This is a genomic window from Bifidobacterium sp. UTBIF-68 (assembly GCF_006408855.1).
Classification (GTDB): Bacteria; Actinomycetota; Actinomycetes; order Actinomycetales; family Bifidobacteriaceae; genus Bifidobacterium; species Bifidobacterium reuteri.
In genome coordinates, this window is record NZ_JFAN01000018.1 from 1 (window position 1) to 94,515 (window position 94,515).

General features: G+C 61.0%; 56 protein-coding genes, 3 tRNA genes, 1 other RNA gene and 4 pseudogenes. 47 read left to right on the top strand and 17 right to left on the bottom strand.

Features of this window, described 5'->3' with window-relative positions:
• Positions 1–214 precede the first annotated feature (214 nt).
• From BW14_RS06025 to BW14_RS06035, 3 genes are all read right to left on the bottom strand, one after another.
• On the bottom strand, positions 215–1,381 hold the full coding sequence (locus BW14_RS06025) for an ATP-binding protein (RefSeq protein WP_181162099.1): 1,167 nt from the start codon (positions 1,379–1,381) through the stop codon (positions 215–217).
• Between the two features lie 825 nt (positions 1,382–2,206).
• The gene (locus tag BW14_RS06030) at positions 2,207–3,493 is read right to left on the bottom strand and encodes an ATP-binding protein (protein WP_140489614.1); all 1,287 of its coding nucleotides are present in this window, start codon (positions 3,491–3,493) and stop codon (positions 2,207–2,209) included.
• Positions 3,494–4,076: 583 nt separating this feature from the next.
• The gene (locus BW14_RS06035) at positions 4,077–5,135 is read right to left on the bottom strand and encodes a hypothetical protein (protein WP_140489616.1); all 1,059 of its coding nucleotides are present in this window, start codon (positions 5,133–5,135) and stop codon (positions 4,077–4,079) included.
• 718 nt (positions 5,136–5,853) lie between these two features.
• On the opposite strand from BW14_RS06035, the gene BW14_RS06040 reads away from it, so the two are divergent.
• The 3 genes from BW14_RS06040 to BW14_RS06050 all read left to right on the top strand — a co-directional run bounded on the left by BW14_RS06040 (position 5,854) and on the right by BW14_RS06050 (position 9,138).
• The gene (locus tag BW14_RS06040) at positions 5,854–6,618 is read left to right on the top strand and encodes an aspartate kinase (protein WP_140489618.1); all 765 of its coding nucleotides are present in this window, start codon (positions 5,854–5,856) and stop codon (positions 6,616–6,618) included.
• An 83-nt stretch (positions 6,619–6,701) separates the two neighbouring features.
• Positions 6,702–7,268 (top strand): ACT domain-containing protein, encoded by a 567-nt coding sequence (locus tag BW14_RS06045; RefSeq protein WP_044089770.1) that lies wholly within the window; start codon positions 6,702–6,704, stop codon positions 7,266–7,268.
• A gap of 1,363 nt (positions 7,269–8,631) precedes the next feature.
• A complete protein-coding gene (locus tag BW14_RS06050; protein ID WP_044089771.1) occupies positions 8,632–9,138 on the top strand; it encodes a hypothetical protein in 507 nt (168 codons plus the stop codon).
• A 181-nt stretch (positions 9,139–9,319) separates the two neighbouring features.
• Here BW14_RS06050 and asd read toward each other — a convergent pair whose 3' ends face one another.
• A complete protein-coding gene (asd, locus tag BW14_RS06055; protein WP_044089772.1) occupies positions 9,320–10,414 on the bottom strand; it encodes an aspartate-semialdehyde dehydrogenase in 1,095 nt (364 codons plus the stop codon).
• 267 nt (positions 10,415–10,681) lie between these two features.
• Between asd and BW14_RS06060 the strand changes: the two genes are divergently transcribed.
• From BW14_RS06060 to leuA, 3 genes are all read left to right on the top strand, one after another.
• Positions 10,682–11,302 carry a DUF5701 family protein gene (locus BW14_RS06060; RefSeq protein ID WP_044089775.1) on the top strand — a complete coding sequence of 207 codons (621 nt, stop codon included), beginning with the start codon at positions 10,682–10,684 and terminating at the stop codon, positions 11,300–11,302.
• Between the two features lie 471 nt (positions 11,303–11,773).
• Positions 11,774–13,159: a metallophosphoesterase family protein gene (locus tag BW14_RS06065; RefSeq protein ID WP_181162315.1), complete on the top strand. Its 1,386-nt coding sequence runs from the start codon at positions 11,774–11,776 to the stop codon at positions 13,157–13,159.
• Positions 13,160–13,487: 328 nt separating this feature from the next.
• Entirely contained in the window at positions 13,488–15,404 is a 1,917-nt protein-coding gene (leuA, locus tag BW14_RS06070) for a 2-isopropylmalate synthase (protein WP_140489620.1), read from the top strand.
• Between the two features lie 675 nt (positions 15,405–16,079).
• Here leuA and BW14_RS06075 read toward each other — a convergent pair.
• Positions 16,080–18,638: a transglycosylase domain-containing protein gene (locus tag BW14_RS06075; RefSeq protein WP_052382128.1), complete on the bottom strand. Its 2,559-nt coding sequence runs from the start codon at positions 18,636–18,638 to the stop codon at positions 16,080–16,082.
• A 320-nt stretch (positions 18,639–18,958) separates the two neighbouring features.
• Here BW14_RS06075 and ffs point away from each other — a divergent pair.
• The 10 genes and pseudogenes from ffs (at position 18,959) to BW14_RS06125 (ending at position 33,151) form a co-directional block, all read left to right on the top strand.
• An RNA gene (gene ffs / locus BW14_RS06080) (signal recognition particle sRNA small type) lies at positions 18,959–19,055 on the top strand.
• Positions 19,056–19,153: 98 nt separating this feature from the next.
• The gene (locus BW14_RS06085) at positions 19,154–20,308 is read left to right on the top strand and encodes a phosphatase PAP2 family protein (RefSeq protein ID WP_140489624.1); all 1,155 of its coding nucleotides are present in this window, start codon (positions 19,154–19,156) and stop codon (positions 20,306–20,308) included.
• 123 nt (positions 20,309–20,431) lie between these two features.
• Complete coding sequence (topA, locus tag BW14_RS06095; protein ID WP_044089779.1) at positions 20,432–23,554, top strand: type I DNA topoisomerase; 3,123 nt, start codon at positions 20,432–20,434, stop codon at positions 23,552–23,554.
• A 507-nt stretch (positions 23,555–24,061) separates the two neighbouring features.
• Positions 24,062–24,244, top strand: a pseudogene (locus tag BW14_RS12520) (dTMP kinase); the annotation flags it as partial.
• A gap of 135 nt (positions 24,245–24,379) precedes the next feature.
• Positions 24,380–24,832, top strand: a pseudogene (gene tmk / locus BW14_RS12525) (dTMP kinase); the annotation flags it as partial.
• Positions 24,829–25,980, top strand: coding sequence for a DNA polymerase III subunit delta' (locus BW14_RS06105; RefSeq protein ID WP_044089782.1), 1,152 nt, complete (start codon positions 24,829–24,831; stop codon positions 25,978–25,980). The pseudogene tmk and the gene BW14_RS06105, both read left to right, overlap by 4 nt.
• A 376-nt stretch (positions 25,981–26,356) precedes the next feature.
• Positions 26,357–28,714, top strand: a complete 2,358-nt coding sequence (locus BW14_RS11945) for an FIVAR domain-containing protein (RefSeq protein ID WP_181162316.1) — start codon at positions 26,357–26,359, stop codon at positions 28,712–28,714.
• 412 nt (positions 28,715–29,126) lie between these two features.
• Entirely contained in the window at positions 29,127–29,681 is a 555-nt protein-coding gene (locus BW14_RS06115; RefSeq protein WP_140489626.1) for a YbhB/YbcL family Raf kinase inhibitor-like protein, read from the top strand.
• A 252-nt stretch (positions 29,682–29,933) separates the two neighbouring features.
• Positions 29,934–31,535, top strand: a complete 1,602-nt coding sequence (locus BW14_RS06120; protein ID WP_140463748.1) for a C69 family dipeptidase — start codon at positions 29,934–29,936, stop codon at positions 31,533–31,535.
• A gap of 98 nt (positions 31,536–31,633) precedes the next feature.
• On the top strand, positions 31,634–33,151 hold the full coding sequence (locus tag BW14_RS06125; RefSeq protein WP_140463750.1) for a formate--tetrahydrofolate ligase: 1,518 nt from the start codon (positions 31,634–31,636) through the stop codon (positions 33,149–33,151).
• 108 nt (positions 33,152–33,259) lie between these two features.
• Here BW14_RS06125 and BW14_RS06130 read toward each other — a convergent pair whose 3' ends face one another.
• A complete protein-coding gene (locus BW14_RS06130; protein WP_044089787.1) occupies positions 33,260–33,607 on the bottom strand; it encodes a phenylpyruvate tautomerase MIF-related protein in 348 nt (115 codons plus the stop codon).
• 145 nt (positions 33,608–33,752) lie between these two features.
• Here BW14_RS06130 and BW14_RS06135 point away from each other — a divergent pair, with 145 nt between their 5' ends.
• Positions 33,753–34,289, top strand: a complete 537-nt coding sequence (locus tag BW14_RS06135; RefSeq protein ID WP_044089788.1) for a GtrA family protein — start codon at positions 33,753–33,755, stop codon at positions 34,287–34,289.
• A gap of 315 nt (positions 34,290–34,604) precedes the next feature.
• Here the strand turns inward: BW14_RS06135 and BW14_RS06140 are convergent, their stop codons facing one another.
• On the bottom strand, positions 34,605–36,038 hold the full coding sequence (locus BW14_RS06140; protein WP_140463752.1) for an MFS transporter: 1,434 nt from the start codon (positions 36,036–36,038) through the stop codon (positions 34,605–34,607).
• Between the two features lie 386 nt (positions 36,039–36,424).
• Here BW14_RS06140 and BW14_RS06145 point away from each other — a divergent pair, with 386 nt between their 5' ends.
• The 3 genes from BW14_RS06145 to BW14_RS06155 all read left to right on the top strand — a co-directional run bounded on the left by BW14_RS06145 (position 36,425) and on the right by BW14_RS06155 (position 39,908).
• Complete coding sequence (locus BW14_RS06145; protein WP_140489628.1) at positions 36,425–37,084, top strand: histidine phosphatase family protein; 660 nt, start codon at positions 36,425–36,427, stop codon at positions 37,082–37,084.
• Between the two features lie 118 nt (positions 37,085–37,202).
• Positions 37,203–38,267, top strand: coding sequence for a hypothetical protein (locus BW14_RS06150; RefSeq protein WP_140463756.1), 1,065 nt, complete (start codon positions 37,203–37,205; stop codon positions 38,265–38,267).
• 252 nt (positions 38,268–38,519) lie between these two features.
• On the top strand, positions 38,520–39,908 hold the full coding sequence (locus BW14_RS06155) for an ATP-binding protein (protein WP_140463759.1): 1,389 nt from the start codon (positions 38,520–38,522) through the stop codon (positions 39,906–39,908).
• On the opposite strand, the gene BW14_RS06160 is transcribed toward BW14_RS06155, so the two are convergent.
• Positions 39,799–40,818, bottom strand: a complete 1,020-nt coding sequence (locus tag BW14_RS06160) for an AraC family transcriptional regulator (protein ID WP_140463761.1) — start codon at positions 40,816–40,818, stop codon at positions 39,799–39,801. The two genes, BW14_RS06155 and BW14_RS06160, sit on opposite strands and share 110 nt — an antisense overlap.
• A 331-nt stretch (positions 40,819–41,149) precedes the next feature.
• Between BW14_RS06160 and BW14_RS06165 the strand changes: the two genes are divergently transcribed.
• The 5 genes and pseudogenes from BW14_RS06165 to BW14_RS12530 all read left to right on the top strand — a co-directional run bounded on the left by BW14_RS06165 (position 41,150) and on the right by BW14_RS12530 (position 46,534).
• Positions 41,150–42,232, top strand: a complete 1,083-nt coding sequence (locus BW14_RS06165) for a phosphotransferase enzyme family protein (RefSeq protein ID WP_140489630.1) — start codon at positions 41,150–41,152, stop codon at positions 42,230–42,232.
• Positions 42,232–44,016 carry a UDP-glucose--hexose-1-phosphate uridylyltransferase gene (locus BW14_RS06170; protein WP_258186061.1) on the top strand — a complete coding sequence of 595 codons (1,785 nt, stop codon included), beginning with the start codon at positions 42,232–42,234 and terminating at the stop codon, positions 44,014–44,016. Before BW14_RS06165 ends, BW14_RS06170 begins: the two co-directional genes overlap by 1 nt.
• Positions 44,017–44,074: 58 nt before the next feature.
• The gene (locus BW14_RS12255) at positions 44,075–45,073 is read left to right on the top strand and encodes a D-hexose-6-phosphate mutarotase (RefSeq protein ID WP_258186062.1); all 999 of its coding nucleotides are present in this window, start codon (positions 44,075–44,077) and stop codon (positions 45,071–45,073) included.
• Between the two features lie 355 nt (positions 45,074–45,428).
• A pseudogene (locus tag BW14_RS06185) lies at positions 45,429–46,409 on the top strand (acyltransferase domain-containing protein); the annotation flags it as partial.
• Between the two features lie 2 nt (positions 46,410–46,411).
• Positions 46,412–46,534 (top strand): hypothetical protein, encoded by a 123-nt coding sequence (locus tag BW14_RS12530; RefSeq protein ID WP_375138434.1) that lies wholly within the window; start codon positions 46,412–46,414, stop codon positions 46,532–46,534.
• 1,182 nt (positions 46,535–47,716) lie between these two features.
• Here BW14_RS12530 and BW14_RS06190 read toward each other — a convergent pair.
• Positions 47,717–49,567 carry a DUF805 domain-containing protein gene (locus tag BW14_RS06190; protein WP_140489634.1) on the bottom strand — a complete coding sequence of 617 codons (1,851 nt, stop codon included), beginning with the start codon at positions 49,565–49,567 and terminating at the stop codon, positions 47,717–47,719.
• A gap of 1,278 nt (positions 49,568–50,845) precedes the next feature.
• On the opposite strand from BW14_RS06190, the gene gltX reads away from it, so the two are divergent.
• Positions 50,846–52,366 (top strand): glutamate--tRNA ligase, encoded by a 1,521-nt coding sequence (gene gltX / locus BW14_RS06195; RefSeq protein ID WP_140463771.1) that lies wholly within the window; start codon positions 50,846–50,848, stop codon positions 52,364–52,366.
• Between the two features lie 497 nt (positions 52,367–52,863).
• On the opposite strand, the gene BW14_RS06200 is transcribed toward gltX, so the two are convergent.
• The gene (locus tag BW14_RS06200) at positions 52,864–54,033 is read right to left on the bottom strand and encodes an ATP-binding protein (RefSeq protein ID WP_258186063.1); all 1,170 of its coding nucleotides are present in this window, start codon (positions 54,031–54,033) and stop codon (positions 52,864–52,866) included.
• A gap of 362 nt (positions 54,034–54,395) precedes the next feature.
• Between BW14_RS06200 and BW14_RS06205 the strand changes: the two genes are divergently transcribed.
• The 4 genes from BW14_RS06205 to BW14_RS06220 all read left to right on the top strand — a co-directional run bounded on the left by BW14_RS06205 (position 54,396) and on the right by BW14_RS06220 (position 63,306).
• Positions 54,396–54,468, top strand: a tRNA-Glu gene (locus BW14_RS06205).
• Between the two features lie 38 nt (positions 54,469–54,506).
• A tRNA-Gln gene (locus BW14_RS06210) sits at positions 54,507–54,581 on the top strand.
• 1,869 nt (positions 54,582–56,450) lie between these two features.
• Positions 56,451–62,369: an endo-alpha-N-acetylgalactosaminidase family protein gene (locus BW14_RS06215; protein WP_140489638.1), complete on the top strand. Its 5,919-nt coding sequence runs from the start codon at positions 56,451–56,453 to the stop codon at positions 62,367–62,369.
• 418 nt (positions 62,370–62,787) lie between these two features.
• Complete coding sequence (locus BW14_RS06220) at positions 62,788–63,306, top strand: hypothetical protein (protein ID WP_258185260.1); 519 nt, start codon at positions 62,788–62,790, stop codon at positions 63,304–63,306.
• Positions 63,307–63,534: 228 nt separating this feature from the next.
• Here BW14_RS06220 and BW14_RS12260 read toward each other — a convergent pair whose 3' ends face one another.
• On the bottom strand, positions 63,535–64,668 hold the full coding sequence (locus BW14_RS12260) for a hypothetical protein (RefSeq protein WP_044089804.1): 1,134 nt from the start codon (positions 64,666–64,668) through the stop codon (positions 63,535–63,537).
• A 104-nt stretch (positions 64,669–64,772) separates the two neighbouring features.
• On the opposite strand from BW14_RS12260, the gene BW14_RS06240 reads away from it, so the two are divergent.
• The 3 genes from BW14_RS06240 (at position 64,773) to BW14_RS06250 (ending at position 68,282) form a co-directional block, all read left to right on the top strand.
• Positions 64,773–65,192: a peptide deformylase gene (locus tag BW14_RS06240; protein WP_044089805.1), complete on the top strand. Its 420-nt coding sequence runs from the start codon at positions 64,773–64,775 to the stop codon at positions 65,190–65,192.
• 472 nt (positions 65,193–65,664) lie between these two features.
• Positions 65,665–66,933 (top strand): OFA family MFS transporter, encoded by a 1,269-nt coding sequence (locus tag BW14_RS06245; RefSeq protein WP_140489640.1) that lies wholly within the window; start codon positions 65,665–65,667, stop codon positions 66,931–66,933.
• 227 nt (positions 66,934–67,160) lie between these two features.
• A complete protein-coding gene (locus BW14_RS06250) occupies positions 67,161–68,282 on the top strand; it encodes a hypothetical protein (protein ID WP_140489642.1) in 1,122 nt (373 codons plus the stop codon).
• Between the two features lie 439 nt (positions 68,283–68,721).
• Here BW14_RS06250 and BW14_RS06255 read toward each other — a convergent pair whose 3' ends face one another.
• The gene (locus BW14_RS06255; protein ID WP_219847188.1) at positions 68,722–70,287 is read right to left on the bottom strand and encodes an ADP-ribosylglycohydrolase family protein; all 1,566 of its coding nucleotides are present in this window, start codon (positions 70,285–70,287) and stop codon (positions 68,722–68,724) included.
• A gap of 312 nt (positions 70,288–70,599) precedes the next feature.
• Positions 70,600–70,849 (bottom strand): annotated as a pseudogene (locus BW14_RS06260) (winged helix-turn-helix transcriptional regulator); the annotation flags it as partial.
• 261 nt (positions 70,850–71,110) lie between these two features.
• Between BW14_RS06260 and BW14_RS06265 the strand changes: the two are divergent.
• From BW14_RS06265 to BW14_RS06275, 3 genes are read left to right on the top strand one after another with little or no spacing between them, the layout of a single operon-like run.
• Positions 71,111–71,842 carry a TetR/AcrR family transcriptional regulator gene (locus tag BW14_RS06265; protein WP_140489644.1) on the top strand — a complete coding sequence of 244 codons (732 nt, stop codon included), beginning with the start codon at positions 71,111–71,113 and terminating at the stop codon, positions 71,840–71,842.
• Between the two features lie 25 nt (positions 71,843–71,867).
• Positions 71,868–74,480 carry a YhgE/Pip domain-containing protein gene (locus BW14_RS06270; RefSeq protein ID WP_140489646.1) on the top strand — a complete coding sequence of 871 codons (2,613 nt, stop codon included), beginning with the start codon at positions 71,868–71,870 and terminating at the stop codon, positions 74,478–74,480.
• Positions 74,480–76,720 (top strand): YhgE/Pip domain-containing protein, encoded by a 2,241-nt coding sequence (locus BW14_RS06275; protein WP_140489648.1) that lies wholly within the window; start codon positions 74,480–74,482, stop codon positions 76,718–76,720. The genes BW14_RS06270 and BW14_RS06275 overlap by 1 nt, the downstream gene beginning before the upstream one ends.
• A 133-nt stretch (positions 76,721–76,853) precedes the next feature.
• On the opposite strand, the gene BW14_RS11950 is transcribed toward BW14_RS06275, so the two are convergent.
• Complete coding sequence (locus BW14_RS11950; RefSeq protein WP_156100210.1) at positions 76,854–77,003, bottom strand: hypothetical protein; 150 nt, start codon at positions 77,001–77,003, stop codon at positions 76,854–76,856.
• Between the two features lie 133 nt (positions 77,004–77,136).
• Between BW14_RS11950 and BW14_RS06280 the strand changes: the two genes are divergently transcribed.
• Positions 77,137–77,661: an AAA family ATPase gene (locus BW14_RS06280; protein ID WP_052381963.1), complete on the top strand. Its 525-nt coding sequence runs from the start codon at positions 77,137–77,139 to the stop codon at positions 77,659–77,661.
• A gap of 942 nt (positions 77,662–78,603) precedes the next feature.
• Here BW14_RS06280 and BW14_RS06290 read toward each other — a convergent pair.
• Positions 78,604–79,056 (bottom strand): Rrf2 family transcriptional regulator, encoded by a 453-nt coding sequence (locus tag BW14_RS06290; protein WP_044089811.1) that lies wholly within the window; start codon positions 79,054–79,056, stop codon positions 78,604–78,606.
• A gap of 166 nt (positions 79,057–79,222) precedes the next feature.
• Here BW14_RS06290 and BW14_RS06295 point away from each other — a divergent pair, with 166 nt between their 5' ends.
• On the top strand, positions 79,223–80,245 hold the full coding sequence (locus BW14_RS06295) for an NADP-dependent oxidoreductase (protein WP_044089812.1): 1,023 nt from the start codon (positions 79,223–79,225) through the stop codon (positions 80,243–80,245).
• Between the two features lie 45 nt (positions 80,246–80,290).
• Positions 80,291–81,070: an SDR family oxidoreductase gene (locus tag BW14_RS06300; protein ID WP_044089813.1), complete on the top strand. Its 780-nt coding sequence runs from the start codon at positions 80,291–80,293 to the stop codon at positions 81,068–81,070.
• A 309-nt stretch (positions 81,071–81,379) separates the two neighbouring features.
• On the opposite strand, the gene BW14_RS06305 is transcribed toward BW14_RS06300, so the two are convergent.
• Positions 81,380–81,898, bottom strand: a complete 519-nt coding sequence (locus tag BW14_RS06305) for a GNAT family N-acetyltransferase (protein WP_044089814.1) — start codon at positions 81,896–81,898, stop codon at positions 81,380–81,382.
• Between the two features lie 716 nt (positions 81,899–82,614).
• On the opposite strand from BW14_RS06305, the gene BW14_RS06310 reads away from it, so the two are divergent.
• Entirely contained in the window at positions 82,615–84,264 is a 1,650-nt protein-coding gene (locus BW14_RS06310) for an RNA-binding domain-containing protein (RefSeq protein WP_044089815.1), read from the top strand.
• Between the two features lie 719 nt (positions 84,265–84,983).
• Here the strand turns inward: BW14_RS06310 and BW14_RS06315 are convergent.
• Positions 84,984–85,071, bottom strand: a tRNA-Ser gene (locus BW14_RS06315).
• Positions 85,072–85,560: 489 nt separating this feature from the next.
• On the opposite strand from BW14_RS06315, the gene BW14_RS06320 reads away from it, so the two are divergent.
• The 7 genes from BW14_RS06320 to BW14_RS06350 all read left to right on the top strand — a co-directional run bounded on the left by BW14_RS06320 (position 85,561) and on the right by BW14_RS06350 (position 94,452).
• On the top strand, positions 85,561–87,378 hold the full coding sequence (locus BW14_RS06320) for an FTR1 family protein (protein ID WP_140489652.1): 1,818 nt from the start codon (positions 85,561–85,563) through the stop codon (positions 87,376–87,378).
• A gap of 168 nt (positions 87,379–87,546) precedes the next feature.
• Positions 87,547–88,227, top strand: a complete 681-nt coding sequence (locus BW14_RS06325) for an iron transporter (RefSeq protein WP_140489654.1) — start codon at positions 87,547–87,549, stop codon at positions 88,225–88,227.
• Between the two features lie 238 nt (positions 88,228–88,465).
• Positions 88,466–89,743, top strand: a complete 1,278-nt coding sequence (locus BW14_RS06330; protein WP_140489656.1) for a DUF2318 domain-containing protein — start codon at positions 88,466–88,468, stop codon at positions 89,741–89,743.
• Between the two features lie 21 nt (positions 89,744–89,764).
• Positions 89,765–91,168, top strand: a complete 1,404-nt coding sequence (locus tag BW14_RS06335) for an ABC transporter permease (protein WP_140489658.1) — start codon at positions 89,765–89,767, stop codon at positions 91,166–91,168.
• 216 nt (positions 91,169–91,384) lie between these two features.
• Positions 91,385–92,686, top strand: a complete 1,302-nt coding sequence (locus BW14_RS06340; protein WP_140464015.1) for an ABC transporter permease — start codon at positions 91,385–91,387, stop codon at positions 92,684–92,686.
• A gap of 110 nt (positions 92,687–92,796) precedes the next feature.
• On the top strand, positions 92,797–93,600 hold the full coding sequence (locus BW14_RS06345; protein WP_140464021.1) for an ABC transporter ATP-binding protein: 804 nt from the start codon (positions 92,797–92,799) through the stop codon (positions 93,598–93,600).
• 282 nt (positions 93,601–93,882) lie between these two features.
• Positions 93,883–94,452, top strand: coding sequence for an FMN-binding protein (locus tag BW14_RS06350; RefSeq protein ID WP_044089823.1), 570 nt, complete (start codon positions 93,883–93,885; stop codon positions 94,450–94,452).
• Positions 94,453–94,515: the final 63 nt, after the last annotated feature.

The window sequence follows — 94,515 nt, forward strand, 5'->3', positions numbered from 1 at the left end:
TAAAACTTCTGCTATTGTACTAATTATTTGTGTGAATGTCGATGGAGATGCATCAGTTTTCGATATGCAATCGTAAAATCATGTTATTTTTCTGCTTTTTGCTGCGATTCTTCTGCTATAGCGTTGGTATAGCATAAAAACTTGTGTCATTGTGGACGAAAGTGTGAAGGCGTGATGCTCAAGTCAGCAGCAGCGAAGCCTGCTTCGCCGAACCTTACTGGACAAGTCTGCCCACGTCGTTGATGCCGATGACGTGTCCATGACGTGTGTCGATGGCTTCGCTGCCGCCGTAGACGATGAAGCGGTGCTGTGGGTCGACGCCCATCAGCGGCGCCAGATCCTCGAGATTCTCGAAGGACTTCGGCCGGTATGTGGACGAGGACTTCACTTCGATGGCGTATTGCGGCTGGCCGCCTCGTTCGATGATGAGATCGATCTCCTTCTGGTTGCTGTCTCGCCAGTAAAACAGTTTCGGCTCGCGCCCGATTGCTTGATATCGTTTGATGATTTCCACCACGATGGCATTCTCGTACAGATTCCCGCGGTTCTGGCTGGTGAACAGCTGGTCGGCGGATTCGATGCCGAGCAGATTGGCTGCGAGCCCAGTGTCGTAGAAGTAGAGTTTTGACGCTTTGATGAGTCGTTTCCCATAGTTCTTGTGGTATGGGTGCAGTCGCAGCGTGATAAAGCTTGTCTCCAGAACGGAGAGCCAGTCGCGGGCGGTGTCAGTGCTGATGCCGCAATCGTTGGCGAGGCTTGTTATGTTGAGCACTTCTCCTACGCGGGTGGCGCATAGCGTAAGGAACGTATTGAACTCGGTGATCTTTTTGATGCCAAGTTCGGCCCGTACGTCACGGTCAATATAGGTCTTGATGTAGCTGGGGAAGAAGTCTGCTGGGTCGATGCCTAGGGTCACTGGGCGCGGATAACAGCCTTCGAACAGGAAATCGTCGATGGTGTTCGGCTCGCGATGGGCGGCGGCGAGCTCCGAATACGACAACGGCAGCAGATGAAGTACGGCGACGCGCCCTGCCAGTGATTGGGAGATGCGGTTCATGAGCAGGAAGTTCTGCGAGCCGGACAAGATGTATTGACCGGGGACGTTGTGCTGGTCGATGACGCCTTGCAGATAGGAGAACAGCGCAGGCGTGCGTTGCACCTCATCCAAAATAACGTGGTTGTCGTATCTGGCGAGGAAGGCGCGTGGGTCGTCCAACGCCGCTTCGCGCATGTCCTCATCCTCAAGTGAGACGTATCGGTAGTTCGGGAATGTCGCCCGGACGAGGGTGGATTTGCCGCTTTGCCTTGGTCCAGTCAGGGTGACTGCGGGGAATAGCTCTGCCAGGGATTGGAGTTTGGCGGTTAGTTCGCGTGGAATCATAGGGCTATGTTCTTTCCCTCTTCTTGGGTTTGCCGAATTCTCGAACATATCGGACAAATGTTCGTCGATTTGCATATGTTCTACTCGTTGATTTACATAAAGTATACTCGTCGATTTACATAAGGCCCACTCGTTGATTTGCATGGTTTGGGTGTTGGCTGACGTAGGCGCCTACCCGATTGCTTTCCAATCGTCTTTGTGTGGTGCCGCCGGGTTTGTTTGGCGAAGTCGACTGGCCGGGTGGTGGCCGGGTGGCGTCGCTCGGGTGGCTTGGTGAAGTCGGTTGGGCATGTGGTGGCCGTTTGGCTTTACTGAGTTGGCTGAGCGAAGTCATTTGGCCAGTTGATGTCATGGCGACTTCACTGACAGCGTTCTCAGTGAAGCTGTTTGGGCATATTGTGGCCGTTTGGCGTCGCTGGGCGTTCTCAGTGAAGTAGTTTGGCCAGTGGTTGCCCGGCTGGCTTCGCTGCGTGATGCTGAGTGAAGCCAGACGGGCGCGTAATGGCCATGTCGCTTCGCTGAGGGCATGCTTAGTGTGTCGTGGATGCCTGTCGTGTGCCCCGCAACTGCAATTTCGCCTGTTTTGCACTTGCGGGGCACAGTCTGTTTCGTGCCCACAATGGCGTGGAATCTGAGAATGGCGGATTTCCGCGGTTTTGCTGTTCGTGGTTGTGTCACGCTGGCGCATCCGCGTGCCACACAACTGCAGAAAGCGCGTTTTTGCAATTGCGGGGCACGAACATTGCCATGTTTTACGCCAGTCTGACTCCTTGTTTTGCGCTGGCTACCGGGCCAGTCTGCTCCCGGTTAATCGTGGTTGAGTGCTTACGCCTGCAGGATGTTCGGCTCGAGCAGGAAGTCGTAGACGCTCATGGTGAGGATGCCGTGGTCGTCTCGTGTGGGCTTGATGATATCGCGCACCAGCACGATCTTCTGGAAGCTGTCGTCGACGTCGAGCAACGAGGCCTTTTCCTGCGCGGTCTTCTCCATGTCGGGCAGTTGGTACGCTGATTGGATGTAGTATCGCTGGCTGCCGAGGTTGGCGACGAAATCGATTTCCAGCTGTCTGCGGAAAGGCATGCCGTCGCGGTATCCGCGTTGTTCGACCACGCCCACGTCGACGTTGAACCCGCGCATACGCAACTCGTTGTATACGATGTTCTCCATGATGTGCGTCTGTTCGACTTGGCGGAATCCCAGACGCGCGTTGCGCAATCCCACGTCCTCGAAATAGTACTTTTTCGGACTGCCGATGTACCGACGTCCCTTGACGTTGTAGCGGCATGCCTCCTTGATGACGAAGGCGTCCTCGAGATAGCCGAGGTACTGCGTGATCGTGTTCACGCTGATTGGGGAGTGAAGTACGCTGCTGAACGTCGCCTTGATCTTGGACGGATTGCTCAACGCGCCGATCGAAGAGGCCAGGACGTTCACCAGATCGTCTAGCTCCTGCGATTTACGGAGTCTGTTCCGTGCGACGATGTCTTTGAGATAGGTTTCCGAGAACAAGTTCTCCAAGTACCGTGATTTCTGCTCGTCGGTCCGCATGGACAGGGTGAGTGGCATGCCGCCGAACACCACGTATTCGGCCCAGCCATGCTGGACGTCTCCATCGTATGCCTGCATGAATTCCGCGAACGACAGGGGGCGGACGCGCACCTCGTCTCCGCGGCCGCGGAACTGGGTCTTCACGTCGGTGGAAAGCATCTTCGAATTGCTGCCTGTCACATATACGTCAACGTTACGCATGCGCAGCAGTCCGTTGAGCACCTCGTATAGTTGCGGAGGCTCATCGCCGTGCATCTCCGTGTCGGATATTGCGTACTGCACCTCGTCCAGCAGCACGTAATACTGTTCGTCGCGAGCTGTGATACGCGACGTTATGTATGCGTACAGCCGTTCCGGGTCGCGCAGGTCCGAATACGCCATGTCGTCAAGCACGGCTTCGATGATGTGGTCGTCGTCCACGCCCTTGCCGTGCAAATAATCCTCGAACAGAGTGAACAGCAGGAAGGATTTTCCGCAGCGTCTCGCCCCGGTGATCACCTTGACCAGACCATTGCCCATGCGTGCGATGAGATCGTTGAGATATCTGTCTCGGTGTATCAGCATGAGGTCTTTCCTCTGGTGGATTGGTATGTGCTATTGAATTATTGTTGCATATATGTCAAAGATGTTCAATAGAAAGACAAGTTATTGAAAATAATTGTCATGTATGTCAAAAATATTCAACAGATTGAGTGCGGTGCGCCAAACTGAAAATGCCGGCCAACCGGGCGTGGTGCGGGTGCCTGTTGTGCGCCACGCAAGTGCAATATCGCCTGTTTTGCGTTTGTGGGGCACACGCCTCATATTCACAATTTCTCACAATGGCGGATTTCCGCGGTTTTGCGTGTCTCTGCCCTGCCGCTGTCGGCGCGTTCGCGCGCCACGCAAGTGCAAAAGAGACGATTCTGCGCTTGCGGGACAATCCCTCGTGCCACGTCAGCGCATAATCGCCCATACTGTACCAGCGTGGCGCATAATCGGAGAGCGCGATGACCATGATTGCGACCATATCCAGTCCGAATGGAGATGCGTCGCGGGCGCGGTGCCCCAGCCGTACCTTACTGCTCTTCATTGCGAAAAGCCCCCGCTGGCGGGCGGCGCAGCGAGGGCTTTGTGAGGGCTTTACGCAACAATAAGCGGACGCAGATCAGCTGTTGGCCCCGGAGAACGAGGCGTACACGCTAGACGCCCAGACCATGAACGGATCCTGATCGCCCGTGCCGGTCAGCGGCTGATAGTTCACGTCGGTGTGCAGGCTGTGGGTGCGCGGGTCGTAGGTGATGCGCAGCTCGGTCGGTGCATCCACGCCGTACTTGGCGCATGCCTGAAGATACTGGCTCACCAACGCGCGACCCGAGTCGAAGAACTGGCTGCGTGCCTCGGCGGGCGTGTTCTTCAGCAGGTCGCCGGACGCCACCAGTGCATTGCCGGAGCGGAAGAAGCAGTCCCACGTGGGGGCGCCGTTCTGCACGGCGGCATGCACGTATACGGTCTGGATGGTGCCGTTGCTGATGGCGTCCTGGTTGGGAAGAGACGCGGCAAGGTACGCCATCTGCATCTGCAGCGAGCCGGTCTCCTGCTCAAAAGGGTTGGTGCCGCCTTGTTGCGGAGCGGCGGCAGCGTTCGATGCCGGCGACGGAGCCGGCGCCGCAGTCGTTGGCGGAACCGTGGGGCCGGCCTGTGCATTCAGGGGTGTCGGGGCAGAGGGTTGTGCGTTCTGGGCCTCAGGTGAGGGAATGGGAGCCTGCGGGGCTGCGCCCGGTGCAAACGGAGCCTGAGGTGCGGCGGAAGCTGGCGCGCTGTAGTTTGGTGCTGACGCGTAGCCCGGGGTGGCTGGTGCGGCGTTGGGCGCTGCGGTCGCCGCCGGATAACCTGCAGGGGCGTAGCCCTGCGGTGCCGGGGCGCCTTGCGGAGCGTAGCCGGGCGCACCCGGTGCCGCCTGAGTTGTTGCGTTCTGCGCGGCCTGCTCCTGCGCCTCTTCTTCGTCGGCCTTCTTCTTGGTGTAGAAGTACTGCGCCACGCCGACGACAGCGAGGAGGACGATCCAGACCAGAGCCTGTCCGAGATCATCCGCAAGCACACCAAGGATGAGCAGCAGTACGCAGAGCACGATGATGAAGGGGATCATTTTCTTCGTGCGGCGGAACCTGCCCCGGTAGTTCATCTGCCAGTAGTTCCACGAATTGTTTTTCTTTCCGGCCATCATGACCTCCCTGTCATTGACGCTTAGCTGCTTCGGTGCGTAACCGGTCGCTAAGTTCTGTGCTGCGTCGATTGCCACCACCACAACGCAATTCCACTGTAGAACGAGCGAACGTGAGAATGAAGGAGGACCCGCGGGGTGCTTTGTATGTTCACAGAGTATTCATGCAGTTTGCGCGACTGGCCTGCGTAGCGGCTTCATTCGGGGCGGCGGGCGCTTGTCGGGCGCTTGTTGGGTGTTGTCTGTGGACGACGCATCGACGTATAAGTTGCGGTGTGCGTTGGCTTGGTTTTCCGGCGAAATCCGTTGGATTTCCTACAGTCAACGTTGGCTTCCGCCAGTCAATGAAGCCATTGTCGGAAGCCATTGTCTGCGGACTGCTTCAATACACTGCTTCAATATCCGGTCTGGTGCCGGTTCTGACAGACGTCCGCATGATGGGTGGATGACCATATTGCGCAGTGCATAATCCTTATAATCGTGCCGCTTACGTAGAATGAAGCGCAAAACAACAGGGTGAAGGATGGCGACGCCGGCACGTCCACGTCGACCGCAGCGCGTGTTGCTGTTCGAACGTGCGCAGCCAGCGCGCGCAGCGCATCGGGCACATGTGGCAGCACACACAGCGCGTGCCGCGAGTACCGTACCGGCCCGGGGCGGACGCCTTGCATCGGACGCCTGACCGCTCGACCCAAACCCAAGAGAAGAACGAAGGACAGCAGTGGCTCTCATCGTGCAGAAGTACGGCGGCTCGTCGGTCGCCGATACCGATTCAATCAAGCGCGTGGCCAAGCGCGTTGTTGAAACGGAAAAGAAGGGCAACAGGGTGGCCGTGGTGGTCTCCGCCATGGGCGACACCACCGACGACCTCATCGACCAGGCCCTGAGCATCGACTCCAACCCGCCCGAGCGCGAGATGGACATGCTCATGACCGCCGGCGAACGCATCTCCATGAGCCTGCTCGCCATGGCCATCCACGCCGAAGGCAGCCGCGCCCACTCGTTCACAGGACAGCAGGCAGGCTTCTTCACCGACGCCCGCTATGGCGCGGCCCACATCAAGTCCGTCAAGCCGGATCGCGTGAAGAACGCGCTCGCGCTTGGCGATATCGCGATTGTGGCCGGCTTCCAGGGCATCAACGCCAAGGGCGACGCCACCACGCTCGGCCGCGGCGGCTCCGACACCTCCGCCGTGGCGCTCGCTGTGGCCCTCGGCGCGGACATCTGCGAGATCTACACCGACGTGGACGGCATCTTCACCGCAGACCCGCGCATCGTGCCCGCCGCCCGTCGCATTCCGGCGATCGACTACGAATCCATCCTCGAGATGGCCTCCTGTGGCTCCAAGGTGCTGGCGCTGCGCTGCGTGGAATACGCCCAGCGTTTCAAGATGCCGTTGCATGTGCGCTCCTCCTTCTCGCATCGTCCGGGCACGCTGGTGGTGCCCGACGGAGTGGACCCGCGCACGCTGCCCAACCTCGACTGACCGTCGACTGACCGTCGGCCGGTCGCGCGCCGGCACACATTCATCGCAACACACGTAAACTCAACCAAGACAAGGCAATAGACATGACTGAAGAAGAAGCAAAATCCATGGGCGACCTGTTCCCCGATCTCGGTCCTGAGGCCCCGGTGATCTCCGGCATCGCCCACGACCGTTCCGAAGCGCTGGCCACCGTGCGCGGCGTGCCGAACGAACCGGGCATGGCCGCCAAGGTGTTCACCGAGCTCGCCACCGCGGGCGTGAACGTGGACATGATCGTGCAGGCCGGCGCGTCCGTGGGCACCGCCGACATCTCCTTCACCGTTCCCGAGGCGTCGGTCAAGCAGGTGGAGAACACGCTGATCGACAAGCAGGACGACCTCGGCTATCACTCCTTCGACATCAACACCAACGTCGGCAAGGTGGCCGTGGTGGGCGTCGGCATGAAGACCCACTCCGGTCTGGCCGCCAAGTTCTTCCGCGCGCTGAGCGACAAGGGCATCAACGTGCTGATGATCTCCACCTCAGAGATCCGTATTGCCGCTCTGGTGCCGCTCGACCAGCTCAACGAAGCCGTCAAGGCACTGCACACCGCCTACGGTCTGGACGCCAAGCAGATCGAAGCCGTGGTCTACGGCGGTACGGGTCGCTGAACGCGGCCGGTACCGCTGCTGTGGCGACCGCCGCGGTAGCAGTCGCGGCGGCCGCGGCCGAGTCCAGCGGGCCAAGCGCCACAGGGCGCTGAGCCTCAGACGCTGGGCCGTGCTGTGTCCACCTGTTTGTCTGCCTCGCAACGGTCCAACGACCGGAAGCGGCTCTGAGCCCAGTCGGATTCAGCCCATTAGCGCCTAAGTCGGGTGCCGGTCTGAATTGATGTCTCAATCGATGCCGGTCTCCATCGATATTAAGGAATAGCCAGAATGCCCTCCCTGTGGAGGGCATTCTGCGTTACAAGGGGCTGATTTCAGCATCCCGGAACATCTATTTGTGTTACGAGGGGCTGGCCCCGAAAGTAGAGGCCATTCATAATGGCGGAATGACGGTCGGAATGAGCCGAAAACAGGTTGTATCTTCCGAACGCAGCCCCTCGTAACGCAGATAGATCTTCCGGAAAGTGGAAATCAGCCCCTGCTAAGCGAGAAAGCCCTCCATTAGAGGGCTTTCCGCGTTCAATGTAGTTGATTTCGGCTTTTGCGGCGGCTTCTCAGAGAGGTATCTGCGTTCAATGAGGTACATTTGACTCTTTGCGGAAAGCTATCTGCCTTGAGTGAGGTATCCCAACCACGAAACCCCGAGTATGAACGCCGATATCGCAACGTTTGTACTCGGGGTTTCACGTATTTGGTACCTCACTGAACGTAGATAGCTGTCCGGAATGCAGCGAATCTACCTCATTGAACGCAGATAGCCCGCCACTCTTCCACGAAAGGACTCAGTAGTCGGGCAGACTTGCGTGTTGCCTGACTGGCGCCGACCGTTCTACAGCCTTATGCGCCGTGAGAGTCCCCGCAACACATTTGTAGGGGTACGGCGCGGATGCGTCTCGGTGACCGTACGCTGCTGTCTGCCCAGCATACGTTTACCGAGATAATGGTGAGATGACGGCTGCTGTGGCCTCCTCTGGTCCCCTTTTTGGCTACTTCTTCGTGATGTAGCCCAGGGCCTTGAGCATTTCGGCGCATTCGAGTGCATCGCCCGCGGTGCCACGCAGCGTGTTGTGGGCCAGCCCCACGGAACAAGTTCTCTAAATCTTCAGAGTCCCTTAACCATAGATATCGGGGATTGGCGCTTCTATTGCATTGATATTCATCGTCAAGCATTCCTTAATTCAGGATACATATGCTTTGCTGCGTCAGCATTATGCTACAAGGTACATGATTGACACTAATACGAGGTTGTATGTATATGCTGGTTAATCACAAGTTTACGCGACGCCGTATTGTGAGCTGTTGTACGTTGATGCTTGTCGTTATGAGTTTTTGTTGGGGGTGTGGGCCGGCCGAAGGCGTCGCCCCGATGGATGTAGCCGAACTGCCGACTGCGCTTGATGGTACAGAAAGCAAGGCGCTTATTCTGCAGACGGTGCTGCGCCAAGAAAAGGGGCAAATCGAATCGCAGACGAAGTGGGAGGACCTTGCAGCCAGAGGTGCCCCATATGATTGGTCGTCTCGCACCATGATTACGTGCAAGGATGGTGCGGTGGCGAGCTTGACTGTGACCAAATATCCGTCTCAGGAAGCTGCGGTTGGAGTAATAGAAAGCATGGAAGAGCTTGCTGCTCGCGGAACATATGTGGCTAACCCAAGATCCGGAGTTGTGAAGAACAAGAGGCGCTCGCAGGCTGCAGAAGAAGTTGTTGGCAAACAGATTCATTATGACGAGTGCGAGGATTCGCCCCTCGATTGTTCCACTTGTACCGTCAATGGCGTCGCGTCTGCATGCGACGTTGACATATGGAGCAACAAGACAGTCGTATTCACATTAGTCAGTGCAGGGGCGTCACTACATGACTTCGCATGGTGATTAGGCGTTGATGATTTCCGGCCTGAGCAATAATGATGCTTTCCGTCCGAGACAATCAGGAGTCGCAACACCTTTGCAGAGGCGGGGTGCGGATGCGTCTCGGTAAACGTACGCTGACTTCTGCTTAGCGTACGTTTACCGGGGTAATGGTGAGGTGACGGCTGCTCGGGCCGCCGCTTGGCTACTTCTTGGTGATGTAGCCCAGGGCCTTGAGCATTTCGGCGCATTCGAGCGCACCGCCCGCGGCACCGCGCAGAGTGTTGTGGGCCAGCCCCACGAACTTCCAGTCGAAGATGGAGTCCTCGCGCAGGCGGCCGATTGAGACGCCCATGCCGCCCTCGTAGTCCACGTCCAGCTTGACCTGCGGGCGGTCGTCTTCGGTCAGGTACTGGATGAAGTGCTTCGGAGCGTGCGGCAGACCGAGACGAGCGGCCTCGGACGTGTAGTTCACCAGTCGGTCGATGAGCTCTTCCTTGGTGGCTTTCTTGCCGAAGTTCAAGAACACGGTGGCGGTATGGCCGTTGAGCACGGGCACGCGGATGCACTGCGAGGTGATCTTCAGCGGGCCGTCGAACGGCACGATTTCGCCGCGCTCGGCGTCCACATGGCCGAACACCTTGAGCGGCTCCTTCTCGCTCTTGGCCTCCTCGCCGGAGATGAACGGGATGATGTTGCCCACCATCTCGGGCCAGTCCTTGAACGTCTTGCCCGCGCCGGAGATGGCCTGGTACGTGCTCACCACCACCTCGTGCGGCTCGAATTCCTTCCACGCGGCCAGCGCCGGCGTGTACGCTTGGATCGAGCAGTTCGGCTTGACGGCGATGAATCCGCGCGTGGTGCCCAGGCGACGACGCTGATGCTCGATCACCGCGAAGTGCTCCGGGTTGATCTCCGGCACCACCATCGGCACGTCCGGCGTCCAGCGGTGCGCGCTGTTGTTCGACACCACCGGCGTCTCGGTCTTCGCGTACCGCTCCTCGATGGCGCGGATCTGCTCCTTCGGCATGTTTACGGCGGAGAACATGAAGTCCACGTCGGCGGCCACCTTCTCGGCGTCGTCGCCGTCCACGACCACCATGTGCTTGGCGTATTCGGGCATCGGCGTTTCCATCTTCCACCGGTCGCCCACGGCCTCCTCGTACGTCTTGCCGGCGCTATGCGCGGAAGCGGCGAGGGTGACCACCTCGAACCACGGGTGGTTTTCCAGCAACGTGACGAATCGCTGGCCCACCATACCGGTGGCGCCAAGAATGCCGACCTTCAATTTCTCGGACATGATACCTTCTGCTTCTCGCTTGAGTTCGATTAAGGAAACGTGTGCTATTACCTCTGTGCTTGGTCATGCACGACGGCCGCGCGCAGATGGAGATAATTGTACGGAGACCGGCTGCCCAAGGCGCTGCGTTTCCCATATGATGACGGGCGATGAGGGGCTGCGGTGGGCAATGGCGGCATGCCATGGCGCTGCCGCACTTGTGCCTCACGATAATCAGATACAAGTGACGGTCCCGAAACTGTTACGCCACGTTGCTAGGCTGGAGGCATGTCTATCGCATCAGTAGAAGCGCAGAAACAGCTTGACCGCATCGTGGCCCTTGGCTACCCGGATGTGGCGGACATGTCCGCCGCCGCATTCCGCGCGCTGGCCCGTCCGCTGATCGGCGCGCTTGAGCATTCCGACTTGGGCTCGAACATTCTCCTGGTGCCTACGCGCGAGCTGGTTTCGCCCGAATCCCTGATTGCCCGAACCTCCATCAACCGCATGGCCGGCTTCACCACGATGCCCCCGCGCGACATCGCCAGCTTCCTGCCCGTCAGTGGCTTCACCCCGCCCGAAGGCCCGTTCTATCTGGTAGTCGACCCGCATACCGGCACGTGCTACATCAACCGCGAGCCGGATGTGGCCCGCAAACTGCTGGATTCCGACGACCGCCTGCCGCTCACACTCGAGGAGGGGCTCGCCATCGCCACCCAGCATCCGGAATGGCTGATGGTCAAGAACGGCTTCAATCTGCTGGGCTCGCGCTCGGCGGACGGCCGCGTGCCGAGCATCTGGATGAGCCAGAACGCGCCACGCCTCGGTGCCGTTTGGCCGAACTCGCGCCATACGTGGCTCGGCAACGCCTACTGCGCCGCCCGACGCGGCATCAGCCTGTTCCGCTGATTTTCCGGTGTGACTGTCCTGCACCCGTCTGGGCCCTCCTTTGGGTCTTCCTTTGGGCTTTCCTCCTCCCTTCCTCCCCACCGTGTAGGGATTTGCCCACAGTGTAGGGATTTGCCCACCATGTAGGGAACTTCCCACAGTGTAAGGAGCAAAAACGGCTTTATTCCGCCGATGTGTAGGTTTTGTGTCCCTACACGATGGGGGATTCCCTACATGATGGGGAGATTCCCTACACGGTGGGGCTGCCTCCCCACCGTGGGCTGCCTCCCCAGACGGGTTCTAGTGATCGTTGCGACACCTGACCGACCGGCGGGAGGATCAAGTGGGCATGCGGGAAGGGATTGCGCGCAGCAGGCGCAGCAGGCACGTCGAGCCCGGCCGCCTGCGGAATTGAACGGCGTCGGAAAAGCCTGTGCCATTCCTGTGAACGAGGCAGCGGTGGCCGCATCCGCCCGCCTACACTGAAGAATCATGACGAACAGCTTGCGATTCCGCGAAGACGGCAGCTTCCGCGTGCTGCAGATGGCCGACGTCCAGGACGGCCCCGACGTGCTTCCCGACACCATCCGCCTCATCCGCGAGGCCATCCGCAAAGCCGACCCCGATCTCGTGGTGTTCACCGGCGATCAGATCCGTGGCTACGACCCCGCCTATATCGACACCTTCCTGCGCCGTCGCGGCGAGCAGCCAGGTGCCCGCGTGCGCGCGGTGACCAAGGTGGAGGCAAGGATTTGCGGCATCAGACAGCATTCCACTAAGGACGCCGAGCATACTGATGCGCCCGGTATCGACGAGCTCATGGACGAGACGCGCGCCAAGGTCCGCCGCACATTCGACGGCTTCCTCGGCCCGGTGGTCGAAGCGAAAGTCCCGTTCGCCGCCACCTATGGCAACCACGATTTCCAGTGCGGCATCCTGGCCGACGAACAGGATGACATCTACCGCGAGTTCCCCGGATGCCTCAACCCGGCCGACAGCCTCGAACCGGGCACGTTCGCCCTGCCCATCGAGTCCTCGGACGGCTCCGGTCGCGTGGCCATGAGCGTCATGATGGTCAACTCCGGCGACTACGCCACCGAGTCGGGCGAGCCCGGTGCTCCTAAGGAGCGCGACGCCCAATACCCCGCATATGTGGCCAATTCCCGCGGCCTCGACCTTGCGGATTCCGACGGCTATGGCACCCCCACGCCCGAGGCCATCGGCTGGCTCAAGTCCGTGCAGGTCGAGCTCGGCCGCCGCAACGGCGACGGCAAGCCGGTGCCGGCCATCGCCTTCCAGCACATCCCGCCGCAGGAGTTCTACGACTGCCTCAAGGAGGTGCCCGCCTGGACGCCGAACGCCGTGGAAGGTGCGCGCACCCACGCCGGCCACTGCTATGTGCTCAATCATGAGGTCTGCCGTCCGGGCTCCCGGCTGGGCGAGGCCATCGGCTGCGCGGACGAGAACGTGGGCGAGGTGGACGCCATGCGCGAGGCGGGCGGCTATTTCGCGCTGTTCTGCGGGCACGATCACAAGAACGCGTTCGTTGGCCACGTGCACGGCCTCGACCTGGGCTACGCGCCCACGTGCGGCTTTGAATGCTATGGTCCCAAGTCGCGCTATCGCGGCATCCGCCTGTTCGAGTTCCATGAGAACAATCCGGCCGGCTATGTGACGCGCATGCTCACTTGGGGCGACCTGGTTGGACGCTATTCCAGCAACGAGGTGCGTGTCTGGTTCGAGGACCACTGCGTGACCGATGCGGTCAGCATGCGCAACGAGCTGCGCCGTCCGGAGGTGTTCGCCGTGCTCGCCGGCGCGATGAGCCTTGGATTCGCCGCCATCGTGCGCTCGCTGCTCAGAGGCGCCCGCCGGTAATTCGCCGGCCCGGTCCGCGCGGCCGCCGCTCGCCCCGCCACAATACGGCATTTCCGCAGCCGTTGCCCGAGCTGGCCTGTAGGATGTTACATGCGTATTAACAGATGCGCATGGCTCTAGACAAGCGGTGCAAACCCGGTTTCGACTCCGGTCGCGGGCTGACATCAGCTGACATCAGCCGGCACTGGCCGTACGGGCCATATGGGTGGAGTGAATCCCATAGCGGACCGCACAGGTGGCACAGTGTAATGCCGGTGTCAACACTGTTGGCGTCAGCAGTGCCAGTGCTATGCCCGAGCGTGCGCACAACCCAAGAAAAGGAGGAACAATGGGTCAGGATCAATCATCTGTCTTTGATCTCGCAGCCGTCGCTGCGGCATCCAATGGGGGGAACAACGACCCGCTGCTGCCTCCGGCACGATTCATCGGCGATCCGCAGAAGCCCAGCCGCATGCCGTACAACAAGTACGTGGCCTATGACAAGCAGATTCCGTTTGATTACCCGGAGCGCACGTGGCCGGGCAAGCGACTGCAGCGCGCGCCGCGCTGGTGCTCCGTCGACCTTCGCGATGGCAATCAGGCCCTCGTCAACCCGATGGATTCCGAACGCAAGCTGCGCTTCTGGAACCTGCTGGTCTCCATGGGATTCAAGGAGATCGAGGTGGGCTTCCCGTCCGCTTCCGAGACCGATTTCGACTTCATCCGCATGCTCATCGAGCGTGAGCTGATTCCGGACGACGTGACCATCGTCGTGCTCACGCAGTGCCGCGAGCACCTGATCCGTCGCACCTATGAGGCGCTCAAGGGCGCCAAGCGCGCTATCGTGCACTTCTACAACTCCGTGTCCGTGCTGCAGCGCGAGGTCGTCTTCCGCAAGAACAGGGAAGAGATCAAGAAGCTCGCCACCGACGCCGCCGAACTGTGCAAAGACCTCGAATCCGAGGCCAAGGGCATCGACCTGTACTACGAGTACAGCCCCGAATCCTTCACCGGCACCGAGCCGGAGTACGCGGTCGAGGTGTGCAACGCGGTGATCGGCGTGATCAAGCCGACGCCCGAGCACCCGATGATCATCAACCTGCCGGCCACCGTGGAAATGACCACGCCGAACGTGTTCGCCGACGAAGTTGAGTACGTCTCCACCCATCTCGACGACCGTGACGCCGTGGTGCTGTCCCTCCACCCGCACAACGACGAGGGCATGGGCGTGGCCGCCACCGAGCTGGCCGTGCTCGCCGGCGCCGACCGTGTGGAAGGCTGCCTGCTGGGCAACGGCGAGCGTACCGGCAACGTGGACCTGGTCACGCTGGGCCTCAACTGGCTGACCCAGGGCATCGACCCGCAGCTCGACCTGTCCAATGTGCCCGAAATTCGCAAGACCGTCGAGTACTGCAACCAGATCAAGATCTCTGAACGTCACCCGTACGCCGGCAACTTCGTGTTCACTGCCTTCTCCGGCTCCCATCAGGACGCCATCAAGAAGGGCCTCGAAGCCCGTCAGGTGGCCGCCGACCGCGCCGGCGCCGACCTCAGCAGCTTCGTCTGGCTGGTACCGTACCTGCCGATCGACCCGAAGGACATCGGCCGCTCCTATGAGGCCATCATCCGCGTCAACTCCCAGTCCGGCAAGGGCGGCATGGCCTACCTGCTCAAGACCAACCACAACCTCGACCTGCCCAAGCGTCTGCAGGTGGAGTTCGACAAGGTCGTGCAGAAGTACGCGGACGACACCAAGAAGGAAGTCAAGGACGAGGACATCTGGCGTCTGTTCAAGGACGAGTACCTGCCGGTCGAGCAGTCCGGCATGACCGCCGCCGGCGTGGTCGTCGGCGACACGCATGACACATCTCTCGAGCCGTGGGGCCGTCTGAAGCTGCTGAAGGTGGCCATCAGCTCCGGCGAGGACGGTTCGGACACCGTGCTCAAGGCTCGCCTGCTCGACCGTGGCGTGAACGTGGGCGTCGACGAGCCGGTGGAGCGCGAGGTCTCCGGCATCGGCAACGGTCCGATCGCCGCCTTCCTCAACGCCATCTCCAACTTCGGCGTGGACGCCTCCATCATGGACTATGTGGAGCACACGATGTCCGTGGGCACCAACGCCATGGCCGCGTCCTACGTGGAATGCCAGGTCGGCGAGGCCGATGATGCGCAGATCGTCTGGGGTGTGGGCATCGACTCCTCCATCACCACCAGCGCGTTGAAGGCCATCATCTCCGCCGTCAACCGCTCCAACCGCGCCCGCTGAGGCTGCAAAGCCCTCCGGCTGTTGCGTGCGTTCTGGCTCCCCTTGTCAGGACAGCACCGTAAAGCAAACAGCGGAGCTGTTTGTAGGTGCTGTGCGAGCCGACAGGCGAGCCAGAAGACTGAGCGTGCAGCGCGTCCGTACGGCTATGGCCCCCTCTGATGAGGGGGCTGTCAGCGTAGCTGACTGGGGGAGAGACCAAATCAGGTCGGCTAGCTTCCTGTCGACTACCCCTCAGTCGGCTGCGCCGACAGCTCCCCTGACAAGGGGAGCCGACCGGTCATTGGCCCCCTTGACGGGACAGTACCGTGAAGCGGACAGCGAAGCTGCTTGTAGGCAGCGTGCGAGCCGACAGGCGAGCCAGAAGACTGCGCGCGCAGCGCGTCCGTACGGCTATGGCCCCCTCTGATGAGGGGGCTGTCAGCGTAGCTGACTGGGGGAGAGACCAAATCAGGTCGGCTAGCTTCCTGTCGACTACCCCTCAGTCGGCTGCGCCGACAGCTCCCCTGACAAGGGGAGCCGACCGGTCATTGGCCCCCTTGACGGGACAGTACCGTGAAGCGGACAGCGAAGCTGTTTGTAGGCAACGTGCGAGCCGACATGCGAGCCAGCAGGATGCCGCGCGCAGCGCGTCCGTGATTGCAGGACCGTTGCCGTGAAGCAGACAGGCAGGCGGTATTACGAGTTCCCTCCGGTGGTTTCTCCGGACGGCGTGCCGTTTCCATTGCCGCTATTGCTTCCGGTATTGCCACCGGAGTCGCTGGAACCGCTGTTTCCGTTTCCGTTGCTATTGCCACTGTTGCCGCCACTGTCCCCGTTACCGCCGTTACCGCCATCGCCTCCGTCACCGTTTCCGGAACCGTTGTCCCCGTTACCGCCGTTACCGCCGCTGGGCGGGCCCGGATAGTTCGGGCATTCAGTGGAGTAGCTCGCGTTGTTGAGGCACTGCTGCGCGAACTCCTGTGTGGAGGACTGACCGGAAGTGGAGCCGGAGGAGGAATCGGAGTTAGATCTGCCGTTCTGCGTGCCGGACTGGCCGTTCGTGGACGAGGACTTCGAGCCGCCGAGGCCCCATGTGCCGTCCGGGCCGCCGACCTTGCCGGAATCCTTGGCGGTGGTGAACTGCTCCACGGCGGTGCCGGCCAACGCCTGCGACATGTACTCGGTGAACAGGTGCGCCGGATAGCCGGTGGACGTCACGCCATAGCCGCCGAACGCGGGCACCACCTGCGGGTTGCCGTCGGCATCCGGGTTCCAGATAGCCCACACGTTCATCAGGCTTGGCGTATACCCCACGAACGAGGCTGCCAGCTCGTCGTTGGCGGTACCGGACTTGCCGGCTACCTGCCGTCCACCGAGCGCCGAGGACACACCCGCTGCAGTACCGGACGTGGTCGTGCCCTGCATGGCCTTCTGCACCAGGGCGCAGTCGTTCGCGTCGAACACCTTCTTGTTCTCGTTCGGCGCGTTATAGAGGTCCTTGCCCTTGGAATCCTGCACCTTGGCCACCATGTGCAGCGTGTTCTTCACGCCGTTGTTGGCGATGGTCGAATGCCCCTGCGCCAGATCCCACACCGTCAGCGCATTGATGCCCAGCACGTTGTACGGCGATGTCTCGTCGATGTCGCCGGTGATGCCGGCCTCATGCGCGATTTTGGCCGTGCGCTGCGGCGTCAGATGCTCGTTGACGTTCATGAACACCGTGTTCACCGAGTTGGCCGTGGCCTGATACAGATTGATGTTGCCCCAGTTTATGTTCAGCGCGTTGTTCACCTCGGCGGTGATGCCGGAGAAATGCTGGTGCGAGTTGCCGTTGAACATTGTGTTGAAGCTCACGCCCTCCTGCGCGGCACCGAGCAGGGCGAACGGCTTCATCGTGGAGCCCGGCTCGAACAAGGCCTGATCCGCGTTGTTCAGCGGCTTGCTGAGGTAATCGGAGCCGGCATACACGGAAACCACCGCGCCGGTCTTCTGCTCCACGGCGATGCCGCCGACCTGAATGGATTCCGGCATGCCGTCCGCACGCGTGTCGCCCACCGACTGCATGAGATCCTGCTTGGCCTTGTCGATGGTGGTGACGATCTTGTATCCGCCGGTGGCCAGATCCTCTTTGGTGAAGGCCTTGGAGCCGACCAGTTCGCGCTGCACCATGTCCAGCAGATAGCCGTTCGGACCCTGGTATTCGTTCTGCTGAGCCACCTCCGCGGTCTGCGGGAATGTGGCCTCCTTGTGCTGCTTGGCGGTGATGTAGCCGTCTTCCTCCATGATGCTCAGCACGCGATTGAAGCGCTGCTGGGCGATTTTAGGGCTGTCCGCCGGATCCCAGGTGGAGGGGGCGGGAATGATGCCGGCGATCATCGCGGCCTCGGGCAGCGTCAGATCCTTGGCGTCCTTGTTGAAGTACGCCTTGGCGGCGGCCTGGATGCCGTAGGCGTTGCGGCCCAGGTAGATCGTGTTCATGTAATTGCACAGCACCTCGTCCTTCGACTCGGTCTGCGCGATCTTGAGGGCCAGGATAGCCTCGCGCGCCTTGCCGACATACGTGGTGGTTTCGCCCAGATAGTAGCGTTCCGCGTACTGCTGGGTGATGGTCGAGCCGCCTTGGCGTGTGCCGGTGGTCACGTTGTTGAGGAACGCGCGGGCGATGCCTTTGAGGTCGATGCCCTTGTCGGTGTAGAACGTGCGGTTCTCGGACGCCACGATGGCGTTGCCGATGTAGTCCGGCAGGTCGGTGCAGGAGATGATTTCGCGGTTCTGCTCGGCGTACGAGCCGATCGGCGTGGTGCCGTCCGCGTAATACACGGTGGTCTTTTCCGCCAGCGCGAACTTCTCCGGCTGCGGTACTTCGGTGGTGATGTACAGGTATGCGAATACGCCGATGCCGGCGAGCAGACCTGCGCCGATAAGGCCGAAGAAGATGCCGAGCACCCATTTGAGTACGCGATGCTTGCCTTTGCCGCCATTGTTGTTCTTGTGATTGCGGCTGCGATGCGTGGCGTGCGCGGTACGTGCGGTACGCGCTGAGCCTGTGCGGCTGGCGTGGCTGGCTTGGCTTGCTCGGTGGCTGCTGCTGCGGCGGGTTCCGGTGCCGTCGGCGCGACTGCCGCTGCTGCGGCCTGATCCTGTACGGTATGCGCCTTCCTGAGCGGCTTGTCCGGACTTGCTGTGTGCGGTGCGCGGCTGGCGAAGGGCGGGCCCATCGCTGCCGGCACGTGCGCGACGTTGATAAGAAGCCATGCATGCCACCGTAATTGCCGGTGCTGAAAAGTGCGCTGAGAATGGGCGATTTTGGCTCTGGGGGAATCGTATTTGCGCCGAATTCTTACAAAACCGGCCGGTTCCCAGTGGTGTCCTTCGGCGAACGGCTTGCCGGCTCAATACCTCACCAAACGTACGCTGAGTTCGATTCAGTGTATGTTTACTGAGGTATTCGGGCCGGTCTGGTGCGGTATGACGCTGCGGTACGACGTTGCGGAACTCGGGAACTTGGGGAACTCGCCCATACCCGTATGTGATGTGTCCGGATTTGACGTAGTCCACCCGTATCCATACACTGTACAAAGCCTCCATGCGGCGCTATGTCACCCAACTCCCCCAGGGCAGGAATGCAGCAAGGGTAAGTGGCCTCTGACGGGTGCGTGGGGGTTTTCTTGTATTTCTCTGCGTGCTTTCCCTGTCTACTATGTGCGGATTTGGCTCTGAGGATTGACGCGACGCGCTGGTGTCCGAGGCGCGGCCGTACAGTCTTGGATATGAATGACGCACAGCATCCAGTGATTCGCGATCCGCACGCGCCTACGAACATGGTCGATTCCGCGACGGAAGGCACACGCGGGGCAGGGAGCCTGAAGCCTGAATTTCGATGGCAGCCGGTAACGCCGGACGCCGGTTCCACTGATTCGTCGACACTCCCCGGCACTAGCCTGGATGCCTCCAACGATGACGATACCGATGCCGTCGACCGTGGTCTCGCACTGCTCGATCCGCTGACCGTCCGCCCGCGCATATCCAGTCGCGTGCTGTGCGCGGTGTTCGGCGTGCTGCTCGCCGCCGCCGCGTTCGGCATCTGGTGGGTGTGCGTCCACACTGAAAACGGGCAGTCGTATGACGAAATCGTATGGGTCAATCTGCCGACCAGCCTGCCGGCATGGGCGTCGGGGCCGATGAACCTCGTGGCGCAGTCATGGCTGGTGATCACGGTCAGCTGCGTGCTGGGTGGGCTTGGCCTGGTTGCGGCGCTGGTCCGCCGGCGTTGGTGGCTGGTCGGGCAGATGGTTGTATTCGCCGCCGTCTGCCTGGCCGCGACCCAGCTCAAAGCGCTGCTGCCGCGCCCGTTCATCATCCAGACCGCATCGCCGGTGGCCAATTCGGCGCCGTCCGGCCACACGATGCTCGCCGTGGCCGGCGCGGTGCTGCTGCTCATCGCCGTGCCGCGTGCGCTGCGCGCGCTCGCCGCAGTGGTCGGCGGCACATGGTCGGTATTGGTCGGCGTTTCGGTGATGGTAGGGCAGTGGCACCGCACGTCGGATGTGTTGATGTCGATACTGCTGGTGACAGGGTTCGCGCTGGTGATACTGGCGTGCACGCGCACATCCGGCATGGATGATCCCGGCCGGCGAGTTTCCTCGGTGAGTGTGCAGATCGTCGGCAGCGTGCTGATTACCGGTGGCCTGCTGCTGATGCTGTACAGCGCATACGCGGTCTGGCAGGTGGTGCCCGGCCTGAACGTCAGCGCCATGTGGGCCGTGCGAGGCTCCATCGTCTCCGCCGTGGTCGGCATTGTGGGCGTGAGCGCGCTCGCGTTCGGACTGCTGCTGGCGCTTCGTCATATCACGGCGGCGCCGTTGAGTCGACTGGGGCTGATTGGGGCTCCGCCCGCTCCGCCGGCACAGTCCGCTCGGCAGTGAACGGGGCGCGAACAAGTTGCGAACAGGACGCCACCCGGCCGCCAATTTGGCAGTTCGATACCATTCGTGAGTATTATGACGCCAAGAAACACCGTGCGTTTCAGGAAACAATAAGGAGAAGGAATGGCTACCAAGCTTGTGATTGTGGAGTCCCCGACCAAGGCCCACAAGATCGGTGACTACCTGGGCAAGGGGTACACCGTCATGGCGTCGGTGGGCCATATCCGCGATCTTGCCCAGCCCAGCCAGGTGCCGGCTGCGGACAAGGCCAAGTTCGGCAAGTTCGGCGTGGACGTGAACGACGGCTTCAAGCCGTACTACATCGTCGACGGCGACAAGAAGCGCACGGTCAGCGAACTCAAATCCGCACTCAAGAACGCCGACGAGCTCTACCTCGCCACTGATGAGGATCGCGAGGGCGAGGCCATCGCATGGCACTTGGTGCAGACGCTCAAACCCAAGGTGCCGGTCAAGCGCATGGTGTTCCACGAGATCACCAAGAACGCCATCAACGCGTCGCTCGCCAAGACCCGCGACGTGGACGGGCATATGGTGGACGCGCAGGAGACCCGCCGTATCCTCGACCGCTTGTATGGCTATGAGCTTTCCCCGGTACTGTGGCGCAAGGTCGGCCCGGGCCTGTCCGCGGGCCGCGTGCAGTCCGTGGCGACCCGCCTTATCGTGGAGCGCGAACGTGAGCGCATGGCGTTCAAGCGCGCGCCCTACTGGGATATCGTGGCCACGCTCGCCGCGCCGGACGCGCAGGGCGAGACCGCGGAATTCTGCGCCCGCATGATCTCCCTCGGCGGCAAGCGTCTCGCCGGTTCCAAGGACTTCGGCGCGGACGGTCAGCTCACGCCGGACGGCTTTGCAGCCAACGTGCGCCAGCTGGACGAGGCTTCGGCCTCCGCTGTGGCCGAAACGCTGAAAACCGCCGATTTCACGGTGATGTCCATGGAGACCAAGCCGTATCGCCGTCGCCCGCAGCCGCCGTTCACCACGTCCACGCTGCAGCAGACCGCCGGCAATCGCCTCGGCATGGGTGCCCGCGCGGTGATGCGCGCCGCCCAGAGCCTGTACGAGAACGGCTACATCACGTATATGCGTACCGATTCGGTGACGCTTTCGCAGGAGGCCATCGCCGCCGCCCGCAACGCTGTGAGCTATCATTTCGGCGACCGGTTCCTCTCGTCCGAGCCCAAGCAGTACGCCACCAAGACCGCAGGCGCGCAGGAGGCCCACGAGTGCATCCGTCCGGCGGGCTCGCGCTTCCACGACCCGGACGAGCTGGCATCTAAACTGCCGGTCGACCAGCTGCGCCTGTACACGCTGATCTGGCAGCGCACACTCGCCTGCCAGATGGCCGACGCCACCGGTTCCACCGCCACCGTGCGCCTCTCCGCGCCGGCCGGTCCGACCGAAGGCGAGGCGGTATTCCAGGCGTCCGGCACAGTCATCGAATTCCCCGGCTTCATGAAGGCCACAGGGGAGGGACGCAAGCCGAAGACTGCTGTTGCGGGGGGCGGTGCTTCCGCCGCTGAGGGGACTTCAGAGGCAGCAGCCAAGGCCAAGTCCGACGCCTCCGAATCGAATACCTCGCTGCCGCCGATGGAGGTCGGCCAGCGGGTGGACGCCACCGACGTGCAGCCGGACGGCCATGAGACCCAGCCTCCGGCCCGATACACCGAGGCCACGCTGGTCAAGACTCTGGAGGCCAAGGAGATTGGCCGTCCGTCCACCTACGCCAGCATCATCTCCACCATCATGGATCGCGGCTACGTCTACGAGCGCGGCCGTGCGCTGATTCCCAGCTGGCTGGCCTTCTCCGTGGTCAAGCTGCTCGAGCAGAACTTCCCCAAGCTGGTGGACTACCAGTTCACCGCCGATATGGAAAACGGACTGGACCGCATCGCCCACGGCGAGGAGACCGGGCGCGACTGGCTCACCCGGTTCTACTTCGGCTCCGGCGAAGGCGCTGCCCGCAACGCCGACGAGGCCCATGAGGGACTGCAGCAGCAGGTGGCGCAGCTCGGCGAGATCGACGCGCGCGCCATCAACACCATCGACATCGGCGATGGCATGCACGTGCGCATCGGACGCTACGGCCCGTACTTGGAAGACATGGAGCACTTGGACGCCGAAGGCAATCCCAAGCGCGCATCCCTGCCGGACACCATCGCGCCGGACGAGCTCACCGTGGACGTGGCCCGTGACCTCATCGACAATCATTCCGGCGGTCCGCGCGAGCTGGGCACCGACCCGGCGACCGGCGGCACGGTCGAGGTCCGCAACGGTCGCTTCGGGCCGTATGTGGCGCTGATTCCGCCGGCCGCAGCCGAGGGCAGCGCCGATTCGGCTGCTGAAGCTGCCGGTGCTGCAGCATCAGCCAAGAAGGGCTCCAAGAAAGCCGCGGCTGCTGCGGCTCCGCGTCCCAAGATGGCGTCGCTGTTCAAGACCATGAGCCCTGAATCGCTTTCGCTTGAGGATGCGTTGCGCCTGCTGAGCCTGCCGCGCGAAGTCGGCAAGTATGAGGAGACCAACGCCGAAACCGGCGAAGTCTCCGAATACACGGTGGCCGCCAACAATGGCCGCTACGGCCCGTATCTGACCAGGACCGGCGCGGACGGCAAGTCCGAGACCCGTTCGCTGGGGTCCGAAGACGAGATCTTCACCGTTGACCTGAACAAGGCCAAGGAGCTGTTCGCCCAGCCGAAGTACGGTCGCGGGCGTGGCCGTGGAGCCGCCAAGCCGCCGCTGCGCGAGCTTGGCACCGATCCGGCCACCGGCAAGAACGTGACCATCAAGGACGGTCGTTTCGGTGCCTACATCACCGACGGCGAGACGAACCGCACGGTGCCGCGCCAATACACGCCCGAGACCATCACCCCGGATGATGCATTCCGTCTGCTCGCTGAGAAGCGTGCGGCCGGGCCGTCCACGCGGGGCCGTGGCGGACGCGGCGGCCGTGGTCGTGCGGCCGGTGCGGCGAGCGGCAAGACGAACGGCAAGGCGGGTTCCGCCTCGCAGGCCGCGCCCAAGATGAGCGCCGTCGAGGCCAAGCGCGCCGAACGTCGCGCCGAGGTCAAGAAGCTCGCCGGCAAGGGATGGGCCAACACGCGCATCGCCGAGAAGCTTGGTTCGACTGCCGCCACCGTGAAGGCCGACGTTGACTGGCTTGCCGCGAACGAGGGCTTCGTCCGCCCTCCGGTCGTCGCCGCCAAGCCATCCAAATCCAAAAAACAGTAACCCGACAGCGCACACCCAGTGGTCCGCGTCACTAATTCGTTGCCGAATTGACTACCCCTCAGTCCCGCTTCGCGGGCCAGCTCCCCTGACAAGGGGAGCCGATATTAAGCCAGCTCGTCCTGCAATTGTGGACGCGCTTCGCGCGCGGTTTGCCAGCTCGCCTGTCGGCTCGCACAGCACCTACAAACAGCTCTGCTGTTTGCTTTACGGTGCTGTCCTGACAAGGGGAGCCAGAATATAATCAACGTGCAGGACCGTTGCTGGAAGGACAGCGGTGGTATGTGGCCCCCTCTGACGGGACGTTGCCGTGAAGCAAACAGCGGAGCTGTTTGTAGGCAACGTGCGAGCCGACAGGCGAGCCAGAAAACTGCGAGCGTAGCGCGTCCGTAATTGCAGGACGGGCTGTCAGCGCAGCTGACTGGGGGAGAGAGACATAATCAGCCCCTTGTAAGCGAGATAGCCGCCGAACGGTGGGCAACTCGGTGCCTAACGCTAAGGTCGATAGGTATGACCGGTCTGTTTGTTTCGTTTGAGGGTGTTGACGGCGTGGGCAAAACCACGCAGGTCGAGCGGCTGCGCACTTATCTCGAGTCGCTGGGCCGCACGGTGGTGGTCACGCGCGAACCGGGCGGCACGGCTTTGGGGTCTGCGATCCGCGGGCTGTTGCTGCATGGCGTGCCGGCTGCGGCTGGCGCTGATTCCGATGCCGACGTCACCGATGAGGCCGCCAGTAATGCCCTCGACAGTGCGGTTGTAAGTATTGGTACCACGGATGACGCTGCCGTCGCTGCCGCTGATAACGCTGCCGTCGCCGCCGCCAATCCCGCCGACATCGCTCCGCGCGCGGAGGTGCTGCTGTTCGCCGCCGACCGCGCCCAGCATGTGGCCGAAACGATTCGCCCGGCATTGGAACGCGGCGAAGTCGTCATCACCGATCGCTACCTGGATTCCTCGCTGGCCTATCAGGCGGGCGGCCGCGAGCTGACTGCGGCGGAGATTCGTGATCTGAGCCTGTGGGCCACCAATAACCTGTTGCCGGCTCGTACCTATCTGCTGGACATGGACCCGGCGCTGTCCCACAACCGTCTCCAGCATGCCGAAGACCGTATGGAATCGGCCGGCGATGACTTCCAGAACCGTACACGCCAAGCGTTCCTCGATTTGGCGGCGGCCGAACCGGACCGATTCCGTGTTATTGACGCCAGCCGGTCCATCGAACAGGTCTGGGCCGCGATTGAAGCGGATATCGATGCGCTGCTCAAGGAGACGGTCCGATGAGCGTGTGGGATTCGTTGGTCGGGCAGAAGCCCGTGGCGGACATGCTGGCCCGCATCGCCCAAAGCGACCCGGCGCAGCTCACCCAATCGTGGCTGATCTGCGGCCCTCCCGGCTCCGGCCGCTCCAACATGGCCCGCGCGTTCGCGGCTGCGTTGGAAAGCCCCGATCACGGCATGAACGCCGAGCCGACGCGCGTCACCCAGCAGGTGCTCGCCGGCACGCACCCGGACGTCACTGTGCTGACCACCAATAAGGTGACCATCGGCATCGATCAGGTGCGCGACCTCATCGCCACGTCTGAACAGATGCCCGCCACCGCGCCGTGGCGCATCATCATCATCGAAGACGTCGACCGTATGCTCGAACGCACCACCAACGTGTTGCTCAAGGAGATCGAGGAGCCGGCGGAACGCTGCATCTGGCTGCTGTGCGCGCCCAGCGCGCAGGATGTGCTGCCCACCATCCGCTCGCGGTGCCGCGTGGTGAACCTTGCTGTGCCGTCGGCCACCGCCGTGGCGGATTTCCTGGTGGCTGAGACCGGCGTGGAGCCGAAGACCGCCCAGCGCGCGGCCCGACTGTCGGAAGGGCATATCGGCATCGCGCGCCTGTACGCCACTAACGAGCGGGTGATGACCGACCGTGATGAGCTCGTCGTCGGCGTGCTGAACCTCGCCCGCGCTTCGGACGCAGTGCTGCTCGCCGGCAACCTCATCGACAATGCCAAGGGCCAGGCCGAGGCGGACGCGAATGATTGGGCCGACAAACAGGAGGCGGAGTTTCGCCGCGTCAACGGATTGGCGGAGGGGGAGCGCATCCCCCCGAAGCTGCGCGGCGCGTTCAATCAGGTGGCCAAGAAGGACGACATCAAGCGCTTCGCCACCCGTCGCACGCGCGACGTGCTCGACCGCGCGCTCAACTCGGTGGCCTCCATTTACCGTGATGTGGCGGTGCTGCAGAACAACGCCGAGGATTCCGTGGGGCTCATCAACCTCGAGAACCGTACCGCGATTACCGAATTGTCCGTGCGATTGAACCGCGCCGGGGCCGTGGCCCGCCTCGACGAGGTGGCCCGCGCCCGCAAGCGCTTGGCCGGCAACGGCAATCCATTGCTCACGTTCGAAGCCCTCTTCTGTGCCTTGATTCCGTAGTGCCGAGTGACGCCGCCCCCCCCTCTGGCATGCCGCTGCCGTGAGGTAAACAGTTCATATGCTGGCCCCCTCTGATGAGGGGGCTGTCAGCGTAGCTGACTGGGGGAGAGACAGGGGACGACTGTGTTGTGTGTTTCTCTCCCTCACCCGGCTGTCGCCGGGAGCTCCCTCATCAGAGGGAGCCGAAATAGAATCAACGAACTTCGGACGCGGACCACTGGATCGCCATGCTGAGTCCACTCCTGGTTGTGTCCTGTCCATATCCGGGTGCTTCGTCCATTTGCCGAAACGGTTTTGACCACGGGGGGGGTAGCGTTTTGGCACAGGAGCGTAATCGTTGTGATTGCGCACTGGTGAAGGGAAAACTATGAAGAAGATGGGCAAAGTTGTTGCCGTCCTCGCTGGTTTGAGCATGATGCTCACCGGTGTGGGCACGGCGTATGCCGACGATGCCGCCGGTGATGCTGCGGTTTCGCAGTCGCAGACCGCCACGGCCGACGCTCAGGCCGCACAGGCTCAGGCTGATGCCGCCAAGGCCGACCAGAATGCCAAGCAGTCCGCCAAGACTCCGGCTCCGGCCAATGTCGACCCGCAAGTCAAGGCCGCACCGAAGGCTCAGGCCAAGGCCGCTGCCTCCGATAGCGCGAAGATCTCCGGTGTCGTGGCACCGTCTACCGCGTTGAAGTATGGCGCGGATTATGATCATGTGGACGAGTCTGCCGCGTTCAAGGTCACGCTGACTGGTCTGACCCCGGGTAAGGCGTATGGCGTGAAGTCCAGCATGAACGCGTTTAACGGGCTGCCTGCAATCGGCCAGACCACTTGGACATACGGTTACACCGATCCGGTGTTTACCGCCTCGGCATCGACCCAGACGATTGATGTGTTCTACAGAGGCTCGGTCAAGCCGTCCTCGACGGTTCAGTTCGCGCTTGTCGCGGGCGACAAAGTCAACGTCGATAACTGGGGTAATAAGTCCCTGAACGGTACTGTGATCAACACCTATGGTGGCGTGAATGTGAAGGTCCTTGACGTTACGGGCTCGAATCTTGTGACGCTGGACAGCCAGTCCGTGGAGGACATAGGCGTGCATACGGTCGGTCTCAAGGGCCATTACACCATCGATCCGAAGATTGCCGGTAGTGTCGCCAAGGTCTGCTATTCCACCACCGTTACTCGCGTGTTCAAGGTGAACGGCACGTTCGATGCCGATATTGTTGGTAGTATTGCCTACAATGGTCGCTATGTCTGGGATTGCGTTACTGGCGCGATTTCCGATGATGATGATCCTGAGATCGACAATCTTTTCAAGGTCAACGATCTGATTACGCTGGCGGCAGGTGCGTCAGGTAGCCAGACCATGACGGGCCAGTGGTTCTCCCACGGGTTCACCATTACCGCTAAGGATGGCAAGCCCATTCCGGCCTCCGGCGATATCGAGAATGTGGTTCCTGGTCTGCTCGCCAACACCAAGTACGGCAACTGGGGTTACTCTTCCGCTGACATGGGCGCACAGGAACTTATTTATGACACCGCCAAGTCCCAGACCACTCAACCTGATCCTGCCTCATTGATGTACTCGGGCATCGTGCTGACATTCGATGATGGATCCCAGCTGGTACCGGTCGCCTCATCTTACAGACCGGAGGTACAGCCCAACGCGTTGAAGACTGTTTCTGATTTCACCACCAAGGCCGCCACGAATGGCCCGGTCGCTTCCGACGACCTGACCGATGCCAACAAGAACGGTGTCGAGGGCGCCGACGGCAACAAGGCGAACGCCGGTTCCGTGTACCGCCTGTACATCGACAGCCTGAAGGAATCCGCCACCTGCAAGGCGCTGGTGGAGAAGGGCTCCTACTGCTACTGGACCGGCTACATCTACTCCACTCCGAAGCAGCTTGCTTCTCCTGACGGCAAGTCGTCCGCGGTTCGCGTGGACAAGGATGGTAAGGCTTACGTCGAGTTCAACATCCCCGCTGACACCGTGAACGGCGACCACAAGATTGCTCTGTATGACAGCGACGGCAAGCTGCTCGGCTGGACGCCGGTGACCGTGGCCGAGGGCCAGGAGCCGACTCCGCAGCCGGAGAAGCCGTCTGCTGAGGATGTGGCTGCCCTGCAGTCTGCGATCAAGGATGCTGAGTCGAAGAAGCAGGCTGATTACACGGCCGAGTCTTGGGCTCCGTTTGCGGCTGCTCTGAAGTCCGCGCAGGATGTGGCTGCCAAGTCCGATGCCACGAAGGCCGAGGTGACTGCCGCCACCGCGAAGCTGGCTGAGGCCTCCAGCAACCTGGTCAAGGCCGGCTCCACGACTCCGCAGCCGGAGAAGCCGTCTGCTGAGGATGTGTATGCTCTGCAGTCTGCGATTAAGACCGCGGAGTCGAAGAAGCAGGCTGACTACACGGCGGCTTCTTGGTCCACGTTTGCTGCTGCTTTGAAGGCTGCTCAGGATGTGGCTGCGAAGTCCGATGCCACGAAGGCTGAGGTGACTGCCGCGACCGCGAAGCTGGCTGAGGCTTCCAAGAACCTGGTCAAGGCCGGTTCCACCACCCCGACCAAGCCGGACAAGCCGACTAAGCCGACCACTCCGAACAAGCCGGACAAGGACAACGACAAGAACCAGCAGAAGCTGCCCATCACCGGTAGCAGCGTTCTGGTGATTGCGTTCGTCGCCATCGCTCTGGTGGCCGCGGGCGTGAGCGTGGTGGTGTACCGCCGCCGCAACGCCTGAGCGAGCGGTTCGATGACCTGCGCCGCCCGGTGAGATATTGACCGGCGTATGTCACGCGATTCGCCGGTTCCTGTGAGGGCCTCTTCCCTGTGAAGAGGCCCTCTTTCGCTATCCATGTCTGTGCAACGGGAAGCGGGCCCTATGAGCGTGCGGACGTTGCCCAAGCCAGGCACACGTATGCGGCGCCGGCCTGTGCTACTGATGCCAAGGCCAGTCGGCTGGACTCGTTGGTTGCCAGCATACGTTTGCTGCGGTCTTGCGAGCCTATATCTCACCAAACGTACACTGAGAGCTGCTCAGTGTACGTTTGGTGAGGTAAGGCCGGCTCAAGCCTCACCAAACGTACGCTAGTGCTTCGCTGCTAATCGGCGATCGGTTCTTCGGTAACATGCCCCGCGATACACTGGAGCGTATGAAGATTTCCGCTGATTTCAAGGTCGTGCCCGACGACTTCGCCAAAGCCGCCGCACCTGAATACCGGGTAAGCGGCATCCCCGTCATCTCCTTCCCGTTCTATGTGGACGAGGTGAATCCGGACGCCCGCTATCTGCACTGGACGTTCACCGATCCCGATTCGATTCCGGTTTGCGGCTTCGAATGGATTCATTGGACGGTGGCGAACCTGCCCATCGACGCGCTGATGTTCGACTTCAATGATGCGCATGCGCTCGCTATCCCGCCGGACTTCTCCCGTCAGTTGCCGGCGATGATTCCCGAGGCGGTGCAGGGCCGCAATTCCTCCGCCTCCAAGTTCGAGGGGCGCGAGAGCGATCCGGCCGTGACCATGCGGTACAACGGCCCGCAGCCGCCGGACAAGGACCACGACTACTACCTGCACGTCTGGGCCACCAAGGAACCGCTGCCCGGACTCAATCAGGGATTCTGGATGAACGAACTGCTGCACAAGCTGCGCGAATGCGGCGAGACCCCCGACCAGGGTGCCATGTTCGTCACCGGCAAGGCGTGACACCGGTTGTGGGCAACCGCCCACGGTGTAGTGGCAATCCCACGGTGTAGGGAAGTTCCCACGGTGTAGGGAAACTCCCATGATGTAGTCAGCGAAAACGTTGGTATTCCGCCATTGTTCGATTTTGTTCGACCGCATCGTGGGGCTTTCCCTACATCATGGGGTGTTTGTTCACGCGAACAGTACGACGAATATGAACACAGCGAACCCAATAAACATAACGAACACATAACGAAAGGACAATGCATTCTTATGGCCTGCACCACGATTCTGGTAGGCAAGGACGCGAGCTATGACGGCTCCACCATCATCGCCCGCAACGAGGATTCCGCGAACGGCGAGTTCAATCCCAAGCGATTCATCGTCGTCAAGCCCGAAGAGCAGCCGCGCGAATACAAGTCGGTGATCGCCCACCTGACCATCGAACTGCCTGACAATCCGCTGCAATATACTGCAGTGCCGAATGCGGATCTGAAGGAAGGTATCTGGGGCGAAGCGGGCGTCAACGAAGCGAACGTAGCGATGAGCGCCACCGAAACACTGACCACCAACGAGCGCGTGCTCGGCGCCGATCCGTTCGTGGAATACGCGCCGGCCAAGGGCGACGAGCCCGAAGTGCCCGGCGGCATCGGCGAAGAGGACTTCCTGACCATCGTGCTGCCGTACATCAAGACCGCACGTGAGGGCGTGGAGCGACTCGGCTCCCTACTTGAGGAATATGGCACTTACGAGATGAATGGCGTGGCCTTCTCCGATTCCAACGAGATCTGGTGGCTGGAGACTGTCGGCGGCCATCACTGGATCGCCAAGCGTGTGCCGGACGAGGCGTACGTGACCATGCCGAACCAGCTGGGCATCGACGAATTCGACCTGGCCGACGCCCTGGGCGACCAGGAGGACCACATGTGCTCCGAAGACCTGGCCGAGTTCATCGAAACCAACCATCTCGATCTCGCGGTGGAGAACACCACCCCGTTCAACCCGCGCGACGCCTTCGGCTCCCACTCCGACTCCGACCACGTGTACAACACCCCGCGCGCCTGGTACATGCAGCGCTTCCTCAACCCGTACGACGAGGTCTGGGACGGCCCGGACGCCGACCACAACCCGGAATCCAACGACATCCCGTGGGCCCGCCAGCCTGAGCGCAAGGTGACCATCGAGGACATCAAGTACGTGCTGAGCTCCCACTATCAGGGCACGCCGTTCGACCCGTACGGCCAGCTCGGCGACGAGCGTACGCGCCACATGTACCGTCCGATCGGCATCAACCGCCAGAGCCAGCTCGCCGTGATGCAGATCCGCCCGTACCGCCCGCAGGCCTCGCGCGCGATCCAGTGGCTGGCCTACGGCTCCAACCCGTTCAACACGCTGGTGCCGTTCTTCCCGAACGTCGACACCACGCCCGCATACCTCGAAGACACCACCACCCGCGTGACCTCCGAGAACTTCTACTGGGCGAACCGCATCATCGCCGCCCTGTGCGACGGCGCCTTCCGCTCCACCGTCAACGCCATCGAGCGCTACCAGGAGAAGACCGGCGCGATGGGCCACCGTCTGGTGGCCGCCACCGACGAGCAGGTGGCGCGGCTCGGCCTGACCTCCGCCGAGGAGGCCGAGCAGTCGGCCGCCGAGGAGGAGTTCGAGGCGGACAACGTGGACGGCGACGTGCAGCCGATGACCCCGGACGAGATCATCGCCGCTGTGCGCAACCCCGAAGTGCGCGGCATCCTCGCCGCCGCCAACCAGACCATGGCCGACCAGCTCAAGACGGAAACCGAGAAGCTGCTCGACTCCGTGCTCTACACGCGCAGCATGGAGATGAAGAACGGCTTCCACATGTCCGACTTCTAGTCCGTCATCAGGCTCCCCTCTTTGAGGGGAGCTGGGCGAAATGAGAATAAGGGGAGCCGAGATGGACTGCCCCACCACAAACACAGAAAGGCGTTTATATGACCACCATCGCAGACTTCACCAGCCAGTACGGCCTGGTCAAGAAAATCGACGCATTCGGCTACCTGAAGTACCTGGCCGACAACCCGGACGCCCCGCGCAAGCACGGCAAGGTCGTGCTCGTCACCGCCGATACGCCGCTCAAGGCGTCGCGCGGTGAGGGCAAGACCACCACCACCATCGCCCTTATCGACGCGCTCAACAAGCGCGGCATCGACGCGGCCGCCGTGCTGCGCCAGCCCAGCATGGGCATCACCGCAGCCGGCTCCAAGGGCGGCGCCTCCGGTGGCGGCAAGGCATCCCTGACCCACCCGGAGCTCATCGACTGGGGCCTGTGCGGCGAGATGGGCGCCATCGAGGCGGCCCAGAACCTGCTCGTCTCCTTCGCCGAGAAGGCCGTGGACGAAGACAAGCTGGACGATATCCTCGTGCCGCGCGTCTCCGAAGTGCCGAGCCGCTCCCTGCGCTCCATCGCCGTGGATTACGGCAAGGGTGACGTGGCGGAAAAGGTTGTGCTCACCCCAACCTGCGAGCTCATGCAGATCGTGGTGCTGTCCCGCTCGATGGATGAGATTGCCGAGCGCGTGTCCAAAATGATCGCCGGCACCAAGGACGGCAAGGCCGTGACCTTCGGCGAATTCGTCGACCTGTGGCGTATCACCGGCATCCTCGCCGACGCCGTCAAGCCGGCGCTCACCGAAACCGTGAACGGCTCTCCGGTGTACGTGCACGGCGGCCCGTTCGCCAACGTGTCCATCGGCATCCCGACGCTGGTCAGCGTGGAGATGGCCTGCGCGCTGCACGACGTCGTGATTGTCGAGGCCGGCTACGGCACCGACGCGGGCGCGCAGAAGTGGCTGGACATCGCCTGCCGCGAATACGGTGCGCAGTGGCCGTCCGCCGCGGTTGTCGTGACCCGCGCCTCCACGTGGCGCGACGACCCTGATCTGGCGTGGCGCTACCCGTTCCATGTGCAGCGCCTCGAAGGCCTCGATATCCCGACCTTCCCGCTCATCAACCTGTGGGAGGGCGAGGATGACCAGATTCCGTCGCTCAAGGAGACCGCTGCGGAACTGGAATTCCGCACGCCGATCATCGGCAACCTGTTCCGTGACGGTGGCGAGGCGCTGGCCCCGCAGCTTGACGCCTTCGTGGACGTGCTTGAGAACGGCTCCATGCCGGCCGAGCCGCACTCTCACAAGGGCATGGCTCTGACCGAGAACGCCAAGTGGGTGGCGGAGCACGCTTATGGCGTGCCGGCCGAGCGTGTGCTCTACAAGCCCGGTTTCACCGATTCCGTCGCCGAAGCGATGGCCCTGTGCCAGAGCGCGGGTATCTCGCTGGACGATCTGGCGTTCGTGGCGGTCAAGTCCCCGGCCACGATGACCGACAACGACCGCGCCCCGGAAGACGAGCGTACCGTGACGTTGAAGAAGGTCGAAGTGCATGCCGGCGCCGGTCTGGTGCACGTGAACCTCACCACCAGCCTCACCACCCCGATGCCGAAGATCGTGTGATCCGTTCACTCTTCACCAAGCCCTACTAACGGAGAAAGCCCACCAAAGCGGTGGGCTTTCCGGTTTTCAGGGGTTGTGAGCGGCTTTGCCGCGAAGAAATGGTGACAACTAGAAGTTGCCGCCATTCCATCCCCAGTCGGTGGTGGCGGTGTAGCGGATGTACGTGCGGTCCTCGGGAATGCCCAGCGTGGAGTTCAGCGCGGCCATGATGGATTCGGTGAGCTTCTCCCAGGACGAGCTCGGCACGGAGCGGCCGAACACGTTGACCTCCACGTAGGCGGCGGGCTGGTCGTCCGAGCCGCCGAAGTAAATGGGCATCTCGTCCTCGAACGGGCACATCAGCCAGCCTTCGGATTTGCCGGGCACGGCGGTGATGGCCTTGCCGTATGCGGCCTTGAGCGCCTCGCGCTGCTCGGGGGTGGTCTTCACGGAGACGTGGGTATGGATGACAGGCATGATTCCTCCTTGATCGTTCGTTTCGCTTCTCCAGTGTAGCCCTGAACGCAATTGCGGAGATTATTGGCCTTTCCCTGTGATACCCGACCAACAGTCAGCCCGGTAGTGTTGAATACCCACTGTGAGAAAACTGATTGCACAGCTTATGAAGTTCGGCATTGTGGGCGTCATCGCCTTCATCATCGACTGGGGCATCCTCAATCTTCTGGTCGGCGTATTCCACATGCACAATGTGCTTGCCGCAACCATTTCCTTCATCATCTCGCTGATCTTCAACTACTTGGCGAGCATGAAGTTCGTGTTCAAGCACCGCGACGACATGGCCCGTTGGATGGAGATCGTCATCTTCGTGGCGGGCGCGGTCGTGGGCCTGTTCATGAACGATGCGATCATCTGGCTGGCGACCTACGGCATGAACCATGATGCCTATGTCTCGCAGCATGCCGAATACCTGCTGCGCACGAACGTCGGCAAACTGGTGGCCACCGCCGTGGTGATGGTCTGGAACTTCCTCATCCGCAAGTGGCTGCTCGACGACACCCATACCAATGCGATGAACCGTCTGCGCTCCGCAGAAAACAAGCTGAGCGCCGAAGAGCTTGAAGCCAAGTGGCAGAACAGCTTCTCCCACAAGCTTGGCGTCTGGTCGCTGGAGCACACGCCGAAGGGCTGGCCGAAGTAACGGACATACCTTCGGGACGTAAGCGCAGAATCCGTATTTCTGCACTTGCGTCCCACGGCCATGCGGGACGCAAGCGCGCTCAACCGATTGAGTGCACTTACGTCCCGTTTTGTATTGCGGAAAACAGTGGAATTCCGCCATTGTGAATTTGTGATGTCTGTTGGGTTGCGGGATGCAACGACACCAAGGCCTGTTCTGCACTCGCATCCCACGGGTTTCCGCCCCCGCTACACGCATGCCGCGCACCACAGCACTACACGCGCTGCGCACTACGCTCGTCGCGCGCCGCCATGCTTACGCGCCCCGCGCGAGCGCTCACACCGCCACTTCGGTCAGCGTCGGCTGCTCGGTGGAGCTCTTGATCTGCTTGAAGCCGATCAGCGCGATCGCCAGCGAACCCAGCGCAAGCACCGTCACCACCATGAAGCCGCCGTGCGAGCCCATACGGTCGATGAACTGGCCGGCGATCGCCGAGCCGGCCGAAGCGCCGATGGAGTTCATCGCACCCATCCACGCCATGCCCTCAGTCAGGCGTGACGGCGGCACGAGGTGCAGCATCAGCTGGTTGCCGTTGATCCACGTGGGGGCCTGGCAGACGCCGATGATCAGGTAGATGATCATGATCACCCACAGGTGCTTGGCGAACATGAACGTGCCGATGCCGAGGTTCACCACGGCCAGGCAGAAGTAGAAGCGCTTCCACAAGGCAATCGACCAGTTCTTCGCGCCATACACCAGCGCGCCCATCAGCGAGCTGATGGAGAAGCAGGCGAACACGAAGCCCGTGTACTGCTTCATGTTCGATTCGGTGGCGAACGCGATGATCGAGATGCCGGCGGCCGACTGGAATGCGCCCAAACCGAACCAGGTCACGCACACGGCGATCAGGCCGGGGCCCCAGATGGACGCCTTCTTGCCGGAGCGCGCATCCGCCACAGCCTTGTCGATCGCTGCCCGGATTTGCGCCTCATCGGTCACGCCGTCGCGTGTGAGACGGCGGCGCGTCTCCTCGGCCGCGGTCTCCACTCGCAGCGCCTCGGCTTTGGCGGCCTCGCGCTCGCGGTATTCCTTGCGGGTGATGCCTTCCCGGCGTGCCAACACGGTCTGTGACGGTGGCTCGGTGGTCAGTTCCGTCAGGAACATCAACGCGCCCACCACCACGCACATGCCGGTGAACGAGAACGCCAGCAGGCCGGAGATCACGGCCAGCGTGGAGGCCAGCGGGTTGCCGACCACCCACATGCATTCGTCGAGCACGCCGCACAGCGAGAGCGCGCGGTCGGTCCGTTCGCGGTCGCCCTTGAGGATTTTGGTCCAGCGGGCGCGGCTCATCGCGCCCCACGGCGGGATGGCTGCCAGGAACGGCGTCAGGCAGTACAGCACCCATTCAGGCGCGCGGTTGGTGATGGAGGTGGTCAACGCGATGGCTGCCACGATCCACACGATGATCGTCGGTATGGAGACCTGCCGCTGGCCGAACTTGTCGGTCAGCTTGCCGAGCAGCGGAGTGGAGATGGCCAGCGCAATCGCCTGGACGGCGGTGAGCATGCCGGCCAGCGAATAGTTGCCATAGTAATGCTGCACGGAGATGGTGATGGTCATGCCGATCATCGGGAACGGCATGCAGGCGATCACGCCGCCGATCGAATAACGCGCGGTGTGCGGGATGCGCAGCAGCTCGGCATACCCGCCAAAAACCTTATGTCCGACTTCCTTGATGGCGGCCGTGACGGTGTTCGCATTGGACATTACAGCACTACGCTCCTTTCCGCTCCCGATTGGATGTCCCTCGCCGCCCTTGGCGTTGGCCGGCGAAGCCCTCATCGAATGATGTGTCTGTCCTGGGTGCGCAAAGTTTGCGTGGCTTATGCCGCTATGCATATTTGCGTCAACGCTACTCTATGTGTTGGCTTGGATTGACACGCGGTAATTAAGGATTATCGGTTGGGTTTTGCCTTGGGCGATACGCCAGCGATGTCGTGCTAGACAAGAGCGCCGGCGATGCGCGGACTGTGTCTGTGCCGTGGCGAAAGCGCCGGCAATAGGATAGGGATTATGCCATTGTTGATTGGGTTGATTGGTATTGCTGATGACGCCGCGACCCTGCCCGGCAAGTTCCTGAAGGAGGCCCGCCGATGACCGCCACCACCATCCACTTCGTCCGCCACGGCAAGGTGTACAACCCCGACCACCTGCTCTACGAGCGTCTGCCCGACTTCCATCTGTCCGACGTGGGCCGTCGCATGGCCCAGGCCACGGCCGACTATCTGGCCTCCAATCCGCAGACCAATACGATTGCCGCCGTGTATTCCTCCCCGCTCGATCGCACGCGCGAGACCGCCGGCGCGATCATCGACGCGCTCAACGCCGTGCGCGGGGAGCGAGGCGAAGCTCCGCTCGAACTCACCACCGACGAGCGAGTGATCGAGGCCGGCAACGAATTCCGGGGCAAGCGGATCGGCCATGGCGAGGGCGCATTGTGGCGCAACGGCAACTGGAAGCTAGTCCTGAACCTGTACAAGCCCAGCTGGGGCGAGTCCTACCAGCACATTGCGGCGCGCATGGACGCTTTTGCTCGTGAGAAGGTAGCTCAGCACCCCGGTCAGCAGATTGTGGTGGTCAGCCACGAGTCGCCGATCTGGTCCTATCGTCATTATCTGGAGACCGGACACCCGGAGCATTGGATGTTCCTGCGGCACACCGCGCTCGCGTCCGTCACGTCCGTGACCTACGACAACGAGACCGGCCGTGTGATGTCCATCACGTATGTGGATCCCGCAGCAGCCATCAACTGACGTATTTTGCCGGAGAAGCCGGGAATGCGTGAGCGAACCACTGGCATGGCGCACTACAATCGTTGGAAGAACTGGCCGGCCCGCTGAGGGGCGTGGGACTCGAGCAAAGGAGCATGACATGACCGTTGAACTGAATCGAGAGGCAATCGACCGCGTGGCGGCGCTGCCGGCGGTGCGCGAGGCCTCGGAAACCGGGGCGCGGCTTATCGCCCTGTGGCCGCTGACGAAGGCCATGCAGATGGACAACGATGCGAAATACGCCGAGAACCTGCAGGTGCGCATCACCCGTGCGTTCGCCCGCATCCTGACCGGTGCGGATGTTACTGTGCCGGACGCCGAATTCGTCTACGAGGGCGCGGACGAGATTCCGGGCCGCCCGCAGTCTATTGTCGACACGCTGCTCGCCGCCAACGATGCCTACGATACGATGCTCGACTACTCCGAAACCGGAAACGCCGCATTGGTGTTTGCCGCCGCCGAGGCGTTGGGCGTCGAATGGGATGAGTCTGTTCGTTCTGAGGTTCGCGAGGCCATCGATGCGGTCGAGCGGCATATCGAGGCCGATGCGGCTGGCGCGGGTGAAGCGGGTGCCGAGGATGCTGCGTCCGCCGGGGCCGCAGGAGATGATTCGCCCGCCTCAGACGAGGACGGTGACCGACTTGCCGGCTCGGCCGACCCTGCCGCCGTGGCCCACCGCTTCGCCACCGCGCTCGCCGTGTGCGATGCGCTGCTGGCAGTGGTGGCCGCGCATGTGCCGGGCGTTACGGTTGCGGCCGGCGCGGACAGTGCTGTTGCTGACACTGCTGCCAATACCGCCACCGTGCTCGATGACGCTACGGCCCGCCGCGTGGCCGCCCAGTCGCTGCCGATTCTGCTGTACGTCAACGAACTGCGCGAGCAGTGCGCCATCCCGCGCATCTGCCTGACCGACAGCCAGCTGCTGGAACTGGTCAAGGCCCGTGCTGCCGCCACCGATACTGCCGATACGCTGGACGCCACCGCGGCCATCATCGCGCCGCTGGCCGGCACCGAGTGGGCCAAGCACCGCGAGGATGTGCTGTGGGACCCCGCCGAGGCCAAGAAGAAGGCCAAGGAGGAGGACGAAAAGCGCAACAAGGAGGCCCTCGCCGCAAAGTTCGCGCACATCAAGGACGACCCCACCAAGGAGACCGTGGAGCTGTAGCGCTCCTACTGTGCCTGTACGCATGCTGCAGTGTTCCGCATGAATGTCCCACGGCTCTCGTCGCCCTCTGCGGCAACCGATAATCCCCAAACTGGTCACTTCCCGTGGCCAGTTTTGCAACAACTGGTCATCTCACTTTGCCGATTTTCAGTAAACTGGTCATGTAGAGTTACCAGTTTCTGTAAAACTGGTAATATGAAGTGACCAATATCGTATTGCGAGGAGTATCACGGGGAGCGTTTGGAGGTCTTCATGACAAATCCAGTGATTGCGGAAAAGCTGGCAAGCTTCACGATAAAGGACTTTCAGCCAATCGTCGCGCGTGATTTGGATTTGGGAAAACCGTTGGCGCCAAAGGCTGGCAATCTGGTGAAGGTAGTGACCGGCATGCGGCGTAGCGGCAAAAGCTATCGCCTGTTTCAGGAAATGGAAATGCTGCATGAGTCGGGCATCCCGTGGAGCCGCATCTGCTATTTCAATTTTGAAGACGATCGTTTAGGGTCAGTCACTCCTGCCACTGGAGATGAAGTGCTGGAAGCGTTTTATGCGGCGCATCCAGAGGGCTTGCGCGAAGGCGTATACCTGTTTTTCGATGAGTTGCAGGAGATGCGTGACTGGGGGGCGTGGCTGCGCCGTGTTGTGGATAACACCAAGGCCACGATTTATATCAGCGGCTCCTCCTCCAAGATGCTCTCGAATGAGATAACAACGGAGTTTCGTGGGCGGGCCTTGGATTTCGAATTGCTGCCGTATTCCTTCCGGGAATTCGTGCGTGCGAATGATGTCGTCGACTCTGTCACACTGGATGCGGGCGACGACGGTGTCAAGGCGTACTCTCTCGAGGAGCGGCTCCTGTTGCAGAACGCTATGAAACGTTACCTGATTGTCGGAGGTTTCCCTGCGGTCCAGGAGCTTCCTGACCCGCAGAGAATCGCCCTGTTGCAGTCGTATGTGCAACGCGTGGTGCTGCGGGACGTGGTGGAGCGTCATGATATTTCTCGTCCCAGGGTCGCTTCCGCTCTGGCGCGGCGTGCGCTGGGTTCCAATGGCAAACAGCTGTCATTGCGCAAGGTCGAGAATGATCTGCGTTCAGCCGGCATGCCCGCGAGTCGGGAGATGCTCGGAGACCTCATCGGATATTTCGAAGATGCTTACCTGCTGTTCCGATTGCGTGAATTCTCGATGGCGCTCAGCGAACGGACCACGGCAATGCCCAAGGTGTATGCCATAGATTCCGGCCTCGCTGCTGCAGTGGCGAGCGCGGGCGTCCGTGATGAAGGTCAGCGTTTGGAAGAGGCGGTGTATCTGGAATTGCGACGCCGCAATGTCGGTTTCCGGCGTGACGGTATTGCTTCGTATCGCACTCGTGAGCATGGGTATGAAGTCGATTTCGTCGTAGGCGACGCTCTGCAGAGCGAGACGTACGAGCTGTATCAGGTCACGATGAACATGGATGATGAGGCGACTGTCCGGCGCGAGACGCGCGCATTATGGGAGATGATGGCGGAGCGGGATATGAAGGAAAGCATCGTTATTGTGGGCGATGGTGAGGAGCGCGATTACGAGCAGGATGGGCGCGTGATTCATCAGATTCCGGCATGGCGCTGGTTTTTGCGGATGCGCGGAACGTCAGGGGCGTGACGCCGAAGCGCTTCTTGAACGACGCGCAGAAGGCGCTGGTGGAGGAGAAGCCGCAGGCGGCGCAGATCTCCTTCAGCGTCGCATCGCCGGTCAAGAGCATGTATTTCGCCGCGTGCATGCGCGCGTTGACGATGTAGGTGTGCGGGGTGTAGCCGGTGACCTGCCGGAATACGCGGATGTAGTAGTACTCGCTCATCAGCGCCATCGCCGCGAGCTGGGACACCGGCAGTGGCTCGCTCAGATGCGTGGCGATGTACGAGAGCGTCTCCTCGATGGCATGCTGGTTGTAGCTGCTGCCGCGCTTGTCGTTGCGCCCGGCGTTTTCGCCTGTACGCACGTCGGTCGGTTCGGTACCGGGCCGTCTGTTGTCTTCGAATGCTGAGGGGCTGCCGGCGCTGACGCCGTCCGTCAGACATTCGGTGAGCACTTCGGTGATGATGAGGGACATGCGTGCCTCGTCCACCTTGCGCTCCTCGGCGAACATATCGTAGATCATGCGCAATCGGCTGATGGCGTAGGTGGCGCGCCGCAACGTGATCACATCGCCCAGGTCGTCATGGATGGCCTCGAAATAATCACGTGCCAAACGCCCGTCGAAATGCATCCACAGCAGCGTGCAGTCGGTTTCGGCCTTGGCTTGGTACACGTTGGGCGCATGACAGTCGAGCAGCACCAGATCACCGGTGCGCGCCACCGATCGCCGTCCGTTCACCGTGAAGACGAACGTGCCGTTGTAGATGGCCATGAGGATGAAGCTGTCGAACGAGCCGCGATTGAGCCAATAGCCCTTGAGATAACGGTATAGACCGATGCGCGTGGGGTAGAGGAACATGCGCATCGCATTGCGGCTGGGCACATACACGAAGTAATGCGAGACCGCCGCGTCCACATGATGCTCGACCGGTGTCATACTCGTTCCCTTCCGCTGCCGCCTCTTGTTCTGCTTCCTTCGCTCTCACTCAGTCACCTACGGTGAGGCGAAGCGGACTGAGGGGAGTCTATTCGCAGTCACCTTGAGCATATCAAAAAGTTGTTCTGATGGTGCTGGAAATTGTGCTGGAGTGAACCGTACTGTAAGCCATAAAAACCACTGAAATCCCAGTAATATCAACGATTATTGGCTACTGCGGCACTGTGGTTGGCAAACAACGCTGTGTTTAAATAAAAACCAGAAACCGAGGAATGCTGAACGGACAGGACGACTCGGTGGCATATCGCACGAACGACAGAAGGACATCATCATGGCAAACCTTGACCCCGAGCTCGCGGCAGTCGCCGACCTGTTCCAGCTGGAAGGCGAGGTCGAAAGCATCGAACCGTACGGCGACGGTCATATCAACGTCACCTATCTGCTGGTCACGAACCAGCGTCGGTACATCCTGCAGAAGATGAACACGAGTATCTTCCCGGACACCAAGGGACTCATGCGCAACATCGAACTGGTCACCGCGTTCCTGCGCGAGCGCGGCCAGGAGACGCTCGACATCGTCCCCACCAAGGAGGGCGGCACCTATGCGATTCACGATTCCGGCGCCTGGCGGGTGTACGACTTCATCGAAAACACTACTTCCTACAGCCTCGTGCCGAATGCGGACGTGTTCCGCGAATCCGGGCGCGCGTTCGGCGAGTTCCAGCAGACACTCGCCGAGTTCGACGCTTCGCAGCTGACCGAGCCGATCGCCCACTTCCATGACACCCCGCATCGTTTCGAGGATTTCAAGGCCGCGCTCGCCGAGGACAAGCTCGGCCGCGCCGCCACATGCCAGTCGGAGATCGACTTCTTCCTTGCGCATGAGAGCCAGTACGCCACGGTGACGGACGGTCTCGCGGACGGCTCCATCCCGCTGCGCGTGACCCACAACGACACCAAGCTCAACAACATCCTCATGGACGCCGAAACCGGCAAAGCGCGCGCGATCATCGACCTCGACACCATCATGCCGGGCTCCATGCTCTACGACTTCGGCGACTCCATCCGCTTCGGTGCCTCCACCGCGCTCGAGGACGAGAAGGACCTCGACAAGGTGCACTTCAGCACCGAATACTTCCGCGCCTACGCCGAAGGCTTCGTCGGTGCCGTGCGCGCAAGCGTCACCCCGCGCGAGGGCGAGCTGTTCGCGTTCGCCGGCAACCTGATGACCATGGAATGCGGCATGCGCTTCCTCGCCGACTACCTGGCCGGCGACATCTACTTCGCCACCAAGTACGCCGAGCACAATCTGGTGCGCGCCCGCACGCAGATCAAGCTCGTGCAGGAGATGGAGGCCAAGGCCGGCGAAATCCAGGCCATCGTAGCCGACGTGCTGGAAGGCGGTGCCCGCTGATGACCGCCGAACACACAGCCCCCGCCGCCGTGGATACTACGGCTGCCGCGTCCGCTGCTGCCGTTGCCACGTCTGCTACCGTCACTGCCGCTGCCGCTGCCGCGGACGGGCGGTCCGCGCTCGCCGCCGTCTACCGTTCGATTGACGCGCTGGTCGCGTTCGCCGAGCGGAACCTCGGCCTCGACCCGCGCGACGCCGACTGGACACGTAACAACATCTTCGCCCTCTTCGGCCTTGACTCATACCAGGCTACTTCCTCTCCGGCCCCCTCTGATGTCTCCGGTGGTGATGCGGCCCCCTCTGATGAGGTGATCGGTGATGCTGCTTCCTCTTCGGCCCCCTCTGATGAGGGGGCTGTCGGCGAAGCCGACTGGGGGAGAGAAGCTGCGAGAGAAGCCGGAAGAGAAGCCGCGAGCGAAGCCTCAACAGAATCCTCAAAAGAAGCCGAAAGCGAAGCCTTCGCCTACCCGGACGCACTAATCGCCGACTTCCGCGCCGCCGCCGTCTCCGCCGGCCTGTTCGCCGACGACGAGGGCCCGGTCTACGCGGACATCATCATGGGACTGCTGTCCGGCACGCCGTCGTCCATCGAAGACAGTTTCGAGGAGACCGAAAGCACGGACGGCGGCATGGCGGCGATGCACTGGTTCTACCGCTACTGCGTGGCCAACAACTACGTCAAGAAAGCCGTGCTCGACAAGAACCCGCGCTTCGACTCGCACGGGCTGGTCGTCACCATAAACCTCGCCAAGCCCGAATTCAAGAACATGAAGAAGGCCGCGGCCGGCAACGCGGTGTCCGGTGGATACCCGAAGTGCACGATCTGCCATGAGAACGAAGGCTTCGCGGGCCGTAACAAGCGCACGCTGCGCACCATGCCGATGACTCTCGGCGGCGAACAGTGGTTCTGGCAGTTCTCCCCGTACGGTTACTTCCACCAGCATGGCATCTGCGTGAACATGGAGCATACACCGATGCATGTGGACCGTGAGACGTTCGGCCATCTGCTCGACTTCGTCGACCGCTTCCCCGGCTACTTCCTCGGTTGCAACGCCGCGCTGCCGCGCATCGGCGGCTCGGTGCTCGCCCACGACCACTATCAGGGCGGTGGCGAAGTGCTGCCGATGCTCAAGGCGCCCGCCTGGGCCACGTTCACGGTGGCCGATTATCCGGACACCGTGGTCGAGATTCTCGACTGGCCCGGCACAGCAGTGCGCGTAGTCTCCAAGAGCCGCGACTCGATTATCGAGGTCAGCGACCGGATCCGCCTTGCCTGGCAGCAGTACGATGATGCGGATGCGAACATCGCCAGCCATGACGCCGACGGCAACCGCCAGTCCGCCGTCTCGCCGAGCGCCATCATCACCGACCGCGGCTATGAGATGAGCCTCATCTTCCGCAACAACGCGGTCAGCGAGGAGTATCCGGAAGGCATCTTCCACGCGCACCCCGAATTCTGGCCGATCAAGCAGGAGCCGGTGGGCCTGATCGAGGCGCAGGGCCTGTTCATCCTGCCCGGACGATTGGTGACGCAGCTCGGTGTGCTTGAGGGCGCGCTCGCAGCCGGCGAGCCGCTGCCGGAATCGATGAGCGAGTTCGCGCTGGTCTGGGATGAACTGACCGCCGCGCTGGACGGCAATCGCGACCGCGAGGCCATCACAGCGGCCGTGCACGACGAGCTCGGCAGCGTCTGCGAGCGCATCCTCGGCAACACCGCCGTGTTCAAGACCAAGCCGCAGACCCAGCGATTCCTGGAGAACCTCGGCTTCACCCAGCAGGACTGAGTTGCAACGCGGCAGCCGCCATACAATGACACACGACACCAATAGGGGAGCGAACCATATGACATCATTCAATGTCCGCACGCTTGACGCCGCATCCGGCCGCGCGATCATCAGCGATTACGCTGCACACGTGCTGAGCTGGGTGCCGACCGGCGGTCAGGAGGTGATCTGGACTCCGTCCACGCTGCGCTTCGAGGAGGGGCAGCATCTGGGCGGCGGCGTGCCGATCTGCTTCCCGTGGTTTGGTCCCGGCTTCACGCACGGCCATCAGACGGCGAAAAACCCGATTCACGGGTTCGCGCGCGCCCGGAATTGGCGGTTTGATGAGCAATCCTTCACCGGCGACCATGCGCGCTTCATCCTCGATGCCGCGCAATTGCAGCCAGGGGATGCGCCGTGGCTGGATGACGAGCCCGCCTCCGATTTCCGTGCGGTGTATGACGTGACGCTGGGCGGTGGCAGTGCGGTGGCGGAGCCTCAAACTGCCGCATCTGGAGTGCATGTACCGCCTGAATCGGCCAACGGTTCGCCGGTTATCGTGTCTGTGCCGTCCCGGTCATTGCCGTCTCAATCACTGCCGTCCCAGTCGCTCACGATGGCCCTGACCGTCACCAACACCGGCGACGAGCCGATGACTTTCGAAGCCGCGCTGCATTCGTACCTGCACGTCGGCGACCTTGATGGCGCGCGCCTCTCCGGCCTTGAGGGCGCCACGTATCTTGACGCCACTGAGTCGGGGTTCCCGCCGAAGACCCAGGACACTTCGGAAGTGGCGTTCGGCGACTTCGAAGTCAATCGCGTCTATTATTCGGATGCCTCGTTGGAGCTGCACGACGATGTGCTGGGCCGCACCATCCACATCGCCAAGTCCGGCTCCCCGCAGACCGTGGTGTGGAACCCCGGCAAGGCGGGCGGAGAGACGATGTCCGACACTCGTCCGGATGCCGCGGAATGGCGCGGTTTCGCAGCCGTCGAGGCTGCCGTCTGCCGCGACAAGGCCGTCATCCTCGCCCCCGGCGCCTCCCACACGCTCTCCCAGACCCTGACCGTGGCGTGAGCGGCGACGCTACCTTTCGGTCGCAGTCATCAACAGCGTTGCGGCATGCTCTCGTTGGTGTGAGACCGGATCGGCCTTTCATATCCTTTTTAATCCTTTTCTATCTTTGTATATCTTTTTCTAAGCTTTCATATCTCGGGAATGGGGCGTGTGCCGGTAGATAGTGCCGGTAGATAGGTGCAGCGTCTGTGAAATGCGGTTTTCTGCCTCATCGAACCGTCAATGAGGCAGAAAGCGGTGGTCTGGCGGACATCTGTGTCGTTGGCCAAGTGTCGTTCGCCAAGTTATGTTCGACGATGACACCTGCCTCTTCCTGCTCCGACGAATGTGATGAATGCGATGAATAATGGGAAGTATGACCGGTGATATCTGCGACTTCGCGTTGTGCGAGCGCTATTTCGGCATCACGGCCGATTTGTATGAGCCGGCGGTGAGGCTGCTCGCATGGCTGCACGAGGATCAGGTCGGCCGGGAGTCGCTCAGCGGTATCGCCGAGCTTGTGCTGCGCAGGAAGAATGTTTCTGCCGCCGCCGCGCTGGTCGAACGATTGCGTTCCCATGTGGCTGTCTTCTACCCGGTGCGTCCGGAGGGCTCGAATGTGACGCTGGCGGCGGTGATGGTGGATCTGTTGCCGTCCTCCGTTGCTTCGATGCGGTCAGCCGGTGTGCCGGACGACATCGTCCGGGCCACGCTGCGCGATTTCGCGATATGGGCCGACGTGCATCGTGAGAAAACCGGGCGTCCGGGCATCAGCGAAACCGAATGGAACCTGCTCTCGCTCACTGGCAATATCCTGCGCATCGGACGGTTGCAGTACGAGTCGACTGTTTTTCTTGAGCCGTATTACGTGTGCCGGGATACGCGCGACGGTGGTCTGGTCATTCTGGCCGCCGACGGCGTGCGCGTCTCGGTGGCGGGGCTGCCGCTGGCCGCGGGCGACGATTCCCGCGCCTTTGTCACCCGTCTGCGATTTGACGATGGTGTAATCGCCGGTAATCCCATTGATACCGAACGCGGGGTGATCCGCCGGGAGACAGCCAGTCTGCGGACCGACGACCATGATCTGCTGTTGGCACCCGGTATGCCCGCAACCAATATCCATATCCCCGCTGACGGGCCGCTGACACCCGAGCTTGTGGACTACTCCATCGCCCAAGCCAAGCCGCTGCTCGACAAACTCGGCCGCCTCACCCCGGTCGGCGTCTGCGAAAGCTGGCTGCTCGACCCGGCGCTGGACCAGATTGCGCGCTCGGACAGTAACATCTGCAGGTTCATGCATCGGTTCGCCAAATTCCCCAATGCCACGCCCGGCTCGGCCATCGTTGAACGTGTGTGCGGATGGGGTACGAATGCGTTCCGCCCGAAAAGCTGCCCGAGCGCACCGGCTTGCAACGCGGACTCAAGCGATACCTGCTCGCCGGCGGTACCGTCCGCGATGTCGGCGGCGTCCTCGTCTGGTGACGGCTCGTCTGCTCAGCGTTCCGATGCGATCCTGCTGTGGGCTGCTGTGCGGCGCCGTTGCGTGGCGCTGTGTCGTGTGGGGCTGCTGCGTGGCGCCGTGCGAGCTGCCGTGTGGCGCCGCGTGAGCCGTTAGGGTCCGCTGTGAATCATCGTGTGGGCCGCCATGGAACCTCCTTGAACCATCGTGAGCCGCTGGGTAGCTGTGCCGTGTGGGCCGCTGGGGCGCGGTGCCGTATGGACTGCCGTGAGTTGCCGCGTGAAACACTGTGTGAAATGCCGTGCGAAACGCCGTGCCGTATGGGACGTGGGGACCGCCGCTTGAGCCACTGCATGGGTCGCCGTGTCGTGTGGGCCGTTGTATGAGCCGCTGTGAACTGCCGCGAGCCGCCTCGTTGCTGGAGTTGTCGTCCAATTGAGCGTTTATCAGCCCTCTTACTGCCCGAATGCATGAGCCGATGATGCTGTTCGGGCCGGTTCGGGTTGGTTTGGGGCGGACCGGCCCGATCCTAGGTTGGTATCTAGTTCGAGCGGATAGCTTATGCATGTCTTGGGGCATGGTTGACGCCGATTTTGGGTGGGTTCGGGTTGGTTTCGGGTCGGTCTGTGCTGCTTTGGACTGCTTTCCAGAATAGTTCGGACCGTATGTTCGCGTCCTGACGAACATGGCGCGAACATACAGCCTGTTTCGGGTCTTTAATCAGCTGTAAGTTCGCGGTGCTCTCGCTAGGACGCGAACATACAGCCTGTATTGGGCTTCTGACCGGTTGTAAGTTCGCGGTGCTCTCGTCGAGCCGCGAACTTACAACCGGTTGGCGGCTGGCACCCGGCTAGCCGGTGCGTGTTTGGGTGTCTGTGTTGGGTTTCGCGTGTTTGGGCGTGCCCGGTGTGTGTCTAGTGCCGAGGGCTTGGGTATTCCCGGGGACATATTTGCGTGTGCGGGACGTTCGCTGGGTGCAGCGGGCTTGCGTCTGCCGGGTATGTGTTGGGCGGGTATGTGTTGGGCGGGTGTGCGTATGTACCGGGCAGGTGTGCGCCGGGCACCGCAGGCTTGCTCTCCGATGCCCATGGAATCGCGCGTCTATGCAGTCGCGCTTGGAGGGGTGCAGGATATGACAAGAGCCCCGCTCGTATGAACGGGGCTCTGCTGCTGCCTAGCAGGGATTATCGCCAGGGGCTATCAGCTCACTGACCCTGCCAGGGCTTCTGCCCGGCGTTGTCAGAGGCGTTGTCGGTGCCGGCGTTGGTATTGCTGGGCGATGCCTCACTCGGCGCCGCCGCCGGCTGCTGCCAAGCGGGGGCTGCGGCATTGGCATCGCTGCCGTACGCGGGTGCTGTCGGTGCTGTCGGTGCTGTCGGAGTCGCCGAAGCTACCGGAGTGGTTGGGGTCGCGGGAGTCGCGGCCGCGCCCGGTTCGCCATAGACGGGTGTCTGCGCCGCCGGGGCGCCGTATTCCGGATATGCGGACGTCTGCGGAGTTCCGTAGGAAGCGTCCGTGGTCGGCGCTGCGGGAGCGTATCCGGTGGGCGCGTAACCATTGGGGTCGCTGGACGCGTAACCATTGGGCGCGTAACCGTTGGGATCAGTGGGCGCGTAGCCATTGGGTGTTGCCGCGGCAGGATTCTTGTCGAAGCGCGCGCCTTCCGGCTTGCTGGCCTGCGCCATGAATACGATGTACACGATGCCAGGGGCGGCGAGCAGCAATACGCCGACCACTATCAGGCCAATGCTGCCGGCTGCGATAGCGCCGTAGCCCTCACTGTAGGTGCCGCCATACTGCATGCCGCCGAGGCCGCCGAAGAACGCGCCTGCGCCGCCGGCGATAATCAGACCGATGCCGGCGACGAATGCGCCGTAGAATCCGGCGAGCCACCAGCCGGACCTGTTGGTGTCGTGCAGGCGTCGGACTGCCAGTGCGAGATTCGGCACCAGTGTGCCGATGCTCCAGATGCTTTCGAGGAACTCGAGCTTGCCGTCGGTGACATCAGTCAGCGTGCCCAGTACGAAGTTGATGCCAAGGAACGCCAGCATGAACCACCAGAATTCGCTGCGGGATGCCCGCCCGGTGAATACGGCGTACTTCTTCCAGTAGCGCAGGAACGCCTCCGGGAAGGGGCAGCCATAGTAGGGCTGGTCCAGCGGCACTGTGGCGGCTTGCGCAGACGCGGGATAGACCGAGGGTTGCTGCGGGGCGGTATACGGGTTGCCGTTGTACTGGTTGTTGCCATACTGGTTGGCGTACGGATTCGCGTTGTACGGGTCGGCAGCGTTGGTGGAGTTGGCGGTGCCGGTGTCATACGGGTTCGCGCCGTATGGGTTGCCGGACTGCTGGTCATACTGGGGCTGGGGCTGCTGGGGCTGGCCGTATTGCGGGGTGCCGTACTGGGGCTGTGACTGAGGCTGGTCGGCTTGCCCGTATGCGGCGGCTTGGTTGGCGGCCGGCTGGGGCTCCGTTTGACCGTACTGCCCATACTGGCCGTATTGCGGAGCGGCATACTGTGATGAATCGGTCTGCCCGTACTGCGACTGGGTGCTGAAGGCCGGCTGCTGCTGGGGGTCGAACGGGTTCGCGGCGTTCTGTGGCGCGGCTTGGCCGTATGCCGGCTGCTGGGGCTGCTCGGTCTGCCCGTACTGCGGTGCTCCGTACTGCGGCTGGCTGGTCTGCGGGGTCGCCTGACCGTAACCGTATTGCGGGGTTCCGTATTGCGGTTGCGTGGACTGCTCGTACTGGTTGGCGGCGTTCTGCGGCTGTGTGTACTGGCCGTACTGCGGCGCCTCATATTGCGGCTGAGCGGTCTGGCCATAAGCCGGCTGTTGGGGTTGTTGGGGCTGTTGCGGCTCGAACGGAGTAGCCGCGTTCTGTGGCTGGGCGGGTTGCTCGGCCTGACCGGCGGGAGCGAGCGGAGTGGCATAATCGTTATGCCCATACTGCGGCATTGCGGCATTGTCGTTGGGTGTGCGGTGTGCTTGCGAATCTGTGCTTGCGTTGCCGGGCGTTGGCGCTTGCGGCAGCGGCACATTGCTGGGATCGGTCATTGATTCCCCTTTCATCAAGGACTGTATTCGTCCATCTCTATTCTTCCAGCTTTTCATGGAAAACCAAGCAATGTAGGGGAATGTTGTCTGAATATTGGTCTGAATACTGTTCTGATGCGTTCTTTCATGAGTGCTGGATGCTGTAGATGCTGTGGTCCTGGTTTCCGTTGCTTCGGGCGGGAGGTTCGTCGCAAGCCCTTTTCCTCAGGCCCACGGCCGACGGCAGAGAACAGATGCGCACTTATCGAGCCCGCTACATATGGGCTGGGCGCGCCACCTGTTGGGGTGGCGACGCTGGAGCGGTCGCTGGGTGGGCTATCGGCCTGTTTGGGCTTCGTTTTCGCGATTGCGTTGAGGCGGGGCGTACGTGGAGATGTATTCCGAGATTTTCGTTGTGGTTCGTATTGCTTGCATTCCCACGGCCCCGCTGAGGGAGGCGCACGCGGGGTGCATTGTTATCAAATTGATATGTATGCTTGTTGAGCGATTTTGTTCATTTGTGTTACGGTGATTGCAGTTATTCAATATGCGCGCGGCTGCGGTGACGGAGCCGGGAAGCAATTGACGCTTCTGACGCATGGCAGTAAGGGGAACATGATGAACAACGACTACAAGAATGCGAACGGTGCCGTCGCTGATTTCCACGAAACGCGCGAAGATGAATCCCAGGATTGGGCTGCGCTGTTCAACGGCCTCGCCTGCTGAGCGACATATCTCAGCGGGGCGGTTTGTTGGCTGGGCCGATGTTTTGCTCCGTTGAATGGCGGTGGCAGGGGTGTTTCCTCGGTCTGGCCGAGGTTTTGCTTCGTTGGGGAACTGTCAGTGGGGCGGTTCGGCGGCTGACCAGTGGTTTTGCCTCGCTGACGGGCGGTGAGCGGGGTATTCCGTCGGTCTGTTCGAGGTTTTGCCTCGCTGGGGAGCTGTCAGTGGGGCGGTTTGTTGGCTTGATCGAGATTCTGCCCCGTTGAGTGGCTGTGACCGGGGTATTTTGTTGGCTTGGTCGAGGTTTTGCTTCGTTGAGTGGCGGTGGCCGGGGTGTTCCTTCGGCTGGGTCGAGATTCTGCCCCGTTGGGGAGCTCTCAGCGGGGTGTTTCCTCGGTCTGGCTGAGGTTTTGCTCCGTTGAATGGCGGTGACCGGGGTATTCCGTCGGCTTGGTTGTGGTTTTGCCTCGCTGGGGAGCTGTCAGTGGGGCGGTTCGGCGGCTGGCCAGTGGTTTTGCCTCGCTGACAGCCGGCTCAGCGAGATTCTGCCCAAGGGCAGTCCTAAAGTAGTGGACTATGACTGATGCTGAAAACACCAAACCTGAACTCCCCGCGAACGTCCGTGTTCGCTTCTGCCCGTCGCCCACCGGCACCCCGCACGTCGGCATGGTGCGCACCGCCCTGTTCAACTGGGCCGAGGCCCGCGCCACAGGCGGCAAGCTGATTTTCCGTATCGAGGACACCGACGCCGCACGCGACTCCGAGGAAAGCTACAACCAGATCCTCGAAGCCCTGCGCTGGCTGGGCATCGACTGGGATGAGGGCATCGACGTGGGCGGCCCCCACGGCCCGTACCGCCAGTCCGAGCGCACCGACATCTACAAGGACGTCGCCGCCAAGCTGCTCGAGGCCGGCTACGCCTACGAGTCCTTCTCCACCCCGGAGGAGATCAAGGAGCGCAACCTCGCCGCCGGCCGTCCGGCCGAGTTCGGCTACGACGGCTACGACCGCGACCTCACCGAGGAGCAGAAGGCCGCCTTCCGCGCCGAGGGTCGCAAGCCCGCTCTGCGCATCCGCATGCCTGACGAGGACATCGCTTTTGACGACCTCATCCGCGGCCGCATCGAATTCAAGGCCGGCTCCGTGCCGGATTACGTGATCGTGCGCCCGAACGGCGACGCCCTGTACACGCTCACCAACCCGGTGGACGACGCGATGATGGACATCAACGTCGTGCTGCGCGGCGAGGACCTTCTGAGCTCCACCCCGCGTCAGATCGTGCTCTACCGCTACCTCGAGGCGCTGGGCATCGCCAAGACCACCCCGCTGTTCGGCCACATGCCGTACGTGATGGGCCAGGGCAACAAGAAGCTCTCCAAGCGCGACCCGGAGTCCAACCTGTTCAACCACCGCGACGCCGGCTTTATCCGCGAGGGCCTGCTCAACTACCTGGCCCTGCTCGGCTGGTCCATCGCGCCCGACCGCGACGTGTTCTCGATGGACGAGATGATCGCCAAGTTCGACGTGCGCGACGTCAAGGCCAATCCGGCCCGCTTCGACATCGACAAGGCCATCTCCATCAACGCCGAGCACATCCGCATGCTCGACCCGGCTGACTTCCTGCGTCGCGCCACCCCGTACCTCAAACGCGACGGCGTCGTTTCCGCCGACAACTGGGATGACTTGACCGCCCGCGAACAGGAGATTCTGACCGCCGCCGCGCCGCTCGTGCAGCCGCGCGTTCGCCTGCTGGGCGAGGTCGCCGGCATGGTCGGCTCCTTGCTGTCCACCGAGGAATACCTCGAACCCGCCGACGACGCCCGCAAGCAGCTCAAGGATTCCGCTGGCGAGGTGCTGGACAAGGCCATCGAGGCGCTCGAGGCCGTGCCTGAGGCTGATTGGAAGACCGACACCCTGCACGAGACGCTGAATAAGGCGCTGGTTGAGGATGGCGGCTACAAGCCGCGTCTGGCATTCGGCCCGGTGCGCGTGGCCATGTCCGGCCGCCGCGTGAGCCCGCCGCTGTTCGAGTCGATGGAGATCGTCGGCAAGGCGATTTCCGTGGCCCGCCTGAAGGGCCTGCGCGCGCACCTGTGAGTCCGGCATTTTGAATAGCTCCCCTTGTCAGGGGAGCTGGCAGTGAAGCTGACTGAGGGGTAGTCAAAGGCGGGCATCTGTTCACACTGATGCCCGCCTTTCGCGTACTCAGAGCGGTACCAGTGTCGCCCATGCCGTTATCGCCGCTCAACGTATCGGCTACATTCATTCATGAGGTTGATGTGTCATTCATTAGGTAGGTGCCTTGCCAGTAGATGCCTTGCCGCGCCGATCATTGAAATGGCGGGTTTCCGTGGTGTCGGCTTGACCATCACGGCTTGAGCATCACGGCTTGAGCATCACGGCTTGAGCATCACCTGTCAAATGAATGACAAACAACCTAATGAACGCAGTGGATGGCCTCGGGGCTGGATTGCAGCCGCCTTATCGACGCTGCGTCCTATCTCCTCCCTTAGCCATGCGTGGAAATCGGACATAATGTCATGCCATGTTCTCGTCAGGACATGTCCCAACGTATATGGGCCCATTGCTGCCTGTTACGCATTCACAAGGCTTGGGATATCGTTGATGGTGAGCAGACGCCCGAAGCTGGTATCGAGACTTTGTCCTCCTCCGTAGACGACGATGCGTTGGTCATTGCTAAGTACCATGACATCGGCCATGGTGCTGATTGTGGCGAAGGCGTGGGGGTCGTAGGTACTTGATGCCTTGACTTCGATGGCGTATTGAATCGCTCCGCCCTTTTCGATGATGAAATCGATTTCCTTTTTACTGTAATCACGCCAGTAGTACAGTCTGGGACGGCGGCCGACGGCATAATACTGTTTGATGATCTCACTGGCCACGGCATTTTCAAATAGATTGCCGCGTTGTTGGCTGAAGCGCAGGTCGTCCGCAGACTCCATTGCCAGAAGATTCGCCGCAAGACCCGTGTCGTAGAAATACAGTTTTGGGCTTTTGACGAGGCGCTTTCCATAATTCTTGTAATACGGATAAAGCCGGAATGCGATAAAGCTTGTCTCCAGCACGGAAAGCCACTCCTCAACGGTCTTCCCATCGATTCCGCAGTTACGTGCCAGGTCGGCGTTATTGACTATTTCTCCACAGCGCAGCGCGCATTGCACCAGGAATCTGCGGAATTCGCTGAGTTTGCGGACTCCGAGCTCTTCGCGAATATCACGTTCCACGTAGGTGCCGATGTAGTTCGGAAAGAAGTCGTTGGGGTCGATTGATGATGCGAACATGCGAGGATATCCTCCTTTCCACACCCAGTCGTATACAGTAGGCAGATTGATGTTGGCGTTCGCCATTTCGGAGTGGGAAAGTGGCAGTAAATACGTGACTGCAACTCGCCCCGCAAGGGATTGCGTGATGTTCTTCATAAGAAGGAAGTTCTGCGACCCAGTCAGGACGAATTGCCCCGGTTCATCGCGATCGTCTACTATGCCTTGGAGATAGGAAAACAGGTCGGGCACACGTTGTGCCTCGTCAAAGATTACGTGATTGTTGTACCGCTCAAGAAAGGCCTTGGTGTCTGTCCGCGCGAATTCTCGGACCGAAGGATTCTCCAACGTGACGTATTCGTAGTCGGGGAACAGGTGTTGCGACAACGTTGTTTTGCCGCTTTGACGCGAGCCGGTGATGGTAAGGATGGGGAATTTGGAGTTCAGTTCCCTGATTTTGTCTGATATCGCGCGTGGGATCACGATTGGCCTACCTCGCTATTCCGTGATTTCGATAAGTCTAGTCCGTAATTTTAATATGCCTATTCCATATTTTACTGGTTACTATTCCATATTGTACGGTTCTATGTGCCGCGCCTGTGCTCAAGTGATGATGCTCGCTGAAAGTGATATGTAGTTTGCGCCGGATGGTGGCGGAATGACGGACGGCCGATTGCTGAAGGGGAAGATTGACAAGACGGTTTGTGTGCGCATGGAATATGAAGCAGATTCATAAAACGTTGGAATTCCGCGCGACACGCCGTGATTTGCGTTGAGTTGGATACTCGCGTATATTAATCACCTGTTGCGCGGTTCACCGAGCAGCCGGTTGAAAAACTGAATATGCCCCCATCGTCTAGCGGTCTAGGACTACGCCCTCTCACGGCGCCAACACCGGTTCAAATCCGGTTGGGGGTACGACGGACAACTCCATGAGTTGCTACGCCAAGCCAAATTGGGGTGTGGTGTAATTGGCAACACAGCTGATTCTGGTTCAGCCATTCTTGGTTCGAGTCCAGGCACCCCAGCCAATGACCCTCGCGGAATGCGAGGGTTTTTGTTTTTCGGAGTAAGCAAAGTAATGCGGTTTTTATCCGCGTGCAGGCGTGCTTCGTTGCTTCCGCTGCGGCCGGCACAGGTGGGTGCAGATGCGCATGGCATTGTGTATCAAGCTGACGTCCTTGTCGAACAAGCATTGAAACCAAACAGCATGGAATGTGCCGTCCGTGTGCCACACCGGTGCAATACAGGCTGTTTTGTGCTGGTGTGGTACGCGGGCGTGCCGCACCAGCACAATCAATCGCAGTATGCGCCAGCGTGGCAGGACGGCGAATCGCAAAACCGCGGAAATCCGCCACTATGGGGAATCGTGAATATGCGACGCGTGCCACGCCTGCGCGATACGAGCGATATTGCAGTGGCGTGGCACGCGACGAGCGTCCGCACCGCATCCTGCATGTCCTCGGCGAGGCGAAACGGCCGCTATGTGCCCTGATGGCTTCGCTCAGCGCCATGCAGCGAAGTCATCAGGACGTCAACCGGCCAGCTGCCTTCACTGAGAACACCCCGCGAAGCGAAACGGTCATCACATGCCCAGCCGACTTCACTTCTTTCTCGTACCAACTTACGAGACCACGTTGCCGCTTTTCGGTGTCCCGCCCAGCTCAAAGCCATTCGGCAGGGTTAAGGGTCAGCAGCGCAGCAAAACCTCGGTCCAGCCGATTAATCGCCCCGATTATCGCCATTCAGCGGGGCGGAACCTCGGTTGGGCCGTGGAGGTGCCCCGGTCACTGCTTGTCAGCGGGGCAATATCCCGGTCGGGTGGGAGGAATGCTTCGGTCGCCGCCTCTCAGCGGGGCGGAACCTAGGGTCAGCCGACAAGTTGCCGTGCTGACAGCTTCTTAGCAGGGCAATATCTCGGTTGGGTGGGAGGAATGCCCCAGTCACCACCTCTCAGCGGGGCAATATCTCGGGTCGGCCGACAAATCGCCCCGCTGGCGACTCCTCAGCGGGGCGGAACCTCGGTTCAACGGAGAAAACGCCCTGCTGACGGCTCCTCAGCGGGGCGGAACCTCGGTTCAGTGGTGAAGTTGCCTCGCTGACGGTCTCTCAGCGGGGCAATATCTCGGTTGGGTGGGAGGAATGCCCCAGTCACCACCTCTCAGCGGGGCAATATCTCGGGTCGGTCGGCAAGTCGCCCCGGTCGTCGCTCTTCAGTGAAGCAGAACATCGGCTACACCGGGGGAATGTCGCGCCTACACCGGCGTAGCGGGGCGGAACCTCGGTTCAACGGAGAAAACGCCGTGCTGACAGCTCCTCAGCGGGGCAGAACCTCGGTTGGGCCGTGGAGGTGCCCCGGTCACTGCTTGTCAGCGGGGCAATATCCCGGTCGGGTGGGAGGAATGCTTCGGTCGCCGCCTCTCAGCGGGGCGGAACCTAGGGTCAACCGACAGGTTGCCCTGCTGACGGCTTCTCAGCGGGGCAATATCTCGGGTCAGTCGGCAAGCCGATCCGATTGCCGCCGTTCAGTGGGGCGGAACCTAGGGTCAACCGACAGGTTGCCCTGCTGACGGCTTGTCAGCGGGGCAATATCTCGGTCGGGTGGGAGGAATGCTTCGGTCATGGCTTTTCAGCGCAGCAAAACCTCGGGTCGGTCGACAAGTCGCCACGGTCGCCGCCTGTCAGTGGCGCAAAGCTTCGGTCTAATGGCGAGGATGCTTCGTTGAGTAGGCTTGTGCAACCTGGCGCACACGACCCGGCGCACACAACTGGGAACCGCCTCAGATTGCGCTTGGAGAATTCTTCTTGTAAAGTATCTTCACGTAATTACAGATGCTTTATTTTTCAATGATGATGGCACCTGTTCCACCTCGATGAAGAGATCAAGGAAAATATAGTTAATGAAAAAGACGATATCAGTGGCGCTGGCGACAGCGCTAGCCCTGACGTGTATGGGCAGTGGAGGGACGGCGTTCGCCTCACCTCTCACTGATGCCGACATACAATCCTTGGCGAGCCAGATCCAGAAGATCAACGACGATGCTTCCACCCAGACTCCCGCAGTCCAGAATGATTCCGCAGCCGATTCCTCGGCCGATGCCGCGACAGATGCCGTGGAAGGCTGGACCATCGACGCCAACATAGCCAAGGGCGGAGAGATCCTGGCGATGGAGGACGGCTGGCTGCACTTCAAGTCCACTGCGGCGCACGGCAATGCGGCGGCGAACCCGAGCGCAGCCAATGACTGGCCTGCCGTGGCCATCTGGGGCACGGACTACGACTTCTCCAAGGCCGGTTCCTTCCACGCCACCATCAAGTCTCCGCAGGAAGGCTCGGCAAATCGATTCGGCTTCTATCTGGGATACAACGATCCCGGCAGCGGTCTGTTCATCGGTTATGACGCCCAAGGTTGGTTCTGGCAGACCTACACCGGCGGCGGCGAAGGCGACTGGTACAGCGGAGGCCGCATCGCCGCGCCCAGTGCCAACGACGAGCACGACGTCGTCGTCTCCTGGACCGACGCCAAAGTAGCCACGCTGACCGTCGACGGCCAGAAGGCATTCGACGTTGACTATTCCAAGATGACGAACCTCTCGAACAAACTCGCCATCAAGGCCGGCTCCTGGAAGTTGTTGAACCAGGTGACCGATGTGTATATCAAGGATTTCCCCGAAGTCACTGAAGCCGCCAAGTATGCGGTCTCCGGCAAGGTCGTCGACGCCGAGGGTGCCGCAATCGCCGGCGCAGCAGTGCGTCTGGGCGACGCCAAGGCGAAGACCGGTGAGGACGGCGGCTTCAGCTTCGCCGACGTCGAAGCCGGCGAATACACGCTGTCCGTCGCCAAAGACGGCTACGAGGACGTCTCACAGCAGGTGACCGTCTCCGACGCCGATCTGGCCATCGATCCGATCGTCCTCACCAAGTCTGCGGCGGTCAAGACCGAAACGCTCAAGACCAAGAAGATGGAAGTCCAGGTCAAGCAGAACTTCCCGGCCGTGCTGCAGTACACCATGGCCGATGGCAAGGTGATGTACGGCCAGACCAAGGATGTGCGCACCGTCCAGATCAACGGCACCAACATCGAACTGGCCGATGATGACGTGACCTTCAAGAAGGTCAGCGCCACCGAAGCCACATACACGCTGAAGGTCAAGGACGAAGCCAAGAAGATCGACGCGGTGATCACCGTCGAGATCAAGGTCGAGAAGAACCAGCTGCATCTCAACGTCACCAAAATCAAGAACAATCTGTCCGACGGCATCCCCGAAGGCAACGGTGTGGAGAAGAACGCCATCGAGACGCTCGCTTTCCCGAACCAGAGCCTGGTCTCCGTGCGCGCCAATCAGGACAGCGCCCAGTTCACCGGTACCACGATGTCGTCCAGCACGACAAAGCCCGGTGATGAGAACTTCGTCATCACCGACGACACCAGCTACACCGACCGCGACTACACGTACGGTTTCGTCTCCGGTGCCGGCCTGAGCGCCGGCCTGTGGTCGAATTCCGAGCATGACGGTCGCGCCGCATACGCCGGCGTCCGTGGCGGCAGCCAGAACACGCGCGTCTACGCCACCACCCAGCAGACGGGTGAGACCACGTCCTTCGGTCTGGCCAGCGCTCCGTGGTACTACCACCGCACGGTCACCGATTCCAAGGGCAAGAAGTATACGGTGGCCGAAACCGCCATGCCGCAGATGTCCGTCGCCATCGCAGGCGATGAGAACGAGGACGGTGTGGTCAACTGGCAGGATGGCGCGATCGCTTATCGCGACATCATGAACAATCCGTACAAGTCCGAGGAAGTGCCTGAGCTGGTGGCATGGCGCATCGCCATGAACTTCGGCTCCCAGGCGCAGAACCCGTTCCTCACCACGCTTGACAACGTCAAGAAGGTGGCGCTCAACACGGACGGCCTCGGCCAATCCGTGCTGCTCAAGGGCTACGGCAACGAAGGCCACGACTCCGGCCATCCGGATTACGGCGACATCGGGCAGCGTATCGGCGGCGCCGAGGACATGAACACGCTGATGACCGAAGGTGCCGAATACGGCGCCCGCTTCGGCATCCATGTCAACGCCTCCGAAATGTATCCGGAAGCCAAGGCCTTCAGCGAGGACATGGTCCGCCGCAACGCGGCAGGCGGTCTGAGCTACGGCTGGAACTGGCTCGATCAGGGCATCGGCATCGACGGCATCTACGATCTGGCCTCCGGCTCCCGCCTCAGCCGTTTCGCGGAGCTGAAGGACGAAGTCGGCGACAACATGGACTTCATCTATCTCGACGTGTGGGGCAACCTGACCTCCTCCAGCTCGGAGGATTCGTGGGAGACCCGCAAGATGAGCAAGATGATCAACGACAACGGCTGGCGCATGACCACCGAATGGGGCTCCGGCAACGAGTACGATTCGACCTTCCAGCACTGGGCGGCCGATCTGACTTACGGCGGCAAGGACCTCAAGGGCGAGAACTCCGAAGTGATGCGCTTCCTGCGCAACCACCAGAAGGACAGCTGGGTCGGCGATTACCCGAGCTACGGAGGCGCGGCCAACGCCCCGCTGCTCGGCGGATACAACATGAAGGACTTCGAGGGCTGGCAGGGCCGCAACGACTATGCCGCCTACATCGAGAACCTGTTCACCCATGACGTGTCCACCAAGTTCATCCAGCACTTCAAGGTGACCCGCTGGGTCAACAACCCGCTGCTCACCTCGGGCAACGGCAACGCCAACGCGGTGACCGACCCGAATACGAACAACGGCAACGAGCAGATCACGCTCAAGGACTCCAACGGCAACGTCGTGGTCCTCTCCCGTGGCTCCAACGACGCCTCCAGCGCCGCCTACCGCCAGCGCACCATCACTCTCAACGGCAAGGTCGTGGCCTCCGGCGAAGTCTCTGCCGGCGACGGCTCCGCCACCGGCGACGAGTCGTACCTGCTGCCGTGGGTGTGGGATTCCTCCACCGGCGAGGTCGTCAAGTCCAGCGACGAGAAGCTCTACCACTGGAATACCAAGGGCGGCACCACCACTTGGACGCTGCCCGACAGCTGGAAGAACCTCTCCAGCGTGAAGGTGTACCAGCTCACCGACCAGGGCAAGACCAACGAGCAGACCGTCGCCGTCTCCGGCGGCCAGGTGACGCTCACCGCCGACGCCGAGACCCCGTACGTGGTGTACCAGGGCGAGGCCAAGCAGATCACGGTCAACTGGAGCGAGGGCATGCATGTGGTGGACGCCGGCTTCAACGGCGGCTCCGACACGCTCAAGTCCAACTGGACCGTCACCGGCATCGGAAAGGCCGAAGTCGAGGGCGAGAACAACGCCATGCTGCGCCTGAGCGGCAAGGTCAGCGTCGCCCAGCGTCTGACCGACCTCAAGGCCGGCCAGAAGTACGCCCTGTACGTCGGCGTCGACAACCGCAGTACCGGCGAAGCCTCGGTCACGGTGACCAGCGGCGGCAAGGTGCTCGCCACCAACGCCACCGGCAAGTCCATCGCCAAGAACTACATCAAGGCATACGGACACAACACGAACAGCAACACGGAAGACGGCTCCAGCTACTTCCAGAACATGTACGTGTTCTTCACCGCGCCTGAGAACGGCGACGCCACAGTAACCCTCTCCCGCAACAGCACCGACGAGGCGCACACGTACTTCGATGATGTGCGTATCGTGGAGAACGACTACTCCGGCATCACCTATGACGAGGACGGTGGCCTCAAGTCCCTCACCAACGGTTTCGAGAAGAACGCCCAGGGCATCTGGCCGTTCGTGGTCTCCGGATCCGAAGGCGTGGAAGACAACCGCGTCCACCTCTCCGAGCTGCATGCCCCGTACACGCAGGCCGGATGGGACGTCAAGAAGATGGACGACGTGCTCGACGGCACGTGGTCGGTGAAGATCAATGGTCTGTCCCAAAAGGGCACCCTCGTCTACCAGACGATCCCGCAGAACGTGCAGTTCGAGCCGGGTGCGAAGTACAAGGTGTCGTTCGACTACCAGTCCGGTTCCGATGACATCTACGCCATCGCGGTCGGCCAGGGTGAGTATTCGGCGAGTAACGTCAAGCTGACCAACCTGAAGAAGGCGCTCGGCGAGACCGGCAAGGCCGAATTCGAGCTGACCGGAGGCGTCAACGGCGACTCCTGGTTCGGCATCTACTCCACCTCCACCGCTCCGGACACCCAGAGCACCACCGGCAACGCCGCGAACTTCGGCGGATACAAGGACTTCGTGCTCGACAACCTCAAGATCGAGCGCGTGGCATCCGAAACCCGCACCAAGGCCGAAGCCAGCGACAAGCTCAAGGAAATCCAAGGCAAGTTCGACGGCAAGCAGTCCGAGGTCAGCGAAGCCGCATGGCAGACCTACCAGAACGCGCTGGTCAAGGCCCGCGTGCTCATCAACAAGGACGGCGCCACCGCCGACGACTTCACCAAGGCCTATGACCTGCTGGTCGCGCTCGCCGAATACATGGAAACCGCTCCCGGCAACGAGAGCAGCGACAAGTATGACGTGGCGATGGACGGTTCAGACCAGCTCGGCGGCTATGACGTGGAAGTCGGCAGCGCGCAGAGCAACTACGGCGACTACGAAGGCCCGAAGGAGTTCGCCCAGGACGGTTCCGCCAGCACCTACTGGCATACCAACTGGAGCGAGAACGCCGTCGGAAACGGCACGGCCTGGTACCAGTTCAACCTCAACGAGCCGACCACCATCAACGGTCTGCGGTACCTTCCGCGACCGGGTGGGGCGACTGTCAACGGCAAGATTTTGGGATACAGGATCCTGCTGACGCTGGCCGATGGCTCCACCAAGGAGGTCACCGGTGAGTTCACCTATGACACCGCTTGGCAGAAGGCCAGCTTCGACGCTGTGGACGACGTGGTCAGCGTACGCCTGATTGCACTCAGCTCCACAGGTTCCGGCGCCAATCAGGTCAACACATTCGCGTCCGCTTCCGAGCTGCGCCTCACCACCAACCGAGAGGTGGCGCCGGAGGAGACCGTGGTGGACAAGTCCGACCTCAAGGATGCGCTGGCTCAGGCCAATGCACTCAAGGAGTCCGACTACACGGCCGTAACATGGTCCGCCCTGATCAAGGCTCGCGACGCCGCCCAGACCGTGGCGGATGACGACAAGGCCTCCGCCTATGACGTGGCCCTCGCCACCGCGAACCTTGGAACCGCGATTGCTGGTCTCGAGCAGAAGGGCGAGGAACCTGGCCCCGGCCCGGTCGTGGTGGACAAGACGGACCTGCAGAACACCGTGAACAAGGCGGAATCCTTGAAGGAGTCCGACTACACGGCCGAAAGCTGGAAGGTCTTCGCGGCGGCGATGGGTTCAGCCAAGCAGGTGCTTGCCAATGAGCAGGCCACGCAGGGCGAGGTCAACACCGCGCTGGCTGATCTGCAGGATGCCATCGCCGGCCTCAAGGGCTCCATGCCTGACCCGGGCCCCGAGCCCGAGCCCGAGCCTGGCGCGGTGGACAAGACCACGTTGAACGCGACCATCAACAAGGCCGCCGCCATCAATCTGGCCCTGTACACCGATGACTCCGCGAACGCGGTGCGCGCGGCCCTGAAGAAGGCCCGTGCTGTCGCCGACGACGCGGACGCCACCCAGAAGCAGGTCGATGAGGCTCGCACGGCGCTGGAGAAGGCAATCGCCGCTCTGGTCAAGCGCGGCAATGCCTCCGACAAGGGTGATGGCAACATCTCCGATACCGGTGCCAACGTGGCGATGGTCGCCCTGGCCGGACTGCTGTTGGCCGGTGCCGGTGCGACCCTGGCCTACTGCCGCAGGCGCGGCCGGATCTGAGGCTGAAGCGCTGAACGTACGTCAGCGTACGTTCAGCGCGGCTTTACCCCACTTCTTCTCACCAAACGTACACTGACGGACGCTCAGCGTACGTTTGGTGAGAAAAGTACCGGTAGAACCTCATCAAACGTACACTGACCGCAACTCAGCGTACGTTTGGTGAGATATGGGTGGGCGAAGCCGCACCAAACGTACGCTGGGCAATAACGCTGGCCAATGTAGGTGTGCGCCCGCATTCACTATGTGACACGTTTTTCATCATCATCGCTGGCTCTGGTTTCCCCGGTCTTCCGGCATCCACTATCCTTGATGCCCGTTGTGCGTTGCGGCCCTAACTGGGCTGATGTGCCTGGCTGATGCGATATCGAACGCAACGATCACGCGAAGCAATCGACGAAGAGAGAAGGAAGGGGACACCATGTCCAACGACACTGAAGCGAAGGTTACCGAAACCAAGGTCGCCGAAGCTGAGGCATCCACAGAGCAGTCCGCCGAAGCCAAGCAGCCGGAAGCCAAGCAGGGCCTGTCGAAAGGTGCTATTGTCATCGCCATTATCGTCGCGGTGGCGCTGATCGCGGCCGCCGGCGTGTTCGGATACCGCGCATACGCGGACGCGCAGCTCAACAACGCGATGGCCGCATGCGCCACAGCGTCCGAGGACGTGCGCAACGCCACCAACGACTACAACAACCTCCTCAATGGCGACGCTTCCGATGCCGCCGCACTCACCAAGGATGACGTCAAAGACGCCTCCACGCTCGACGCGCTGAACAAGGCGATGGGTGCCGAAGTGCCGGTGTACGAAGGCTGCATCGCCGAGGATACCAATGGTTATCAGGCTGCCACCGACAAGCTCACCGAGCAGGCCGACTGGTACAAGACCCACACCGCATCCCTGCAGAAGGCCGTTGACGCCGTCAACGCCTCCAAGAAGTGACGCTTTCCACCGTCCGTTGCCCTCTCTGATAAGCCCCCTCTGATGAGGGAGGAGCTGCCGCGAAGCGGTGACGGAGGGCGGCAATGGAGATGGGCTGTTCCGTTTTCGCCTCCCTCTGATGAGGGAGGTGGCGCCGCGTAGCGGTGACGGAGAGAGAAGCCCAAGCAAGCGATGCAGTAGCTGCGGAAATGCATCACATCCAGAAAAGCGGCGTTGTCCTCGTCAATATCAAACAACAAACCGCAGATAGGTGCAATCATCGAACGAATCGTATCCCGGCGTGAATCCTTTGGTGGACCGGTACTCGCTGATGAGTGCCGGATCCTCGACCTTAAGCCGTTGCAGTGCCGCTTCGGAGTCGGCCAGCGTGGGCTTCAGTAGCGGGAAGCCATCGGAGGCGAGCACCACCTCGTCGCCGGGGCGGACGGTCACCGTGCGAATCGGATACGCGGAATCGGTAAATCCGTCGAATACAGAGTATCCGTAGGGGCCGCGCACGTTGGCGAACTGCGATTGCAGGCGCAGGAACGGCATGATCATCGCGCGCGCCGGGTCGGCGGCGTTTGCGGGAGCGGCTGAGTCGGCGGAGTCAGTGGAAGCGACTGTGTCTGCGGAGTCGGCGGCAACGGCTGCATCTGCGAAAACAGAGGGATCTCCGTTGCTGCCGCTGTCGTCACAAGATATAGATGTATTCCGAACAGTTGCGCCGGCGCCGAAAACCGGCTGATGCCGGGTCTGTCCGGAATCCCGATGCCGCAAGGCGAGCGTGGTGAAGGCGCGGAGCTCGCCGAGCAGCACATCGACCTGTTTCATCGTGGGTATCTGCTCGCCGTTGACCATGGCCTGACAGTCGCCGAACAGCCAGATTTCGCGTCGCGCAGCGCTGTAGACCACGGCGTTCGCTTGCAGTCGTTCGATGGGCTCGTGCTCGAAGATGGTGTACGGGTCGTCCGCACGGCCTCGGCTATCCCCGTCGGTGCGGTTGCCAGTATGGTCGCCGTTACCAGTGCGGTTGCCGGTGTAGACGTTGCCGCGATTGTGATTGTGATTGCTATTGCTGTCGACGGCGAAGCGCTCTTCTGCGGTGCTGCAAGATTCGCGATATTCGCGATAGGCACGCTGGAATCGCGTATCGATGGCGAGCTGCGTTTGTCGCATCGTGGCGGAATCAGGCAAGGCCGCTATGGTCTCGAGCACAAGATCCTTGGCAACTGCGCCGCCGCACGGCCGCCATAGGTGACGGATGCTTTTGCTGGTCACCCCGTCCACCACGGCCGCGAATCCGTCCGTGATGGCGAGCCCGTCCTCGTTGAGCGACTGGTCGGGTCGCTTGCCGCGGCAATACTGTTCGATAACGCGCATCTCCGGCCTCCTTGTGGCGTGGGCTCCATCATATGATGAATGGTTGAACGTCTGTGCGTGATGCCGGATGTCCTGAATTGTTCTGAACGGAGAGGAACACTGTCATGCAGCGCCCGATTATGACCTCGCGCTCGTTTCTGCGCACACCGTCCGAGCCGGCCGGCCCCGGTGACGAATCGACCATCCAGGATTTGGTGGACACGCTGGAAGCCAACCGTTCGCGCTGCGTCGGTATGGCGGCGAACATGATCGGCGTGGGCAAGCGCATCATCGCGTTCGTGGATGAGGATTTTGGCGGGCGTATCAACGTCATGCTCAATCCTGTGATCACCGCCACGGACGGTGCATATGAGACCGAAGAGGGATGTCTCTCGCTGACTGGCGAGCGGCGCACGATCCGTTATCGTCGCATCGAAGTCGATTTCCGGGATCGACGCTTCCGGGAGCGCCATGCCACGTTCACTGGTTTCACCGCTGAAATCATCCAGCACGAAGTCGACCACTGCAATGGCATCGTCATCTGATTGGGGCTGATTGGGGTCGATTGGGGTCGATTGGGATGACGCGCGGTGCTGCGGGGTGCCGAGTGCAATGATTCTCGGGCTGAAGCCGTCGATTTCGGGAATTTGTTGCACTGAGAGTCGCTCAGTGCAAGGATTTCGGGCTGAAGCCAACAATTTCGGGAATTACTTGCGCTGAGCTTGGCGAATGGTTCTTGGTCGATAGTTCCTATGGTCTGTTCTGATGACTGTGGTCGATGAGTGTCATCGCCACGTTGCATAGTGTGAGATATATCATGCTGTAGTTTCATATAATTCGGGCCGGGGTGTCGAAAAGGGTGCTATAGTGCTGTTTGTCGGTGTTGACAGGGGAGAGCGATGCCGGCGAATAGCGCATTGTGGATGTTTGATACTGTGCCCGTGAGGGGCGGCTCCTGTTCTTCTCTGTAGCCCGGCGAATATCGTATTTGTGTCACATACGAAGGGGTTCGCCTGCATGACAAAGGGAAATCGTTGGACAAGTGCGATCATTCCTGCACTGCTGATTCATATTCCGATCGGTACGGTCTACTGTTGGAGCGTGTTCAAGCAGCTCATAGCCGACCGCCTCCACGCCAGCCCGGCCTCGGTGGAATGGGGCTTCTCGCTTGCCATCTTCTTCCTTGGCATGTCCGCCGCATTCGCCGGCCCGATGGTGGAGAAGAACATCCGGAAATCTGCGCTGGTGTCGATGATTTGCTTCGTGGTCGGCTTCGCAGGCACGGGCGTGAGCATCGCCCTGAACTTCCTGCCGGGCGTATTCATCTGCTACGGCGTGATCATGGGCGTCGGCCTGGGTGTTGGCTACCTGACGCCGGTCAAGAACCTGATGCTGTGGTTCGCCGATAACAAGGGCCTCGCCACCGGCATCGCTGTCGCCGGATTTGGGTTAGCCAAGGCCATCGCCAGCCCGGTCATGGAATTTCTGATCGGCGCCGTGGGTCTGGTCGCCATGTTCTATATCCTGGCCGCGGTCTATGCGGTGATGATGCTGATCGGCTTCCTGCTCATCAAGCGTCCCGCCGGCTGGGTCTACGATCCCGCCACCTCGCACGTGAGCCGTCGGTCGATTCTCGGGAAGCCTGTGTTCTGGGGCATCTGGATCGCGTTCTACATCAACATCACCTGTGGCCTCGCGCTGATCAGCCAGGAGAAGGACATCCTGCACGACGTGCTCAAGGCATTCCCGCAGTACGCCGGGCTGAGTCCGACTGAATTCGCCGCGGCGATTGCCGGCGTGATTGGACTGGTGCTCGCCGTGGACTCCGTGTTCAATACGGCCGGCCGCGTGGGCTTCTCCACGCTGTCCGACCATCTCAAGCGCCGCGAGACCGTGTATCAGGTGATTTTCATCATGTCGATTGCCGTGTGCGTATTGCAGATGGCCGTCAACAGCATAGACAATGCCCTGCTATGGGCGGTGCTGGCCATGCTGTTCCTTGTCAACGCCGGCTATGGCGGTGGCTTTTCCACGTTGCCGGTGCTGCTCGACCAGCATTTCGGCACCAAGACCGTCTCCACCACACACGGCCTGACGTTGAGCGCCTGGGCGTTCGCCGGACTGTCCGGCAACCAGCTGGCGGCGTTCGTGGTCGCTCATGCACCTGATCAGGCGCATCGCTATGCCGCGCTCATTCCTGTGCTCGCCGGTTTGTTCACGGTGGGATTGATCAGTATCAGTTTGGTCACCTACTTCGGCGGCCGTTGTGAGGTTCGCGAGGCGTAGTGCCTCGATTGAGGTTTCGATGTGAGGCTGTTTGGTTCAGGAAATCCTCGGTTTGGTGGTACTCAGTGCAAAGATTTCGGGCTGAAGCCAACAATCTCGGGAATTACTTGCGCTGAGCCATTTGGGCACTTGTGGTTGCTTCGATGTGGTTAGAGATATAGTTGTCACTAGAGATAGTTGCATAGGTTTCCGGTGCTCCTCAACCATTAAACAAAGGTGTGTCTGTCATGTTTGGGTTTTTCAAGAAAAAGACGACAAACGATAATAATGATGCTGCCAATACAGCCAATTCCAGTAATGTCGATACTGGATTGAAGTCTTGGCATTATTCGCCCGATGAGAACAAGATGGTTCCCTGTGCGACCACTCCATGCAGTCAGCACGGAGATACAGATGTTATAGCTGCCAACGAGTATTTCGCAACTATGGAAATCAATCAAAGAATCAGTGCGCGTGCAGGCACTTTGAATCCGAATAAGATACTTCCTGATGATTATGATAAGGTTGCTTTATTCAAGGATAATAAATATGCTCGGTTAGTTAGTTTCAATACTATTTATGTTGGCAATTTAAGATATGCTCCGGCTGTTAAGAAAATGGATTGGGGGTATCATAAGGATTATGATTATACCATCAATTTTGCTAAACGATGTGAGAATTGTCATGGAACTGGCATGGATGGTGATAAAACATGTTTAATGTGTACTGGCCAAAAATACAGTGCGAGTTGTAGCGCTTCTCCAGCTGACATGGTTCTCATTCAAGAAATAAAAGATAATGATGATACGAAGTTTCATGATTTTGTTAAAAAATACCCTGATGAATTTAATGATTACATGAGACATGTAATCATTGCTAACACTTATCTTGCGAATGATGGCGAGAAAGCATTATATTCTCAGGAATTGAAGAAGAATTTCAAGAATGAGGTCGTTAATGACCAGAATGCTTTTCTTCGCAGAATGAGGAGTCTTAAATATAATTATGATGAAATGATGAAAAATAAGGATTCTCACATTATTAATACTGGAACTATTATGATTCCTGCGCCACTTTATCCTAACTTAAAAACAGGCAATAAAAGACTTACGATAGTATCATCACATGTTTATAATGATAAAAAAACAGGGGAGAAAAAAGCAATTTTGTATTGCAGAAATGAAAAAACAGGAGAAGAACAATATTCCGCATATAAAATATTCACATCATATAATGCAGGTTGCATACCAGGCAATATGGCATATATATCATCAGCATATTTGTCATCATATGATGCTGATGATGCTGGTCGGCCATATTTGAAATTAAGAAATGCGAAAGTAAGCATTTATAATAAAGGGGAGATATAAAACATTTCTTTTAATATTATGGTTAATTTCATTCAACTGTTTTTGTCATGTTCTAACCAGTATTCATCATAACATGATAACATTGATTACATGCCAATCCTGTAATCAATGTTTGCTTGGTTATCGACACCTTCTGACGACCGTTGCCGTGAAGCAAACAGCGGAGCTGTTTGTAGGCAACGTGCGAGCCGACAGGCGAGCCAGCAAACCGCGCGCGCAGCGCGTCCGAAATTGCAGGACGGGCTGTCAGCGAAGCTGACTGGGGGAGAGACTGGGACGGCTGTGTTGTGTGTTTCTCTCCCTCACCCGGCTGTCGCCGGGAGCTCCCTCATCAGAGGGAGCCAGCATTTGTGGCATAGCCCTCTCTGATGGCTCGTAGCGGACTGGGGGAGAGACCTGAGGCGTACCGCCACATTGGATGGCGACGAGCAACGAGGCATCAGATGTCGGTATCGCCTTGCAAGTCCCGCAGATGCTGCATCAGGTACAGAATCGAGCCGTCGTCCAGATAATCGCATAGCGCGCCGTCGCAGAACCGCTCCTCGCGGGTGGGGAACAGCAGTAGGGTGAGTGTGCTGTCCAGATCGAGATTGTCGAAGTCCCCGTCACGGTAGAAATCGGCCAGATCGCGCGGATTGTCCAAGTTAAGATTTTCGAGGTACTCGTGGTAATTACCGCGGTCGCCCCACGCCTTGTACACCGCTTTCCACCATTCATCAATGAGCGGGTCGTAAGAGACGCCGCGGAAGACGGTCTTGCCGTCGACCTCCTCCGACAGGTGGGAATTGTCATACAGACGGCACCCTGTCTTTTGAGCATCCTCAAAGCGCGGAACGAGCGCGATGAGCTGACGCAGCCCCTCCTCCTCGTCGCGGGCCGTCTTCTCGGCCTTCTGGAATGCGGCGACCTCCCACGAGCGCGGATGCAGACCCGGCAGATTGAGCGCCGCCTTCGCGATCAGCGTCTCCAACAGCTCGGTGCCGCGCATCTCCTCCTCCCACGGATTGCCTTCATCGCCGTACAGCAGGCCGGCCAACCCGCCGGCGACTGCGGCGGTCGTGTCGGTGTCGCCGCCGAGATTCACCGCAGCGAGTACGCAATCCCGGTAATTGTCCGTGTTGACCAAGCACCACACTGCAGACAGCATCGTGTCCAACACGAATGTGCCTGACTTGATCCGGCGGCGTTCGCAGAACCGCAGGTCCTCGGGTATGTTGGCGATCTTGCACACCTCCGTACGCGAGTAGGCGGTGCCTTCGGCCAGCAGAAGGCGAGCGATGCGGATGAAGCGCACGCATATATCAGTGCTGATCCGGTGGGCATGGGTGATGGCGCTCACACGGCGGATGTCGTCGTCGGAGCAATCGGTGAAGGCCAGCGGGAGGATGCGCATCAGTGAGCCGTTGCCGTTGTCGTACTCGTCGGTGCCACCGTGGCCCGAGGCGAGTGCATGGCTTGTGGTGTTGCCGATGTCGAATACGGCGCCGTCGGGCGTGTATTCGCCGGACTTGGCCCATGCACGATATTTGGCGAGCATGTCGTCGGTGTCCACGCGCCCGCCGTGTTCGGCGAGGGAATCCAGTGTGGCGAGCATCATCGCGGTGTCATCCGACCATGTGCCGGCCGGCTGGTTGTGCGTGCCGTGGCCGATCATGCCAGTGCATTCGAAGGTGTCGCGACGCTGGAACTCGTAGGGCACGCCGAGGGCGTCGCCGACCGCTTGACCGTAGACGGCGGCATGCAGGCGTGCAAAGTCGGCGATGGAGAAATGGTCGGCCTCGCGGATCAGCTTCCAGGGGAATTGCGCGACCGCCGCATGCTTCGGGCAGAAGAAGGCCGCGCGTCCTTCGATGTCGACCCAGCCAGCGTCGAGGACTATATCCTGTGCTGCGCTCGGGTCGTTGTCATAGTCGCTGGTGTCCACCGTCATGTCACAGTTCGCGTAAGCACAGTGGACGATGAACGGGTTGAGCCCTTGTTCGTAATCGTCGAACAGCAATGTCATGTGTCCTCCTTCGCTCCGGCGCGGTCTTCCCACGCGGATTCGTTGTTTTCAGCGCGGGTGTCTGGCGGCTTCGCCGATCATGACCATTCCACGCTGCTATTGTGCATTAACCGGACAACTCAAACGAAAGGTTGCGTCGGCGTGTCGGCCGCCAATCGGAGGCTAATCGGCGGCGGGCTGTTTGTCGACAAACCCAGCGAATGCCGTTGGGGAGCGAAGCCGTTCTGCCTGCACGCGGCGATGCTGAAACTGTTCTGCATTATTTGCCGGGAAGGCATGCTCGATGCCGTCACCGAGTTCGCGCCGAGCGCCCTACGCGGCGATCTGCGCCTTGTAATGCTCGCCCCAGTCGCGCAGGGCGTCGATGACGGCGCTCAGGCTGCGCCCGGTGCTTGGTCAGCGAGTATTCGACGCGCGGCGGCACTTCGGCGTACACTTCGCGATGCACGAGCCCGTCAGCCTCCATCTGACGCAGGTTCGAAGTAAGTACTTTTTGCGAGATATTACCGATTGACCGGCGCAGTTCGCTGAAGCGTTTGGTGCCGTCCAGCAGATCACGCACATCGGTGAGCGCATCTCCGTGCGGTGGTAACACCTTGGCTGCCCTGCGCGCGTTTTTTCGTGCGCGTTACCGGGACGCGCGCGCATTTCGGCTGGTTATGCACTTGCGTCCCGCACTATTTTCGACAGCTGCAATGTTTATCGACAGTTGTCGAATAGTGTCTGCTATGATGTCGCCGAGACAACGGACCACGCGCAACAACGAAGATCCCAGCATTTTCGGCCGGCGTGGCGTAGAAAATCGAGGCATTGGAGGCGCGTAATGGCAGAAGCGGGCACTCGTACGGGCGCCGGAGAACCTGACGAAGGGCGGTCCGTCAAGCCCATGGACAGGCGGTCGCGCCGCACGCGGGTGATGCTGCAGAGTGCATTGGTCAAACTGCTGGAGACCAAGCCGCTGAACAAGATCTCGGTGATGGAGCTCACCCGTCTCGCGGACGTCAACCGGGCGACGTTCTACGTGCATTACACGGATATCTACGCCCTGTTCGATCAGCTCAAACGCGAGCTCATCGACTCGTATAAGGACATCATCACTCGTCATCGCGGGGAAATTCTCCAGGATGACTACGAACCTCTCATCCATGAGATTTTCGAGTTCGCCACGGCCAACGAATCCATGTCCCTGTTGGTGACCGGTAAGTCCGGAGATACGTTCTCAGGTGATCTCATCGCCGCGGTGGGTGCGTACTGCAACGAGCTCATCGATCCGATTTCCGCATCTCACGCGAGCCTGGCTCCCGACGACGGCCGAACCCAGGCCGCCGAAACCGTGAGGGACTACCACTTCGTGTATCTGGCGGCCGGGATCGTCGGTTCGCTCAAGGAATGGTATCGGCGCGGGCGCAGGGAGCCCATTGATCTTGTGGTCAGGATCGCGGCCAACAACACGCATGCGATCGGGCTGGCCATGCTCGCCAGGAATATTGGCGTGTCGGTCTCCGAATCGTCAGCGGCCCACGCATCCGGCGCAGTGGTGACGGTCGGCAGGTGAATTCACGAGGGAATGGGCGGATATCATGCATAACGTGTTGCGCGTCTTCATTCGCGATGTGAAGCGCATCTGCGCGGTGCCATTTGCCGTGTTCATCGTTCTGGCGTCATGTTTCGTGCCGGGACTGTATTCATGGTTCAACGTCGCAGCGAACATGGACCCATATGCGAATACCGGAGATGTGCCGATCGCGGTGGTCAACAACGACGCGGGAGCCATGGTGAACGGCTCCGAAATGAATGTGGGCGATCAGACTATGGACGCCCTGAAGGACAACCACGATCTGGGATGGCGGTTCGTGGACGAGTCGGCCGCCGTCAACGGCGTGGAGTCCGGCGAATACTACGCGGCCATCGTGATCCCCGAGGACTTCAGCAAGGATCTGACCAGCGTGCTACAGGGCGACTTCACGCGCCCCGAACTGTCCTACTATGTCAACGAGAAGGTCAACACGCTCGCGCCGCGTGTGACGCAGTCCGGCGCCGCGGCCCTTGAGCAGCAGATCAACGAATCGTTCGTCTCCACCGTCAGCGCGACCGTCACGAAGACGCTTTCCGAAGAGGCCGGCAAGATGAGCGGCCAGCTCGACGGGACGGCGAACCAGCTGGACGGCAAGCTGAGCGAAGCCCAATCCAGCATCACGGCGGCCCGCGGCAAAGTAGATGACGCGCAGTCCTCCATCGCCGATGCGCGAGCGACAATCACGAGGGCCCGCCAAAGCATGACGGGCATCGCCGGACGCGCCGACGCTCTTTCCGCGAGTGTCAACGACACGGCATCCTCCGTCGACGCCGCACGCGGTGGATTGTCGGCGTTCCAGCACTCCATGAACTCGACCGTCGGACAGGTGCAGTCCGGGGCCGGCTCCCTTAAGGGCCGCATCGACGGCATTAAGGACACTGTCAACGGCAATGCGGCGGACATCTCCGGCCGTGTCGACGCCTCGCTGTCCACGCTTGAATCCGCGAACGACGCCCTGGGGGATGCGATCGAGGCGATGGAATCCGACCCGCAGCTCGCAGGCTCGGACGCCCTCGCACAGGCGAAACAGCATCAGAGCGACCTCGCCGCACAGATCGAAGCGATGAGGCAACTGAACAATGGCATCCCCTCGGCGATGCAGGCGGGCGGCAAGAAGCTCTCCGATTCCCTGGACGCATTGAACGGCAAGGCCGACGGGCTCTCCAGCCTGTCCTCGGACGCTTCGAGCAGGATTGATTCCACCCTCACCGGCGTCTCCACCCAGCTCGTCGGACTGTCCGGAACCGTGGGCGCGACCGCCGAATCGCTTGGTCGCATCGACGCCGATCTCGCGCAGCTCGACACGACGCTCGAATCGGCGTCAAAAGTGATGGGGCAGACGGGCAAGGCCCTCGATCGCGTGAGTGCATCGGTGCAACGCACGCAAGCCGATTTCGCCGTCCTTCGGGCGAGCGATGCGTGGGCCGGCGTCAAGGGCCTTGCGCATGTGGACGCCGATCAGGTGTCCTCGTTCCTTGCATCACCGGTCGGTCTGGAGACCCGCGAATACTATCCGATGAAGAACTACGGCACCGCCATCGCCCCGTTCTTCACGAACCTGGCATGCTGGGCAGGCGCGTTTGCGGCGCTCACCCTCATACGTAATGACGCCGATTCGGAAGGCATTGACGCGCTCACGCCCAAGCAGGCGTTCCTCGGACGATGGCTGCTACTCATGGTTGTTGCGGTGCTGCAGGGCATCGTCATCGCATCAGGCAACCTCGTCATCGGCATCCAATGCAACGTGCCATGGGCGTACTATCTGGGCACCATCGTATGCTCGATGACCTACGTATCAATCGCCTACAGTCTGGTCATGATGTTCCGGCACATCGGCATGGCATTGAGTGTGATCTTCCTGATACTGCAGGTGCCGGGCGCGGGCGGTATGTACCCAATCGAGATGATGCCCCACTTCTACCGACTGCTGTACCCGATGCTGCCGCTCACGTATGGCGTCGAGGCGCTGCGCGAATCGATCGGGGGCTTCTATGGCACGGACTTCTGGACGCGCATCTGGCAGACCTCCATGTTCGCCGTGGCGTTCCTGCTCGTGGCGATGCTGTGCCGTCCGGCGCTCGCCAATCTCAATGATTTATTCAACCGCGAACTGGCGGATACCGATCTGGTCTACGCGCAGCGATTGGAGATCGTCGGTTCCGAACGCAACATCATGATTACCGTGCGCAAGATGCTCGCCGATCCGACCTGGGGTGCCGACGTACGTCGCCGGGCGAGGAAGTTCGAGCGGCTGTACCCACATCTGGTGCGCATCGGATTCCATCTCATCTGGATAATCCCCGTCGTGTTCCTCATCGTCATGATGGTCGTCGGGCCGAGCATCGGATTCCTCGTGGCCTGGCTGGCGATGGTAGTCGTCGTGGACATCGCGCTGATTATCCTCGAATACATCCACCTCCACCTACCGCGACAGGCACATGACAGCACAATGGGCGCCGAAAGCCTGCTGCGTTCCGTCGTGGACGCTGGACGTGCTGTGATTGCTGGCGGTGTCACGGGAAGCGCCGGCGGAAGCATCGCCCGGCATGCTGCGGGGAACGCCGGTGACGGTGATGATGCCAATGGAATCGGTGCCAGTGGAAAGGATGTTCACTGATGAGGAACGTATGGACCATATTCCGCACCGATATGCGGCACATCCGCAGCAGCGTGATCGCGCTCATCATCGCCATCGGCCTGATCCTCATGCCGTCGTTCTACGCATGGTTCAACATCTACGCCAACTGGGATCCATACAGCAACACCGGCGGCATGAAGGTCGCCGTCGCCAACTCGGACAAGGGCTATCAGGGCGACCTGCTGCCGGCGAAGGTCAACGTGGGCGATCAGGTCGCCAATGCTCTCAGGGCGAACGATAGCCTCGACTGGACGTTCGTGACCGAGGATGAGGCCAAAAGCGGCGTGGAATCAGGCGAATACTACGCGGCAATCGTGATTCCCAAGGACTTCAGCACGGACCTGTTCTCCCTGCTGAGCGAGGGGGCCGCGGATTCCGGGAAAACGGACAAGACCAAGGTGCGGCAGGCTCAGCTCGTCTACTACTCCAACCCCAAGAAGAATCCCATCGGCTCCACCGTCACCGATCAGGGCGCCTCCACCGTACGTCAGCAGATCAGCGACACCCTCACCTCGGCCGTTGCTCAGGCCGCCGCCGGCATGCTTGATTCCGTGTCCGCCTATCTCGACACGGACCAGAGCACACGATCCATCAGTGCATTGAGTGCCAATCTGCGGCAGCAATCAAGCGATCTCGCCGACGCTGCCGATCTCGCTTCGAGCTACGCGGATCTCGCCGATTCCGCGGCATCCCTGCTCGACGCATCCGGCAAGTCGATGGAACGGACGAAGCGGTCGCTGCAATCCTCCACCGTTGACATGGACGGCATCACCGGCAAGCTTGGAGACGCATCCACGTCGATCGACCGCATCAACGAGAACATGACCAACGGACTAGATTCCGCGGCGGACGCCTTCGACGCCGTCGGCGACAACGCCGAGGAGGCGCTGGGCAAACCCGCCGAGGGAGCCGCCAACACCGCGGCGGCCCTGCGCGCGATCTCCACGAACCGCATCAGGCCGATGATCGCAAGCCTGACCCAGTACCGCAACACGTTGGTCTCCATCCGGGAGACGCTGCACACCGAACCGGCCAAGGCTGCAATCGACCGGGCCATCGCTGACGTGGACCGCACCCTCAAACGCCTCAACGACACCGACGCGAAAATCAACGACGCCGCGGACCGGGCCGAAGCCAAGGGACAGTCGATCACCGACGCGGGCAAGGACATCGCCGCACAGGCGCAGGCCAGCGCGCAGTCGATCCGCGATCTGAACAAGTCGTATCAGGACAATGTCGTCGCGACCCTTTCCGGCGTGACCGACTCCGCCGAACGGGCCGGGGCGGACGCCAAGGCATTGGTCGACGATGCCACCACGACGCTCGCCGCCGTGGCCGGTCAGACCGACGGCAGCGGCTCGGCCGGTGCGCTGACTGACATCCGTGAGGTGACGGATAATATCAACACGGCGCATGACACGTTGCTCGAGCAATCGAAGAAGCTTGGCGAGACCGCCGATAAGCTGGACGAGGCCATGGCCTCCGGCGGAGTGGAGGGGGTGCGCAAGCTGCTCTCCCAGCCCACGGACACCATCGCCTTGGCCATGACCACGCCCGTGACGACGAAGCGCATAGCCGTGTACCCGATCGCGAACAACGGCTCCGCGATGACCCCGTTCTACACACTGCTGGCCATCTGGGTAGGTGCGATGTTCCTGGGTATCGTCCTCAAGGCGAACGTATCGGACAAGATCGCCGCGCCCCTGGACCATCCGAAGCCATGGCAACTGTATCTGGGCCGCGGCCTGACCTTCATCGCGTTCTCGCTGGCGCAGACCACCGTGCTGGGGCTCGGTGACCTGCTGTACCTGCGCGCGCAGGCGACGAACCCGTTCCTGTTCATGCTGTGCCTGTGGTGGTCGTCGCTGGTGAGCTCGACGCTCGTCTATACGCTGTCGGCCGTGTTCAGCACCGTCGGCAAGGCGATCTGCGCCGCGCTCATGGTCTCGCAGATCGCCGGCATCGGCGGCACGTTCCCGGTGGAGATGCTCCCGAGCGGGTTCAGGCAGCTGTACCCCTACCTGCCGTTCTCGCATGGCATCACCGCGCTGAGGGAGACCGTCGGCGGATTCTACGGCAACGTCTACTGGGAGCAGATGGGTCGCATGGGCATCTATCTCGTGGTCGCCTTGCTCATCGGCTTCGTGCTCTACACGCCGGTGACCCGCGCCATGGCGAAGACCAACAAGCTGGTCTCCAGCACGATGGCGATGAACTGAGACGGATCGAAAGAAGATCTGCTGAGCAGTCAGCTGATGTGTCGCTTGGGCAATGAAAAAAGCCCTTTTCCTTTGGATGAGGAAAGGGCGATGGCGGAGGATGCGAGACCCTAACTATCATCGGGGCTTAGCTTTACTGCCGCTTGGCGTTGGCGGTAATAGCATGTGTGACGACCGAACCCGCGCCGATCACTGTGCCGTCGTCAATCGTGAGTTGGGTGTTCGCGATGCTGGACGGTGATTGCGTGGCGGTTCGTGACGGAGTGCATTCCTCGTCTGGCATCCGGTGCCTTTGTTCGCGCGCATCCTCCATTGAAATCCGTATTCGCCTTTCGTCGCTCTCTATTGCGTGAAACTGACATAAATGTCATAGTCACTCAGTGAAAAGCGCGAGAGCACGAGTGGCGATTGGGGATTTGACGCTCATATCACGGGACAAATACCTGAACGATCTCATTGTGCGCATGGGCAACGGCATGGTCAAGGTCGTCACCGGCGCGAGGCGCTGTGGCAAGACCTTCCTGCTGTTCGAACTGTTCGAGAAACCCCTGCGCGCACAGGGTGTGGATGATGACCACATCATCGAAATCGCGCTGGATGACCTGATGTATGCACGTTACCGCGACCCGCTCTCGCTATACGATTATGTGAAGTCCCGCATCGTGAATCGCAGCGAACCATACTATGTGCTGCTAGATGAGGTGCAGTACGCGATTTCGGACAAAGAGCTACGGAGCGACGAGCCGCCACAGCTGTACGGGGTGCTCAACGGCCTGCTACGCATGCGTAATGTGGACGTGTATGTGACGGGCGGCAACTCGAAGATGCTGTCCACTGATGTGATGACCCAGTTTCGTGGTCGTGGCGACGAAATCCGCGTATCAGTTGCCGGCGTCGGAGAAGGTCGCGCAGGGGAAAGCGTCGCTGCTCCGCATCGGTGACAGTTTCCAGAAGATTATCCTCGTGCGAGACGTGGTCAAGCCGGTCCGTGATGAGCGCGGCATCCTCACGATGAGCGTATACGATTTCCTGCTCGATCCGGATAGTCTGGCGGCGTGAGCGATGAACGGCATGATGATGGGCGTGGATGGGCTGGGCGCCCAAACTGGCCAACGACACGCCGGCGGCGCACTTGGGTGAGACGGCAAGCGGACGGCATGCGGGTGGGGCGGATAGGGCCCGCGGTTCGAACACGGTTTGGCCTTGAGCCCTTATAACCCCTTGTCGCGGAGCCTGTTTTGCGGCCTATTTTGCAGTTGTGTGTAGTCTGCCGTAGCGTACGGCGGGAATGCTGGTATCGGCATGGTGCGGAATGGCCATTTTTACCGGTTCTGGGGCCTGGGGTGTCTGCGGTGTGCCCGTGTTGCTGCACACAACTGCGAGATAGGCCGCGAGAAGACGAAGAAGACGGGGACTCGCGGTCGAAACGCTTGCGGCCAACCACGCTAATCGGCGGTGCGCCGATAAGGCCCGCGAACAAGGCCCGCGAACAAGGCCCGCGGTTTGTCCCCTAGCCCTTAAGCGGTACTGCTTAGTTCACCGACTATGACGCCATGGAAAACGGGTGTCGCGGAAAAACGGGTCGAGACGGGTCAAAACGGAAGATGGGGCAGATCGGCGGAAATCGGCGGAATGGCTTGAAACCGTTGGGATTCCGCCGTTTTGGCAATGAAAAGGCCCTTTTCCTTTGGATGGGAAAAGGGCGATGGCGGAGGATACGAGATTCACAACTTCACGCCGTGGAACTGGCGATATTGCAATGAAAACGGTTGTGCCGCCTAACTGTCTTACAGCTCAAATTACCGCTCTTCTCGGCGTGTCGCGTGAGAATGGGCGGGACGAATTCGTTGGAGTCCACTTGTGGATGCCCTGTGCCCGCGGTGTCATTGACGCCGTGTGGGTTTGTCGTTGAGTTGGATGTGGTAGTCGTCGATGATGTCCGCCAGCGTGATGGAGCGCATGGCCTCGGCTGTGGCGTGTTCGATCTTCTCGTAGGAGGGGGCGAGCGTGGCGTGGATATTCCGCGCCACGGGGCATGACTGTCCCTTGTATTGGTGGACGCCGATCATCGTGGCCAGTCCATCGGGTTCGACGGCGTTCTGGATGTCTAGCAACGTCACATCCTTGGGGTCTTGGATCAGGTGTGCGCCGACGTTGCCGCGTTGGACATCGATTATGCCGGCTTTTTTGAGCGCGGCGAAGAGCGCTCGAATGCTTGCCGGGTTGCAGCCAGTGCTTTCGGCCAGCAGCGTGCTGGTGACGCGGTCGTCGCTGCCGGCCTCGTTCATGAAGATGAGGCAGTGCACCGCCACTGAGCATTTCATGCTGATATGCATGTGTCCTCCCGTCCTTCGTGCCGTCGTCCCATATGTTCACGCGTTGCGACGCTGCTGTGTTGACGATATCCCGGCGTCACGATATGGTTTAATGTAATTCTAAATATTACATTACTGGGTCGTCGGAAATCCAACACCTGCGGAATCGAAGAAAGGACGCGCCACCATGCGAGCAGCGCAGATCAACCGTTACGAGAAGGACGTCGCCAAGGCCATTGCGGGGGTTGAGGTCAACGAGATCCCCGAACCGTCCATCGGTGACCGCGACATACTGATTCGCGTCAAGGCGGCGGCCGTCAATCCGCTGGAATTGCTGGTCGTCACTGGCGCAGTCAAGCTGATCCAGGATTATCCGATGCCGGTCACGCTTGGCAACGAGGTCGCCGGCGTCGTGGAACGCGTGGGCGATGCGGTGCGCGGATTCCAGCCGGGTGATCGCGTGTATGCCCGCACGCCGATCGACCACCCCGGCGCGCTCGCTGAATTCGTCGCATTGCCCGCCGATGCTGTGGCACCGATGCCCGAGGGCTATGATTTCGACGAGGCCGCGACCATCCCTCTCACCGGTCTGACCGCGTGGCAGGCGTTCACGGAGATCCTAGACGCCAAGCCGGGGCAGAGTGTTCTCATTCCCGGAGGCTCGGGCAGCTTCGGCCGTGTGGCCGTGCCGATCGCCAAGTCGTTGGGGCTGGACGTCACCGTCACCGGTAACGAACGCTCGCGCGATGAGATCCTCGCCCTCGGTGCCGACCGGTATCTCGACTACCGCGCGGAGAACTACTGGCAGGCCGGCGTCAGTGTCGACTACGTGATCGACGCGCTTGGGCCGGCCGAATTCGACCGTGAACTGTCCGTGCTGAAACCCGGTGGCACGCTGCTCAGCTTGCGTGGCGTGCCCAACAAGGCGTTCGCCGAACGCATGCGGATGCCGTTCCTCAAGCGCGCGCTGTTCTCGCTCGCCGGATCGAAGCTCGACAAGAAGGCGCAGGCGCAGGGCAAGCGGTACGAATTCATCTTCGTGCGGGCGGATGGCGAACAGCTGCGTCATGTCACCGACATCGTGAAGGAGCGTGATGTGCGTCCCTCCATCGACCCGCACATGTTCCGTCTTGACGACATTCAAGCGGCGCTCAAGCTTGTCGCTGGCATGGGAGGGCGTGCGTCGGGCAAGGTCGTGGTTCGGTTCTGATCGTCGGGTAATTGACGAACGCGAATGAAAGGGAATGGATCGGCAATGCCTATCGCTATTATCACCGGCGCAAGTTCTGGCCTTGGCCGGGCGTATATTGATGCGATCATCCGTGAGTGCCCGGAAATCCGGGAGATCTGGGTAATCGCTCGCAGCAAAGGCAAACTCGAACGAATCGCCTCTGAATATCAGAGCGTTCGCATCGTGCCGGTTCCGCTCGATCTGACCGATTTGCGCAGCTTTGACGAACTGCGTGACAGGCTTGACGCCGCCAAGCCGTTTATCCGTATGCTTGTCAGCAACGCGGGCATCGGTGCGAGCCGGCCGTTCGCTGATGAGGATCCGCAGCGCCTACTGCAGTTGGTGCAGCTCAACGTCATGGCGACCACGATGGTCACGCGCCTATGCCTGCCGTACATGCAACGCGGGTCCATGATCTTGGAGACCGGCTCCATTCTCGGCGTCTCACCGGTGGGCAATCTGGCGGCATACAGTGCCAGCAAGTCCTATGTGCGCACCTTGTCCGTCGTGCTGCGGCAGGAACTCAAGCCGCACGGCATTCATGTCACCGTGGTGCAGCCAGGATTGATGGATACGCCGATGCTGTCGCGTGGTTCAGAATCGTCCGCCGGCGCGGTCTCGGACGCGGGGCCGGGGAAGCGGACGCCGTTGCCGGTACTGGACCCGCGTGACGTGGCGATTGGTTCAATCCGTGCAGTCAGGCGGAACAAGGCCATCTACCTGCCGCATCCGTTCAACAAGTTGCTCGCGTTTCTGGCCAAGATCCTGCCGATCACGTTTGGCGTATCGGTCGCGAACATGTGACCATACGCTGATTGCCGCGGTTCGACGGCGTCGGTGAAGATGCTCTATGCGGCGTGGTGCCGGTTTGGGTGAGATCTACTGAGTGAGATCTACTGAGCCGTCGGCTGATGCTTCCGGACCTTTTTGAGGAAATTCTTTCGGAAGTTTCCCAGTGGTCCGAAGAAGCGTTCGTCGGTTGCGGTCTGTTCGTGGTTCTCGTACTTGAGCGCGGTCAGTTCGATGGTACAGATGAAATGCCGGGGGATTACCCCCGGCTCTTGGAAGTCTCACATTGCTGCGGACCTGCGTAGGAGATATGGTGTCAGGTCTTTACCGTTGATTGGGTTCGTCTGTGTAGTTGATCATTTCCAGTTCCGGTCCCATGTCTTCGGTTTGTGTGTGGCCGGTTTCGTGGAATCCGATGTGTCGGTAGAATCCTTGCGCGTTCGCGTTGAATGCCATCACCCATAAGACGAGTCGATCGTTGCCGATCGCGTGTTTGCCGGCTTCGACCAGCATCCGTCCGACGCCTTTGCGGTGATGGGTGGTCAGTATATAGAGCGAGGCCAGTTCCGCCGCGTCGGGCCGGTTGATCGGCGGTCGTGGGGTGCGCAGCAGTTCCGCAAATCCGATTATCTGATTGTCGTCCAACGCCACCAATGTCGCTTGATTGCTGTTGTTCGCAGCGTTGCGCGTCAGTCTCAGTGCGAAATCGGGGGTGATCGCGTCCGCGATTTCCTGCGGTACATGGCCTTGATTCAACTCACGCCATGTATGTGACTGGACTTGTGCTTTCTGCCCGAACCACTGCGGTTCAATCGGAGCGATGCGAAGCGTCATGGGTTTCATTGTAGGCCCGGTGTTTGCCTGTTTCGTGGGATTCAGCGTGAGAAATCGGGGGTGTCTGCGTTGAGTCCTCCGTATTTGCGGGACTCAGTGCGATTGTGGGCCGTTTCGTCGTTGAGTCCCGCGACTTGGCCGCCGGCCTCGTGTCTGTCCGTTGGTCATGGATTGGAAATCATTGGAATTTCGCCATTTTGTGGTGGTGTTGGCTGGTCATCGTTGGTCCGATGTTGGTGTGGGTGGGTGTGGTTGCGGGACTCAGAGCCGGAATCGGCTTTTGTTGTGCTGGGTCCCACGCAGTCCCTCGCAGGTGGACGAGACGGACCATAGGAGAGTGCGCAAATCGGCGGAACGGGCTTGGAACCGTCGCGATTCCGCCGCTTCAGCAATGAAAAAGCCCTTTTCCTTTGGGTGGGAAAAGGGCGATGGCGGAGGATGCGAGACCCCAACCTTCATCGGGGCTCGGCCCCACTGCCGCTTAGCGTTCACGAGCTTCACGCCTCCGCCGCACCACCTCCGTTACCACGTCCACAGTATGTCGTGACGGGTTGTGGCGGCATCGGCCGGTGTCCGGGGCGCATGCGCTTCGTCACGTCGGCTGTGTCGTCGCAGCATTGTTTTTCGCTGAATCCTACACTGAATACACTGAATTCAGTTATTCTACACTTAATTCAGTGTAAAATTCAGTGTATCAATAACAATGCGGCGGATTGGAGCGCGCTATGGCGCATGAATACGGCAAAGAAACGTTGTCGCTGGAATTCAAGAGCGATCTGAAGCGATTGCCCGACGACGATCTGCTTGATGCGGTTGTGGCGCTGGCGAACTCGGATGGTGGCACGGTGTACTTGGGCGTCGAGGATGATGGCACTCCGACTGGCCTTGATAAGGTGCATCAGGATGCGGTCGGATTGGCCGCGATGATTGCCAATCGCACGGTTCCACCGGTCTCCGCACGAACTCAAATCGTCGGGACTTCGGAAGTACCGGTGATGCAGATCGATGTGCCGAAATCACGTAGTGTGGTCTCCACCAAATCGGGCAAGGTGCTGCGTCGCCGCATGAAGGTGGACGGTACGCCGGAAAGCGTGCCGATGTATCCGTACGAGATCGCCACACGCTTGTCCGATTTAGGTCGTTTGGATTTCTCGGCGCAACCGGTGCCGGACGCGACCCGTGACGATTTCGATCCTCTCGAGTGTGAACGTTTGCGCCGAATCATCGGTGTCTACCAGTCCAGTGACCGCAATCTGCTGGAGCTCGCCGACGAGGAGTTGGAGAAATCCCTGCAGTTGACGGTGACCGTCGACGGCAAGGTGATGCCGACGTTGACCGGATTGCTGTTGTTGGGCAAGGAGGAATCGTTGAAACGTTTCGTGCCGACCCATCGGGCTTCCTTCCAGGTCATGTCCGGTACGGACATCAAGGTCAATCAGGACTATGGTGGGCCGCTGCTGAGAACCATCGAGCAGATCAACGATATGTTCTCCCCCTGGAACCCGAGCATCGAGATATCCGTCGGCCTGTTCTCTACGATGGTGCCGGAGTTCGACCATAGAGCGTTCCGCGAGGCGCTGGTGAATGCGTTCGGCCATCGCGACTACACCCTGCTTGGGCGTGTGCGTGTGCAATTGGACGATGCCGGATTGACTATCGCCAATCCCGGTGGATTCGTGGAGGGCATCAACATCCACAACCTGCTTACCGCTGAACCTCATGGACGTAATCCTTGTCTGATGGATGCGCTTAAGCGTACCGGACTGGCCGAGCGTACGGGACGTGGTATCGACCGCATCTACGAGGGATCGCTTCACTATGGCCGTCCGTTGCCTGATTACACGGCATCGAATGAGCGGAACGTATCCGTGTATCTGCAACGTAGTGCGCCCGACGTCGAATTCGTGCGAATGCTGGCCGAGGAACAGGAACGCACAGGCAAGACGATGCCAGTCAACGGTTTGCTGATTCTGAACATGCTCAAGAACGAGCGGCGTTGCACCTTCGAAACCATGCACAAGGAGCTCGATATGAGCGAGCAGCGTCTGCGTGCCATGCTCGGCCAGCTTACGGAGTCCGGAATGATTGAGGGTTCCGGCAATGGCTCCCGCCGTGCCTACACCTTGGGTTCCAAGGTGTACAGGCGCACGGGCAAGACCATCGAATACGTGCGTCAGACGGACATCGACCGTGTACGGTGGCCGGAACTCATCATGAAATTGGTTATGGAGCAGGGTGATGCAACGCGGGCGGATGTCATGGAGCTGCTGCATATCGACGCCAATCAGGCGTACTACCAGTTGTCCAAGCTTGTTAAGAGTGGGAGACTGAAAGTCATCGGCCGTGGCAAGGGGACTCGCTATGCAAGCATGTAGCAGTGTCGATTGGCACTGACGTGTCTTGTGATTCTTCACTGTATTGTCCCGAGACGCGTGTCAGCCATGCCCCAAGACATGCGTAAACTATCCGCTCGAACTAGACAGATCGAGATTTCAGCCATAGCACCCTTTTGAAAATGAAAAAGCCGGGGCTACCGGTGTCGCCTGACTCCAGTGAGCGTGACGCGCAGGTCGTAGCTGGAGGTGGTAATCGCCGCTTGTGAACGTACTTGTGGCACAGGGCTCTGGTCGTCAGGGAGCGGCCGCGCCATCCAAGGCGGGTCGGGGCTTGTGATGGTTTTTGGCGGTGGTTTTCACTGTATCTCGCAGTTGTGTGTGTCGCCGGCCGGTGATTGGGGGATGTGAGGAGTTCCTGTCGTGTTGTCGGTGTCGGATAATGGCGGGATTGCAAGTGTTGTGGGTTTCTTGCCCGGAGGTCTTGCGGCCGTGTGCTCGACCGATGGTACACACAACTGCAAGATATGCTCTGCGGCTTGCGGGATATGCCCCGAGGCGGGCATGCTGAATCGAAATGGTGCCGGTCGTTTCGCGGCCGCTACCGTTTTGCCGAGGCTTGAGTGTTCTCGGCATGCGGAGCTGGGGCGGATCGTGTTGCGGGCCGGAGGCAACGGCTTGTTCCTCCCTATGCCTGCCATCCGCCGGCGGGGCTCGACTGAAATAAAAAAGCCCTTTTCCTTTGGATGGGAAAAGGGCGATGGCGGAGGATACGAGATTCGAACTCGTGAGGCTGTTACACCAACACGCTTTCCAAGCGTGCGCCATAGACCACTAGGCGAATCCTCCATGCGAGCGGTATTTGCTGGAAGCAAGCTCCGCAGGCAACTCGAATAAGCTACCACAACTTGCGGATAAGTGCACGTTCGGCGTGGCGTACTGGCGTGTCGGGCGGAGGATACGAGATTCGGACTGATGCGAAGGACCTCCAGGGTGAAATTGCGAAATTGTGAAATGGTGAAATTGGGGCATGACAAGCGTCCGAAATGCGGGATGATGACGAAGCGCTGAGCGTAATAGTCTCAAATAATGAGACGATAGCCATGCGAATCCAAGGCTGAAACCAGAGGAAACAACCGTGCATTACCTCGCTTTGGCGAAAAAACAAGACTGTTCTTCCGAATATTTTTTCTTTATTATGCAGTCGTTGGTTTTGGGCAGGACTTGCAGCGGACCTACAGTTCGGCGGATTCAGACGGATTCAGAAGAATCCTGTGCCGGGCATCGCATACAGCCGGGCCGATCCAGCAGCAATCGTTTTCGGGAGAGGAAGTCGGCATGATTCGTCGCGCCTGCGCGCAATGCGCAGCATCAGTCACCAAGCGACTGTGCGCGTTGGTTGCCATCGTGTTCGCAGTCACGTTGATCGCCACCACCATCGCGCCTGCCGTGCTCGCGCCGCAGCAGGCGTATGCCGTTACCGGCACCAGCTCCTCCAGCTCATCGAGCAGCGTCGACTACGCCACATGGGCCGAGGTCTCCACGGCGATGGACAAGCAGCTCAACGAGGGCCTCAAGACCTACAAGGACGGCAACACCGCAGGCTCCACGTCCGCGTTCATGTCCGCCTACAACCAGATCTACGTGGCCTCCAACTTCACCGCCGTCGTGCACGACACCATCGGCGCGGACAAGCAGCTCGCCCAACAGCAGGCATTCCAGGGCATCCAGAACCTCTCCTACACCGCAGGCAACGAAGACCAGCTCGCCCAGCAGATCGCCTCGCTGACCGCCGACCTCGATGCCACCGCGCAGCAGCTCGACGGCAACGCCCAGCTCGCCAAGCCGAAGGCCTACGCCGAGGCGCTGCAGCAGCAGCTGGCCAAGGAGCGCAAGGAGCTCGACGCCAAGAAAAAGAAGAACCCGGGCAAGGGCAACCGCTCCTGGACCGACGTGGCCAATGAGATGACCCCGATCCTCGACAACGCCTACAAGGCATACGAGCAAGGCGATGGCGCCAAGGGCGCCACCCTCGTCAACAACGCCTACTACCAGTACTACGAGAAGCTCGGCTTCGAGAAGAACGTGATGAACGCCATCAGCGGCAACCGCGTCTCCGAGGTCGAATACCAGTTCAAGATGTGCCGCAAGTCGATGAACACGGGCGCCCCGCTCAAGGACACCAAGAAGCTCATCGACGACCTCAAGGCCATGCTGGTCAAGGACGCCGGCATCCTCGACGGCGGCGCGGCCGACCAGGAAGGCGGCTTCACCAAGTTCATCACCAGCGCGGTCGGCCAGGCCTTCCTCATCCTCATCCGTGAAGGTCTTGAGGCGCTGCTGGTGGTCGCCGCCGTGATCGCCTACCTAGTCAAGTCCGGCAACAAGCGCTTCACCAAGTGGATCTACGTGGGTGTGCTGGTCGGCCTTGCCGGCTCCGGCATCATCGCTGTGATCTTCGGCCTCATGTTCGGCGGCTCCGGCCCCCAGCAGGAGATCATGGAAGGCATCTGCGCCCTGATCGCTATGGGCATGCTGCTGTGGACCAGCAACTGGATGCTCAACAAGAGCTCGGTCGAGGCATGGAACCGATACATTCGCACCAAGACCGAGGCCGCGGTGGCATCCGTGTCCTCCCAGGCCGAATCCGGTGAGAAGGTCGCGTTCGGTACCGTGGTCTCGCTCGCTATGCTGAGCTTCCTCGCTGTGTTCCGCGAGGGTGCCGAAACCGTGATCTTCTATGAATCGATCTATTCGATGAGCCAGGATTCCAAGGGCATGTGGACCGGCGGCATCGCTGCGGCCGTGGTGCTCGTGATCATATTCCTGATCATCCGCTTCACCTCCGTGAAGATTCCGATCGGCCCGTTCTTCCTGATCACCTCGATCCTGATGTCCGTGCTGGTCGTCGTCTTCGCTGGCGGTGGCGTGCACGCGCTGATTGAGGGCGACGCCCTGCCCGCCAATTACCTGCAGGGCGTACCGACGAACGACTGGCTCGGCTTCTACCCGTACGTCGAAACGATTGTGGCGCAGATTATCGCCGCTATCGCCGTCATCGCATTGTTCGTGGTCGGCTTCATCAAGCAGCGCCGCCTCAAGGCCGGCTCCGCGCCAGCCGCGAGCAATACCGAGGCTACTGCGGATACGCGGTGACCGGTGACGGATTGACGGTCGCGCCAACAGTGCCAGTGCCGTCCGCCCCAATCCAATCAAGGCCAATCCAAGCCACCTCAATCCAACCCAATCCAAGCTTTCCCTGAATAATCCATAACTCAACAATCCGTGAATTCCATTCACACCAAGAAAAAGGAAACAAGAGAAATGATGAAGAACAAGAAGATCGCCGCTCTGCTCGGCCTGCTGCTCGCCGGCACGATGACCGTCTCCATGGCGGCCTGCGGCCAGACCAGCAGCGCATCCTCCGACACCAAGTCGGACTCCTCCTCCCAGTCCTCCGACTCCAGCGATACCAGCAGCGACGCCGGCGCCGGCTTCGAGGAAGTCCCGGTCGGCCCGTCCGGCACCGCCGAAGAGCAGGATCAGGAAGCCGGCCCGCTGACCGTGGGTGCCGTCTACTTCCAGCCGATCGATATGGAGCCGGCTTCCATGGGTCTCAAGGCCGCGGACGCCTCCTTCCACCTCGAGGCCGACATCCACGCCAACGAGAAGGGCACCGAACTCGGCTACGGCAAGGGCGACTTCATCCCTGACCTGACCGTGAACTACACCATCATCGACAAGTCCACCGGCAAGGAAGTCGAGGGCGGCACCGCCACCTCCGGCACCTTCATGCAGATGAACGCCTCCGACGGCCCGCACTACGGCGCCAACGTCAAGCTCGACAAGGCCGGCACCTACCAGCTCAAGCTCTCCATCGAGTCCCCGGCCGCCAAGGGCTGGATGCTGCACGTCGACCCGGAGACCGGCGTCAAGGGCCACTTCTGGACCGAGCCGATCGAAGTCACCTTCGACAACTGGGACTACACTCCTCGCCAGTGGTGAGTCTCAAGGACAGTTTCCCTCTGACGAGAGAGCTGTCCGAGTGAAGCGAGGGCTGAGGGAGAAAACGGAGCGGCCGTAAGGTCGCGAGAACCATATGGCGCGAAGCGCGATTCTGTGTTATTGCGGTACCGCGCGGGTTTCTCTCCCCCCAGTCGACTCCGCCGACAGCCCCCTCGTCAGAGGGGGCTTCAGTCCGTTTATGGCACATTAGCCAAACCCCACAAGGAAAGGGCGTTGAATGCTGGAACAATTCGTTGCGGTGATGCCGGGGACATTGGCCCCAGCGTTGCTGGTCATGTGCCTGAGCGTGATGCTCACCGTGGGCGAAGGCCGCGACAAGCCAATCAGTGCATACTGGCGGCTGTGGGGGCTTGGCATCGGCATCGTCGCCGCCATCGTGTTCGCCGCCCTGCGTGCCACGGCCGTCATCAACCAGCGCACGTTCATCAACTATCCGGTGCTCATCGCGGCCGTGATCGTGGATGTGCTCGCGATCGCCGCGGTGCTCGCCGCGCCCCGCATCACTCATGACTGGGCCAAGCATGCGGTCTGGATGCACGTGGCCAACGCGGTGGCCGCTGTGCAGATCGCACTCACTGTCTTCTATGCGCTGCCGGACGTGATTCTGCAGCTCACCATCTGGGTGGAGCCGGGGGAGACGGCCTTCACCTCGGCCATGCTGCTGCGTGCGCTCGGCTTCCTGCTGGGCGTGGCCATGTCCATCGTGGTGGCCGCCATCTTCCGCACCATGCGCACCACCGCAGTACGCTGGGCGTTCACCATCGCCGTCGTCGCCGTGATGGTGATTCTGCTCGTCCAGCACTTCACCGGCCTGATGCAGATACTGCAGGCGCGCGGCTTCCCGATCGGCCACACGGGCTTCGTGGCGCTTGCCTGGTCGATCAACCATAATTCCGCGATGATCATGGCCCAGGCTCTTGTGTTCCTCGTGCCGGCCGTGGCATCGGTGGTCGCCGGCTTCCGCATGAAGACGCACGATGTCCCGGGCGCGAACGAGGCCACATTGCGCCGTCACAAGGCATTCCGCCGTCACGCCATCGCCGCCGCGGCATGGAGCCTGATCGCGGCGATCGGCGTCACCGCCACCCTGACCGTGGGCGTGGCCGCCACCCATCAGACCATCACACTTTCCCCGCCCGAGGCGTACTCGCTCAAGGACGGCGTCGCCACCATCCCGTTCACCCAGGTGGAGGACGGACACCTGCATCGCTTCGAATACAAGGCCAAGGACGGCACCGTGATGCGCTTCATCATCATCCGCAAGAACGGCGGCGCGTACGGCATCGGCCTCGACGCCTGCGAGAACTGCGGTGACGCCGGCTACTACGAGAAGAACGGCAAGATCATCTGCAAGAAGTGCGAGGTGGCTATCAACCTCGCCACCATCGGCTTCAAGGGCGGCTGCAACCCGATCCCATTCCCGTACAAGACCGGCAACGGCAAAATCACCATCCAAACCACCGATCTGGACGCCCTGAGCGTCCACTTCCAGTGAACGTAAGGCAGGAGGCAAATCATGTTCTTTCTGCGAATGATCGCGCGGTCGTTCACTCGGCAGCTGCGCAGGCGTTTGCTCATCGCGCTGACCGTGTGCCTGTCGGCCACCGTTAGCGTTTCGATGCTGGGCGTCGTGTTCGACGTGGGTGACAAGCTCAACGCCGAACTGTCCACCTATGGCTCGAACATCACCGTGCAGCCCAAGTCGGACGCCGTGGTCTCGGACCTGTACAACACGGAGGGCGGCGACGGCGGCACGTCCGGTGGTTCGGCGTCCGCCAGCGACCCGACCTCCTTCCTCAAGGAATCGGACGCAGCCAAGATCAAGACTATTTTCTGGGCGTTCAACATCACGAATTTCGCGCCTGAGCTCAACCAGCATGTCACCGCTATCAACACCAAGCCGGTGACCCAAGGCGACGGCTGGGCGGTGAGCCTTGCCGACTACCCGACCCAGAAGAACACGCCCGTGGTGGGCACGTGGTTCAACAAGAAGCTCACGCTGCCGTCCGGCGAGACCACGGTGGTGGGCGTCGAAGGCATGCGCTCATGGTGGAAGCTTGAGGGACGCTGGCCCAAGGACGACACCAAGGAGGCCGTGATCGGCAAGGATCTGGCCAAGTCGCTTGGCGTCAACGCGGGGCAGAGCCATGAGGACGAGGCCGCCGTGCAGGTCGGCGGCATGGTCACACTCACGCACGGCGACAAGTCCATCGACTTCAAGATTGTCGGTGTCTACGATTCCGGCGATGACGACAACAGCGCCATGTACGTCTCCTCCTCGCAACTGCAGGAATTGGTCGGCCTGCCCGATTCGGTGAACAAGATCGAGGTCAAGGCGCTGACCACGCCGGAGAACGACCTCGCGCGCAAGGCAGCCAAGAACCCGGCCGCGCTCAGCCAGGACGAATGGGAGACGTGGTACTGCACCGCCTATCCGAGCTCCATCGCCTACCAGATCGAGGAGGTGATTCCGGGGGCGGTGGCCAAGCAGGTGCGGCAGGTGGCCGCGCTGCAGGGCAATGTGCTGCAGAAGACGCAGGCTGTGATGATTCTGATGACGGTATTGAGTCTGATTGCGGCGGCCGTGGCCGTGGCGAACCTGATGGTCGCCTCGATTGGCGAACGGTCCTCGGAACTGGCGCTGCTCAAGGCCATCGGCGCTACTGATGGTGCCGTATCCCGCCTGATGATGGCGGAGACGGCGGCGATTTCGCTGCTCGGCGCTCTGGTCGGTGCAGGACTCGGCTCTGCGGTGGCGCAGCTGATAGGCCACGTGGTCTTCGGCTCGGGCATCACGATGCGCCCGATGGTGTTCGTATTGGTGTTCGTGCTGCTCGCGGTGACCGTGCTGCTCGCCTCGGCCTCGTCCATCCGCTCGATTCTGAGCCTGAAGCCTGCGGAGGTGCTCCATGGCCGCTGAGTTGCACTCCGCCTTCGGCGGTGCCGGTTATGTCGGTTGTGCCGGTTGTGCCGGTTGTGTCGCCTCCTGGGTGCGGAAGGACGTTCCGACGTGGTCAGCCGGGGAATGCCGCGATTTCGCGATGTCATCCTCGGCTATGATCGCTTCCTCGCGTGAGACCGTCCTTTCGCTCTTCTTCGGAATCGTCGTCAACGTATGCAAGAAAGGAGACCGCCGATGACCAATACCGGCATGTTCTTCAGAATGCTGTTCAGCGCGGTGTTCCGCCGTCGTTCGCGCGCGGTGATGGCTGTGGTGGCCTCGCTGGTGGGTGCTGCCACACTGTTCTGCCTGGCGATGATCTGCATCGCCGTGCCGCAGCAGATGAACGAGGAGATGCGCGCGTATGGCGCGAACCTCATCGTGACGCCTACCGCCTCCGGCACTGACGGCAAGGCCGGCATCGACTCGGCCATGGTCGCGCATACCACCGAAATGGTGGCTGCGAAAGGCTCCGAAAAGCACGCCACCTATCGCTACGAGAATGTGCGCGTGAACGCAGCCCCTTACGTGATGGCCGGTATCGATGTCGCCGAGGTGAAGAATCTCAACCATCACTGGGTGGTGGACGGATCATGGCCCTCCGCCGGCAAAGTGATGATCGGCCGCGACGTGGCCGACGCGATGGGCTTGGAAATCGGCGGGCGCATCACCATCGGCTATCGTGCCGCCGACAACGCCGGTTCCTCCACTTCGGGTTCCTCTGATGAGGAAGCTGGCGCAGCGAATGCTGCGACTGAGGGAGAGACCGGCAATACCAATGGTTCGCAGAGCTCGTCTGCGAACGCCTCCTCCGACCAGCCCACCCAGGACGGCCGCGTCTCCAGCGACATCATGGACACCTCCGGCACCGAGTTCCGCGTCGCCGGCATCGTGGACACGGGCGGCAGCGAGGACTCCATCATCTACGCCACCAACGATGACGTCGCCAAACTCACCGGCACCACTCGCGGTGTGGACGTCATCGAATACTCGGCCGGCACGGAAGACCTGAACGCCCTCGTAGCCAGCATCAACGACATGACCTCGATGCATGTCAAGGCCCAGCCGGTCACCAAGATCACCTCGTCCGATACGCGTATCATCACGATGCTGCAGACCCTGTTCTGGATCGTCTCGCTGGTGGTGCTGGCGCTGACCTTGGTGGGCGTGGGCACCACCATCAGCTCCATCGTCTCCCAGCGCCGCAATGAGATCGGTCTGCGCAAGGCGCTCGGTGCCAGCTCGTCGGCCATCGGCGCGGAATTCTACGTGGAATCGGCCATGTACGGCCTGATCGGCGGTCTTATCGGCACCGCGATCGGCTTCGGCCTGGCGCAATGGCTATGCGTGGCCGTGTTCCAGCGCTCCATCGGCTTCAACTGGTGGCTTGCCGCCGCATCCGTGGCGCTGTCCGCGCTGGTGGCGGTCGTCGCCTCGATCCCGCCCGTTCACCGCGCCACCCGCATCGACCCGGCCGTGGTGCTGCGCGAAGAATAACCCCCCATGCGCGGGCTCCCTCCTTTCTGCCTCTCTGAAGCGGAGGAGCGGAGGAGCGGCGCCTGCCAGAACGACTAGACTCATTAGCAATCAGGAGAACCATCATGGATATGCTGCTTGAACTCGACCATATCTCGAAGATCTACGGCGACCTGCATGCCGTGGATGACCTCAGTCTCACCGTGCCGCAGGGCGAATGGCTAGCCATCGTCGGCTCGTCCGGTTCCGGCAAGACCACGCTGATGAACATGATCGGCTGCATGGATACGCCGTCCAAAGGCTCGGTGAAGCTCGAAGGCCGCAAGCTGGAGGACCTCAACGCCTCGCAGCTTGCGGACGTGCGCAAGAACATGATCGGTCTGGTGTTCCAGAAGTTCTATCTGGTGCCGCATCTGACCGCCGTGGAGAATGTGATGGTGGCGCAGTACTACCATTCGGTCGTCGATGAGAAGCAGGCCCTTGAGGCGTTGGAGAAGGTGGGATTGAAGGATCGCGCCCATCATCTGCCCGGCCAGCTCTCCGGCGGCGAGCAGCAGCGTGTGTGCGTGGCCCGCGCGCTGATCAACGAGCCGAAGCTCATCCTGGCCGACGAGCCCACCGGCAATCTGGATGAGAAGAACGAGAAGATCGTGCTCGACCTGTTCCGTCAGCTGCACCAGCAGGGCACCACCATCATCGTGGTGACGCACGACGCGCTGGTGGCCAGCTGCGCCGAGCGCGAGATCATGCTCAACCACGGCGTGCTGGTGGGTGAAAAGTGGAATGACGAGAAGGCCCGCGAAGCCTATGAGGCGGCCGGCGGCAAGCCCGCCTCCACCGGTGCGCAGGTCGAAGGCGCGCAGACCGGCGAAACCGCCATCGGATTCGCCGATCCCACCAAAGCCGCCAAAACCGGCGACTCGCTCAGCGAATAGCCTGGCGGATGCCGCCGTTACCCGGCCAGACCAAGCCGCAGCAAGTACATCGGGCGCCTTCTTTTGAGGGGAGCTAGTAGGGGCTGGTGACGAAGCTGATTGAGTGGGGCGGAATCGCGCCGCTTCCCGACCGGTCTCTGGCAGCAAACCAGGTTTCCCTCTCTGAGAGAAGCCGTTATGGGTTCCGCTCATGCGACGATATTTGGTTCCCTCTCCGAGGGGAGCTGTCATGCAGTGACCGAGGTGAGTCTCCGCATGACCTTGAATCAATAGGATTGAAATATGACCGACAAGAACACGTTGAAGAAAACAGCCACATTGGCCGCAGCGGGACTGGTGGTAACCGGTGCGCTGCTCGCCGGTTGCGGCGAATCCAAGGCCACCCCGATGGATGACCAGTATTCCGGCAATTCCGGCGAGACCCAGCAATCCCAGGAGGAGCAGCCGCAGTCAAGTGGGTCGGTTTCCGGCGATTCCGGCGATTCGGCCGACTCGAGCAATGGCTCGTCCTCGGATTCGTCGTCCACCACGTCCGACAAGAAGGACACCGGCAATTACAAGGACGGCGATTACTCCATCAATGGCCAGTACGGGCCGATTGGTGAGGATTCCATCGATGTGCATCTGACCATCAAGGACGGCAACGTCGAGAACGTCGAGATTGTGGGACATCCGTTCACCACAATCTCCAAGAACCATCAGAACGCTTTTGCCAAGGCCATCAATGGTGTGGTGGACGGCAAGCCGCTCAAGGATCTCAAGGTGGACAAGGTGGCAGGAGCCAGCTGGACGTCCGAAGCATTCAACAAGGCGCTTGAGATCGCCCGGCAGGAGGCCTCCATTCAGGAGTAGCCCCATCTCGCGGGGCAAATCCTCGGGTTGGTGGTGATTGTGCCCCGGTGGTATGTGCTCAGT

Bases quoted from the DNA above. Each gene is read 5' to 3' on its own strand.
- BW14_RS06135 (WP_044089788.1), top strand. From the start codon at position 33,753: ATGAAGTTCGGCATTGTGGGCGTCATCGCCTTCATCATCGACTGGGGC.
- BW14_RS06295 (WP_044089812.1), top strand. From the start codon at position 79,223: ATGCGAGCAGCGCAGATCAACCGTTACGAGAAGGACGTCGCCAAGGCC.
- BW14_RS06160 (WP_140463761.1), bottom strand. From the start codon at position 40,818: ATGACACCGGTCGAGCATCATGTGGACGCGGCGGTCTCGCATTACTTC.
- BW14_RS06350 (WP_044089823.1), top strand. From the start codon at position 93,883: ATGACCGACAAGAACACGTTGAAGAAAACAGCCACATTGGCCGCAGCG.
- BW14_RS12260 (WP_044089804.1), bottom strand. From the start codon at position 64,668: ATGCGCGTTATCGAACAGTATTGCCGCGGCAAGCGACCCGACCAGTCG.
- BW14_RS06215 (WP_140489638.1), top strand. From the start codon at position 56,451: ATGAAAAAGACGATATCAGTGGCGCTGGCGACAGCGCTAGCCCTGACG.
- topA (WP_044089779.1), top strand. From the start codon at position 20,432: ATGGCTACCAAGCTTGTGATTGTGGAGTCCCCGACCAAGGCCCACAAG.
- asd (WP_044089772.1), bottom strand. From the start codon at position 10,414: ATGTCCGAGAAATTGAAGGTCGGCATTCTTGGCGCCACCGGTATGGTG.
- BW14_RS06085 (WP_140489624.1), top strand. From the start codon at position 19,154: ATGAATGACGCACAGCATCCAGTGATTCGCGATCCGCACGCGCCTACG.
- BW14_RS06120 (WP_140463748.1), top strand. From the start codon at position 29,934: ATGGCCTGCACCACGATTCTGGTAGGCAAGGACGCGAGCTATGACGGC.
- BW14_RS06255 (WP_219847188.1), bottom strand. From the start codon at position 70,287: ATGACATTGCTGTTCGACGATTACGAACAAGGGCTCAACCCGTTCATC.
- BW14_RS06245 (WP_140489640.1), top strand. From the start codon at position 65,665: ATGACAAAGGGAAATCGTTGGACAAGTGCGATCATTCCTGCACTGCTG.
- BW14_RS06165 (WP_140489630.1), top strand. From the start codon at position 41,150: ATGGCAAACCTTGACCCCGAGCTCGCGGCAGTCGCCGACCTGTTCCAG.
- BW14_RS06330 (WP_140489656.1), top strand. From the start codon at position 88,466: ATGCTGGAACAATTCGTTGCGGTGATGCCGGGGACATTGGCCCCAGCG.
- BW14_RS06035 (WP_140489616.1), bottom strand. From the start codon at position 5,135: ATGATGGCCGGAAAGAAAAACAATTCGTGGAACTACTGGCAGATGAAC.
- BW14_RS06025 (WP_181162099.1), bottom strand. From the start codon at position 1,381: ATGATTCCACGCGAACTAACCGCCAAACTCCAATCCCTGGCAGAGCTA.
- BW14_RS06250 (WP_140489642.1), top strand. From the start codon at position 67,161: ATGTTTGGGTTTTTCAAGAAAAAGACGACAAACGATAATAATGATGCT.
- BW14_RS06050 (WP_044089771.1), top strand. From the start codon at position 8,632: ATGGATGTAGCCGAACTGCCGACTGCGCTTGATGGTACAGAAAGCAAG.
- leuA (WP_140489620.1), top strand. From the start codon at position 13,488: ATGGGTCAGGATCAATCATCTGTCTTTGATCTCGCAGCCGTCGCTGCG.
- BW14_RS06060 (WP_044089775.1), top strand. From the start codon at position 10,682: ATGTCTATCGCATCAGTAGAAGCGCAGAAACAGCTTGACCGCATCGTG.
- BW14_RS06320 (WP_140489652.1), top strand. From the start codon at position 85,561: ATGATTCGTCGCGCCTGCGCGCAATGCGCAGCATCAGTCACCAAGCGA.
- BW14_RS06300 (WP_044089813.1), top strand. From the start codon at position 80,291: ATGCCTATCGCTATTATCACCGGCGCAAGTTCTGGCCTTGGCCGGGCG.
- BW14_RS06065 (WP_181162315.1), top strand. From the start codon at position 11,774: ATGACGAACAGCTTGCGATTCCGCGAAGACGGCAGCTTCCGCGTGCTG.
- BW14_RS12530 (WP_375138434.1), top strand. From the start codon at position 46,412: ATGGGGTACGAATGCGTTCCGCCCGAAAAGCTGCCCGAGCGCACCGGC.
- BW14_RS06265 (WP_140489644.1), top strand. From the start codon at position 71,111: ATGGCAGAAGCGGGCACTCGTACGGGCGCCGGAGAACCTGACGAAGGG.
- BW14_RS06045 (WP_044089770.1), top strand. From the start codon at position 6,702: ATGACTGAAGAAGAAGCAAAATCCATGGGCGACCTGTTCCCCGATCTC.
- BW14_RS06270 (WP_140489646.1), top strand. From the start codon at position 71,868: ATGCATAACGTGTTGCGCGTCTTCATTCGCGATGTGAAGCGCATCTGC.
- gltX (WP_140463771.1), top strand. From the start codon at position 50,846: ATGACTGATGCTGAAAACACCAAACCTGAACTCCCCGCGAACGTCCGT.
- BW14_RS06240 (WP_044089805.1), top strand. From the start codon at position 64,773: ATGCAGCGCCCGATTATGACCTCGCGCTCGTTTCTGCGCACACCGTCC.
- BW14_RS06220 (WP_258185260.1), top strand. From the start codon at position 62,788: ATGTCCAACGACACTGAAGCGAAGGTTACCGAAACCAAGGTCGCCGAA.
- BW14_RS06125 (WP_140463750.1), top strand. From the start codon at position 31,634: ATGACCACCATCGCAGACTTCACCAGCCAGTACGGCCTGGTCAAGAAA.
- BW14_RS06155 (WP_140463759.1), top strand. From the start codon at position 38,520: ATGACAAATCCAGTGATTGCGGAAAAGCTGGCAAGCTTCACGATAAAG.
- BW14_RS06325 (WP_140489654.1), top strand. From the start codon at position 87,547: ATGATGAAGAACAAGAAGATCGCCGCTCTGCTCGGCCTGCTGCTCGCC.
- BW14_RS06030 (WP_140489614.1), bottom strand. From the start codon at position 3,493: ATGCTGATACACCGAGACAGATATCTCAACGATCTCATCGCACGCATG.
- BW14_RS06340 (WP_140464015.1), top strand. From the start codon at position 91,385: ATGACCAATACCGGCATGTTCTTCAGAATGCTGTTCAGCGCGGTGTTC.
- BW14_RS06075 (WP_052382128.1), bottom strand. From the start codon at position 18,638: ATGGCTTCTTATCAACGTCGCGCACGTGCCGGCAGCGATGGGCCCGCC.
- BW14_RS06140 (WP_140463752.1), bottom strand. From the start codon at position 36,038: ATGTCCAATGCGAACACCGTCACGGCCGCCATCAAGGAAGTCGGACAT.
- BW14_RS06290 (WP_044089811.1), bottom strand. From the start codon at position 79,056: ATGCATATCAGCATGAAATGCTCAGTGGCGGTGCACTGCCTCATCTTC.
- BW14_RS11950 (WP_156100210.1), bottom strand. From the start codon at position 77,003: ATGCCAGACGAGGAATGCACTCCGTCACGAACCGCCACGCAATCACCG.
- BW14_RS06305 (WP_044089814.1), bottom strand. From the start codon at position 81,898: ATGAAACCCATGACGCTTCGCATCGCTCCGATTGAACCGCAGTGGTTC.
- BW14_RS06130 (WP_044089787.1), bottom strand. From the start codon at position 33,607: ATGCCTGTCATCCATACCCACGTCTCCGTGAAGACCACCCCCGAGCAG.
- BW14_RS06115 (WP_140489626.1), top strand. From the start codon at position 29,127: ATGAAGATTTCCGCTGATTTCAAGGTCGTGCCCGACGACTTCGCCAAA.
- BW14_RS06150 (WP_140463756.1), top strand. From the start codon at position 37,203: ATGACCGTTGAACTGAATCGAGAGGCAATCGACCGCGTGGCGGCGCTG.
- BW14_RS12255 (WP_258186062.1), top strand. From the start codon at position 44,075: ATGACATCATTCAATGTCCGCACGCTTGACGCCGCATCCGGCCGCGCG.
- BW14_RS06335 (WP_140489658.1), top strand. From the start codon at position 89,765: ATGTTCTTTCTGCGAATGATCGCGCGGTCGTTCACTCGGCAGCTGCGC.
- BW14_RS06345 (WP_140464021.1), top strand. From the start codon at position 92,797: ATGCTGCTTGAACTCGACCATATCTCGAAGATCTACGGCGACCTGCAT.
- BW14_RS11945 (WP_181162316.1), top strand. From the start codon at position 26,357: ATGGGCAAAGTTGTTGCCGTCCTCGCTGGTTTGAGCATGATGCTCACC.
- BW14_RS06105 (WP_044089782.1), top strand. From the start codon at position 24,829: ATGAGCGTGTGGGATTCGTTGGTCGGGCAGAAGCCCGTGGCGGACATG.
- BW14_RS06170 (WP_258186061.1), top strand. From the start codon at position 42,232: ATGACCGCCGAACACACAGCCCCCGCCGCCGTGGATACTACGGCTGCC.
- BW14_RS06275 (WP_140489648.1), top strand. From the start codon at position 74,480: ATGAGGAACGTATGGACCATATTCCGCACCGATATGCGGCACATCCGC.
- BW14_RS06190 (WP_140489634.1), bottom strand. From the start codon at position 49,567: ATGACCGATCCCAGCAATGTGCCGCTGCCGCAAGCGCCAACGCCCGGC.
- BW14_RS06310 (WP_044089815.1), top strand. From the start codon at position 82,615: ATGGCGCATGAATACGGCAAAGAAACGTTGTCGCTGGAATTCAAGAGC.
- BW14_RS06145 (WP_140489628.1), top strand. From the start codon at position 36,425: ATGACCGCCACCACCATCCACTTCGTCCGCCACGGCAAGGTGTACAAC.